Annotated in this window: 112 protein-coding genes, 4 tRNA genes and 1 pseudogene (1 of these 117 cut by a window edge); 77 read left to right on the top strand and 40 right to left on the bottom strand. The window is 48.2% G+C overall.

Going from position 1 to position 115,093, the window contains the following annotated elements; translation table 11 throughout:
* The 3 genes from ahcY to metF form a co-directional block, all read left to right on the top strand.
* Window positions 1–1,022 carry the 3' portion of an adenosylhomocysteinase gene (gene ahcY / locus F463_RS0109070; RefSeq protein WP_018986762.1) on the top strand. 388 nt of this gene lie to the left of the window's left edge, so the window shows 1,022 of its 1,410 coding nt (coding positions 389–1,410); the start codon falls outside the window, past its left edge; it ends in the stop codon at window positions 1,020–1,022.
* Between the two features lie 88 nt (window positions 1,023–1,110).
* On the top strand, window positions 1,111–1,461 hold the full coding sequence (locus F463_RS0109065) for a phage holin family protein (protein WP_018986761.1): 351 nt from the start codon (window positions 1,111–1,113) through the stop codon (window positions 1,459–1,461).
* Window positions 1,462–1,513: 52 nt separating this feature from the next.
* Window positions 1,514–2,341 (top strand): methylenetetrahydrofolate reductase [NAD(P)H], encoded by an 828-nt coding sequence (gene metF / locus F463_RS0109060; protein WP_018986760.1) that lies wholly within the window; start codon window positions 1,514–1,516, stop codon window positions 2,339–2,341.
* 61 nt (window positions 2,342–2,402) lie between these two features.
* Here the strand turns inward: metF and F463_RS0109055 are convergent, their stop codons facing one another.
* The 3 genes from F463_RS0109055 to F463_RS0109045 are packed head-to-tail and all read right to left on the bottom strand — an operon-like array spanning window position 2,403 to window position 5,085.
* Window positions 2,403–2,870 carry a Smg family protein gene (locus F463_RS0109055; protein ID WP_018986759.1) on the bottom strand — a complete coding sequence of 156 codons (468 nt, stop codon included), beginning with the start codon at window positions 2,868–2,870 and terminating at the stop codon, window positions 2,403–2,405.
* A gap of 52 nt (window positions 2,871–2,922) precedes the next feature.
* Window positions 2,923–4,035, bottom strand: a complete 1,113-nt coding sequence (dprA, locus tag F463_RS0109050; RefSeq protein WP_018986758.1) for a DNA-processing protein DprA — start codon at window positions 4,033–4,035, stop codon at window positions 2,923–2,925.
* 15 nt (window positions 4,036–4,050) lie between these two features.
* Window positions 4,051–5,085 (bottom strand): LysM peptidoglycan-binding domain-containing protein, encoded by a 1,035-nt coding sequence (locus tag F463_RS0109045; RefSeq protein ID WP_018986757.1) that lies wholly within the window; start codon window positions 5,083–5,085, stop codon window positions 4,051–4,053.
* 167 nt (window positions 5,086–5,252) lie between these two features.
* Here F463_RS0109045 and def point away from each other — a divergent pair, with 167 nt between their 5' ends.
* From def to F463_RS0109010, 7 genes are all read left to right on the top strand, one after another.
* On the top strand, window positions 5,253–5,768 hold the full coding sequence (gene def, locus F463_RS0109040) for a peptide deformylase (RefSeq protein WP_018986756.1): 516 nt from the start codon (window positions 5,253–5,255) through the stop codon (window positions 5,766–5,768).
* A 20-nt stretch (window positions 5,769–5,788) separates the two neighbouring features.
* Window positions 5,789–6,709 (top strand): methionyl-tRNA formyltransferase, encoded by a 921-nt coding sequence (gene fmt / locus F463_RS0109035; RefSeq protein WP_018986755.1) that lies wholly within the window; start codon window positions 5,789–5,791, stop codon window positions 6,707–6,709.
* A 143-nt stretch (window positions 6,710–6,852) separates the two neighbouring features.
* A complete protein-coding gene (htpX, locus tag F463_RS0109030; protein WP_018986754.1) occupies window positions 6,853–7,725 on the top strand; it encodes a zinc metalloprotease HtpX in 873 nt (290 codons plus the stop codon).
* 121 nt (window positions 7,726–7,846) lie between these two features.
* A complete protein-coding gene (rsmB, locus tag F463_RS0109025; RefSeq protein WP_018986753.1) occupies window positions 7,847–9,133 on the top strand; it encodes a 16S rRNA (cytosine(967)-C(5))-methyltransferase RsmB in 1,287 nt (428 codons plus the stop codon).
* The gene (locus F463_RS0109020; protein WP_018986752.1) at window positions 9,111–9,689 is read left to right on the top strand and encodes a DUF4390 domain-containing protein; all 579 of its coding nucleotides are present in this window, start codon (window positions 9,111–9,113) and stop codon (window positions 9,687–9,689) included. The genes rsmB and F463_RS0109020 overlap by 23 nt, the downstream gene beginning before the upstream one ends.
* 3 nt (window positions 9,690–9,692) lie before the next feature.
* Window positions 9,693–11,855, top strand: a complete 2,163-nt coding sequence (locus F463_RS0109015) for a sensor histidine kinase (protein ID WP_018986751.1) — start codon at window positions 9,693–9,695, stop codon at window positions 11,853–11,855.
* Between the two features lie 9 nt (window positions 11,856–11,864).
* A complete protein-coding gene (locus F463_RS0109010; RefSeq protein ID WP_018986750.1) occupies window positions 11,865–13,127 on the top strand; it encodes a sigma-54-dependent transcriptional regulator in 1,263 nt (420 codons plus the stop codon).
* Window positions 13,128–13,187: 60 nt separating this feature from the next.
* Here F463_RS0109010 and F463_RS0109005 read toward each other — a convergent pair whose 3' ends face one another.
* Window positions 13,188–13,568 carry a DoxX family membrane protein gene (locus tag F463_RS0109005; RefSeq protein WP_018986749.1) on the bottom strand — a complete coding sequence of 127 codons (381 nt, stop codon included), beginning with the start codon at window positions 13,566–13,568 and terminating at the stop codon, window positions 13,188–13,190.
* 83 nt (window positions 13,569–13,651) lie between these two features.
* Between F463_RS0109005 and F463_RS0109000 the strand changes: the two genes are divergently transcribed.
* Genes F463_RS0109000 through F463_RS0108990 form a run of 3 tightly spaced genes read left to right on the top strand, consistent with a single transcriptional unit; the run spans window position 13,652 to window position 15,149 of the window.
* Entirely contained in the window at window positions 13,652–14,092 is a 441-nt protein-coding gene (locus tag F463_RS0109000; protein ID WP_026295460.1) for a GNAT family N-acetyltransferase, read from the top strand.
* 47 nt (window positions 14,093–14,139) lie between these two features.
* A complete protein-coding gene (fae, locus tag F463_RS0108995) occupies window positions 14,140–14,682 on the top strand; it encodes a formaldehyde-activating enzyme (protein WP_018986747.1) in 543 nt (180 codons plus the stop codon).
* Window positions 14,683–14,741: 59 nt separating this feature from the next.
* Window positions 14,742–15,149 carry an RDD family protein gene (locus F463_RS0108990; protein WP_018986746.1) on the top strand — a complete coding sequence of 136 codons (408 nt, stop codon included), beginning with the start codon at window positions 14,742–14,744 and terminating at the stop codon, window positions 15,147–15,149.
* On the opposite strand, the gene lptG is transcribed toward F463_RS0108990, so the two are convergent.
* Together lptG and lptF are read right to left on the bottom strand one after the other, a co-directional pair.
* Window positions 15,146–16,240, bottom strand: a complete 1,095-nt coding sequence (lptG, locus tag F463_RS0108985) for an LPS export ABC transporter permease LptG (protein WP_026295459.1) — start codon at window positions 16,238–16,240, stop codon at window positions 15,146–15,148. The two genes, F463_RS0108990 and lptG, sit on opposite strands and share 4 nt — an antisense overlap.
* A 4-nt stretch (window positions 16,241–16,244) precedes the next feature.
* Window positions 16,245–17,348: an LPS export ABC transporter permease LptF gene (lptF, locus tag F463_RS0108980; RefSeq protein WP_018986744.1), complete on the bottom strand. Its 1,104-nt coding sequence runs from the start codon at window positions 17,346–17,348 to the stop codon at window positions 16,245–16,247.
* Window positions 17,349–17,435: 87 nt separating this feature from the next.
* Between lptF and F463_RS0108975 the strand changes: the two genes are divergently transcribed.
* Genes F463_RS0108975 through F463_RS0108965 form a run of 3 tightly spaced genes read left to right on the top strand, consistent with a single transcriptional unit; the run spans window position 17,436 to window position 20,236 of the window.
* Complete coding sequence (locus F463_RS0108975) at window positions 17,436–18,917, top strand: leucyl aminopeptidase (protein WP_018986743.1); 1,482 nt, start codon at window positions 17,436–17,438, stop codon at window positions 18,915–18,917.
* A 6-nt stretch (window positions 18,918–18,923) separates the two neighbouring features.
* Window positions 18,924–19,340 (top strand): DNA polymerase III subunit chi, encoded by a 417-nt coding sequence (locus F463_RS0108970; protein WP_018986742.1) that lies wholly within the window; start codon window positions 18,924–18,926, stop codon window positions 19,338–19,340.
* 23 nt (window positions 19,341–19,363) lie between these two features.
* Window positions 19,364–20,236, top strand: coding sequence for a hypothetical protein (locus tag F463_RS0108965; protein WP_018986741.1), 873 nt, complete (start codon window positions 19,364–19,366; stop codon window positions 20,234–20,236).
* A 178-nt stretch (window positions 20,237–20,414) separates the two neighbouring features.
* On the opposite strand, the gene xth is transcribed toward F463_RS0108965, so the two are convergent.
* The gene (gene xth, locus F463_RS0108960) at window positions 20,415–21,185 is read right to left on the bottom strand and encodes an exodeoxyribonuclease III (protein ID WP_026295458.1); all 771 of its coding nucleotides are present in this window, start codon (window positions 21,183–21,185) and stop codon (window positions 20,415–20,417) included.
* A gap of 175 nt (window positions 21,186–21,360) precedes the next feature.
* On the opposite strand from xth, the gene F463_RS0108955 reads away from it, so the two are divergent.
* Entirely contained in the window at window positions 21,361–22,617 is a 1,257-nt protein-coding gene (locus F463_RS0108955; protein WP_245545198.1) for an MFS transporter, read from the top strand.
* A 148-nt stretch (window positions 22,618–22,765) separates the two neighbouring features.
* Window positions 22,766–26,488 carry an EAL domain-containing protein gene (locus tag F463_RS0108950; RefSeq protein WP_018986738.1) on the top strand — a complete coding sequence of 1,241 codons (3,723 nt, stop codon included), beginning with the start codon at window positions 22,766–22,768 and terminating at the stop codon, window positions 26,486–26,488.
* 23 nt (window positions 26,489–26,511) lie between these two features.
* Here F463_RS0108950 and F463_RS0108945 read toward each other — a convergent pair whose 3' ends face one another.
* Entirely contained in the window at window positions 26,512–26,970 is a 459-nt protein-coding gene (locus tag F463_RS0108945; protein WP_018986737.1) for a YiiD C-terminal domain-containing protein, read from the bottom strand.
* Between the two features lie 167 nt (window positions 26,971–27,137).
* On the opposite strand from F463_RS0108945, the gene ada reads away from it, so the two are divergent.
* Window positions 27,138–28,226, top strand: coding sequence for a bifunctional DNA-binding transcriptional regulator/O6-methylguanine-DNA methyltransferase Ada (ada, locus tag F463_RS0108940; RefSeq protein WP_018986736.1), 1,089 nt, complete (start codon window positions 27,138–27,140; stop codon window positions 28,224–28,226).
* 51 nt (window positions 28,227–28,277) lie between these two features.
* Here ada and F463_RS0108935 read toward each other — a convergent pair whose 3' ends face one another.
* A complete protein-coding gene (locus tag F463_RS0108935) occupies window positions 28,278–29,279 on the bottom strand; it encodes an alpha/beta fold hydrolase (RefSeq protein WP_018986735.1) in 1,002 nt (333 codons plus the stop codon).
* A 179-nt stretch (window positions 29,280–29,458) separates the two neighbouring features.
* Here F463_RS0108935 and F463_RS0108930 point away from each other — a divergent pair, with 179 nt between their 5' ends.
* Entirely contained in the window at window positions 29,459–30,013 is a 555-nt protein-coding gene (locus tag F463_RS0108930) for a TetR/AcrR family transcriptional regulator (protein WP_018986734.1), read from the top strand.
* A 68-nt stretch (window positions 30,014–30,081) separates the two neighbouring features.
* Here F463_RS0108930 and F463_RS0108925 read toward each other — a convergent pair whose 3' ends face one another.
* Window positions 30,082–30,561, bottom strand: a complete 480-nt coding sequence (locus F463_RS0108925) for a nuclear transport factor 2 family protein (RefSeq protein ID WP_018986733.1) — start codon at window positions 30,559–30,561, stop codon at window positions 30,082–30,084.
* Between the two features lie 729 nt (window positions 30,562–31,290).
* Between F463_RS0108925 and F463_RS0108920 the strand changes: the two genes are divergently transcribed.
* From F463_RS0108920 to F463_RS14485, 4 genes and pseudogenes are all read left to right on the top strand, one after another.
* On the top strand, window positions 31,291–33,867 hold the full coding sequence (locus F463_RS0108920; protein WP_018986732.1) for a methyl-accepting chemotaxis protein: 2,577 nt from the start codon (window positions 31,291–31,293) through the stop codon (window positions 33,865–33,867).
* A 12-nt stretch (window positions 33,868–33,879) separates the two neighbouring features.
* A pseudogene (locus tag F463_RS14240) lies at window positions 33,880–34,062 on the top strand (chemotaxis protein CheW); the annotation flags it as partial.
* Between the two features lie 20 nt (window positions 34,063–34,082).
* Entirely contained in the window at window positions 34,083–34,205 is a 123-nt protein-coding gene (locus F463_RS15295) for a hypothetical protein (RefSeq protein ID WP_018986730.1), read from the top strand.
* Window positions 34,202–34,507 carry a hypothetical protein gene (locus tag F463_RS14485; protein ID WP_018986729.1) on the top strand — a complete coding sequence of 102 codons (306 nt, stop codon included), beginning with the start codon at window positions 34,202–34,204 and terminating at the stop codon, window positions 34,505–34,507. Before F463_RS15295 ends, F463_RS14485 begins: the two co-directional genes overlap by 4 nt.
* Window positions 34,508–34,543: 36 nt before the next feature.
* Here F463_RS14485 and F463_RS0108905 read toward each other — a convergent pair whose 3' ends face one another.
* On the bottom strand, window positions 34,544–35,164 hold the full coding sequence (locus tag F463_RS0108905) for an ANTAR domain-containing response regulator (protein ID WP_018986728.1): 621 nt from the start codon (window positions 35,162–35,164) through the stop codon (window positions 34,544–34,546).
* A gap of 2 nt (window positions 35,165–35,166) precedes the next feature.
* Window positions 35,167–38,886, bottom strand: a complete 3,720-nt coding sequence (locus F463_RS14230) for a PAS domain S-box protein (protein ID WP_081620814.1) — start codon at window positions 38,884–38,886, stop codon at window positions 35,167–35,169.
* Between the two features lie 31 nt (window positions 38,887–38,917).
* Between F463_RS14230 and F463_RS14975 the strand changes: the two genes are divergently transcribed.
* The 6 genes from F463_RS14975 (at window position 38,918) to F463_RS14225 (ending at window position 46,325) form a co-directional block, all read left to right on the top strand.
* A complete protein-coding gene (locus tag F463_RS14975; protein ID WP_018986726.1) occupies window positions 38,918–39,082 on the top strand; it encodes a hypothetical protein in 165 nt (54 codons plus the stop codon).
* Window positions 39,083–39,388: 306 nt separating this feature from the next.
* A complete protein-coding gene (locus tag F463_RS0108890) occupies window positions 39,389–39,886 on the top strand; it encodes a sigma-70 family RNA polymerase sigma factor (protein ID WP_018986725.1) in 498 nt (165 codons plus the stop codon).
* A gap of 2 nt (window positions 39,887–39,888) precedes the next feature.
* A complete protein-coding gene (locus F463_RS0108885) occupies window positions 39,889–40,848 on the top strand; it encodes a FecR family protein (protein WP_018986724.1) in 960 nt (319 codons plus the stop codon).
* Between the two features lie 76 nt (window positions 40,849–40,924).
* Window positions 40,925–43,348 carry a TonB-dependent siderophore receptor gene (locus tag F463_RS0108880; protein ID WP_018986723.1) on the top strand — a complete coding sequence of 808 codons (2,424 nt, stop codon included), beginning with the start codon at window positions 40,925–40,927 and terminating at the stop codon, window positions 43,346–43,348.
* Window positions 43,348–45,147: a hypothetical protein gene (locus F463_RS0108875; protein WP_018986722.1), complete on the top strand. Its 1,800-nt coding sequence runs from the start codon at window positions 43,348–43,350 to the stop codon at window positions 45,145–45,147. The genes F463_RS0108880 and F463_RS0108875 overlap by 1 nt, the downstream gene beginning before the upstream one ends.
* Window positions 45,148–45,743: 596 nt before the next feature.
* Window positions 45,744–46,325 (top strand): transposase, encoded by a 582-nt coding sequence (locus F463_RS14225; protein WP_342664284.1) that lies wholly within the window; start codon window positions 45,744–45,746, stop codon window positions 46,323–46,325.
* Between the two features lie 479 nt (window positions 46,326–46,804).
* Here the strand turns inward: F463_RS14225 and flgB are convergent, their stop codons facing one another.
* The 6 genes from flgB to F463_RS0108840 form a co-directional block, all read right to left on the bottom strand.
* A complete protein-coding gene (gene flgB, locus F463_RS0108865; protein WP_018986720.1) occupies window positions 46,805–47,245 on the bottom strand; it encodes a flagellar basal body rod protein FlgB in 441 nt (146 codons plus the stop codon).
* A 35-nt stretch (window positions 47,246–47,280) separates the two neighbouring features.
* A complete protein-coding gene (locus F463_RS0108860) occupies window positions 47,281–49,527 on the bottom strand; it encodes a heavy metal translocating P-type ATPase (protein ID WP_245545196.1) in 2,247 nt (748 codons plus the stop codon).
* A gap of 97 nt (window positions 49,528–49,624) precedes the next feature.
* Complete coding sequence (locus F463_RS0108855; protein ID WP_018986718.1) at window positions 49,625–52,714, bottom strand: efflux RND transporter permease subunit; 3,090 nt, start codon at window positions 52,712–52,714, stop codon at window positions 49,625–49,627.
* Between the two features lie 9 nt (window positions 52,715–52,723).
* A complete protein-coding gene (locus F463_RS0108850) occupies window positions 52,724–53,905 on the bottom strand; it encodes an efflux RND transporter periplasmic adaptor subunit (RefSeq protein ID WP_018986717.1) in 1,182 nt (393 codons plus the stop codon).
* Window positions 53,906–53,914: 9 nt separating this feature from the next.
* Complete coding sequence (locus F463_RS0108845) at window positions 53,915–55,192, bottom strand: TolC family protein (protein ID WP_245545194.1); 1,278 nt, start codon at window positions 55,190–55,192, stop codon at window positions 53,915–53,917.
* Between the two features lie 67 nt (window positions 55,193–55,259).
* The gene (locus F463_RS0108840; RefSeq protein WP_018986715.1) at window positions 55,260–55,634 is read right to left on the bottom strand and encodes a hypothetical protein; all 375 of its coding nucleotides are present in this window, start codon (window positions 55,632–55,634) and stop codon (window positions 55,260–55,262) included.
* A gap of 292 nt (window positions 55,635–55,926) precedes the next feature.
* Between F463_RS0108840 and F463_RS0108835 the strand changes: the two genes are divergently transcribed.
* Entirely contained in the window at window positions 55,927–57,618 is a 1,692-nt protein-coding gene (locus F463_RS0108835) for a phosphoethanolamine transferase (protein ID WP_018986714.1), read from the top strand.
* A 193-nt stretch (window positions 57,619–57,811) separates the two neighbouring features.
* On the opposite strand, the gene F463_RS0108830 is transcribed toward F463_RS0108835, so the two are convergent.
* A complete protein-coding gene (locus F463_RS0108830) occupies window positions 57,812–58,366 on the bottom strand; it encodes a hypothetical protein (RefSeq protein WP_018986713.1) in 555 nt (184 codons plus the stop codon).
* Here F463_RS0108830 and F463_RS0108825 point away from each other — a divergent pair.
* Window positions 58,365–58,580 (top strand): hypothetical protein, encoded by a 216-nt coding sequence (locus tag F463_RS0108825; RefSeq protein WP_018986712.1) that lies wholly within the window; start codon window positions 58,365–58,367, stop codon window positions 58,578–58,580. The two genes, F463_RS0108830 and F463_RS0108825, sit on opposite strands and share 2 nt — an antisense overlap.
* Window positions 58,581–58,586: 6 nt before the next feature.
* Here F463_RS0108825 and F463_RS14970 read toward each other — a convergent pair whose 3' ends face one another.
* From F463_RS14970 to F463_RS0108780, 8 genes are all read right to left on the bottom strand, one after another.
* Window positions 58,587–58,841 carry a type 2 periplasmic-binding domain-containing protein gene (locus F463_RS14970; RefSeq protein WP_164478877.1) on the bottom strand — a complete coding sequence of 85 codons (255 nt, stop codon included), beginning with the start codon at window positions 58,839–58,841 and terminating at the stop codon, window positions 58,587–58,589.
* Window positions 58,842–59,225: 384 nt separating this feature from the next.
* Window positions 59,226–60,632: a multicopper oxidase family protein gene (locus F463_RS0108820; protein ID WP_018986711.1), complete on the bottom strand. Its 1,407-nt coding sequence runs from the start codon at window positions 60,630–60,632 to the stop codon at window positions 59,226–59,228.
* Window positions 60,632–62,011, bottom strand: a complete 1,380-nt coding sequence (locus F463_RS0108815) for a TolC family protein (protein WP_018986710.1) — start codon at window positions 62,009–62,011, stop codon at window positions 60,632–60,634. Before F463_RS0108815 ends, F463_RS0108820 begins: the two co-directional genes overlap by 1 nt.
* A complete protein-coding gene (locus F463_RS0108810) occupies window positions 62,001–63,254 on the bottom strand; it encodes a DUF2231 domain-containing protein (RefSeq protein ID WP_033413300.1) in 1,254 nt (417 codons plus the stop codon). Before F463_RS0108810 ends, F463_RS0108815 begins: the two co-directional genes overlap by 11 nt.
* 488 nt (window positions 63,255–63,742) lie before the next feature.
* The gene (locus tag F463_RS0108800) at window positions 63,743–64,210 is read right to left on the bottom strand and encodes a DUF305 domain-containing protein (protein WP_018986707.1); all 468 of its coding nucleotides are present in this window, start codon (window positions 64,208–64,210) and stop codon (window positions 63,743–63,745) included.
* 21 nt (window positions 64,211–64,231) lie between these two features.
* Window positions 64,232–64,459, bottom strand: a complete 228-nt coding sequence (locus F463_RS0108795; protein ID WP_245545192.1) for a DUF305 domain-containing protein — start codon at window positions 64,457–64,459, stop codon at window positions 64,232–64,234.
* Window positions 64,460–64,796: 337 nt separating this feature from the next.
* Window positions 64,797–65,177: a hypothetical protein gene (locus F463_RS0108790; protein WP_018986705.1), complete on the bottom strand. Its 381-nt coding sequence runs from the start codon at window positions 65,175–65,177 to the stop codon at window positions 64,797–64,799.
* 681 nt (window positions 65,178–65,858) lie between these two features.
* On the bottom strand, window positions 65,859–66,131 hold the full coding sequence (locus F463_RS0108780; RefSeq protein WP_018986703.1) for a metal/formaldehyde-sensitive transcriptional repressor: 273 nt from the start codon (window positions 66,129–66,131) through the stop codon (window positions 65,859–65,861).
* Between the two features lie 68 nt (window positions 66,132–66,199).
* Between F463_RS0108780 and dmeF the strand changes: the two genes are divergently transcribed.
* Window positions 66,200–67,138, top strand: coding sequence for a CDF family Co(II)/Ni(II) efflux transporter DmeF (gene dmeF, locus F463_RS0108775; protein ID WP_018986702.1), 939 nt, complete (start codon window positions 66,200–66,202; stop codon window positions 67,136–67,138).
* 25 nt (window positions 67,139–67,163) lie between these two features.
* Here the strand turns inward: dmeF and cueR are convergent, their stop codons facing one another.
* Together cueR and F463_RS0108765 are read right to left on the bottom strand one after the other, a co-directional pair.
* Window positions 67,164–67,568 (bottom strand): Cu(I)-responsive transcriptional regulator, encoded by a 405-nt coding sequence (gene cueR, locus F463_RS0108770; RefSeq protein ID WP_018986701.1) that lies wholly within the window; start codon window positions 67,566–67,568, stop codon window positions 67,164–67,166.
* 9 nt (window positions 67,569–67,577) lie between these two features.
* Window positions 67,578–69,767, bottom strand: a complete 2,190-nt coding sequence (locus F463_RS0108765) for a heavy metal translocating P-type ATPase (RefSeq protein WP_018986700.1) — start codon at window positions 69,765–69,767, stop codon at window positions 67,578–67,580.
* A 143-nt stretch (window positions 69,768–69,910) separates the two neighbouring features.
* Here F463_RS0108765 and F463_RS0108760 point away from each other — a divergent pair, with 143 nt between their 5' ends.
* Window positions 69,911–70,117, top strand: coding sequence for a heavy-metal-associated domain-containing protein (locus tag F463_RS0108760; RefSeq protein ID WP_018986699.1), 207 nt, complete (start codon window positions 69,911–69,913; stop codon window positions 70,115–70,117).
* A 504-nt stretch (window positions 70,118–70,621) separates the two neighbouring features.
* Here F463_RS0108760 and arsH read toward each other — a convergent pair.
* The 5 genes from arsH to dapF all read right to left on the bottom strand — a co-directional run bounded on the left by arsH (window position 70,622) and on the right by dapF (window position 74,862).
* On the bottom strand, window positions 70,622–71,119 hold the full coding sequence (gene arsH / locus F463_RS14220) for an arsenical resistance protein ArsH (RefSeq protein ID WP_018986698.1): 498 nt from the start codon (window positions 71,117–71,119) through the stop codon (window positions 70,622–70,624).
* 389 nt (window positions 71,120–71,508) lie between these two features.
* Window positions 71,509–72,090 carry a superoxide dismutase gene (locus tag F463_RS0108750; protein ID WP_018986697.1) on the bottom strand — a complete coding sequence of 194 codons (582 nt, stop codon included), beginning with the start codon at window positions 72,088–72,090 and terminating at the stop codon, window positions 71,509–71,511.
* 184 nt (window positions 72,091–72,274) lie between these two features.
* Window positions 72,275–73,156, bottom strand: coding sequence for a tyrosine recombinase XerC (gene xerC, locus F463_RS0108745; protein WP_018986696.1), 882 nt, complete (start codon window positions 73,154–73,156; stop codon window positions 72,275–72,277).
* Window positions 73,157–73,357: 201 nt separating this feature from the next.
* Window positions 73,358–74,011, bottom strand: a complete 654-nt coding sequence (locus tag F463_RS0108735) for a DUF484 family protein (protein WP_018986694.1) — start codon at window positions 74,009–74,011, stop codon at window positions 73,358–73,360.
* Between the two features lie 20 nt (window positions 74,012–74,031).
* Window positions 74,032–74,862, bottom strand: a complete 831-nt coding sequence (gene dapF, locus F463_RS0108730; protein WP_018986693.1) for a diaminopimelate epimerase — start codon at window positions 74,860–74,862, stop codon at window positions 74,032–74,034.
* Window positions 74,863–75,029: 167 nt separating this feature from the next.
* Between dapF and metK the strand changes: the two genes are divergently transcribed.
* Entirely contained in the window at window positions 75,030–76,193 is a 1,164-nt protein-coding gene (metK, locus tag F463_RS0108725) for a methionine adenosyltransferase (protein WP_018986692.1), read from the top strand.
* Between the two features lie 131 nt (window positions 76,194–76,324).
* Window positions 76,325–77,593, top strand: coding sequence for a cyclic di-GMP phosphodiesterase (locus F463_RS0108720; protein ID WP_018986691.1), 1,269 nt, complete (start codon window positions 76,325–76,327; stop codon window positions 77,591–77,593).
* Between the two features lie 53 nt (window positions 77,594–77,646).
* Here the strand turns inward: F463_RS0108720 and topA are convergent, their stop codons facing one another.
* From topA to F463_RS0108700, 4 genes are all read right to left on the bottom strand, one after another.
* Window positions 77,647–80,217 carry a type I DNA topoisomerase gene (gene topA, locus F463_RS0108715; protein WP_018986690.1) on the bottom strand — a complete coding sequence of 857 codons (2,571 nt, stop codon included), beginning with the start codon at window positions 80,215–80,217 and terminating at the stop codon, window positions 77,647–77,649.
* A 110-nt stretch (window positions 80,218–80,327) separates the two neighbouring features.
* Window positions 80,328–81,269 (bottom strand): tRNA 2-thiocytidine(32) synthetase TtcA, encoded by a 942-nt coding sequence (ttcA, locus tag F463_RS0108710; protein ID WP_018986689.1) that lies wholly within the window; start codon window positions 81,267–81,269, stop codon window positions 80,328–80,330.
* A gap of 64 nt (window positions 81,270–81,333) precedes the next feature.
* On the bottom strand, window positions 81,334–81,654 hold the full coding sequence (locus F463_RS0108705; protein WP_018986688.1) for a hypothetical protein: 321 nt from the start codon (window positions 81,652–81,654) through the stop codon (window positions 81,334–81,336).
* 15 nt (window positions 81,655–81,669) lie between these two features.
* Window positions 81,670–82,422 (bottom strand): pteridine reductase, encoded by a 753-nt coding sequence (locus tag F463_RS0108700; protein ID WP_018986687.1) that lies wholly within the window; start codon window positions 82,420–82,422, stop codon window positions 81,670–81,672.
* Between the two features lie 42 nt (window positions 82,423–82,464).
* Here F463_RS0108700 and F463_RS0108695 point away from each other — a divergent pair, with 42 nt between their 5' ends.
* Together F463_RS0108695 and trmB are read left to right on the top strand one after the other, a co-directional pair.
* Window positions 82,465–83,634 carry a class I SAM-dependent methyltransferase gene (locus tag F463_RS0108695; protein WP_018986686.1) on the top strand — a complete coding sequence of 390 codons (1,170 nt, stop codon included), beginning with the start codon at window positions 82,465–82,467 and terminating at the stop codon, window positions 83,632–83,634.
* An 852-nt stretch (window positions 83,635–84,486) separates the two neighbouring features.
* Window positions 84,487–85,197, top strand: coding sequence for a tRNA (guanosine(46)-N7)-methyltransferase TrmB (gene trmB / locus F463_RS0108690; protein WP_018986685.1), 711 nt, complete (start codon window positions 84,487–84,489; stop codon window positions 85,195–85,197).
* 44 nt (window positions 85,198–85,241) lie between these two features.
* Here trmB and yihA read toward each other — a convergent pair whose 3' ends face one another.
* Window positions 85,242–85,877 (bottom strand): ribosome biogenesis GTP-binding protein YihA/YsxC, encoded by a 636-nt coding sequence (yihA, locus tag F463_RS0108685; protein ID WP_018986684.1) that lies wholly within the window; start codon window positions 85,875–85,877, stop codon window positions 85,242–85,244.
* A gap of 110 nt (window positions 85,878–85,987) precedes the next feature.
* Between yihA and F463_RS0108680 the strand changes: the two genes are divergently transcribed.
* The 28 genes from F463_RS0108680 to tatC all read left to right on the top strand — a co-directional run bounded on the left by F463_RS0108680 (window position 85,988) and on the right by tatC (window position 107,362).
* Complete coding sequence (locus tag F463_RS0108680; protein WP_026295450.1) at window positions 85,988–86,620, top strand: c-type cytochrome; 633 nt, start codon at window positions 85,988–85,990, stop codon at window positions 86,618–86,620.
* A 213-nt stretch (window positions 86,621–86,833) separates the two neighbouring features.
* Entirely contained in the window at window positions 86,834–88,756 is a 1,923-nt protein-coding gene (locus F463_RS0108675; RefSeq protein ID WP_018986682.1) for a cytochrome c biogenesis protein ResB, read from the top strand.
* A gap of 21 nt (window positions 88,757–88,777) precedes the next feature.
* Window positions 88,778–89,920 (top strand): c-type cytochrome biogenesis protein CcsB, encoded by a 1,143-nt coding sequence (gene ccsB / locus F463_RS0108670; protein ID WP_018986681.1) that lies wholly within the window; start codon window positions 88,778–88,780, stop codon window positions 89,918–89,920.
* Window positions 89,921–90,128: 208 nt separating this feature from the next.
* Window positions 90,129–90,770 (top strand): pilus assembly FimT family protein, encoded by a 642-nt coding sequence (locus F463_RS0108665; RefSeq protein ID WP_018986680.1) that lies wholly within the window; start codon window positions 90,129–90,131, stop codon window positions 90,768–90,770.
* Between the two features lie 129 nt (window positions 90,771–90,899).
* Entirely contained in the window at window positions 90,900–91,703 is an 804-nt protein-coding gene (locus F463_RS0108660; RefSeq protein ID WP_018986679.1) for an ABC transporter ATP-binding protein, read from the top strand.
* Entirely contained in the window at window positions 91,703–92,497 is a 795-nt protein-coding gene (gene mlaE, locus F463_RS0108655; protein WP_018986678.1) for a lipid asymmetry maintenance ABC transporter permease subunit MlaE, read from the top strand. Before F463_RS0108660 ends, mlaE begins: the two co-directional genes overlap by 1 nt.
* A gap of 26 nt (window positions 92,498–92,523) precedes the next feature.
* On the top strand, window positions 92,524–93,063 hold the full coding sequence (gene mlaD / locus F463_RS0108650) for an outer membrane lipid asymmetry maintenance protein MlaD (protein ID WP_018986677.1): 540 nt from the start codon (window positions 92,524–92,526) through the stop codon (window positions 93,061–93,063).
* Window positions 93,064–93,089: 26 nt separating this feature from the next.
* Window positions 93,090–93,692: an MlaC/ttg2D family ABC transporter substrate-binding protein gene (locus F463_RS0108645; protein ID WP_018986676.1), complete on the top strand. Its 603-nt coding sequence runs from the start codon at window positions 93,090–93,092 to the stop codon at window positions 93,690–93,692.
* Between the two features lie 32 nt (window positions 93,693–93,724).
* On the top strand, window positions 93,725–94,018 hold the full coding sequence (locus tag F463_RS0108640) for an STAS domain-containing protein (protein ID WP_245545190.1): 294 nt from the start codon (window positions 93,725–93,727) through the stop codon (window positions 94,016–94,018).
* A 74-nt stretch (window positions 94,019–94,092) separates the two neighbouring features.
* Window positions 94,093–95,007: an ABC transporter ATP-binding protein gene (locus F463_RS0108635; protein ID WP_018986674.1), complete on the top strand. Its 915-nt coding sequence runs from the start codon at window positions 94,093–94,095 to the stop codon at window positions 95,005–95,007.
* Complete coding sequence (locus F463_RS0108630; RefSeq protein ID WP_018986673.1) at window positions 95,004–95,810, top strand: ABC transporter permease; 807 nt, start codon at window positions 95,004–95,006, stop codon at window positions 95,808–95,810. Before F463_RS0108635 ends, F463_RS0108630 begins: the two co-directional genes overlap by 4 nt.
* A gap of 62 nt (window positions 95,811–95,872) precedes the next feature.
* Window positions 95,873–96,118, top strand: a complete 246-nt coding sequence (locus F463_RS0108625; protein ID WP_018986672.1) for a BolA family protein — start codon at window positions 95,873–95,875, stop codon at window positions 96,116–96,118.
* 34 nt (window positions 96,119–96,152) lie between these two features.
* Window positions 96,153–96,461: a Grx4 family monothiol glutaredoxin gene (grxD, locus tag F463_RS0108620; protein WP_018986671.1), complete on the top strand. Its 309-nt coding sequence runs from the start codon at window positions 96,153–96,155 to the stop codon at window positions 96,459–96,461.
* A gap of 2 nt (window positions 96,462–96,463) precedes the next feature.
* The gene (gene murA, locus F463_RS0108615; RefSeq protein WP_018986670.1) at window positions 96,464–97,729 is read left to right on the top strand and encodes a UDP-N-acetylglucosamine 1-carboxyvinyltransferase; all 1,266 of its coding nucleotides are present in this window, start codon (window positions 96,464–96,466) and stop codon (window positions 97,727–97,729) included.
* A 2-nt stretch (window positions 97,730–97,731) separates the two neighbouring features.
* A complete protein-coding gene (gene hisG, locus F463_RS0108610) occupies window positions 97,732–98,373 on the top strand; it encodes an ATP phosphoribosyltransferase (protein ID WP_018986669.1) in 642 nt (213 codons plus the stop codon).
* A gap of 33 nt (window positions 98,374–98,406) precedes the next feature.
* On the top strand, window positions 98,407–99,702 hold the full coding sequence (gene hisD / locus F463_RS0108605; protein ID WP_018986668.1) for a histidinol dehydrogenase: 1,296 nt from the start codon (window positions 98,407–98,409) through the stop codon (window positions 99,700–99,702).
* Between the two features lie 10 nt (window positions 99,703–99,712).
* Complete coding sequence (gene hisC / locus F463_RS0108600) at window positions 99,713–100,777, top strand: histidinol-phosphate transaminase (RefSeq protein WP_018986667.1); 1,065 nt, start codon at window positions 99,713–99,715, stop codon at window positions 100,775–100,777.
* 217 nt (window positions 100,778–100,994) lie between these two features.
* Window positions 100,995–101,876: a 3-hexulose-6-phosphate synthase gene (gene hxlA / locus F463_RS0108595; RefSeq protein ID WP_018986666.1), complete on the top strand. Its 882-nt coding sequence runs from the start codon at window positions 100,995–100,997 to the stop codon at window positions 101,874–101,876.
* A 155-nt stretch (window positions 101,877–102,031) separates the two neighbouring features.
* Window positions 102,032–102,622: an imidazoleglycerol-phosphate dehydratase HisB gene (gene hisB / locus F463_RS0108585; protein ID WP_018986664.1), complete on the top strand. Its 591-nt coding sequence runs from the start codon at window positions 102,032–102,034 to the stop codon at window positions 102,620–102,622.
* A gap of 16 nt (window positions 102,623–102,638) precedes the next feature.
* Window positions 102,639–103,283, top strand: a complete 645-nt coding sequence (gene hisH / locus F463_RS0108580) for an imidazole glycerol phosphate synthase subunit HisH (RefSeq protein WP_018986663.1) — start codon at window positions 102,639–102,641, stop codon at window positions 103,281–103,283.
* 51 nt (window positions 103,284–103,334) lie between these two features.
* Entirely contained in the window at window positions 103,335–104,078 is a 744-nt protein-coding gene (hisA, locus tag F463_RS0108575) for a 1-(5-phosphoribosyl)-5-[(5-phosphoribosylamino)methylideneamino]imidazole-4-carboxamide isomerase (protein ID WP_018986662.1), read from the top strand.
* Window positions 104,078–104,842, top strand: coding sequence for an imidazole glycerol phosphate synthase subunit HisF (gene hisF / locus F463_RS0108570; protein WP_018986661.1), 765 nt, complete (start codon window positions 104,078–104,080; stop codon window positions 104,840–104,842). Before hisA ends, hisF begins: the two co-directional genes overlap by 1 nt.
* Window positions 104,839–105,222: a phosphoribosyl-AMP cyclohydrolase gene (gene hisI / locus F463_RS0108565; protein WP_018986660.1), complete on the top strand. Its 384-nt coding sequence runs from the start codon at window positions 104,839–104,841 to the stop codon at window positions 105,220–105,222. The genes hisF and hisI overlap by 4 nt, the downstream gene beginning before the upstream one ends.
* Window positions 105,215–105,532: a phosphoribosyl-ATP diphosphatase gene (locus F463_RS0108560; protein ID WP_018986659.1), complete on the top strand. Its 318-nt coding sequence runs from the start codon at window positions 105,215–105,217 to the stop codon at window positions 105,530–105,532. The genes hisI and F463_RS0108560 overlap by 8 nt, the downstream gene beginning before the upstream one ends.
* On the top strand, window positions 105,529–105,858 hold the full coding sequence (locus F463_RS0108555) for a histidine triad nucleotide-binding protein (RefSeq protein WP_018986658.1): 330 nt from the start codon (window positions 105,529–105,531) through the stop codon (window positions 105,856–105,858). Before F463_RS0108560 ends, F463_RS0108555 begins: the two co-directional genes overlap by 4 nt.
* A 25-nt stretch (window positions 105,859–105,883) precedes the next feature.
* A complete protein-coding gene (gene tatA / locus F463_RS0108550) occupies window positions 105,884–106,066 on the top strand; it encodes a Sec-independent protein translocase subunit TatA (RefSeq protein ID WP_018986657.1) in 183 nt (60 codons plus the stop codon).
* Between the two features lie 13 nt (window positions 106,067–106,079).
* Window positions 106,080–106,601: a Sec-independent protein translocase protein TatB gene (tatB, locus tag F463_RS0108545; RefSeq protein WP_018986656.1), complete on the top strand. Its 522-nt coding sequence runs from the start codon at window positions 106,080–106,082 to the stop codon at window positions 106,599–106,601.
* A gap of 23 nt (window positions 106,602–106,624) precedes the next feature.
* Window positions 106,625–107,362: a twin-arginine translocase subunit TatC gene (tatC, locus tag F463_RS0108540; RefSeq protein ID WP_018986655.1), complete on the top strand. Its 738-nt coding sequence runs from the start codon at window positions 106,625–106,627 to the stop codon at window positions 107,360–107,362.
* On the opposite strand, the gene F463_RS0108535 is transcribed toward tatC, so the two are convergent.
* The gene (locus F463_RS0108535; RefSeq protein ID WP_026295448.1) at window positions 107,363–108,520 is read right to left on the bottom strand and encodes a S1C family serine protease; all 1,158 of its coding nucleotides are present in this window, start codon (window positions 108,518–108,520) and stop codon (window positions 107,363–107,365) included.
* A 55-nt stretch (window positions 108,521–108,575) separates the two neighbouring features.
* Here F463_RS0108535 and F463_RS0108530 point away from each other — a divergent pair, with 55 nt between their 5' ends.
* The 11 genes from F463_RS0108530 to tuf all read left to right on the top strand — a co-directional run.
* Entirely contained in the window at window positions 108,576–109,322 is a 747-nt protein-coding gene (locus F463_RS0108530) for a Nif3-like dinuclear metal center hexameric protein (RefSeq protein ID WP_018986653.1), read from the top strand.
* 116 nt (window positions 109,323–109,438) lie between these two features.
* A complete protein-coding gene (petA, locus tag F463_RS0108525) occupies window positions 109,439–110,059 on the top strand; it encodes a ubiquinol-cytochrome c reductase iron-sulfur subunit (RefSeq protein ID WP_018986652.1) in 621 nt (206 codons plus the stop codon).
* Between the two features lie 2 nt (window positions 110,060–110,061).
* Window positions 110,062–111,351 carry a cytochrome b gene (locus tag F463_RS0108520; protein ID WP_018986651.1) on the top strand — a complete coding sequence of 430 codons (1,290 nt, stop codon included), beginning with the start codon at window positions 110,062–110,064 and terminating at the stop codon, window positions 111,349–111,351.
* On the top strand, window positions 111,348–112,058 hold the full coding sequence (locus tag F463_RS0108515) for a cytochrome c1 (RefSeq protein WP_018986650.1): 711 nt from the start codon (window positions 111,348–111,350) through the stop codon (window positions 112,056–112,058). Before F463_RS0108520 ends, F463_RS0108515 begins: the two co-directional genes overlap by 4 nt.
* Before the next feature lie 65 nt (window positions 112,059–112,123).
* Window positions 112,124–112,723, top strand: a complete 600-nt coding sequence (locus F463_RS0108510) for a glutathione S-transferase N-terminal domain-containing protein (RefSeq protein ID WP_018986649.1) — start codon at window positions 112,124–112,126, stop codon at window positions 112,721–112,723.
* A gap of 58 nt (window positions 112,724–112,781) precedes the next feature.
* A complete protein-coding gene (locus F463_RS0108505; RefSeq protein ID WP_018986648.1) occupies window positions 112,782–113,195 on the top strand; it encodes a ClpXP protease specificity-enhancing factor in 414 nt (137 codons plus the stop codon).
* Between the two features lie 139 nt (window positions 113,196–113,334).
* A tRNA-Thr gene (locus F463_RS0108500) sits at window positions 113,335–113,410 on the top strand.
* A 62-nt stretch (window positions 113,411–113,472) separates the two neighbouring features.
* Window positions 113,473–113,557 (top strand) — tRNA-Tyr (locus F463_RS0108495).
* Between the two features lie 69 nt (window positions 113,558–113,626).
* A tRNA-Gly gene (locus F463_RS0108490) sits at window positions 113,627–113,702 on the top strand.
* Window positions 113,703–113,722: 20 nt separating this feature from the next.
* Window positions 113,723–113,797 (top strand) — tRNA-Thr (locus F463_RS0108485).
* A gap of 124 nt (window positions 113,798–113,921) precedes the next feature.
* Window positions 113,922–115,093 (top strand): elongation factor Tu (gene tuf, locus F463_RS0108480; RefSeq protein ID WP_018986647.1); only part of this gene is annotated, 1,172 nt, incomplete at its 3' end.

The following is a 115,093-nucleotide window of genomic DNA, read 5'->3' as shown; positions in this document are numbered from 1 at the left end:
ACATGATTCTGGATGATGGTGGTGATGCGACTTTATTGTTACACCTGGGTACTCGTGCTGAAAAAGATTTATCTGTGGTGGCCAATCCGACCTCTGAAGAAGAAATCTGTTTGTTCAACGCGATTAAAGCCAAGCTGAAAACAGACCCAAACTGGTACTCCGTGCGTTTGGCTGCAATCAAAGGCGTGACCGAAGAAACCACCACTGGCGTGCACCGTTTGTACCAAATGCACAAAGAAGGCAAGCTGGCCTTCCCGGCGATCAACGTCAACGACTCTGTCACCAAGTCAAAATTCGACAACCTGTATGGCTGCCGTGAATCATTAGTAGACGGTATCAAGCGTGCGACTGACGTGATGATCGCCGGTAAAATTGCCGTCGTAGCCGGTTACGGTGACGTGGGTAAAGGTTCTGCACAGGCTTTGCGCGCGTTGTCTGCCCAAGTGTGGGTGACTGAGATTGACCCGATTTGTGCCTTGCAGGCAGCCATGGAAGGCTACCGTGTCGTTACCATGGATTATGCGGCTGAGCATGCCGATATTTTTGTCACAGCCACCGGTAACTACCATGTCATTACGCATGAGCATATGGCCAAAATGAAAGACCAGGCCATTGTGTGTAACATTGGCCACTTCGATAACGAAATCGATGTTGCCAGCATTGAAAAATACCAGTGGGAAGAAATCAAGCCACAAGTGGACCACGTCATTTTCCCTGACGGCAAGCGTATTATCCTGCTGGCAAAAGGCCGTCTGGTCAACTTGGGTTGCGGTACTGGCCACCCAAGCTATGTCATGAGCTCAAGCTTTGCCAACCAGACGATTGCGCAAATCGAGTTGTTTACGCAAACCAGCAAGTATCCGGTAGGTGTTTACACTTTACCTAAGCACCTGGATGAAAAAGTGGCGATCTTGCAATTGAAGAAACTCAATGCACAATTGACTACTTTGACGGATGCACAAGCAGCTTATATTGGCGTGAACAAAAACGGCCCATACAAGCCAGATCATTACAGATACTAAACCGCGGTATCCACACTTGGAGCCATCGCCAGATGTCCTGGCGATGGTTTCGGTGTACACTCCCCTCACATCATCCTGAGGAGTCAACATGTTTAGATTGCTAGTTGTCTGGGTTTTGAATGCAGTCGCGCTGATATCAGTCACCTACCTGGTGCCTGGCATTCATGTGGCGAACTTTAAAGCGGCATTGGTGGCAGCCTTGGTGATTGGCCTGGTCAATGTGTTGATTAAACCGCTGTTGGTTATTCTGACCTTGCCCATCACCTTATTGACGCTGGGCCTGTTTATACTGGTCATTAACGGACTGCTTTTTTGGGCGGTGGGCAATTACCTGGAAGGTTTTTCGGTCAGCTCTATCCTCATCGGCGTGGTTGGTGCACTGGTCTACAGTCTGATTTCGGGCGTGCTCAGCGCGATTGTCGTGGATGGCAAGGATTAAATGCTCAGCCAGCTGGCGTCGCGTCAAGCGCAAATAGATAAAGATTAAACAAGTGAATAATAATATCTCTTACAGTTTTGAATTCTTCCCGCCCAAGACGGTAGAAGGCATGGCCAATCTGCGCAATGTGCGCAATGAGCTGGCGGCATTTTCACCCGAATTTTTCTCGGTCACTTTTGGCGCAGGTGGCTCCACGCGTGACCGTACCATGGAAAGCGTGCTGGAAATCCAGGCGGAAGGCCATGGGGCAGCACCTCATATTTCCTGTATTTCCTCTAGTAAAGAAGAAATTCGTGAGTTATTACAGGCTTATCAAGCCAAAGGCATCAAGCGACTGGTCACCTTGCGCGGCGATATCCCTTCAGGCGAAGTGAGTGCTGGCGATTTTAAATATGCCAATGAGCTGGTGAGTTTTATCCGTGCTGAAACCGGTGACTGGTTTCACCTCGAAGTGGCGGCTTACCCTGAGTTTCATCCGGAAGCAGGTTCTGCACAAAAAGACCTGGAAAACTTCAAACGTAAAATCGATGCCGGTGCCGATTCTGCCATTACGCAGTACTTTTACAATATGGATGCGTATTTCCGTTTTGTGGAAGCGGCGCAAAAAATGGGTGTTACAGCGCCTATCATTCCCGGCATCATGCCGATCTACAATTACACGCAGCTGGCGCGTTTTTCCAATGTATGTGGTGCAGAGATTCCACGCTGGTTGCGTTTACGTCTGGAAGCTTATGGTGATGACTTGGCTTCATTACGTGCTTTTGGCGTGGATGTAGTCACCGATATTTGCGCCAAGCTGATTGCGTCTGGCGTGGATAAAATGCATTTCTATACGCTGAACCAGGCTGGCATTATTGGCCAGATTATCCGGCAACTGTAACCATAAAAAACAAAAGCGCGCCCTGATTATGGTCGCGCTTTTGTTTTTTTGAAGCATACGCTTATTGCAGTGAAAGACCTTGCGGGTTAAACAAGGCATCTTCGACAAACAGGTAATCCTGTTTACGGGTCTCGTCCCACAACACCATCATCGTGATCCAGCGGATATCTTCCATACTCAGTGTTTCCTGTGGCAGCACCATGGCGCGGTCAATAATCAGGTCGCGCTCATAAGCCGAGATGATGTTGCTTCTTTGCAGCAAGCCCAGGAAATTCAGGCTGTCGTCATTAATCTTGCTGCGTTCCATATCGCAGAAAACGCGGATTGCCGCTGGGTCCTGCTGGTATTGCGGTTGTTGTACCGAGCGGCGCAGATCTTTGACCCAGTCCACCGCGTGCAAGATATCCTGATGGTTAAATCCAGCCTGGGATAGCTCGTAAGCCATGATGGTTTCGTCTGTTTCTTTCAGCTCCAACGCATCATGTTTGTCCCAGTAATTTTGATAAATAAATATCAATACTTCCAACATGTATATAGTCTCCTCAAATACGCTGAGACATTGCCAGCGTTTATGGGTAGGTTTAAGCCAGTCGTTGGAATTGACCGTTGGCGAGATGGCTAACCACACCTTCTAATTCAAGTAGTGTTAGCATGGTGGAAACTTGTTCGGGCGTCAAGCCTGAGCGCGCCGCAATCTGCTCGGCGAAGAGAGGGTCAAATCCCATGCAGGCCAATACAGGGCTTGCTTCTGCGGGTAGATTAGTCCAATCGGGTAATGGCCCATTCGGGCTAATCGAAACTGCCGGGTTTGGCAGGCGGACATGACGCAATTCGCTCACAATATCGTCGGTGGATTCCACCAGTTTTGCGCCTTGCTTAATCAATGCATGGCACCCCTTGGCCACTGGGGAGTGAATTGAGCCCGGAATGGCAAACACTTCCCGACCTTGCTCGGTGGCGAGCCTAGCGGTAATCAATGAGCCGCTATCAATATTGGCTTCTACCACCAGGCAGCCTTCAGATAATCCGCTGATAATACGGTTGCGGCGCGGAAAATTGTGCGTGAGGGATGGGGTGCCCAGCGGATATTCGGAAAGCAGTAGCCCGTATTTGGCAATCTGGTGCGCTAAGGCCTTATGTTTAGCCGGATAAACAATATCCAGCCCGGTGCCAACCACAGCAATCGTCGCGCCATCCGCTTTCAACGCGCCGCGGTGTGCGGCGCCATCGATGCCCAGGGCCAATCCGCTGACGACGGCAAATCCTGCACGGCACAAGCTCTCGGCAAAATTTTCGGCAGTGGCTTCACCCTGTGGGGTCGCATGTCTGCTACCGACAATTGCCATGCCAGGACGTTTGAGCATTTGCAAGTTGCCCTTGGCATATAGTACTGGCGGGGGCTGGTCAGTTTCCAGCAGTCGCTGCGGGTAATAAGGGTCGCCCAGGGTAATCAGGTGGTTATCCGTTTGCGTCAGCCAGTCCAGTGTGAGTGCAATATGTGGATCATCCATGGCTTTCTGGATGCCATCAGCGACCTCTTTGTTAACAATCTCGCGCAGGGCGGTATAGGGCGCTGCCAAAACCGCTTCTGGCGTTTGAAAGCGTAATAGCAACTGGCAATAAGTGACGCTGCCTAGCCCGTCAACCAGGCTAAGCGCAATCCAAGGCGTGAGTTGATTGGTTGTTAAGGTCACGCGATTGCTGACAGGTTATGGGGTGCGTACAACGTCTTCGGTATGGATAGGCTGTGAGGCCTGCATCACCAGGGCGTAAGACAGTTTGGGGAAGGTCTTGAACACCATCACCAGGCCGACCGGCTCATCGGGTAACTGTATGTTGACTGGTTTTTTGGGGTCGGATTCCGGGTCCACCATATTCACGCCCTTGCGCAGCACAGATAATACATGGCCGCGTTCCAGGCCCTGTTCTTCGCCGCGGTTGAGCACCACGACACGGCCATAACCGGTTTCATTAATGCCCTGGCTGACACGTGCAATCTGTCCCTGTATCTGCGTTTCAGGCGCATGCGGAATGTAAGCAGGCGTTAGTTCATCTTCCACCGCAATCAGTTTGTCCTTAACAGCAATTTCTTCCTTGGCTTGTGTGACTGTTAATGTTGCCGGCTGGCCAGGGCGTAACAGTCTGGCTTCACCGAGGTAATGTGCTTCATTGCCAAGCAGTTCGCCGGTTTCCGGATCCTTGACCGGTTCGCCTTCACGGTAAATCGCCCACACGTTTCTGTTTGACTCAGGTAACCCTTGTACATAAATGTGCGTGCCGGGACTTAAAATTTCTCGCTCCTCTTGTGCTGCGACTATCCTTGGCGCCGCTTTCAAGTTTTCGGGCGAGATGAGCATGGGCTTGGTCAAAAATGGCAGGATGGTACTGGGCTGTATCGCCGGAATCGCATCGCCTTTGATCGGCGTCACGATGATGCCTGGCTCGAGCGTGACCGATTCACGCACCAGTTTCAGCACGGGTTTGCCGCTGCTGGTATCCAGCACAATCACATCCCCTGGGTAAATCCAGTGTGGGTTTTTAATGCGTTCACGGTTAAGTTGCCAGATTTGCGGCCATTGCCATGGGTTTTTGAGAAACTTGGCAGAAATATCCCATAGCGTATCGCCTTTGACCACGACATGGCGGTCCGGATGGTGCGCGCGCAGTGGAATTTCTTCTGCCTGCGCCAACAAGCTGCAACAAGCCAGGGCAAGCGAGGTTATAATTTGAACAATTTTGGTCATGGGGCGTCTCTGTACTATGCAGCTGAAAAGGATGGCAGCACTCACGGTGCGCCGCGTCTGCGCAATGTCGACCAATCTAGCATGGGTTTAAAGTTCTGATCAAGGTGAAAAAAGGGCGTTTTGCCCTGTTTTCCCGCAAACTATTTGAATGGAAAGATTTCTAGAGCATGGCACACCTTCCAATTTTGCAATATCCGGATCCGCGCTTGCACACTGTGGCCAAGCCCGTGCAAGTGTTTGATGAGGCCTTGCAGCAACTGGTAAGCGATATGGCGGAGACCATGTATGATGCGCCAGGCATAGGCCTGGCGGCGACCCAGGTTGACCGTCATATCCAGCTGATTGTGATTGATTTAAGCAAGGAAAAGGACGATTTGCTGGTATTGATCAATCCCAAAATCATTGCCCAGTCTGGCAGCCAGGATTATGAAGAGGGCTGCTTATCCGTGCCCGGCATTTACGAGAGTGTCACACGTGCTGAATTCATTACTGTTGAAGCGCAGGACGTGCATGGCAAAACCTTCAAGCTGGATGCAGATGGCCTGCTCAGTGTGTGTATCCAGCACGAAATGGATCACCTCAAAGGCAAGGTGTTTGTGGAGTATCTGTCCCCACTCAAACGGAATCGTATCCGCACCAAAATGGTCAAGCATGCGCGTGAAATCGAGCGCAACAGTTACTAAGCACGGAACATAGAAATCATATGCGAATTATTTATGCCGGGACCCCGGAGTTTGCCGTGCCTGCCTTACAAGGCTTGATAGATGCAGGGCATGAGATTGTCATGGTGCTCACGCAGCCGGATCGTCCTGCCGGACGCGGTATGCAACTCAAAGCCAGCCCGGTCAAGCAACTAGCACTCCAGCATGGCTTGCGAGTGTTTCAGCCGGAAAGCCTCAAACCAGCCGAAGTGCAAGCTGAGCTCGCCGCCACACAGGCAGACGTGATGATCGTGGCGGCGTACGGCCTGATTATTCCAACTGCCGTGTTGAGTTTGCCTTCCAAAGGCTGTTATAACATTCATGGCTCATTGCTACCGCGCTGGCGTGGCGCCGCGCCTATTCATAGAGCCATCCTAGCGGGCGATGCCGAGACCGGGGTCACAATTATGGAAGTGGTGCCCAAGCTGGATGCGGGCAATATGGTCAGCAAATGGTCTACTGCCATTACCGAAGCTGACACTACACAGAGCCTGCATGATGCGATCAGCCGTGAGGGTGCGCGTTTGATGGTCGAGGCGATGCACACATTGCAAACCACCGGCCAATTAGCTTCTGAAGTGCAGGATGAGTCGCTGGTGACCTATGCCCACAAGGTGGAAAAGTCGGAATCGGCCATCGATTGGACTCAGCCAGCACAACAACTTTCGCGTCAGGTACGAGCCTTTAATCCGTTTCCCGTCGCCACAGCCAAATTTAAAGAGCAGGTCTGCAAAATATGGTTTGCGCAGGCGGAAAATGGGCAAGGCCAGCCTGGGAGGGTGCTTGAAACACAGCCTTTACGTGTGGCTTGTGGTGAAGGCGTATTGGAAATTCATGAGCTGCAAATGCCTGGCGGCAAACGGCAAACGGCACAGCAGTTTGTACAAGGTCAGCACGTGCAGGTGGGTGACCAGTTTTTCTAAGAACAATGGTGATCCGGAACGTCAGCTGTGTTCAAGATCATCTTTAGTTTTGAGTCCTTAAGTATATGGGTATCAGCCATTGAAAAACGCCTGTCATCCCCACATATTAGGATGGTGGTATTCAATGTATTCAAGGAGTATGTATGTTAGGTAACTGGACCAAAACCTTTGTGCTGATGGCAGCAATCACGGCATTATTTGTCGCTGTCGGTGGGGCATTGGGCGGTCAGGGCGGCATGTTACTGGCCTTGTTGTTGGCCGGAGGCATGAACTTTTATGCCTATTGGTTTAGTGATCAGGCGGTATTGAAAATGTATGGCGCGGTGGAAATCAATGCCGAGAACAATTTTGGCAATGGGCAGTTCCGCAATTACTACAACATGGTCAAAGAGCTCGCAGAGCGTGCGGAATTACCCATGCCACGCGTATTTGTGATCAATGAAAGCCAGCCCAATGCGTTTGCTACCGGTCGCAATCCTGAAAATGCGGCCGTTGCAGCAACCACAGGGATTATGCAAATCTTGAGTGAGCGTGAGTTACGAGGTGTGATGGCGCATGAACTGGCGCACGTTAAAAACCGTGATACGCTGATTTCGACCATTTCAGCGACCGTTGCCGGTGCGATTTCATCGATTGCACAGTTTGGCATGATGTTTGGTGGTGCCCATAGAGAGGGTGAGGACAGACCCAACCCGTTGATTAGTATCCTGATCATGATATTGGCGCCGCTGGCGGCGTCATTGATCCAGATGGCGATCTCGCGGTCACGCGAATATGAAGCGGACCGCATGGGCGCGGATATTAGTCGTGATCCCAAGGCCTTGGCAGCAGCACTGGAAAAAATCCATAACTATGCCCACCAGATCCCGAACATGACTGCGGAGCAGCATCCTGAAACCGGGCAAATGATGATTATCAATCCTTTGTCTGGTGCCGACCTGGCAGGATTGTTCAGTACCCACCCGCAAACAGAGGAGCGGATTCGCCGCTTGATGGCGTTGGCAAGCCAGTATTAATTAAGCGGTAAAACGTGTTACAAAAGGCTTTCCTTGTGAAGGCCTTTTTTTATTGCATGCGTTTTCACTGTGCAATCGGGGCGCATCAAGTAAAATAAGTTTTTTTGCCTAGAGATTCCCTGTGCAAGTTGCCCAGTTAATTGCCGCGTATGCGGTGGCCGAGGTGTTGGCCGGACATAATCTGACTGTTTCCATGCCCAAAGCCTTGCGCAAGGTCAAATCGGCTACGCCACAACAACAGGCGGCAGCGCAGGATTACAGTTATCTGACCCTGCGGTTTTATGCAGAGGCCGCCGCGTACCTGCAGGCCCTGACCTCAAAGCCGGTGACAGATGATCGCGTACACGCCTTGCTCCTGGTGGCATTGTCGCAATTGCTGCATGGTGCAGATAATGACTTCACGGTGGTTAATCAGGCGGTGGAAGCAGCCGGTAAAACCGGCCAGCGCTGGGCAAAAGCGCTGGTGAATGCTGTCTTGCGTAATTTTTTACGCCAGCGCACCGCCTTGCAATCCACGGTTGCCCAGCGAGAGGAGGTGAAGTTTAATTATCCGCAATGGTGGATAGACACCCTCAAGCAGCAGTACCCGCAGCAGTGGCAAACCATCCTTGATGTCGGTAATAGCCATCCGCCCATGACTTTGCGTGTGAACCTGCGCAAGACGGATGTGGCGTCATATATGCAATGGTTGGAGAAGGCCGGCATAAAAGCGCATCATTTGGGAGGGACGGCCATCCAGTTGCAGCAACCTTTGCCTGTCCACAAGCTACCTCATTTTGAGGCAGGCTGGGTCAGTGTGCAGGATGCCGGTGCGCAATGGGCGGCACCCTTGCTGGACCTGCAGCCTGGTATGCGTGTGCTTGATGCCTGCAGTGCGCCAGGTGGCAAGACCTGCCATCTCCTGGAAACATGCGAGGTGGATTTGCTAGCGCTGGATATAGAGGCAGAACGATTGCAGCGGGTAGAGGATAATCTCCAGCGTTTGGGGTTGCAGACTCAGGTGATGGTTGGCAATGCGGCGCAAGCTGACTGGTTTGATGGTCAGTTATTCGACCGTATCCTGGCAGATGTGCCTTGCAGTGCCTCTGGTATTGTGCGTCGCCACGTGGACATGAAATGGTTGCGCAGGGCTGAAGATCTGGCGACTTTTGCGAGAACGCAGCAGGAAATTTTATCGAATTTGTGGCAAATGCTGACAAAAGACGGTAAATTGCTGTACGTGACATGCTCAATATTTCAACAAGAAAACGAAATGCAAATTCAGCAGTTTTTAAGTACGCATGCAGATGCGACAAGATTGCCAGTCGTTTTTGACGTGTCCACATTGCCATGTCAGTCGCTTGGTGGCCAGTTGTTGCCGACTGCCGAACATGACGGATTGTTTTATGCGCTACTGCAAAAACATTAATCGATTACTTTGGTCAGGCGTATTGCTACTGACCCTCACCACCTGGATGGTGGTGGCAGCTGGCAATCATGCGCACATTCGCAATGCCGAACTGGTATTGCGTGATGATGTGTGGACGCTGGATGCGGATATGGATATCCAGTTTGGCCGCGCGCTGGAAGAGGCACTCAATAAAGGCGTGGCCCTGACTTTTTTGTATGAATTCCAACTTGTCAAACCCCTAAAGTACTGGTTTGATGATGAAGTCGTCACGGAACGACGCGCGGTCACACTTAATTATCATGCGCTGACCAAGCAATACCTGATTAATTATCCCCAGCAGCAAAAAGTATTTGACAGCCTGGGCGAGGCCAAGCGCGAGCTGGGAGTCATCCACGACTGGCGTCTTGTGCCGCATGCCACGCTGGAAAAAAACCAGTCTTACCAGGCCGCGCTCAAAATGCACCTGGATACCAGCAAACTGCCCAAAGCATTGCAGCTGGATGCATTGGGTGAAAGCGACTGGGAGTTGGTGACACCCACATTTACCTGGTGGGTAAAGGAAACACAGCGCTAGCTTATGCGGTATGTCCTGATTTCGTCGATTGTCCTGGCAGCAGTCCTGCTTTACCTGCTGTCACTGGCCAGTGCGAATACGGCTATCAGCGGTGATTATTATCTGGTCTTGCTCTATGTCAATGCCGGATTAGCCTTGCTGTTGCTCGGTGTCATTGCTTACCAGCTGCGCCATCTTTATCTGACTACCAAAGCCAGGCAGGTCGGTAGTAAACTCAATTTCAGGTTACTGGTCACCTTTGCGTTGATGGCATTGATTCCAGGCATGATTGTGTATCTGGTGTCTGTGAATTTCCTGTCGCGTTCGATTGAGTCCTGGTTTAACGTCAAGGTCGAATCTGCGCTGGATGGGGGGCTTAGCCTCGGGCAGCGTGCACTTGATATTATGCTGGGTGATGTCAAGGAAAAGGCACAAAGCATGGCAGTGTCATTGTCTTTGCAGCCTGCACGCTCACATTACAGCCAGATTAACGATCTGCGCGAAAAAGCGGGCATTCAGGATGCGGCATTGCTGAGTCCCCAGGGGGCAATTTTGGCCGTCAGTAGTTCCGACCCCAGCAGCTTTCTGCCGGAGCTGCCCTCAGTCCCACAGTTGCGACAGGCCAGGAGTGGTGTGTATGGCAAAATCGAGCCCATTCCGGGCAAGGGCCTATACATGCGGGTGCTGATTCCTGTCGAAAACTTGGGGATTACCGGGGAAATGCGCATTCTGCAATTAATGCAGCCAGTGCCCAAAGCCCTGTCAAATACGGCTGAATCCGTGCAGGAAGTTTATCGCGAATACCAAACACTGTCTTACAGCCGCCAGTCACTGAAAGACATCTTCATGCTGACGCTGACCATGATCTTGCTGTTGTCCATGCTCGGTGCCTTGACGATTGCCTTTGCCCTGAGCCGTCGCATGGCGCAACCACTGACGGTGCTGGCAGAAGGGACGCGCCTGATTGCCACGGGTGATTACTCGCAGCAACTGCCTTCGTTTGGCAAGGATGAGCTGAGTGTGCTGGTGAAGTCATTTAACAGCATGACGCGCCAGTTGCAGGAGGCGAAAAATGCTTCCGAACAGAGCCGTCAGCATGTCGAATCCGCGCGTGCTTACCTCGAGGCGATTTTGTCGCACCTGAGTTCCGGCGTCATGACCATTAATGAGCGTGCGGAGTTGCGTGTGTATAACCTGGCAGCGACCAATATCCTGGGGATTTCGCTGGTTGGTTTCAAGAACAAGGTTTTTACCGAGATCGCTGCCGAAAATCCCTATTTGAGTCCCTTTACGGGATTGGTCATGCAGCACTATGAGGAAACCTTGCAATTCGAGCGCCATGAGCGGCACATGACCAGCCAGATAGAAATTGAAGGCGTGCACGGTACGCAGATTCTGATGTTGCGAGTGACACGGCTGCCTGAAGGTGCCGGGCATGGCCTGGTAGTGGTGTTCGATGATGTCACTGCAATGGCACAGGCACAGCGTGATGCTGCCTGGGCAGAGGTGGCGAGACGCCTGGCACATGAGATCAAGAACCCGCTGACACCCATACAATTGTCGGCCGAGCGGTTGCAGTTCAAATTGCAGGACAAGCTAGACAACAAAGATGCCGAGATGCTGCTGAAAGCCACAGATACGATTGTTAACCAAGTACAGGCCATGAAAAACATGGTCAATGAATTCAGCGAGTACGCCAGGACTCCCGCTGTAAAGTTGGTCAAACTGGATTTGAATGCGTTGATCCGCGATGTCAGCAGTCTGTACAATGCCTCTACGGTCAAGCTGGTTCTGGCTTTGCATGAGCAGCTGCCGGAGATTGATGCCGATGCCACCATGATGCGGCAAATCCTGCATAATCTGCTGCAAAATGCTCAGGATGCGTTACTCAATGTCGCTGATCCGCAAATTGTCATCTTGACCGATTATGATGGCGAGCGTATAAAACTCGCAGTGACCGATAACGGTAGTGGTTTCCCGACCGATGTGATGGCCAGGATATTTGAACCTTACGTGACTACCAAGGCTCACGGCACAGGGTTGGGATTAGCCATTGTCAAAAAAATGATAGAAGAGCAGCGTGGACAGATTCGCATAGACAATCTGCCACAAGGGGGCGCCAGCGTCACCATCAGCTTGCCGGTAGATAAACAACAACAGCGTCGGCGCGTTGAGCGCATCGTGTAAGGAAGTACCATGGCTTCACGTAATATTTTGGTGGTCGATGACGAGATAGGCATCCGTGAGTTGTTGAGCGACATCTTGCGCGATGAAGGGCATGTCGTACGACTAGCGGAGAACGCGCAGATTGCGCGAGACGAACGTCTCAAACTGCGACCGGATCTGGTCCTGCTGGATATCTGGATGCCGGATTGTGACGGTATCAGCCTGCTTAAAGAGTGGGCCAATGCAGGCTTGCTGACCATGCCGGTGATTATGATGTCTGGGCATGGCACGATAGATACTGCTGTTGAGGCCACCCGCCTGGGCGCGTTTGATTTCCTCGAAAAACCGATTGCGCTGCAAAAACTGCTCAAAACCGTAGGGGCAGCCATCAAGCACACCGAACATCTGGCCCACACAGAAATCAACCTGTCCAGTTTCGGTAAAAGTGCAGTGATCCAGGAACTCAAGCAACGACTGGAACAACTCGCCCGCCATAAAAATACGCTATTCCTGATTGGCAAAAAGGGCGGTAGTGTGCCTTTGTGCGCCAAGTTTTTGCGCCCGCAAAATACACCCTGGGTTGCGCTGACAGAATATGAAAAACTGGTGACTGCCCCTATGGAAATCCTGGAACAGGCGCGTGAAGGGGTGGTGTTTGTCGATGAAGTCACCAGGCTGGGTAAAACTGAACAAAAAGGCCTGAGTCTGCTGATTAACAAATCAGAAAAATATGGTGTCCGTGTGATTTGTGCCAGTGAACATGGCTTGCCGCAACTCATTGAAAAAGCCATGCTGGAGCAGTCGCTGCTGCAAACACTGGCAGGTGCTGCGGTGAAGGTGCCGTGCCTGGATGAACACAAGGAGGATATTCCCGACCTGGCGAGCGCCATGGCTACTTTGATGGTTGAAGCAAGCAAGATTGACTATAAAGCGTTTGATGTGGCGGCTTTGAATGCTTTACGTAATGCCGACTGGCCAGGGGATCTCGGTGAGTTGGAGTCTGTTGTACAAAACCTGCTCATGACCAGCCTGGGGGATACTATCACACAGGCGGATGTGCAGCGTGTACTTGCTAATTTCCAGGGCCAGGCCATGGAGTCCGCCGAGCAGCATATGCCGCTCAACCTTGACCAGCCGCTGCGTGAAGCGCGTGATGAGTTTGAGCGTTTTTACTTCCAGTACCATATGCGGCTGGTGAAAAACAACATGAGCCGCTTATCAGAGATTTCCGGGCTGGAACGTACACATCTATACCGGAAGCTTAAACAGTTGGGGATCAAGATCAAGGGTTGAGTGTTTGCATTTTCTGCAATAAAAAAGCCGGGGTGACCCGGCTTTTTAATCAAGCATGATTTACAAACTGCGGTTATCCAGACTGCAGGCGGTTTGCGGGTAAACGCTCAGCAACAACATGCCGCCAGCGATACCCATATAGGCGAAGAATGCATCCAGCGAGGCCTGGCCCAGTACCAGCGCCATGAAGACTGCCAGCCCCCCCAAAACCCTTGCTGACAGCTGGGTTTTAAAACCAAGAATCAGCATCAAGCCAAACACAAACTGAATCAGGATCAATAACGGGGCAAAAACAGCGGGCAAGCCAAATTGACCGAGCATCATCTGGTATTGCAGATAACCATCCGGGGTATTCAATATGGCCATCAGTTTTAAAATCACCACGCCAAAAAATACCAGTCCCAGCAAAATTCTGGCTGCTGCAGTTTGAAAACGACTCATCACTTTTCCTCAAATCCTGTTTTAATAAAGCACGTATGATGCCTGTCGCCAGTTACAATTGCAATATTTCAGCCGGAGCGACGATGCCCGTACAACACACCAAGCTCATGATCCACACCTTGGCTATGCACCAACCTTTATGGCCAGAGTGCTGTCGCATCCGGCAGCGCGTCTTCATCGAAGAGCAGCATGTGCCTGTTGACTTGGAGTGGGATGAGACAGATGAGGTGGCGATACATTTATTGGCCAGCGTTGATGGTCAGGCTGTAGGTTGTGCCAGGGTCATGCCTGAAGGGTATATTGGACGTATGGCAGTATTGCCTGCATGGCGGGGGAAAGGCATAGGTGAGGCATTGCTGATGCAGGCGATCAATATTTGCCGCCAGTTTGAGGTGACGCATGCGCGTCTTTCGGCACAGACGCATGCCATCGGCTTTTACCAGCAGGCAGGGTTTGAAGTCTGTAGCGAGCCCTACAGTGATGCCGATATCTTGCATGTGGATATGCAGCTTGAACTGGTATAATCACGATTTCAGTTTTTCTCCAACTTGCAGACATAAAAGGAATTCTCATGTCAAAAATCGTAATGAAAGCCGGTGAAGCGACCGTATTTTCCGAAGGCAAAGATGTGACTGCAGCCATGCCGGAAATCGTCATCGGCTCCGTAGATGGCCCAGTCGGCACTGCTTTTGCCAACATGATGGCGCAAACCAAAGGCCACACAGCCATGTTTGCCGTGCGTGACATCAACCAGATGGTGCGCCCTGCCACCATGATGGTGCCAAAAGTCACCTTGAAAGACTCACTGAACATCGAACTGTTTGGTGGCGTGGTACAAGCGGGCGTGGCTGACGGCATCACCGATGCCGTGATTGAAGGCATTATCCCTAAAGAGCTGGTGAATGACCTGTGCATCGTTGCATTGCTGTGGATTGATCCGGGCTGTGCCAAAGAAGCAAACCTGGACAAGGCTGACCTGTACAAAAACAACTACGAAGCGATCAAGCTGGCCTTGAAACGCGCCTTGAACGACGAGCCTAGCATTGATGAAATCATCGCTAACCGTCACAAAATCAAGCACTGTATGTGGGAAGACAGCTGGGATCAGAAATAACCCAAGCCTTTCTGCCTGACCCCGCACTTGCGGGGTTTTTGTTATGTGGATGAAACCAAATGAAGTATTTGATCAAACGCTATCTGGCCGTGGTTTATGAGGCGCTGTTGATGCTGGCGCTGGCGCTGGTGTTGACAGCGGCGTATATCATGCTGATCGGCGATGCCAGTCAGGGCTGGAAGCGCTTGGGTCTGCAAATATTACTGTGGGCAGCCATCGGTGCTTATTTTGTAGGCTGCTGGGTGGTCACTGGGCAAACACTGGCCAGCCAGACCTGGAAACTTAAAGTGGTGGATGCGCATGGACAGTTGCTGAGTCACCAGCAAGCCATGCGGCGCTATCTACTAGCTTGTCTGTTGTTGTTACCTGCCGGATTAACTCTATGGTGGGCCTTGCTGGACCGCGATCAGCAGTTCTTGCATGATCGCCTGTTAGGATCACGCATCATTGAATTACCCAGGACTTAGCGCCGTTCAACGTAATACAGCATGCCGAGACCGGCCGCTAAAAAAATCAGTGTCGGACTGATGGCGCTCACAAGCGGTGACCAGTCGTTCAATACCCCCAAGTGCACAAACACACGGTTCATGATCTGGTAGACCACACCCAGGAAAATACCTGCAAAAATCTTGGCGCTGATGCCGCCTGCACGTTGTTGTAAAAAGCCAAATGGCAGGGCCAACATGACCATCACCAGGCAGGCTAAGGGGTAAACCAGCTTGGACCATAACGCGACCTGGTAACGGGTACTTCGCTGGCCGTTCTGGTGCAGATACTGGATAAAACTATACAGGTTCCATGCCGACATTTTCTCTGGCAGTACCAGCAATACATTGAGCAATTCCGGCCTGATCAGCGACTCCCACTTGGTTTGCTTGAAAAATTGCGAGGTGACCGAATTATGCTGGACGGCCTTGCTGGTATTCATTTTGGTTTGTGTCACATTGGATAATACCCAGTGGTCATCCTCAAAATAGCCTTTGTCAGCATGACTGATTGTGCGCAAACGGAACTCAGGATCAAAGTCATAAATACGGATATCTACCAGGCTGGAGTCAGGCATCACCGTGTTGACATTGACGAAGCTGCTGCCATCCTTAATCCATAGACCAGACTGGAAATCCTGTGCAATGACGGAGTCCGTGGCCTGGATACGAATGCGTTGCGCCATTTTTTCGCTGATGGGGGCAATAACCTCACCAATCAGGAAGGTGACTAGGGCAAAGACCAGGCCTATGCTCAGCAGCATTTTGGCAATGGTTTGCAATGAAATGCCACTGGTACGCATCACAATCAGTTCGGAGCTGCTGGCCATGGCGCCGAGTGTGTAGACAATCCCCAGAAGAACGGCGACCGGGGCAACTTCGTAAATATGACCGGGAATGCTGAGGCCCACATAAATCAGCATGCTGTTGATGCCGTAATGTCCTCTTCCCAGGCTGTCCAGCTCTTGCAACAGGTCAAAGAAGGAAAACATGGCGAGCAGGCCCAGCAGCACCAGCATGATGCTAAAGCTGATTTCCTTCCAGAAATAACGATTTAAGATGACGAGTGTCATGGCTTTATACACGTTTTGCCCGACGTTTGAACCAGTCGGGAATCAATGGTTTGAGGTATTTGCGCCGGTAATATAAATACCAGCCAAGCAGGATAAAGCTTAAATGCACTGGCCAGAGCCCAACGACAATCGAGATTTTTCCCTGCGTGATCCATGCTTGAAAGATACTCAGCATGTTGTTGTAGATGATAAAGATCAGGATGGCAAACATAATGTTGAGTGAACGCCCGGCGCGGGGGTCGACAAAGCTTAAAGGGATGGCAAGTAACACCATGACAATGGTCGAAATGGGAATGGCTAGCCGCCAGTGCAGTTCTGCTTGATCAGCAGTCGTGGCGCCAGTGATTAATGATTGTGTAGACTTGGTTTGCGCAGTACTGGTCGGCGGTGTGGATTCCTTGATCTCTACCCGAATATCGTAACGTTCGAATTCAGTCGTGGTGACTTCCAGGGTGTTGGGGATGGTTTCATAACGCCTGCCATGTTCCATACGCAGGAAATTGTCGCCATTGGGCGCTTTGTAACGGCTACCTCTATTGGCGGTGATAATGCCGGTTTTTCCATGCTGCTGCGATTGCACAAAGATATTCTTGACCTCGTAGCCCAGTTTGTCGAAGCTCTCAATAAAGTAAATACGCTCACCGTTATTGGACTCTTTAAATGTCCCTGGGCTGATGGAGGAGAGTTCGTCACGCTTTTTGAGTTGTGCCCGATAGTTTTCGGCCTTGTCGTTGGCCCACGGCATGATCACCAGGCTGAACAGGCTGATGATGAGTACGATAGGAGTAATAAAACGCATGATGGGCATCACCCACTGGCGTAAACTGAGCCCGGCGTTCATCCAGATCACCATTTCCGAATCACGGTGCCAGCGCGTCAGCGTCAGGAGTACTGCCAGGAAGATCGCCAGCGATAGCATCATGGGCATGAATTGCACCAGGCTGAAGGTCAGGATGGTGCCGATGGCGTCATTGGGTAAAATGCCCTTGGACACCTGGCGCACGATATTACCTGCACGCTGGGCTACCACAATACCGAGAATAATCAGGAAAATGGCAGAGGCCGAGGACATTAACTCTGCAGACAATGCACGTTTGAAAATTTTCAATTTAGATGCACCGCTTTGAAATCAGCATAAAACACTAGATAATACAACCATCACTCAGGCTAGTTGCATGAACCAAAAAGGATAAAGATGGAATTTAGCATAAAAAGCACCTCCCCGGAAAAATTGCGTATGGATTGTTTGCTAGTCGGCATTTATGAAGGCAAGAAACTGACGGATCTCGCAAAGTCACTGGATGCCGTCAGTGAAAAAGCAATTTCAGCCGCCCTTAAGTCAGGGGATATGGAAGGCAAGGCAGGCAGTACACTGATGTTGCGTCAATTGCCAGGTGTCATGGCCTCAAGAGTCATGCTGGTTGGCCTGGGTAAAACAGATGAAGTCACTTTAAAGAGCGTGCGTAATAGTTTCCGCGCCGCATTAAAAGCCTTGCCCACCGGGGTAGAAAATGTTGCGACTGACTTTTCCAGCCTAACCCTCAAAAAAATAACAGTCCAGCAAAAGGCCGCCGCATTGGCTGAAGTGGCATTGGATGCCACCTATAAAGTGAATGCCATCAAGGCCAAGTCTGTGGAGCCGCACCCCCTTAAGCAAGTGCTGCTGCTGGCAGATAAAGCGGATGTCGCTGCCGCTGAAGCCGGTGTCAAGCAAGGCCACGGCCTGGGACAAGGCGTTGCCCTGGCTAAAGATCTCGGCAATCTGCCACCCAATATCTGTACGCCGACTTATTTGGGCAAGCAGGCAGAAAAACTGGCCAAAGACTATGGATTCAAGGTAGAGGTATTGGACCAGGCAGCGATTGAAAAACTCAATATGGGTTCCTTTCTGGGGGTGACACGTGGCAGTGAAGAGCCGCCGCGTTTTATTGTGCTGCAGCATTTGCAAGGTAAAAAGTCGCAGAAACCGGTGGTGTTGGTGGGTAAAGGCATCACGTTTGATACCGGCGGTATTTCGCTCAAACCCGGCGCAGACATGGATGAAATGAAATATGACATGTGCGGCGCGGCCTCAGTGCTGGGTGTGTTTAAAGCCATCGGCGAATTAAAACTGCCACTTAATGTGGTTGGCCTGATTCCGACCTGTGAAAACATGCCGAGTGGCCGCGCAACCAAGCCTGGCGATATCCTGACCAGTATGTCCGGCCAGACGATTGAGGTATTGAATACCGATGCCGAAGGCCGCCTCATTCTCTGCGATGCGCTGACCTATGCCGAGCGGTTTGAACCTGCTGCCGTGATTGATATCGCCACCCTGACCGGTGCGTGTGTGATCGCGCTGGGTCATCATGTCAGCGGCCTGTTCGCCAATAATGATGATCTGGCCAAGGCCTTGCTGGCCGCTGGCGAACAAGCCAATGACAGAGCCTGGCAAATGCCGCTATGGGACGATTACCAGGGCCAGCTCGACAGCAATTTTGCTGACATGGCCAATATCGGCGGACGTGCAGCAGGCAGTATTACTGCCGCTTGCTTCCTGTCCCGTTTTGCCAAGAAATACGATTGGGCACACCTGGATATTGCAGGCACTGCCTGGAAGTCTGGCAAGGAAAAAGGCGGCACTGGCCGTCCAGTCCCCTTGCTGGTGACCTATTTGCTGGAGCAGGCAGCCAGGTAAGTCTGCATGACTAAGATCCGTTTTTATACTGACGTGACTGACCAGGTGGTGTTGATGCAGCATCTGGTTGAGCAAGCCTTATCGCGGCAACGGCAAGTGACCATTTATGTGCCTGACCGCGAGCGTGCTTTGCAACTGAGCGAGGGTTTATGGCAGCAGGCGGCTGATCACTTTTTCCCTAACGCATTGGCAGATGCTGAACATGCGGCTTTGACGCCAGTGCAATTGGCCTGGCAACCAGAGCAGATTCGACAGGATGACCTGTTGTTTAATTGCCAGGCCACGCTGCCCAAATTTTTCAGTCGATTCCGCCATATGTTTGAGCTGATTGGTACGGATGAACAGGAAAAGGTGGCTGGGCGGCAACGTTGGACGTTTTACCGCGAACGCGGTTATGAAGTTCAGCATATGAGCAAGCAGTAATTCAGCTTGTATATGGAGGTTGTGTGGATATTTCAGAAATTCCGGTGTTAACCAAGGTGGTACAAAAAGCCGCGGCGCCTGCTGCGGATATGAATGAACTGGTGACACAGCTTAAAGAGGCATTGCTTCCTGAAATTGCACAGATGGTTGCAGCGCAGTTGGCCGGACAGCATCCCGATGCGCTTGGGGCAGGGCAGCAGTCATTGGCTGACTATGCCAATACCTTGCAGCAGGAGTTGACGGTAAAAGCACAAGTGCAGATGGGTGACACGATTCAATCTGTTGAGCAGGCCTTCACTGAAGCCATGGGCAATATAAGCAAACAACAATTGCAGACATTTCAAACCACGCTGGAAAGTCAGTCACAACAGCAATTACAGGTGATTGAAGAAAAACTCTCCCAGTTAACTGACACACAACAACAGTTACTGTCTTCAGCGGAACAGTCGTTACGAGAAGTCTTGGAACAGGCCACGGCACAATCGCTGGACAATGCCCTCACTCCCATGATTGAACGCCAGCAAGCGCAATTAGAAGGGCGTGTGCAGGTGTTACGTGAGCAATTGGAGCGGGGTCTGGATGCACATTTGCAACAACTGCAAGAAAATAGCCGCCAAACGCTGGCTGCTGGTCAGGAAGCTACCGCCACACAACTGGTGACAGACTATAAAGCGTCTCTGCAGCAGGCCTTTGCCGAATTAAATGCGACACAACTCAGCGAATTCAGGCAAAACATGCAGTCTGAATTGTTGACTTCTGAAGCCGCTTTACAGGAAAAGGTCGCGGTCATGGTCGCCACGCAATTGCAGGAGATGGAGGCTGAGATGAACAAACGGTTGAAATCGCGCATCCTCGAAGTCTTGCAGGGCATCAAGTTTGTGATGCCCACCATATAACCCAGATTTTCCATCAGGCGATTTTCAATATACCCGAACGTCAACTTGTTCAGATTGCGTCTTTTTTGCGCAAATTTTCGGTCAATAGAATGACTATTGATCCTCAAATATCCACAAAAAAACCATCAAACTGCCCTGCGTTGCCATTTCAAGTCCTAATCGAAACGCTGGGTTTAAGCTAAGCGTCAGCCAGTGTCAGCACCACTGGGGTGTGGTCACTTGGACGCTCCAGTTTGCGGGGTGCCTTGTCGATGATGCAGCTTTGACATAAAGGCTTCAAGGCTTCACTGATGAGGATATGGTCAATGCGCAAGCCCATGTTGCGGCGAAAGGCCGCCATCCTGTAATCCCACCAGCTGAATTGGCCGGCTTCTTCATTAAATAGCCGGAAACTGTCGTGTAATCCCAGCGCCAGAAGTTGTTGAAATGCTTCCCGTTCCGGCGGGCTCACCAGCACCTGCCCTTGCCAGGCTACCGGGTCGTGGCAGTCCCTGTCGTCTGGGGCAATGTTGTAGTCGCCCAGTAACGCCAGTTTGTCGTGCTGCCTGAGTTCTTCTTTCACCCAGGCATGCAAGACACCTAACCAATTCAGTTTGTATTGATATTTGTCAGAGTCTACGGACTGTCCGTTGACCACATAGGCGCAAATCACACGTACGCCCTGGATTGTCGCTGCAATAATCCTTTTTTGCGTGTCGGCAAAATCAGGCAGGTCCAGATGCACGTTTTCAATTGGGTGTGGGCTGATGATGGCAACTCCGTTATAGGTTTTTTGCCCGTTATGCACTGCGTGGTAACCTGCCTCTTTAAGCGCCGCATAAGGAAACTTGCTATCTTCCTGTTTGGTTTCCTGCAGGCAAAGGACATCTGGCTGATTGGCAGCCAGCCAGTCCAATACATGCGGCAAACGTACGGTCAGTGAATTGACATTCCAGGTAGCCAGTTTCAACAATATTCTCCCCAACTTTTTTAAAGGCGCTTAAGCTGACCCAGAATTAGCCACCCCAGGATTATCTCTGCCAAGATTAGCCGCGCCAGGATTCCTGCGCATTTTACATGAGTCTGTGGCGCGTGCTGCCACATCACTGCAGTCATGTGCTTGCGTTTGGCAGGATATCAGGCAAATGGCGTATTTTTTAATCCTGCCATCGCCACTACAGTCTTGCCTGACAGGATTCATTCAGGAGTACCGCATGCCAGGCAACACAGCAAGTTTTTCCAGGGCCGAATGGGGGTTGATTGTAGCCATCGTATTGGTGGCGATCAGCCTGCGGCCAGGGATTGTCTCCATGGGGCCGGCTTTGCCTGCCATCATCAATACGTTTCAGTTAAGCCATGCCATGGCCTCGATGATGACGGCGATCCCTGATGTCTTGATGGGCGCATTGGCCTTGCCTACGCCCTGGCTGGTGCGCCGCTTTGGTGTGAACAGAGTGCTGATGCTGGCGCTGAGTATCTTGAGTGTTGCAATGATCGTGAGAGCTTATGCAAGCAACAGTACTGTCCTGATGACGGCAACGGTAGGCGTGGGTGCAGGCATTGCGGTGGCGGGCGCCATGTTTGCCGGTATCGCCAAGGCCAGTTTTGCCAATCACGCAGCTTTCATTATGGGGGTGTATGCCACAGCCCTATCTTTAGGGAGTACATTGTCAGCCGGATTCACAGGCTGGATATTGCAATCGGCAGGTTGGCGGCTGGCCACTGGTGTCTGGGCGATTTTTGGCCTGATTGCAATCGTCGCCTGGTGGTTGGTGATACGGAAGTCCGTCACAACCAGGCAACTTTCTGCAGCGCCATCTATGACAGCAATCTTTCACTCGCGCTTGCCATTGCGTACGCCGGTGGCATGGCTGATTGCGTTATTCTTTGCCTGTATCAATTTCCTGTTTTATTCCATTCTGACCTGGACCGCTAGCATGTACCAGGAGCGGGGGATGTCTGCCGCCGAGGCGGGTGCTGTCCTGGGCAGTTTCACTTTTTGTTTCATGCTCGCCAGTCCGATTGTGGGCATGTATAGCCGACATATCGACAGGCGAGGCTGGCTTGCAGGCTGTGCATTATTGTCTACCATAGGCCTGGTTGGTATCGCCACGCCGGGGGAATCGCCCTGGCTATGGGTGCCATTGGCAGCGTTTGGCCTGGGCGGTGCATTTACGCTGGCAATGACCTTGCCGCTAGACCATACTCACAGCCCGGACGGGGCAAATCGCTGGAATGCCTTTGTGCTAACCGTAGGCTATCTGATTGCGGCTACCGGGCCGTTTATCATGGGGTGGATGCGGGATATCAGCGGCCACTTTACTGGCGCATACCAATTACTGGTGGTGGTTTCTTTATTGATGTTGGTGCTGGCCATAAAGTTAAAACCCCCGGTGCATTGAGTCTGCGCATTCAAATGCATTGATACCACTATAAACGCCTGCTTATTTGGGTAATGTGTTCAACATTTTTTGCGGTATAAATTAAGCTGGATATGATTGTCGGCAATTTGCCCAATCAGTCATTGCACTTAATATTACCCAAATACGCATGAAGCCTGTTCCCATCCTGAGGTTGATCAGATGGCTGCTGACACTCGTCACGCTGGCCGGGTCAGCCATCTCCATCGCTTCGGAAACGATTACCGTACAACTTAAATGGCGCCACCAGTTCCAGTTTGCTGGTTATTATGCTGCGGTTGAGCAGGGCTATTATCGTGAAGAAGGGTTGAATGTCCGGCTCGTAGAGGGGAATAAAGACCTGTCACCGTTACAGCAAGTGCTATCAGGCCAGGCTGACTACGGTATTGGTGATGCAGATATTTTGGTGTCGCGCATTTCGGGTAAGCCGGTGGTTGCTCTGGCCGCCATTTTTCAACATTCACCTGGCGTATTACTCAGCCTGAAACAAAACAATATTCAAACGCCAAAAGATCTCATAGGCAAGCGTGTCATGCTGTCCAGTAATGGGCAGGGCGTATATCAATTCAAGGCCATGTTGTTGAAACAGCATCTGGATATCCGCCAGATGACCATTGTGCCGCATACCTGGCGCCTGCAAGACCTGATCGAGGGCAAGGTAGATGTGGTCTCTGCCTATGCCATGGATGAACCTGGGCAGTTGCAGCAAATGGGCTATGAACCCTCTGTGATCAGCAATCAGCCCTATGGCGTAGATTTCTATGGCGATGTGCTGTTTACCAGCGAGCAAGAAATTTCAGAGCATCCTGAGCGGGTACAGGCTTTTTGGCGGGCAACCAAAAAAGGCTGGATGTATGCTTTTAAGCATCAAGCAGAAATGGCAGACTTGATTGCAGGCATGCCTGGAGTGACCAAGCGTGGCCTCGACAAGCAAACGTTGTTACATGAAGCTGGCGTAATGCTGCCTTATGTGCTCACAGACCTGGTGCCCTTGGGGCATATGAATGAAGAGCGCTGGAACAGCATTGCACAGACCCTGGCTGATCTGGGACTGGTGCCGCAACAGTATAGCTTGGAAGGATTTCTGTACCAGGATGATATGCTGGTCAAGCGGCCATACGTGATCTGGCTGTTTCGCGGTATTTTTATCCTGCTGCTGGTGCTAGGGGCTACCTTCGTCTGGAACGTGCAGATACGGCGACAGGTCACCCAGCGTACCCAGGCTTTGCAAAACGAGATTGATCGGCGTACCCAGGCTGAATATTTGTTAAAGGTGGCGGGCAGTGTGGCAAAAATCGGTGGTTGGGTCATTGACCTGAAAACCAACCTTATTCATTGGTCTGATGAAGTGGCTGCTTTGCACGATATGCCGCCTGGATACTCGCCTACCGTTGAGGAGGGGATGAGTATGTTTGTGCCCGAGTCGCAACCTATCATGGCCAGTGCGCTCAAGGCATGTATGGAAGCAGGGGTGCCGTATGATCTGGAGTTAGAGAAAATCACGGCCACTGGTCGCCGGTTTTGGGTGCGTGCCATGGGACAGCCTGTACGTGATAATGACGGTAATATTATCAAGCTGCAAGGATCCTTGCAGGATATTACTACGCATAAGCAACTGGCCGCGATCAAGGAAGGACAGGATAGGATCCAGGCCATGATGTTGGCAGATATTTCCTTATCTGAGATTTTGCATACAGCGGTGTTGCTGATTGAACATCAATTTCCGGATGCCTGTTGTGCCATATTATTGCTCGATCAGGAAGGCTCGCATTTGCGGCACACCGCCTCCGCCAGATTGCCTGCTGCCTATGCGCAAGCCATTGATCGCATACAGTTGGGCAGTTGCGGCATTGCAGCATTGACAGAAGGTCGAGTGGTGGCTGAAGATCTCAGTGAGCACCCACTCTGGGATCGGTGCTATGAACTCGCCAGTATGCACGGTTTACGTGCATGCTGGAGTATGCCTGTCTTGTCCCGGAGTCGACGTGTGCTGGGTGTGCTGGCCATGTATCGCCAGCAGCGCCACGTTCCGAGGTTGGCCGAACTGGATTTTGTCGATAGTTATGCGCAGATTCTGGGATTGGCGATTGAACGTGAGCAATCGGATGAGCAATTGCATCTGTTACAAAGTGGTGTCTCCAGACTCAATGATATTGTCATGATTACCGAAGCGCCCATGCATTCGCCCATGCAGCAAAAAATCGTATTCCTCAACGAAGCCTTTGCACGGATTACCGGTGTGCCTGTTAAGCAATTGCAAGGCATTTCACCATTTGAGCTGTTTCAAGAAGCCACGCCGGGGCGCGAGCTGGAGCGCATCAAGAGCGCTTTTATGCACATGCAGCCAATCAAGACTGAGGTGGTAGCCATTAACCAGGAAGGCGTTGGCATTTCACTTGAAATGGATGCACTGCCTTTGCATGACAAAGGTGGTCGGGTCACGCACTGGGTGGCTGTGCTGCGTGACATTACCGAGCGCAAGCAGGCCGATGCGCAGATCCGCCAACTGGCCTACTACGACACCATGACTGGCTTACCTAATCGATTGTTGTTGCAAGACAAGTTGTCTTCGCACGTACGCAAAGCCATGCGCAAACAAGTAGGTGGTGCCTTGTTATTTATTGATATCGACAACTTCAAGACACTCAATGATACCTATGGCCATGATGTCGGCGATGCCTTGCTGGTAGAAGTTGCCAAACGTATCAGACAGTCCGTCCGCCGTTTGGACACCGTCAGCAGGTTGGGTGGCGATGAGTTTGTGGTAGTCCTGGATAGCTTGCATTACGATCCAGCACAGGCCGAAAAACAGGCCCGGAGAGTCTGCGAGAAGATTATGGCTGCTTTTAAAAAGCCATTCAAACTCAAACATTACCAGCACTACACCACCCCCAGTATTGGTGTGGTGTTATTTGACCCGGAACACCTGAGTCAAACAGACGAATTGCTGCGCCGGGCAGACCTGGCAATGTACAAGGCCAAAGAGGCAGGCAGGAACGGTTTCCGCTTTTTTGACACGCAAATGGAAACCGAACTTCGTCAGCGGGTTGCGCTGGAAGCTGACTTACATGCAGCCATTGAAAAGCAAGAGTTCACGCTGCATTTCCAGCCCCAATACAACCAGGCCCACGAGATTGTAGGTGCTGAAGCACTCTTACGCTGGCAGCATCCTGAACATGGATTGATCATGCCAGGGCAATTTATCAGCCTGGCTGAAAGTTCTGGCCAGATTGGAGAATTGGGCCATTGGGTATTAAAAGAGGCCTGCAAAATGCTGCAGCGCTGGTCTACGCATCCGCAATTGCGTCATTTGGTGCTCTCGGTCAATGTAAGTCCCAAACAATACCTGCAGCCCGCTTTTGTCGCTGAGATACAACAAATGCTGGTCGAGACCGGCATTTCACCACAACACCTTAAACTTGAACTGACAGAAAGTATGCTGGTGGATAACGTGGAAGACATTATTGCCAAGATGGCGGCGCTCAGGGAAGTTGGCATTTGCTTCTCGCTGGACGACTTCGGCACGGGATACTCTTCATTGTCTTACCTGAAGCGCTTCCCGTTTGACCAGTTAAAAATCGATCAGTCATTTGTGAGAGATATGCTGAATGGTCGTGATCATGAGAGCATTGTGAATGCGATTATTTCACTGGGGCAGAGTTTGCAATTGGAAATTCTGGCTGAGGGGGTAGAAACAGAAGCACAGTTAAATGTGCTGAAAGACCTGGGTTGCGAGATATTCCAGGGCTATTATTTTACCAAGCCATTAACCCTGGATGCGTTTGAGGCATGGATTGTTGAGCCATTAAAGTCAACAAAAAATATAGCCACAGCGCAGGTGATATCAACCTGACTCTGCCGGAACCTTCTTAAGTCTTATCTGTACAGGACAAAAACACCCTCGAATGTGGAAGTGGTTCTGGATTGGCACACGATACGTGCCTGCACGGTGATCTTTGCGCGACCCTGCTCACGATAATGGTCTACAAACTGTGTCCAGGCCTCCGCGGACGGCAGGGTGGCAATACAGTCAAAGTCAGCGTTGACGGGTAACAGGAATTTAATCTCCTGCTGTTTAATGACCAGGTTACCTGTCAACCCTAACCGTTGAATGTTGTGTTGCAACAGTGACCAGGCGGTGGTGATCGAGATGGCGGCAATGCTGCCACCAAATACAATATCCAGATGGTTTTTATTGAGCGCATACGAGCCTCGCACGACCAACTCAGTCTCGCCTATTTCGGTAAACTGGATGCCAAAATTCCTGGTTTGAGGGATCAGCTCAAACAGGGTTTTTTCAAATGTCGTTTCGAGGGATGTCACTTTACTTTCCATATGTCGCTTCTTTTCAGATGATCTCTCCATGGAGATATTATCTCTTAATTATCAACGTAACTGGATAACGAACTTTGGCGATCCCATATTCAAAAGCAAGCAACGGAGTTTTTTGCTGCAAGTGATGCTGTATATTCTGGTCTCTTATGCACATACATCAATTCAATATGGACGTGGATGCAGCCCAAACAATATTAAGCGATCCGCGCTGGCAGCAGGTACTGGCGCGTGATGCCAAAGCGGATGGCCAATTTTTCTATGCGGTGAAAACGACGGGCATTTATTGTCGCCCTTCATGTGGCGCCCGCCAGGCCCGCCCGGAGAATGTAACCTTTCATTTGACCGCTGCTGCTGCCGAAGCTGCCGGATTCCGCCCCTGCCAACGCTGCAAGCCCAACCAGGCCGGGGCAAATGAATATGCAGCCAGGGTGGCAGCCGCTTGCCGGCTGATAGAAGACGCAGAAACGCTGCCCAGCTTGGCGCAATTGGCAGCACACGCAGGCTGGAGCCCTTTTCATTTTCACCGTATTTTCAAATCAATCACAGGGCTCACACCCCGAGCCTATGCGACGGCTTTCAGGGCACAAAAGCTGCGTCAAACACTGGGGGAAAACACGAAAATTACCGATGCAATGTATGACACTGGCTACGGCTCAAATAGCCGCTTTTACGCATCCGCAACGGATGTACTAGGTATGAAACCTTTGCAATATGCTAAAGGAGGTGTGGATACGCAGATCCATTTTGCCATTGCAGAATGTACATTAGGCAGCCTACTCGTCGCCACCAGCAGCAAAGGAGTGTGCGCGATTTCCCTGGGCAATGATCCTGAAACACTTCTGCGTGAGCTCCAGGATAGGTTTCCGCGCGCAGATCTGGTGGGAGGCGACCAAAATTTTGAATCAATCGTAGCCACGCTTGTTGGATTTATTGAAACACCTGCGCTAACACTGGATTTGCCACTGGATATCCAGGGTACGGTCTTTCAACAAAAGGTATGGCAGGCTTTACGTGAGATTCCGTATGGCACCACTGCCACTTACAGTGAGCTTGCCAAGCGTATTGGTGCCCCTAATGCAGTGAGGGCGGTTGCCAGCGCCTGTGCAGCCAACACGTTGGCTGTGGTGATTCCCTGCCATCGTGTGGTACGGCAGGATGGCTCATTGTCAGGATATCGCTGGGGAATTGCACGCAAAAAAGCCTTGATTGAGAAAGAGGCGGCAGCGACCGCTGTACCGCCCAAGTCATCGAAGTAGAGCTGTTTTGCCAAACTGTGCCGGAAATCAATATTTCCGGCACATTCATGGTTAAGGCTTCACCTTTCTATCCAGGAAGTTGTGCATCAGGTTTCCTATTTCTTCACCATCCTCTTCTAAAGCAAAGTGGCCAGTATCCAGCAGGTGTAGCTCGGCATTTGGCAAGTCTCGCAAATAAGGGGTCGCACCTTCTGCAGGGAAAATTTTGTCATTTTTACCCCACACAATCAGCATCGGAGGCTGTTGCTTGCGGAAATAGGCTTGCCATGCTGGGTAGAGTGGCGGATTGGTGCTATAGCTATAAAACAGCTCGATTTGAATGTCTTTATTGCCTGGCCTATCCATATACGCCTGATCCAGTATCCAGGTGTCGGGGCTCACATGATGTGATGGGTCACGAAAGCCTTCTGTGTATTGCCATTTAGTCGCATTCAGTTCAAGTACGGGGCGGAGCTTGGCAGCATTCGCTTCGCTTTTGTTTTTCCAGAGAGCTTTGATCGGCTCCCAGAAAGAGTTATCAATGCCCTCGTTGTAAGCATTGCCATTCTGGACAACGATGGCAGAGATTTTTTCCGGATGCGCAGAAGCCAGGCGATAGCCTATCGGTGCACCATAATCCTGCACATAAATGGCATATTTGCTTAATCCGATTTGGGCGGTGAACTTGTCTACAACAGATGCCAGGTGATCAAAGCTGTAATTGAATTTATCCATGGCTGGCTGATCACTTTGACCATAACCTGGATAGTCAGGTGCGATGACATGGTAGCGGTCAGCCAGTTTGGGGATCAAATTCCTGAACATGTGCGATGAGGTGGGAAAACCATGAAGCAACAATACTGCAGGTGCATTTTTCGGGCCCGCCTCACGGTAGAAGACTTTTACTCCGTCAACGACTTCAGTATGGTAAGTGACACTGGTTTCATCCGCCGTGCCCGCGTTTGAAACCGGCGCTGCTGTGGCGTCAAGCACAGGCATCGCTAAAGTGGCCATCAGCGCGCACACCAGCATTGGCATGCGCAACATAGATTTTAAAGGTTTGTTTTTCATCATCAGTCCTCTCAGTCATTAAAGTGATTGCAGGGTCCGTCTTGTGGACGGCGTGACTGAAATTTAAGAGATTTCTTAACACTGAAAATCCAGGCTGGCCGCAATTCATTATTGCGGTCAACGAAACAATCAACCGAGACCTTCTGTGGACAGTTGTAGAATGACTGTTCTACAATGCTGGGATGGAAACAAATGAACCCCTGCAACGATTATTATTGGCGACAGAGAAACTGATTTATGCCAATGGTATCAACGCGACCGGCATGGATGCCATCGTCAATGAGTCCGGGGTAGCCCGTAAAACGATTTATCGTAATTTTCCCACCAAAGAAGCGCTGATCGCTGAGGTATTGAAGCAACGGGATCAGCGGTGGATGAACTGGTTTATTGACTCCACGCGCACGGCGGCAGAGCCGAGAGCCCGTATTCTTGGCTGTTTCGATGCTTTGGAAGCGTGGTTCTCCACCCCTGATTTTAATGGCTGTGCGTTCATTAACGCCGCTGGCGAATGCGGCAGCAGCAGCCAATTGATTGCTGATGTCGCTAAAGAGCATAAGGTCAATTTAGAATGTTATTTGGAACAGCTAGCTGCGGCTTATGGCGCCGCCGAGCCTCAAAAAATAGCCGCAGAGTTACTGCTCTTGATAGAAGGCGCAATCACCGTGGCCAAAGTGATGGGGGATAAAATGGCGGCGAGAACTGGAAAACAGTTGGCTGAGCGCTTACTTTTGCAATAAACAAAATGATAAATGATGACTTCACCAAGGTCATCTATGGTGGGCCGGTTTGTGCCGCCCCTGATTGCTTATAACCCTAATTCAGACAAACCGGGATGATCATCCGGACGTCTTCCCAGCGGCCAGTGAAATAAGCGCTCACTCTCTTTAATCGGTACATCATTTAAAGAGGCATAACGGTTGACCATGAGTCCATCAGGATTAAATTCCCAGTTTTCGTTGCCATAGGAGCGGAACCAGTTTCCCGAATCATCCTTCCATTCGTAGGCGTACCTGACTGCAATCCGGTTGCCATCAAACGCCCACAACTCTTTAATCAGCCGATATTCATGTTCCTTGTTCCATTTGCGTTCAAGGAATCTTTGCGCTTGTTCACGCCCCTTGATGAATTCAGACCGGTTGCGCCAATTGGTATCTATGGAGTAGGCCATGGCCACTTTTGCTGCGTCACGGCTGTTCCAGCCATCTTCGGCTAGCCTGACTTTCTGGATGGCAGTTTCTCGTGTAAATGGTGGCAGGGGTGGCCTGCTGGCTTGTATGGTAGTCATTGATACTCCTTATAGTGACGCAAGATGTTGATATAGGTGTGACAACACTCTGGATACTCTGCTCAGACTGACCTTTAATGAAGGTAGAATGATTGTTCTACTCATGGTAGAACGATTGTTCTTTTGTGTCAATCCGTTATTCCAAGTTGTTGATTAGAGACGCCACTTTCGGAAAAAACACTGCATTCACAAGCGCATGCACTCAGTCGTAGTACCTGCTCAAAGCAGGCTGTAGGCGGATCTGCGGCGCATTATCGATAAATTTCAAAAAATTTATGAATTTTCCTAAAGTTATCTAAATGATTGCCGTTAAAGAGATGTTAGTCCGAGAATCATTGCCCTGATTTAACGACTTCTCCAAGGCCCAGAACCCGCCTTTGTTGTAGACAGCAGCTATTGTGAGCTGTAGGCAACATTTAATTTTCACTATTGAAAGTTTGCGGCTATGTTCGGGTTACAGGAATCAATGAGTTTAGAAGTGCATCGCATAGATGTTCCGCTTCAACCTCTTTCCTCAAGTACCTACATCACTTTGTTGTGGCTGGTCACTTCAGCTCTGTTGCGATCCACAACTCTGGTCATTGGTATTCCTGTCAGTATTCTGTTTGTAATTTCTGTTAGTGTAAAAGTACTCAACACACTGACTACAGTGCGGATATTAGTACAAACAAACACGCCTCAACCTTTCAATATTTGGAAGCATGCATCCTCTTCTGAAAGGGTATAAAAATGTTAAACAGTCTTCGCAAGGTATTTGGTGGTCATCAATACACAAAGATATCCAATATTGAACTTGCTAATCTAAGAGGTCAAATCGAAGCCATTGGTAAATCGCAAGGCGTGATCGAGTTCACGATGGATGGCACGGTGATCACGGCAAATGAAACTTTTCTCAATATCTTGGGTTATACGCTGGCCGAAGCCAAAGGACAGCATCACGGCGCATTCGTTGATTCTGCTTATCGTACCAGTCCTGAATTTAAGGCGTTTTGGGCCAAGCTGAACCGTGGTGAATATGAAGCAGGCGTATATAAGCGTATTGGTAAAGACGGACGCGAGGTATGGATACAGGCTAGTTATAACCCTATTCTGGATCTCAATGGCAAGCCATTCAAAGTGGTGAAATATGCGACTGATGTGACGGCAGAGCGCCTCAAGAATGCGGATTTTGAAGGCCAGATTTCCGCCATTGGCAAATCACAAGGTGTGATTGAATTCACCATGGATGGCCATGTGCTCACAGCCAACAACACCTTTCTGGATGTATTAGGGTATAGCCTGGATGAAGCGAAAGGCCAGCATCACAGTACCTTCGTTGAGCCTGCTTACCGCAGCAGCGTTGAGTATAAAGAGTTCTGGGCCAGGTTGAACCGTGGTGAATACCAGGCGGGTGTTTATAAACGTCTTGGTAAAGGCGGGCGCGAGATTTGGATACAAGCCAGCTATAACCCTATTTTGGACCTCAATGGCAAACCATTCAAAGTAGTGAAATATGCGACTGAGGTGACTGCAGAGCGTATCAAGAATGCCGATTTTGAAGGCCAGATTGCTGCGATTGGCAAATCTCAGGGAGTGATCGAATTCACGATGGATGGCAAAGTGATGGCCGCCAACGATACCTTCCTGAACCTGTTGGGCTATAGCCTGCCTGAAGCCATAGGCCAACCTCACAGTGCATTCGTGGAGCCTGATTATCGGGCCAATGGCGAGTACCAGGCGTTTTGGGCCAAACTCAACCGGGGCGAGCATGATGCCGGTGTGTATAAACGCATTGCCAAGGATGGGCGTGAGGTCTGGATACAAGCCAGCTACAACCCCATTTTGGATTTGAATGGCAAACCATTCAAAGTGGTGAAATATGCGACTGATGTGACGGCAGAGCGTCTCAAGAATGCAGACTTTGAAGGCCAAATCGCAGCCATTGGCAAGTCACAGGGGGTGATTGAGTTCACCATGGATGGAAACGTCATCACTGCCAACGACACCTTCTTGAATGTATTAGGGTATAGCCTGGCTGAAGCAAAAGGCCAGCATCACAGCACTTTCGTTGAGCCTGCTTATCGCAGCAGTAATGAATATAAAGCGTTTTGGGCCAAGCTGAACCGTGGTGAATACGATGCGGGCGTCTATAAGCGTATAGCCAAAGACGGGCGTGAAGTCTGGATCCAGGCCAGCTATAACCCCATTTTTGATCTCAATGGCAAACCGTTCAAGGTCGTGAAATATGCAACGGATGTCACGGCTCAAATCAATGCTTCCAGAGTGCTGGCAGAGGCGGTTGCCGAAACGCAAGTAGTGGTCAGTGCGGCTAAAGAAAATGATTTGACTAAGTTTATCCCCATGGAAGGTAAAACTGGCGAGATTGCCAACTTGTGTGTGGGAGTGAATGCGCTGATTGGCAATATGGCGGAAATCATCACGCAAATCAAAGAGGCAAGTGAGACCATTAATACGGCAGCTGGCGAAATATCTGCGGGCAATAATGATCTGTCGCAACGCACCGAAGAGCAAGCCTCTTCATTAGAAGAAACCGCCGCCAGTATGGAGGAACTCGCTTCCACGGTAAAACAAAACTCCCAGAACGCCAAACAGGCAAGTCTGCTTGCCGTTGAGGCGTCTAGTGTTGCTGATAAAGGGGGCAGTGTTGTAGAGCAGGTCATTGCGACGATGTCGGATATCAGTGCAAGTTCCAGCAAGATTGAAGACATCATTTCAGTGATTGACGGCATCGCTTTCCAAACCAATATTCTGGCACTCAATGCCGCAGTCGAGGCTGCGCGTGCAGGAGAGCAGGGGCGAGGTTTCGCTGTGGTTGCCGGTGAGGTTCGCAATCTTGCCCAACGCTCAGCCACTGCTGCCAAAGAAATTAAGCAACTCATTGCTGACTCTGCTGAGCGCGTGACTACTGGCACCAAGCTGGTTCAGGAGGCGGGCGAGACCATGCATGAAATCGTGAACTCGATTGGACGCGTGACCGGCATTATGGAAGAGATTTCGGTTGCTTCAACTGAACAAAGCACAGGGATTGACCAGGTAAACTCAGCCGTGGCACAAATGGATGAAGTAACGCAGCAAAATGCGGCGTTGGTAGAGCAGGCTGCCGCTGCCTCAGAGTCATTACTTGACCAGGCAGATTCATTGATGCGCAATGTCAGTATGTTCAAGTTAAACAGGCACTCGGGCAATGGAAGAGCTACGAACAAAGTGACGCAACTCTCACACTCGCATCAGGCCAAGCACACAGCGACAACTCAATCACGGGGTCTCAGGAATGGCACGACTGATTCTGAGTGGGCTCAATTCTAATCTCAAGGAGTGATGGCTATGAATACGGAAATTGCAAAGTTGGACTCCTTTAAAAATGAGTTCTTGTCTTTTCAGTTGGGAGAAGAAGAGTTCTGCCTTGAGATTCTAAAGGTTCAGGAAATCCGGGGTTACGTTGGTGTGACCTCCATCGCCAATACGCCAGACTATATCAAGGGCGTCGTAAATTTGCGTGGAGTACGGGTTACCCGCATAAAATGAATGGTAGTGAGATCAGCATTTTTGCAAAAATGGCCGCAGTCTGTGATGTCTATGATGCGCTGACTTCTCACCGCCCATACAGGGCAGGCTGGGAGCCGGGCATTACCTGCACAGGATGACGCAGTGGACCGGACATTTTGATGCGCATATCCTGAACGCTTTTATTAAGTGTATTGGTATTTATCCGATTGGTAGCCTGGTGAAACTGAAATCAGGCAGATTGGCTGTCGTCATTGATCAGTGCCCCACCTCTTTGCTGACGCCAGTGGTGAAAGTATTTTTTTCTACCAAGTCCAATATGCACCTTGAGCCTGAGATTGTGCACCTATCAAAAATCGGGGGCCACGATGAAGTGATAGGGCACGAAGATCCTCGGGTATGGGGCGTCCATGATTTGCATACGATGTGGGCGAATGGCTAATGAGCGATTAGTTCAATAAATGGCCAGTGGAGTGCGCTAGGAGTCATTTTCAAGGTTCAGGCTCTCACGCGAATGAATAATGCTGGTGGCAAAGTCAACCAGTTTTATCCGTTTGCTGCGGGCGTTATTGCGTAACATCGTATTCGCTTCTTCATAGCTGATGCGGTATTGATCCATAATGATGCCAATTGCGATGCTCACAGAGCGGTCCCCATCCAGGGCAGTTTGCAATTGTTGCTGTTGGGATTTCATGTGTTTGAAGTCCTTTGCGCGTGAAAGGGCGGTCTGGATAGCTGGTATTAACTGAGCACTATCAATCGGTTTTACAAGATAGGCCATCGCACCTAGTGCATTCGCTTGAGTATTGACCTCAGGCTCACTTCGCGCGGTGAGGAAAATAAATGGAATATAGTCCAGTCTGTCCAGGCTTGCAGGCAGCTCCAAGCCACTACGATTCGGCATGTTGATGTCTATGATGGCAATATCAGGCCTTGGATTACTTTCCAGCCAGGCTTCAGCTTCATCCACAGACTCAGTGGTGTTGACTTCGTAGCCTGCTTGCATGAGGCCAGTGGCCATGGTTGCCAGGATCAACCGATCGTCATCGACCAATAATATTGAGGCTTTATTTTGTTGTAGTGATTTTTCTGAAGACATGGTTAATTGCTCCTCGATCCAATTGCGATGATGGGGGCGGTTAAATCTATACGCGTGATCACGAACTCACCCGCCTGCTCCCAAGACAAGCTGGCGTTCTTTTTAGGTAACAAAACCGTTGCCAGTTGTAAGCCGGTGCCAAAGTGTGGCGTCATGTTGGTTGAGGTCTCTGCCAACTTCCCTTTATTGCGGATGACGATGGAAACTTTATTGCCGTCAGCATCATAGGCCAGCTCAATCGCTATTTGTGATTGATCACCGTGCTTGATGGCGTTTGTAATCAATTCATTCATGACCAGTGCCAGGGGGACGGATTCTTTTTCTTCCACAAGAATAACAGGCGCATCCGCCGGCATGCTCAATACAATCTGCGTATTCCATAACAATTGGTTATTGTTTGATATGGCTTCAATGAGGCCTCTTAAGCCAACGGCGCTATTTACAAATTGCCCTTGCAAGCCATGTACGGCCGCAATACTTTTTACTTGCGTGATAGCAGTGTTAAGTGGCTCCGCGAGTTGCGGATGCTGGGTTGAAAAGTTGCTTAGTAAACTGGCGACGCTTTGCAAGTTATTTTTAATACGGTGATGCACTTCACGCACTAAGGCATCACGTTGATTTGACTCATCGGCAAGACGTTGCTCTTCATGCATCTTATATTCGGTATTGTCGCTAAAAATGCCCACATAATTAGTGACTTCGTCGTTACTATCCGCAACTGCCGTAATCGTCATGTTCGCGGGGTATATTTCTCCATTCTTCCGACGGTTCCAAATTTCGCCTTTCCAAACCCTTGATTCCTTGAGGTGAGCTTGCATGTCATCAAAAAACGCTTTTGGATGGTAACCTGAATTGAAAATGCGTGGCGTATGCCCAAGCACTTCCTCAGCAGAATAGCCGCTAATGGCGCTGAAAGCCGGGTTTACTGAAAGAATCACGCTATCTATATCAGTGACCATGATGCCCTCAATGGTGTTTTGAAAGACACTGGTCGCAAGTTTTAATTGATTCTCTGCCTTGATGATAGGAGTGACATCTGTCACCAATACATAAAAGCCATTCACAGTGCCATGCGCGTCAATATCCGGGATGTAATTAGTCCAGGTGAAACTCAAACTCCCATCCGCTTTGGTCAACGTACGTTCGAATTGCTGACATTCCCCAGCGAGGGCGCCACGTATATATGGCTCATCCGCTTTAAATAGAGATTGCCCCAATAGCGCCTGCTTGGAAGTCCCAATAATGTCGTCTGTAGACTTTCCAAACCACTGGATGTAGGGTTTGTTCGCAAAGCGGCATATTAAACTTCTATCCCAATAAGCCACCATCGCCGGCATCGCATCTGTAATGGTTTTGATAAATTTTGCATTTTCGATAACGGCGGTGGCAGAGGCCTGTCTGTCCAGCTCACTGGCGATACGGGCAGCAAAAATCTTGAGAGTGGATTCAATCAGAACGTGTGATTTTTGCAGGATGGGGTCACGAAAAAAGACAAACAATAACCCTACTGCATTACCACTCGCGTTGTAGATGCATAATCCCGCAAACGCCTGATAGGGTGCAAATTTCATCATGCTGATATGGGGAAAGTCCCTGTCAGCATGTTCAGCAACAATGCGCAAATCACTGCTATTGAATAATTCTTCTGCCAGCGCATCAGAAATCGAATAATCAAAATTACTGATTATTTTTTCATCTACCACGGCAGCAATTGTTTCGGCGATGAGGGGTTTCTCAGATAAAAAACGAGAGGCATAACCTGCCTGCGCACCCAAGGCACTGACCATGTTGGTGACAAGCTGTGAAAAAAACGTTTCGCCACTACTGACACTGACGGCTGTCGCCACCTTAAGCATGGCATTTTGCAACTGCTGCCGTTCACTTTCTGCACGAATATTGATGATTCCCGCTGCCAGATTATCAGCAAGATCTTGAAGCAGACGCAGTTCATCTTGAGCAAAACGGTGCGCATCCTCACGGTACAACGCTAACAGCCCAAACGTTTTTTCTTTGTTTTTTAGAGGCAGAGATACTAAGGATCGGTAGCCTTGGGCCAACGCTTCCTTTTTGGCTGGATAGCTGTCATCTAGCAGCAGGTCGTCAACGACGACTGTTTGACCAGTGCGTATGGTTTTGCCACCAGGACCAAGGCCATTTCTTTCGTGTTCCGACCAGCTGAGCCTGATTGTATTGAGGAATACTGAGGATTGGCCAAAATGCGCTTGAGGCATAATAGATTTGTATTCATCATTTTCGGCATACCCCACCCAAGCCATGCGGTAACCGCCAATCACCACTGCAATACGGCAAATTTCAGTAATCAGTACTGTCTCATTCTTGATGTGAATGAGTAATTCATTGCACTTTCCAAGCATCTGTAACGCACGATTGACCCATGCGAGATCAAGTTCGTTTTTCTTGCGCTCAGTAATATCCTGAAAAGCACCGATGAGGCGCACAGGCTTATCTTGGTTGGTCACAACTGTCCCTTGCGTCCGTACCCAAATATGCCTGTCTTTTGCAGTGATAAAGGGCAACTCAAGATCCCAGGACGTGCCTTCTTCTAGCGCTTTACTGATTGCCTCGGTCATGACTGGTACTGCTTCAGGGGCATAAAAATGAATGGCTTCTTCAAGAGGAGGAATCTCGTCGGAGTCTATTTCATGCATCGCAAAGATTTCTTTGGACCATTGCAATTGCTTGGTGACAAGATCGAATTCCCAGCCACCGATTTTTGCCATTTCGCCGGTGCGTTGTAATAAATCAGCCATACTGGCTAAAGATGCCTTGGCTTGCTCACTGGCGGCGATATCTGTCGCTACATAGAGGAAGCCGATGACCGCTCCCGAGTTGTTATGCATGGTGGTAATGGTAAGCTGGACCGGAACATGGCTTCCATCTTTACGAATATAGCTCCATTTTCTGGTATCAGAAGAGCCCTTTCTTGCATTGAATGTGAATACTTCAAGCCCTGGCGGGGTATTTTCACTTACAGCAATACCCAGTTCCGTAGCGTAATTGGCAACCTCTTCGGGATTGTGGAAGATTTCTAGCGTTTTCCCCACCACTTCAGCGCTGTGGTAGCCAAGCATTGTCTCGGCGCCCACGTTAAAGCTGGTGATTCTGCCTTCTACATCCGTTGAAATAATGGATTGATCCACACTGCTGATAATGGAGTTGAAAAATGCAGTTCTTTCCGAAAGCTTTTCATTCAATGTGACCAGCTCTAATTTGTGAAGCCTGGATTCAATCTGGGAGACGACTTGTTTGGCCAGAATCTTAAGGGCGGCGCGCTGTTCTTCCGTGAGTTTACGCGGCACTTTATCGATGACACATAATGTGCCAAGTCCATATCCATCATGCGTAATCAATGGCATGCCAGCATAAAATCGCAGATGTAAATTGCCAGTGACTAATGGATTATCGTGGAACCTTGCATCTTCCAGTGCATTAGGAATCTCAAACAATTCTTCCTGCAGTATGGCGTGGCCGCAAAATGAAATTTCCCGAGCCATTTCTGTTGCATCAATCCCTATCTTACTTTTAAACCCCTGGCGTTTCTCATCCAGAAGGGTAATGAGTGCGATGGGCGTTTCACAAATTTGGGAGGCAAGGTAGGTGAAATTATCGAACACTTCTTCCGCAGAAGTATCCATCATTTGATAACGGTGTAATGCACTTAATCGTTGGATTTCATTAGGAGCTATTTCAGGTTTTTTCATCAATGAACGCTCTTCCCCGGATTATCCAATCATGGATTACTCGCTCAGCAGTGCTGGCGAAACTTATTTGCCATTCACCATTGAAACACTGAAAACAGAATTGGCAAAATCACTGTTATACCAAAAAAATCCAGAATACTTCTCGCCAGGCGCGTTGCGGTCTGAAAGTCCGAAATATCTTAACTATAAAACCTGATGAAAATCAAAAGTTTAAAAATATACCCTCGGAGAAAATGAGACATTATTTAAGCATTTTGCGTGCACTAATACCTAATTTAAGCCGCCTTTTCCCATCCTGTGCGTAGCGATTAACTTGGCTGAAAAGGGCTGATATCAGCCAATTCTAAGAAATTTATTTTATCCTTTCAGCCGATTTTTAATGGCTATCCAATTTTTATTGTAATAAATCAACAGATTAGCTTTTTGGAATGATTTATGCACTTGAATAGTTATGCTCCTAGTCATGATTCGTTATATTTCATCATCTTAGGGCATTTAGAAAATGAGTCATTCGTCAAATACTTTAGTATCACAACTGTATACTGACCACCATCTCTGGATTCTGTCTTATCTCAAAAAGCGTCTTAAAAATGTCGAGGATGCTTATGATTTAACCAACGATACCTTCTTGAAGTTAATTTTGAAGGGCGACATAAATAAGATTATCGAGCCGCGCGCTTTTTTAACCAATCTTGCTCATGGCTTAATGGTTAATCATTTCAGGCGGAAAGAGATTGAGTCCAAGTATCTGGAATTCTTAAGCCAACATTCTGAGGACTTTCATGATTCTGTGGAAACCCGGACGATTATTTTAGAAACCTTATACCAAATTGATTTAATCCTGGATGGACTGGAACAAAAAGTGAAGAAGGCTTTTCTGCTGTCACAACTGGAAGGCATGGCTCACGGTGCAATTGCGAATGAAATGCAAGTGTCAGTGAGTAGTGTGCGGAAATATATTTCAACAGCATTACTACATCTGATGCAGCATAAAAATTAAACATGCGCTCCCATGAAGACGTCGTTCCGGAAGCGGTGAATTGGTATGTACTGCTTTCATCCGAGCATGTGACTGACGCAGAGCGGCAGGCATGGGATAGGTGGATGCGTGAATCCGATATGCATCGGCAAGCTTGGGAAGATATTAAACGCAAGCTCTCCATCTTTGAGGGGATTCCATCCAATCTTGGCGTTGAGGTACTTAGCCGACCACCAAGTAAAGTGAATCGTCAGCGTAGAGAAGCAATCAAAACGCTGGGATTACTTGCCGCTGTGTTATTGCCAACCGGATATGTGTTCAAAGATGCTTTGTTTGGACCGTTTAATTATGACTATTTTACTGGCGTTGGAGAGCGAAAGAGTATTGCCCTCACGGATGGCACCAACCTTGTCTTGAACACTAAAACAGCGGTCACGATTCATTCTTCTCGTCACACCATGATGGTTCAATTGCATCATGGTGAGGTCTTGGTGTCGACTTCCAAGTCACATCAAAAAACGCAAGTACTGATGATTGAAACCGGTCATGGCCGGATTCTTCCATTGGGTACTGCATTTAATGTTCGGCGATTTGATCAATTTTCGCGTGTATCCCTTTTTGAGGGCGTGCTCAAGCTAGCCCCCCAACAAAGCGGTGAACACGCTTTCGTCCATCCCCAGCAAGAAATTGACATGCATTCCAATCGAGTTGTGTTTAGGCGTCGGTTGAGTGTCTTATCCCCCTCTTGGCAGAGAGGTTATCTGGAATTGGATAATATGCCGCTCAAGTATTTTGCCGAAGAAATGGAAAGATACCGTTACGGAATTATAAAATGCCACAGAGATATTGAGCAGTTAATGATTTCAGGATCATTTTCGGTAGACGATGTAGACGCTTCGTTGCGCAGTCTGGCCCACACATTTCCAGTCAGGATTCAGCGCTACACACGTTTTTTGATAATGATCATGCCTCTGAATCAGTAAATTTTTATAAATGTATTGTCACTTTTGAGTTTTCGATTGGCATAGCTAATGAGAACAATATTTTCAGGAGTGCAATATGTTATTTACCCATTCAAATCTTCTTCCATTAAAACCAGGCAAAAAGCGCAGCTTGCATTTGATGGTTGCCGCTAGCTTGGTGTTGACTCAGTCCTGGCATACGCCACTGATCGCCGCTGAAAACACCGTCGCAGAAACTACAAAAAAGTCTTACAAAATCAGTGCTGGTCCTTTAGGGGCGGCGCTATCTGCGTATGCTGCTCAGGCTGGTGTACTGCTCTCATTTGATCCACAGTTAACTCAAAACAAGCAGACAACTGGACTCAATGGCGCTTACAGTTTGCATCAGGGGTTTGATGTTTTGCTTCAAGGCAGCGGTCTGTCGGTCATACAAATTGAAAGCAACAGTTTTTTACTCAAAAAAACGGTTAGACAGTCGGAAGAAAATATATCTGTTTTGCCCGAAGTCAAGGTGACGGATAAATTCATCATTGATGAGCCTGATCAGCAGTTTTTGCAGAAGGAATCGTCAACAGCATCCAGGATCCCGCTCGACATTAAAGAGTCCCCTGTTTCAGTCACGGTCATACCGAAGAAAATCATGGATCAGCAAGCAGTGAGAGTGCTTGCTGATGTGGCTAAGAATATTGCCTCAATTAATCAGGAAAGTTTTAATGCAGGACGACAAGCTGCACTTCGCTCGCGAGGTTTTCTGCTGGACGACGAAACAGGGTATTTTGTCGATGGGCAGCCGTTGTATGGTTTGCTTGATCAGCCCGTTGAACTGTTAGAACGGGTGGAGTTCTTGCGGGGACCTGCCTCCATACAATATGGCCGTGCCCAGCCGGGAGGGGTCGCTAATTTAATTCGTAAAAGACCCACGCAGGAGAGGTTTACTTCTTTCAAGGTGACTAAAGGCAATTATGACTACGATCATATGCAGTTGGATGCAGGAGGCCGCATCCCGGATTATGAGCATATTGGCTACAGGATTAACGTAGCGAGGGAGCGCAGTGACAGCTTTAGGGACAATGTGTATTTAGACCGGGATGTGCTTGGCTTGGTGTTGGATGCGCAAGTGACTGATGACCTCAAAGTCACCTTGCTTGCCGACTATGTCAATCGCGACACGCCTTGGGATAACGGTCAGTTTTTTTATCGGGGGGCTGTCAACGATGTGCCAAGAAGCCGTTACTTTGAACTGCCGTGGGGCAGTCAATCTTCCGTCAATACCACATTGGGGTATGAGGTGGACTGGAAGTTGAACGATCAATGGAAGCTCAAACATCAATATACCTATCAGGATTATTTTATTGACCGGCATCAATCTAACAAATCTGCGCCCAATGTTGTGACGGGTAATTTTAGCGTGACCGAGCAACGCTCGACCCAGGATGTGGATGCCCGCTCTTATATCTTTGATTTGATCGGGGACAATACACTGTGGGGCATGCGGCACAGAACGGTGTTCGGCTATCAGCGGGTAGATCTGGAACGCACTATCCACTCGCAAAGTGGGACTGGCAATGTCTATGCATCCAATATTTTTAACCCTGCCACTTTTGTACGCAGACCTCTTCCAATGGTTGCCTTACCCACCCAAGAAAATAACAATTTATTTCAGGGGGTATATGCTGAGGATTTTATAGGGCTGACCTCCAAGCTTAACTTGATGATAGGCGGGCGTTATGACCGCTTCAGCCAGGGCTCGAAATTCCCTGCAACAGGGGCCGCAAGTGACACTGTTAGAAACAGCGATTTTACGCCTCGTGCCGGCCTCATATACACGCCTTTCGAGCCAGTCACTTTATATGCCAGCTACAGCCGTGCTTTCAATCCAAATGGGCGTGTGGGCCCAACCTTTGCGAATGCCGGACAGGTGCTTGATCCGCAAACTGGCAAGCAATATGAGGCTGGTATTAAAACGATGTGGCTGGATAACAAACTGGCCATCAATGCCGCCGTGTATGAGTTAACCCGCGGCAATTTAACGTTTACCGATGTCGCTGCCAACACCGTGACGCTGGTAGGCGAGGTACAAAGCAAAGGCTTTGAACTGGAAGCGATTGGCGAAGTGGCGGATGGCTGGAATATCATGGCCTCTTATGCCTATCTTGATTCCGAAATCAAAGAGGGCACCAACAAGGGCAACGCGCTGAACCAGGCACCTTCTAATGCATTCAAGGTGTGGACTTCCTATGATTTCACCAGCGGACCATTCAGTAATTTATCCATCTACGGCGGCGCATTCAGCCAAAGTGAGGTGTTTGGTGACCCGGCCAATACCTTCAAATTAAGTGGTTATACCCGTTACGATATAGGCGCCAGTTACAAACACAATCTGGGTAATAACCATAAAGCAATTTGGCGTTTTAACGCAGAAAATATCACGGATAAAGTCTATTACTTCGGCAATGGTGCGCAATCCATTTTCCCTGGCATGCCAGCCAATGCCAAGGTGAGCTTGGAGGTGCTGTTTTGATGTTTGGTAAAACACTCTTTGTGGTTTTGATGCTGGCCTGGCATCCAGTCTTCGCTGCAGAAGGCCCAGTCCCTGTGATTAATTTTGAGCTGATTGCCGATGCCAGCACGATATTCTCGGGCGAAGGCGGCAAGTTTAAAGAGTTTGCAACCGCGCCCGTGGTTGATGGTGACGCCGTATTCTTTTCTGCCACACGTGACAACGGATTAACCGGTATTTTTAAAAGCAGGCAGGGCAATATCGATATGCTGGTCAGTTCGCTGGATGAGATCCCCGGAGGCGTGGGCAAATTCATTAGTTTTGAAGGCGCACCGATGGGAGTGGGTGATCAACTGGTTTTTCGTGGAGCAGGAACAGATCATCAACAAGGCATTTACCACTATTCAGCAGGCAAGATTAGCAAGATTGTTGACCTCAACACCCTGATGCCCCATAGCGAAATCAGGTTTACCGCTTTCAAGCGCCCGGTCTTCGATGGCAGGACAGTCGTATTTGTCGGCCGGGGCGACGTCAAGGAGAAGAAAGAAACGCACCAATATGAGGGTGCTTATCAATACGATATTCAAACAGGGCAGCTCAGTGTTGTTGCAGACTGGAAGACAAAGATCCCGCATCAGTCGCTCTATTTTGGCGCAATGGATGATGTGACAGTCAGCCACGATCGCGTGTTGTTGACTGCTTCAGACCAGCTTGGGAAAACCGGGATCTACGTCAAACAAAGTGGTGCGCTCCTTCCTCTGGTCGACGCTTCAACCCCTATCCCCGATGCACCTAACGCAACCTTTCAGGGCCTGAATGACGGCACTGTAGACCGCTCTTTTGCGACGCAAAACTATGCGTTCAAAACGACATCCAAAGACAATACCTTAAACGGCATGTATGCATGGATAGACAATAAACTCTACACGTTAGCGGATAACAAGGCAGAAATGGCCGGTGGCTCGGTCAATTTCAGCAGCTTTAGCAAACCCAATATCTTTAAGGATCGGGTATTTTTTATTGGAAAAAATCCCCAGGGACATGCGAGTATCTATGCCTGGAAGAAGGGAAGCCGCTTTCCCATCGTGCATCCTGACATCAAGCTTTCCGGTAAAACCCCAAAAAGCTTTAATCTCAGTCTGGAGTCTGCAACATCCGATGGTTTGGCATTTCAGGTGGCATTTGAGGATGGTTCTACCGCAATTTATAAAGCCCACTTAAGGGACGAAGTTGGCGAGGTGGTACTCTCTGACAGCTTACATGGCAACAGCCAGGGGCAGGTACAAGGCGGTCAGTTTGTTGATGGCGGAGGATGGACACTGCTCAATGACAATGATCGGATCGTCTGGAAAATCCCGCCGATGTCTTCTCATGGATTGCTTGAAGTCGATATCCGTCACTTTGATCCACGAACACAATTGACGGCCAATAAAAATATTTTTCTTGGGTTATGGGGCAACCTTTTTAATAATCACGAGCGGATGAATCTGCCGGAAACAGACAATTGGGAACTCAGGGTAGGCAAAGCGCATGCGCAGTTCAAGATCGAATATCACGCCCGAGGGTTTGGTAAAGCCAAAGAATGGGTGCCCTTTGATGGACCGTTTGACCCGCAACATACTTATCGTTTCCGGATGGAATGGCATGATGGCAAAGTGACGACCTGGATCGACGACAAGGTATTACACTTTGAAGGTTTGCAGTATGAGCCTGTAGATAAATTCAATTATCTGCACATAGGCACCAGTACCCATTTTGGTGGTGCAGGAACGAGAGGACCGATATATTCCAATATTCGGATAGTGTCATTTAATCATTAACTACGAAAAAACCTCAAGCAGAAGGCTTGAGGTTTTTTGAAACTATTATATTGCTCATTAATTAATGCGTAACTTGGGTGCATGGTTTTAACACATTATTTTCAAGCTGAATTTCAATCTTTCTTTGTGAAATACGTAATTTTGATGTGTATGTAATCTTAATAACAATTGTACTAATTAATTAATACGTAATTTACTCGGGGTGATAGTCCTGCAATTCGCATGCCAATCCGATAGCTGGAGATCACCCGACTCAATTCTTAATACAGCGAAGCTTGGAAGTCATTTCCAACCTGGCGTTGACAGCGGAAGATCATCTGGAAACGCTATTTTCTTTCGAATTGGTTTAGAAGCAGGGTATATGTCTCTCACAACCTAGTGAAGTTCATGGTATAGGCAAACCAGTTCTACAAATATGTAGTGAGACATTAATACCGTAACTTTGAAAAGAATACAGAACAGGATTAGCTATCCCATAGCTAGAACTAAAATTGCAGTACCTTCATCCTTGAATTCTGATACACCCACATTACTTAGAAATTGATCATCAATCATTCTGTCCTTGATTTTCGAATAGCCTACTAGTAAGACAGAATATTTTTTTTGATCTTCATGGTCTAAACTTTCATGATTACAACCATACAGAGAGGTATGCCTCTTCGCCTCAGAATATTGAACGACGAAAAAATAGACGTATCGTGATGGTGATGCGCGAGGTTTCTTTAGATAGAGGAGTGGGTGGAAAACGAACCATCGTATCGATTGCAATGGCGGAAAATAGTATTAATGCAGAAACACTAATAAGGCGGTATGTCAGCAATGGGACATCAATCATGTCTGACGAAAGCTCGGCATACACTAGACTTTCACAGTGGTATGACCACGAGTCAGTTGAGCATGCTAAAGAGTTTGTTAGAGAAGACGGGGTTAACGAGAATCAGGCTGAGTCCTATTTTAGCCGCTTAAGAAGGTATGAGTATGGAATTGGTCATCGTATAACTCCAAAATATTTGATGGATCTTGCAAATGAAATTGCTTGGCGGGAAGACACGAGAAAACTCAGTGAAAAAGAGCGTTTTGATGATATTTTTAGGAAAATATTCAAAAATGGCCTTTCCCGATGGTGGCGAGGATACCATCAAGGACATCATAGGCATACTGAGATATTGATGGCTTAGCATAGATAGCTACTACCACTCGAAATCATGAGGATGGGCTAGATCTAATGAGCTCATCCTCTACCATTAATAGAAGATTTATTGAATGCTTTCGGGGAGTAAATCCTGGCCAGTTAAGCTAAACAGCAAAGTGGTTTGGTGATTGTCGGAAATATAACTTTTACCCAAAGCATTGTTTGTTGCGATGTCGTTGTCGAGCTTGGCGTACGTGTGGACATCTAAAAATGAAAAAACCAGCTTTCGCTGGCCTTCCCCCCCAAGGTCAGAGTGGTCACGCCACAATATACTATGGGTCAGTTGTTATAAAACATGTTATTCGCTTTGCATCATTTGGTCAATCATTGATTTTATTTAAGTTTCAGCAAGTAATATGCTTAATACAACATTCTTAAGTTATTGCGCCATAACTAATAGTGCTTAGGTTCCGGGTGTATGGTCATAAACTAATATTTCGACTCAGAATAATGCCATAGTGACCGTTATTTATCTTGCCCGTTAATAGCCGCCATCACCTCTTTGATTTTATCAGTCATCATCGTGAGACTTGCTTCGTAGCGAATTCCATTATCTACATAAGCGTTTCGCTCTACGTCCATATCAACGGTATTGCCATCTACGGATCCTTGTCTCAATGATCGGAATAATACGTCACCTGATCCGGGGTAACCATTGCCAGCATTACCATTTATATGAGCATTATTGGTTTGCTGCATTTCACTTGCAGGTTGTGTTACAAGACCAACTCCAACACTTTGTTGAAGTGCTGACTGCATTGCAGATTGAAAATCAATGTCACGCGCTTTGTATTGGGGCGTGTCAGCGTTGGCGATATTTGATGCTAGTAATTCTTGGCGCTGGTTGCGTACGCGCAGTGCTGCTTGGTGAAAGTTAAGTTCAGCATCTAATTTCTTAAGTATCAATTTAGACCTCCTAAAATAAAAGCTGTTTATTTGTATTAGGTTCTTAATTGTCGATTGAAGTAAATCAATCTCAAACCATTAAATACCACTAGCAAACTGGCACCCATATCAGCAAAGACAGCCATCCACATAGATGCATTGTCAAATAAGGCAAGATATAAAAATACAAACTTGATGCCCAAGGCTAGAGCAATGTTCTGCCAAAGAATGGCATGCGTTTGTTTTGATAGGCGAATTGTTTCAGGCAACCTACGTAGATCATCATTCATTACCAAAACATCTGCTGCTTCCATCGCAGTGTGTGTCCCAGCTGCTCCCATCGCAAAACCAATATCAGCTCGTGCTAGTGATGGCGCATCATTGATTCCATCGCCGGTCATGGCAGTCACACCGAATTGTTTCTGAAGAGATTCAATTTCCTTTAATTTATCTTCTGGTAATAGATTACCTTTGACTTCATTGATGCCAGCTTGGATACCTACCGTTTTAGCGGTGGCCAGATTATCCCCTGTTAGCATGACAGGTGTGACTCCAAGTCCTATGAGCTCTGAAACAGCTTCTTTTGAAGAGGACTTGATCGTATCCGCTACCGAGCAAACTGCCAGCACTTTTTCGAAGGTGGCCAGTAAGCTAACAGTGCGACCGGCATTTTCTAGCTTGGCTAATTGCATTTCCAATTCGGAGGAGCAAAGGTTCATCTCCTCAATCCAGCGATGGTTTCCCAAGAAAAAAGTACTGTTTCCAATTTTTGCCTGTACTCCACGTCCAGCAACAGCTTTGAAATTCTTCACATCCTTAGTTTCCCCAGATAAGCCCTCAGCAATTGCTTTTGACACGGGATGATCTGACCTAGATGCCAGACTATAAGCAATACTTCTCAGTTCACCGGGATTAGATTGCACATCAAATACAGCAAAACCAGATAGCTTGGGCTTACCTTCAGTAATCGTTCCTGTCTTGTCTAGCGCAACCGCTTTTATCTTACGGGCCTCTTCAAGATAAACTCCACCTTTGATGAGTATGCCTCTTCTCGCTGCTGCTGCAAGGCCACTTACTACGGTAACAGGCGTCGATATCACCAACGCACACGGGCAAGCAATCACCAGTAATACAAGTGCTTTATAAATAGACTTCATCCAGGTCCACTCTAGTAAGAATGGCATCCAGAGAGCCACGATCAGTGCAAGAACAAAAACCGCTGGTGTATAGATCGCCGCAAAGGAATCTACGAATCTCTGTGTCGGCGCCCGGGAACCTTGGGCCTGCTCAACCGCATTAATGATTCTGGATATTGTGCTGTTCGAAGAAAGGGCAGTGATTCGAATCTCTAATTCAGCCGCTTGGTTGATAGTTCCGGCAAACACTTGATCATTTGGAGACTTATCCACTGGTAGGCTTTCGCCGGTAACAGGAGATTGGTCTATAGCACTCTGCCCGGAGACCACAATGCCATCTAGCGGGATACGTTCACCGGGTCGAATACGCACTTTTGCACCAATTGGAATATCTTTGACCAATTCACGCTTCCAGGCACCATCCGATTGCAACACCTCAGCATCTTCTGGGGTTAATTCCATCAAGCTCTTAATTGCGTTCCGTGCCCTATCTACAGCCTTAGCTTCGATAGCTTCTGCGATTGCATAGAGCGCCATCACCATTGCAGCCTCAGGCCATTGACCAATGAGAAATGCACCGGTGACAGCAATGGTCATTAATGCATTGATGTTTAAACGTCCATCATTAAATGCTTTGAGTCCTTTTATATAAACATCTAACCCTGTCAAAGCGATTGAGAGACCAGCCAAAGCCATTCCAAGAAATCGAATTTCTTGGGTACCTGTAAATGCAAACTCCAGGACTTCGGCTGCTACTGCCAAAACCAAGCCGGCGATTGGTTTACCCCAACTATTCCAAAGTCCTTTTGGAGACGCTGTAATGACTTCAGAGTTTTTCTCGTCAAGGACTAATTCAGGTTCAAAACCTGATTTCTTGATTGCCTCCATAGCTAATGGGATGCTATTCGCATCTGCATCGATGATCAGTTCACGTGCTCCCAAATTAAATCTTAAGCTTTTAATTGCATCAATCTTTGCAAGCGCACGTCTAATCTCAGCCTCCTCAGAAGCACAATCCATGGATGGAATACGAAATCTTGCTTGCTCTAGAGTAGATAAAGATGCTGTCAATGTACCCTCTGAAAGTGCAGTAGTAATGACTGGTTCTTTATCAATGCAATCACTGCATTGTTTAGCTTCGTTTTTATGATTCTTAGATCTATTCACGATATTCTCCTTAATGGAATCATGAAACATTTATGCTGATGATCAGGCTGCTACAAATGCAACCTGATCCGATCACTTAATTAACCAAAACTCCAAATCAATTTGGGCCTTTAGCTTCGCCGAGCTCCCTCCTTGTTTCCATCCAGTCGTACGCAACCGGCAGGAAAACCAAGGTAAGTGCCGTAGCCGTGAGAAGGCCTCCAATAACCACGACAGCAAGTGGTCTAAGGATTTCTGAACCGACACCGGTTGCAAGTAAGAACGGGATCAAACCAAAGATCTCTACCATGGCCGTCATCATCACAGGCCTTAATCTGAGTGTGGTACCTTCCAGTACAGCCTCATCTACGGACTTGCCTTCTTCGCGTAAGCCATTGATAAACTCCACCAAGACAATACCGTTCAGCATGGCCACCCCGAACACTGCGATAAAGCCAATCGCCGCAGGCACCGAGAGGTACTGGCCGGCAATTGCCAGAGAGAAAATGCCGCCGATTGCTGCGAAAGGCACATTGGCAATAATCAGTCCGGCATAACGTAGTGAATGGAAGGCTGTGTAGAGAAGAACGAATATCAGACCAATGGTAAGCGGTACGATGATTGCCAGCTTAGTCATGGCTCGTTGCTGGTTCTCAAATGCGCCACCCCATTGAATCCAATATCCACTTGGAAGTTTTACTTGCTGCTCAATCGCGGCTTGAGCCTCTTTAACAAAGCCATCAATGTCTCGACCTTGCACGTCCATTTGAATCACTGCATAACGTTGCAATTGCTCACGTCTGACAAATGAATAACCCTCTTCAATATCAACGCTAGCAACTTGAGACAACGGAATCAACGCACCCTGAGATGTTGAAATGGGGATATCGTTAATTGCTCGAATATCACTGCGGTACTCCGGTTGTAACCAAACTTGGATGGCAAATCGCTTCACACCGTCAATCAGCGTAGAGACGGGCTTGCCACCAATACCTGATTGCACAACTTGCAAAACATCATCAGCATTAATGCCATAACGGGCAATCGCTTCACGATCCACATTGATAATGAGTTGCGGTTTTCCTATGTTGGCTTCCAACGCCAGATCTGTAACTCCATTAACTTTGGAGACCACAGCTCTTACCTGATTAGCGATACGATCAATGGTTGCAAGATCTTCACCATAGACTTTTGCAGACAAAGTTGCCCTGACGCCCGAGATCAACTCTTCAACCCGAGACTGGATAGGTTGAGAAGCCGAAATAACAGCCTCAGGGACATCTTTTTCAACTTGCTCCTGGAGCTGCTGCGCGAGGTCGGCATAGGTAATTTCTTTAGGCCATGAATCTGCTGGTTTTAAATGCACTAGTACTTCCATGTAGTTCACGTCAGCGGTTTCACCCTTTTCTGCACGACCAATCATTGCCAGGCTGCTTTGCACTTGGGGCATTTTTTTGAGGCTCTTCGCCACACGATCAGAGACTGAAATGGATTGCTCAAGTGAGGTAGAAGGGATGCCTGTCACCCTAAAGAGGATGTCCTGTTCCTGCAGGTTGGGCATAAACTCTTTGCCCAGGAATGGAAACATCGCTAAGGCGGCAATGAAGGCAATACCCGTAGAGCCTACAACTAGCTTCTTATGTGACAAACACCACTTCAGCAGAGATACATACTTAGGCTTGATTAAACGAATCAGCCATGGGTCTCTCTCTTCCTTTGGCTTCAATGCCAAAGAACACAACACTGGAATGAGTGTCAGCGTCAGGATCATTGAGCCAATCATGGCAAAAGTCATGTTGATGGCCAAGGGCTTAAATAGCTTCCCTTCCAGCCCCGTCAGGGAGAATATAGGCAGGAAAACCACGGTGATGATCAACACACCAAAAGTGATTGGATTGATCACCTCTCGTGAAGCATCGAGTACGATTTTGGATCTATCTACCTTTTGACCAGCGAAGTGAGCCAAACGACGGAAGCAGTTCTCAACAAGAACCAGTGGGCCATCAATGGTCATACCTAGGCCAATAATCAAACCACCCAATGACATCAGATTAGCTGAGATGCCATATTTCTCCATGAAGATAAAAGCGATCAGACGGCCCATTGGGATTGCTACAACGACGACTAAAGCCGAACGCACTTCGCCAAGCAACATGAACAGCACCGCAATGACTAGCAATGCGCCCTCAATCATGGCGCGGTCTGCCATACGTATAGCCTTGTCAATGATCGCGGTTCGATCATAAACAGTTTCCAGTGTCACACCCTTAGGTAAGGTGGCTTTCACCAGCTCCAACTTCTCTTTGGCAGCATCAACCACTTGCTGGGCATTTTCACCAATCCTGGCAAGTACCATACCCATCACAACTTCCTTGCCATCTTGCGTAACAGCACCAAAACGGGGGCCTGCCCCTTCAACTACTTTGGCAATGTTTTCTACATAAACTGGCGTACCCTGATTCTCAGAGACGACGATACGTTGAATATCGCGGCTATTTTTAACCAGGCCTAAGCCGCGAACCAAGAACTGCTCTTGGCCAATATTGACGTATTGCCCACCAACCTGATGGTTATTTGCCACTAACCTGTCGATGACTTCAGAGAAAGTCAGACCATATTTGAATAGCTTTTGAGGGTCGATTTGAACCTGAAATTGTTTCTCGTTGCCTCCCCAGGATGTGATGTCATCGACTCCGGGTACGGTACGCATTACCATGCGCACATTCCAGTCATGCAATGTGCGAAGATCCATAGTGCTTTGCTTATCGGACTTCAAGGTATACCAAAGTACCTGACCTAAACCTGATGTGTTGGGGCCAAGTGTTGGTTCGCCATAACCTGCCGGCATTCTGGAGCGAGCATCAGCTAGCTTTTCACCCACCAAAAAGCGAGCCTGTTGTATGTCAGTAGTATCAGAAAAATAAACACTGACATAAGACAAACCAAACAATGAAACTGACCGAATCTCCTCAATACCTTTCAGGCCAGCCAAAGAACTCTCGACTGGAAAGGTAATTAGCTTTTCAACATCCTCAGAAGCAAGTCCAGGAGACTCCGTATACACGTTTACCTGCACAGGAGTCACGTCTGGGAAGGCATCTAAAGGGACTTCCTGCCATGCTTTGACACCGAAAAAAACCACGACAACAAATGCAAGAATGACAAGAAGCTTGTATTTGAGGGCAGCATCTAATATCCAATTCAACATGCTGCTCTCCTAGTGCTCATCACTGATTTGTGATTTGAGTTGTCGAGCTTTTAGAGCGTATACCCCTGTCTGAACGATACTTTCATCTTCAGTTAATCCAGTTTTAATTTCGACATACTCGTTATATCGGGCACCTAGCTCTACTGCTCTTGACTTAAATCCGCCACCTTCGCTCACGTAGACGTTGGGGATGCCTTGTACCATCACGACAGATGCATTAGGTACAACCAGAACATCCTTCGTACCAGAGTGATTCAGAACGACCTTGGCAAACATGTCGATGCGAAGCTTTTGCTCGGTATTAGGCAGTTCGATACGCGCCTTGACCGTACGGGTGGTTTTATCCACTACGCTAGATAGGTAGCTCACTTTCCCGGTAAATACTTCATCGGGATAGGCGGTGACAGTGACGCTGGCTGTTTTACCGACTTCCAGATATTGCAAATCCCTTTCTGGAACATCGGCATCAATCCACACCGTGGACATGTCCGCGATCGTGAAAATAGTATCTGCTGGATTGGCTAATTCACCAATCACTGCATTTTTCTCTATCACGATGCCGTTGAATGGTGCTTTCAATAGGTAGGTAGAACCACTCTGCTGATCCAGACCGCCATACATTCTTAATCTTTCAGAATCTGCATAGAGCGCTGATTTAGCACGCTCCAATGCAGACTGAGATTCAATGAATTGCTTTTGTGGCACAACCTTGTCTTCATACAGCTTGGATATGCGATCAAAGTTCGCCTGAGCTAGCGCAAGATCGGTCTTAGAGCTTCTAAATTGCGCACGAGCCTCTCCCATCGGAACACTGTCAATCTCAGCTAGGATTTGACCTGTTTTTACATGATCTCCAAGATTGGCGATCACTTTGGACAGCTTCCCTTCAATACGAGGCGTGACATGAGCCAGTTTATTTTGATTGGCCAAAATGTTCGCTGTAAAACTGAGCTGATCCTGTATTGGTTGCTTGGTTACCTTAGCGACGGTGACACCACTTTGCTGTATCTCGGCAGGACTTAATTTAATTAAATCCTCATCAGCTTTTGTCTCCGCTGGGGTACTTGAGGTTTCTGTTTTCGGCTCTTGAGACTGGTTGTTCTCAGAACTGCACCCGCTTAAAAGCATGAGGAAAATGATGACTGAAAATGCCAGTGCAATCACGTATAAATTTCTGAAGAACTTTAGCATTTTAGTTTCCTAGTTTTGATCAGTTGCAGCTATAGGGGATAGCCAGCCAGAGATATATTCCAATTCGATCTGCACGAGGCGCAGTTCTTTTTGAGCATCAATAATGTCGCGCTGCGCATCCACAACCTGCCTTTGCACAATCAACAACTGAGGTAAGCCAATTTCTCCGTTTTCAAAGGCTTTCCTGGAAAGCGTCAGGTTTTCTTCCAACCTCGGATATACCTCGCTATCTAACCGTCTTACACGGTCTTTGATATTTTCACGACGTAACCATGCTGCCTCTATAGTCGCTTTTGCATTGCGAGTACCAGAGGTGCGGTTGATTTCTGATTGAGTAAGCTCAGCGGCCGCACGACCTACACCCGCAGCATTTCGGCGGAAGATAGGCAACGGCAAAGAAACACCGATGGAGGAGATATTGTCGCTACCAGCCAAGCTGGCTTCGGTGGTATTGATCAGACTCACCGTTAAATCTGGATAACGCATGCTTTTTTGCAGCTCCAAACGTGAGCGTGCAGAAGCTTCTTTACTGGTTAGTGCCTGAATGCCTGGGCGGGAATCTAATTTGTTGAAAAGATCTTGCAGTGTATATTGCGTCTGATTTGGAGTTAACTGACCCGTGACCTCGGGAAAGTCATTGGCATTAAGTTGTAGTGTGGCAGCCAGTTGGGTTCTGGCACGCAGCAATTGCTCATTCAAAGAGATCAGCTGATTTCTTGCGCGTTCAGCATCAACGATGGCTAGATTGCCATCAAGCAAACTATCTTCACCGGCACTTACCCGCTTGCGAGACAGTGAGGTATTTTGCTCTATGAGTTTGAGAATGCGCTTCTCAACTTCTATACGCTTTTGTACTGCGAGCACAGTAATAAACTGCTCTTCCAATTGTGCATGCAGGACACGGTATTCTTCAGCAATGTCCTGGCTAATTGCCGTTTTGCTTTCCTCAGCTGCTTGCCTACGGAAGCCTTGCTGTCCGGCAATCTCAAAGGTTTGAGAAACGCCTATGCCATATTCGCCTCGATATGGGTCCGATGCGCCAGTTTGAGCAATACGACGCGTTCTCGCCTCAAGGTTGACTGTTGGGTTGTAATAAAGTGGCCCTGATGCATCCTGGAATTCGCCAGCCGGAATACTTTGGTTAGCGATCAAGCGTTTCAGATCAGGGTTATTCTGGGCAGCAATATTCCAAGCTACATCCAATGTTAATGGTTCAGCTTGTATAGCTGGGGCTATGAAGAAAGCTATTGAAAGTAATAGCCATCTTCTAATAGATGATTCAAACACGGTAAGACCTCTCTCGTTAGATCAATGATCAAGATGCCGAATCGAGTCAGCATCTTAGAAAAATTGACTAAACGAGTGCAGGAGGTCTATAGAGACTTTTCAAGACAGGATTGGTGAACTGATTTTTAGGTTCGATTTGGAAAGTCATCGAATCTAATTGAGGAAGTGTACTAACAACTTCACTGGTCTCAATAGCCGTGATATGCGCAGAAATGTGGCAAGCATGATCACAAAACTGCTCAGGCATCGGGACAGTTTGATTAGTTTGATTATCTGAGACCGAAGTGATTTGTGACTTATTAATCAAATGGACATCTTGCATGACTGCTTGAGACGTTACCGCATCATCAAATAAAACTTCAGGCGAAAAGGCCCACGCCGATGAACTCATCACTGAGATCAGCGCAAGAAATACCATGAATTTTTTGAAAATTTGATACATGCCTTTTTTAAATCTAACAATAACTCATTGATGAGTCAATGATTTCAGTGTAACTAAATGTACGAGAGCCTAAATCCCAAAATAAAACTTTCGAATCTGCTTTTTTATTTCTGTGAACTATCAATAGGATCGATCATTTATAACTGCATTTTTTGCAGATCATTTAACCTCTCACTCTGCAAAAAATGCATGAATATCAGTATTAACTTGGATTAAACATATAAAATTCAATAGGTTATGAATTGGCATCTGAATTGCTTATCAGGAATGATAATCATTAGAAGATGTGACGATGCTTTCAAGTACTTTCAAAACAGGGATTGCAAAATACTTTTCTGTACCGGAAACACAAACCAAGTGGATATTGGCAATTTCGTTATTCATTATGGTGACTGGCAACTTCTCCCTTTGCCAAAACTTGCTGAAAACATATCCAGTAAGTTTCCATAACCTACCTTTCCTGGCCTCTCTGATAATTTTCTTTTTTGCTACGATTGCTATCGTCTTTCAGATTCTTTGTATTGGCAGAACAACAGCAAAGTGGGTATTAGCTATATTGCTGATCGTTGCCTCTATCAATGCGTACTTTATGGATAGCTTTGGTGTGGTCATCGATCACACCATGATGGATAACATAGCGCAAACTGACCTTAAGGAAATGCAAGGATTAATAAGCATTGAGCTTTTAAGCAGATTGGTTCTGTTAGGCTGCATACCAGCCTACTTGGTCATCAAATTCTTTCCCAAAGGGTTGGCCTTCAAACAAGAAATCAAAGGTCGAATCAAAGCGATTTCTGCTCTTGTGTTAACTGCTATCGTAGTCGTTGCACCATTCACTGCAGGTTACGCTTCATTCATTAGAGAGCATAAAATCGTCAGGTTTTACGCGAACCCCACTTACTCCATTTACTCTGCCTACAATTACCTGAATCAAGAGGCCAAGGTTTACGAAGCACGCAATACAGCGCTCAAAACCATTGCTGGAGATGCAGTAAAAACCTCCTCGATAGGCAACAAACGTAAACTGATGATTATGGTGGTTGGCGAAACGGCTCGTTTTGACAGGTTCTCACTCAACGGATATCAGCGAATTACTAATCCCAACCTTGCAAGCGCCAATGTGATTAGTTTTGAGAACGTGTCCTCCTGCGGTACGTCTACAAGCGTTTCTGTGCCGTGTATGTTCTCTTCCCTTGGTAAGAAAAATTACGATAAACAAGCAGCATTAAAGCAGGAGAATGTCATTGATGTACTTGCCAGGAATGGCGTCGATGTATTGTGGAGGGATAATAACTCCGACTCCAAAGGCGTTGCCTTAAGGGTTAAATACCAGAATTTCCAGTCCACAACATTGAATCCAGTCTGCGATCCAGAATGCAGGGACATTGGTATGCTGGACGGCCTTGATAAACACATTAAATCTAAGGGTGATAAAGACATTTTGATCGTGCTGCATCAAATGGGAAACCATGGTCCTGAGTACTTCAGAAGATACCCCGCTGCCTTTGAGAAATTTAGCCCGGTTTGTAAATCCAAAGAGCTAAAAGATTGCACCAAACAGGAAATAGACAATTCTTACGATAATGCAATTCTCTATACAGATTACTTTTTGTCAGAGGTCATCAAGTTTTTAAAACCCTATGAAGAAAATTATGATGTTGGGATGATGTATATCGCAGACCACGGTGAGTCGCTCGGAGAATACGGGATGTATCTGCATGCAGCACCGGTGATGATTGCACCCAAAGAGCAAACTAAAATTCCACTGATAGTTTGGACTGGCAACTCATCTGCCTTTCCAGAAAATCACTTAAGGCAACATAAAAGTGCTGTGCTTAGCCATGATGATGTCTTCTGCTCATTGTTAGTAGCGTATGATTTCCGCTCCAGTATGTGCACGCCGTATGTGGACGCTGCCAGACATCTACATAACTCATTAGACCATGATGCAGTTGCGGCGGATAATAAGGGAGTCTCCAGCTAAATATTGTGTAATCTATGACTCTTAAGTCAAGCAAACTGCAAGCTAGATCTACCACTCAACTCGCAATTGTCTTTTCATTATTCTTGTATATAACCTGCTGAACGTCCTCGGCCGTGAGCCGGAAGGATAAATTACCCACCCCAAGGGGAAGAACAAAGTGGCCGCTTCGACCAACGTATGCGCCTGGAGACACTTACTCATCATTAAGTTTATTCTTTCTTGGACGCCCCCTCGTGCTGAGTGTCGTCCAATTTGCCAACTCCCACCTTCCTTCAAAATTCGACTTTGCTTGATTGGTTATCCTGATAAACCCTTTGGCATGAAGTGCTACTAGTCTTTTGCCAAGAGTAAAGCGTAAATGCTTGCGTTCATCTGCTGTAAGCTTTCGGCGGCAATTAGTAGTGATAAAAGTAAATATCTCAGAAGTAGCTCGACATTCACCACCGGCGAATTTTAAGCAGCTAAATATAAGGCGAGTCATCTCCCCAAATTGGAGTAACCTCGGGGAGGTTTGAGTTTTCAATGGCCCAATTATTTCTGGGTTGATGGGAATGTCGTGCAACAACAAAGTTCCATCAATCGTCTGAAGATCAAATTTCAACTGCTGAAGATAAGCTTTTCTTGCCTGTAAATTGGAAGAGCTAACTGCCTCAGATTCCTTATGGTCAATTAGTAATTGACGATACGCATTTTGATCTTCACGCAGCGCATTTTCTACTCTGGATATTTCGGATAAAGGCCCTGGCATGCTTAACGATGAGGAGATAGAGCTTCTACGAATGAGTCAGAGAGAAATTTCTATTGGTAGCAGCATTGCTTCACAATCACTGATAAATAATGCTGATATTTTGGGGTTTATTGGCATACTCAGCGATAAAACCCAATATAAAGCTACCCTTAAAGAAATCGAAATCGCAATTCAGGATGGGTGGACGAATTACAGGTTTAATGCGAAGAAATAAGGTAAATCATTCACTGCTGGAAATATATTGCCAGTATGGAGGACTGCCGAATTTCTCTACAAAGTAATCGATTACTGTACGTGTATTAAGGGAAGAAAATTTACTTACTGGGTACAATAGGTAAATTGATTGATCAGTTTCCCCTGTATTCACTTCAATGTCATTCATAAGCGTTATGAGTTTTCCAGCTCGTAATGCATCTCCTAACTGCCAATCCGGGAATAATAAAATACCAGCGCCATCTTCTGCTGCACGAATCAATGATTCGGCATTGTCAGACCAGCGTCGTGTCCCTGCTCTCCCCCAGTATGCAAATAGACGGTGTTTATTAAGATCCTCTGGAAATCTAGGAGCGCCAAATTTATTGATATATTCCAGCTCGGAACTTCATCCTGATTCAATTTTATTAGAGTCATCACAATCTGTAGGCCAGGAAAATATTTAAAAGTAAAACTCACCCCACGCTGGCGATAAATTGCCAGCGTGCAGGGCTACTAGATTTCTCCACAGAATTTCAACGACTCTGCATCCATAAATGATGGGAATTTATGGATGTATAAACAGATCAATATCTGGCATAACGCACTAAGTTTGCCAACTATTTAATGATCGGCAGTTTTTTAATAAGAGTTGGTCATTATTATATTAATGACCCGCATGACCAGTTGGTTTTCTGACGGTCATTTCAATGCCTTCTTCTGTGTTTAACGGTGTTCTTCGACTAACTGGGGGCAAGTCGTTTTCCACTTCATGTGCCACAGTATCCTTTGGATGCTTGTAAAACCCAGGATCTTTATAATCATTCCGTGCCAAACCTTCGCGTATTTTGACAGTAGTAAACATGCCACCCATTTCTATGGCTCCGAACTGATCTTTGCCTGCCATCATCGGTAACGTATTATCTGGTAGAGGCATAGCCATCATTTCAGCCATATCTGTCATTTCTGCCATGCCTGTTTCTCCCATTGGCATATAGCTCGGCACTAGGTTACCTATTTTTTTCATAAGATCGTTTTGCTTCACACCAAGTAAAGTTGGCACATCATGTCCCATAGCATTCATGGTGTGATGGCTTTTATGGCAATGGAAAGCCCAATCACCAGGTTCATTTGCGATAAACTCTAGAGCACGCATTTGTCCAACCGCAACATCGGTCGTTACTTCCGGCCAGCGCGCAGACGCAGGTACCCATCCACCATCTGTGCCTGTAATTTCAAACTCATGCCCGTGTATATGAATCGGATGATTAGTCATCGTAAGATTGCCAATCCTGATACGCACGCGATCATTTTTGCGCACTACGATTGGATCAATTCCTGGAAAGGCACGGCTATTCCAAGTCCATAGATTAAAGTCCAGCATGGTATTTACTTTAGGCGTATAACTACCAGGGTCAATATCATAGGCGTTTAGCAAAAAGATAAAGTCGCGGTCTACTGGCATAAACTTTGGGTTTTTGGGGTGCGTTACCCAACTACCCATCATTCCCATTGCCATTTGTAGCATTTCATCGGCATGCGGGTGATACATGAATGTACCAGGTCGCTTAGCCTCAAATTCGTACATAAAGGTCTTACCCGGTTCTATCGGTGGTTGACTCAAGCCGCTTACGCCGTCCATGCCGCTGGGTAGGCGTTGACCGTGCCAGTGAATACTGGTCTTCTCGGGCAGTCGATTGGTAACATAGATTCTAACTTTGTCACCCTCTACGACTTCAATAGTTGGGCCGGGGCTTTGTCCGTTATAGCCCCACAAATTAGCCTTCATACCTGGTGCGATTTCACGGACCACAGGCTCGGCTACCAAATGAAATTCTTTAACGCCTTTATTCATGCGCCAAGGTAAACTCCAGCCATTCAGCGTTACAACCGGGTTATACGGTCTGCCAGTATTGGGATGCAGGGGTGCTTGAGTATTGGCAGCCTCGGACGATACGATTTCAGGGATTGCAGCCATAGCTACTTTACTTACTGAGGATGCGGCCACACCTGCCAGTCCAAGTCCTGCCAGTCTAAAGAAGCCGCGTCTGTTTTGATTCGGTAAATTCATCATTATTGTCCTTCCATAGAGTTAGAGCCAATCAGCGACATTTTTAATGTGCTATCAGCCACCCAAAATTCACGTAATGCTTCAATATAGTTTTTCACGCTGGCAACCTGTGCCCTTGCGTCACCAAATAGTTCAAACGGACTGGTGAGCATACCGTTGTAACGTAATTGGTTTTCACTCAAGATTTTTTTGCGTATGGGTACGATTTCATCACGTAAATGCTTAGTGACATCGTAGTTGGTACGGTAAATGTTATAGGCTTCACGGATTTCAGATTGCGCATTGATGGCTACCTGGGCAGTCTCATTGACCGCCTGCATATAAATGGCTTCTGCCTTGGCTACTCGGGCTGTACCCCAATCGAAAATAGGAATTTCAAACCCAATTTCAAAGCCTTTTTTGTATGGATCATTCCTTCTGCCTTCAAGCACTCGTGCAGGACCTATTTCAAGCACATTGATAAAACGCGTAGTTTTAGTAAGGCCTAATTGCTTGGCAACAGCTTCTGTTTGCAAGCGAGTGGCTTGTAAGTCCAGACGATTTTCAAAAGCAACTTTTTCAAATGGCTGTAGATCCTCAACGGCTTTAGGGAGGTCTGGCATCCGTTCTGCTAACACCATCTGGTCAGCAGGAACACTCAATAGCCTCGATAGCGCTTCGTATGATCGCACCTGCTTATTTTTAGCATTGGCATAATCTAACGCTGCATCTGCATAAAAACTTTGCTCTCTAGCTAGCTCTAATTTGTTCCAGTTACCTGCCTTATACATGCGTCTAGCCAGTTCTGCACTGGCCTCAGCGCTTTCTTTCACTTGTTCGCTATAACGCGCTAATTCAGTCGCGGCAACGGCATTAAAGTAGGCAATACGAGTATGGTTTGCCAGCTTCAACACTTCAAGTGCCGTCTCTTTTTGCACCTGCTCAAAACGCCGTTTTTCGATTTCTAGCGCTTTAGGCATGGTAATCAAAGAAAAGATGTTGAAAGTGAATGCTTGTTCTATCTTGTATTCGCCATTGTTCTTGGCATACAACATAGAGAATCGCGGGTTAGGTAAACGACCTGCCTGTACAACGTCTGCTTCACTAATACCCAACTCATAAAAAGAAGCCTGCAACCGCTTATTATTTAGCAAGGCAATTTGTACAGCAGATTCAACATCCAACTTGTGTTGAAGCAAAGCATTTATTTGATCATTAACTTTGTGTTGTTCATCTTTAGTCTTAGGCCAAGCTATTTCTTGCTTGATATGTTGTTGCGTGGTTTGTTGCACGTTACCAAAACCACCATCTTTGGAAAATGTAGCGCATCCGCCTAAAAACAAGCTGGCACCTACCAAGGCAGCCATTGTGCGATATTGCACAGGGAATTGGTTAATGTTCATGAGTTTCTCCTTTTTCTGCCTCATGATGATGGCCATCAGCAGCTTCTGGCTCAGCGGCCTTTTCTACATGTGAATGACCTGTCGTTTCAGTGCCGCCATGATGATGACTATGGCCGGCACCCTCACTGGCAGGCAGTGATAACACACCAATACCGTGCCTATAAACTACTTCTCCACCTAACCATGCGGTAACTGCGATTGATTGCGCAAGCAAGAAAAGTACAAATAGCATAGGGACAGGCATTAATTGACTGATGCGATGCCTCCATGCATCCCAGCTAGCTAGTAAAATCAAGCCAATAGCAGTAGGCACTGCCCAGGAACGATGTAATAACATCGCGGCATGGCCTGCATCATCATGATTGACAGAGTTATAAGCCAACCAGCCAAACAGCACCGCAGTTGCAGCGCCTATCGCGGCAATCCAGAGCGTGAAGCGACCAGCAGCAGCCAGTTGCATGGCACTGGGGTGACTTGGTCTTACATATGCTGCAAGACTGAGCAGAAATGCGATGATGGTCAAGGCTATTGGAAAATGCACTACGACTGGATGAAAGTTAGGAATGATCTGCCACGGAGAAGTTTGTGGTGTGGAAGCTGATGGCATCGCCATGCCCGCATGTTCTGCTGCCTGATTGGTTCCGTGCTCATGTGGCTTGGACTCATCTACCTCGGCAGCTTCATCACTTGATAGCATTTCATCTGACTTAGCTTCAGTCATTTGCGAATGATCCATCGCCTTCATATCAGACCCACCGTGGTCATGCCCAGCCATGGCGTTGTGATCCATCTCTTGCATGGCCTCTTTTTTCATGGGCTGCGCTGTGGACTTTTTATCAGGCATGGATTTCATAGTGTCATGCTCCATACCTGCCATTTTAGAATGGTCCATCTCAGCCATCGGTGCCATAGCATGATCGTGTTTCATTTGGCTATGATCCATGCCGGCCATATTGCTATGGTCCATTCCCTTCATATCGGGCATATTTTTGTCAGACATGTTCGCCATTTGCTCCGGCGTCATGTTGTGTTGCATACCCGCCATTGAATGTCCGGCATGACCGCCGTTATTGGCCGGTGTGTTGATGGACTTCCAATCTGACAGGTTATCTTCAGATAAGGGTTTGTAATCACCGAAAGATGATTGGTAGGTATTGGTCTCTTGGGATGTATCTGCGGCCCACCCAGGCGTAGACATTCCTATACATAGAGAAATAAACAACCATACGTTGAATAGTTTCATCGAAATCTCATTTCAAAAATAAATGTGGCGAATCAGCAACCGGCATGACCGGCTGCTGAGTTAGATCCAACAATTATTTAAGCAATGGGAGGTCTGTGAGGCTGAGCACTAATGTGCGAGTTATAGCTTGGTTGAAACAGGCTGACTTCGACTGTTTGATGCTGAAGCTGAATATTTTCTATTTGGCTTGGAGGTAATACTGTGAAGCAAGCCATACAATGACCGCATTTGGAACAATGGTCATTTGAGGATTGTTTCTGAATTTCATCGGGCTGATGATGGGCATGTTGAACCATGTCATGATCATCATGATCATGAAGGATTTCAATACTTACAGTGTGACTATCACAAAGCTGGTCAGCAACCATCATTCCGCTAGCGTAAACAGTATCTGTGAAGAATATTGTTAGCAGCAGAAAGACAAATAAACGAAATGATCGTAGTTGCTTAAATTGCATAGTTACAGTCTATATCAATTAAATTAAATTTCAATCTGCATTGTTAGTTTTAAGTAAAGTCTTCATCTGCTCGATTTCCTGTTGTTGGCTGGTAATGATATCGCTGCATAAAGCCTTAATATTTGGATCTGATAATTTGGTTTCTTCACACATCAGGATAGCTGAGGCATGGTGGGGAATCATCGATTTCAAAAATTGCCTGTCTGATACTCCACCCTGAAATCGAATCAATACGAAAAATACAACTAGCGCAATCGCTGACAAAATGAAAATCCATTTGTTTCTATTTTTATCCATATACATGGCGCTCATGACACCTAATTCAATCAATACCATAGGCATGCTCATCATTCCCGCCATATAGAATTGATTGATGTTCGGTAGCACGTTATCTAGCTGATTCACCATGGCATACATAAGTACATACATGGCAGCAAATGATAAAAGAGTCATGTATAAAAGCTTGAGATAGGCACCTTTGTGCATGGCTTCATTCATGATTTTTTTCTCCAAGTACGCTTAAATCAAGCAGTCATTACTTCTGTTTTGAAAGCCAGCTATCGAATTCAGCAATTTCTTTTTTTGCGCTGATATGATGTTTTTAGCCATGGCTTTCATTTCGGGTGATTTGCCTTGGTCAATCTCAATTTGCGCCATGTCCAATGCTTGTTGATGATGCATCTTCATCATCATGGCGAAGTCTTTATCGACGTCACCGGTCATTTTCATCGCATCCATTTTTTTCATACCATCTTGCATGGAATGTGTCAGGCTGTCAGAACCCTTCATGCTGGTATGGTCATCAGCATGCACAACCCCTATTAAAGTTGTAAAAATGACTGAGGTAATACAGATTTTTAAGTGGTGGGATTTCATAATCAGTGTCCAATATGTCGAGTCCATTTAAGTAAGTCATTCAACCCTTGAGTGACTAGAAATAATATCAGGGATATACCTAAATTCGTGTCAGTGGATTCATACGATTGATCTGGGTATTTAAGTCCATTGTTTAATGGCTAAGGTGGTAATTCAATGGGCGGTTGGTTTCACCGCCCATCACCTTTCTAAGCTAAGCAGCTATTGGTTACTTCATATGATGATCGCAAGGCATGGATGATGATTTTACTGCATGCTCTTCCATCATTTGTCCCATCAAACTATCCATAATTTTCTGATGTTCTGCGAACCACTCATCACGCTCCTTTTCTGTCATACCCGCTTTAGGTTTCATTTCACGGCAAGCGGCCATGTTGTCATTTAGCATTTGTGAATGTTCAGAGAGTAGTTTTTGCTGCTCTGCACCTTGTGAAGCTTTTGCTTTATCCAGCTTCTGCTTGGTAACTTGTAGGTTTTGAATTAGCTGTTCTTGAAAGAAGTCACGACCTGCCACAGCGCTTGCCGAGGCAAAGCCTAGGCATGCAATCAATGCGGTGGTAACAATTGTGTTCATCATTTTGTTGCTCATGGTAATTCTCCTAATATTGGTTTCACTTTGTTGGTGACAATTTTTACGTTCGTTAGAGCATTGCTTAACCCTGAATATTTTGGTTTTACGCAATGTTTACTTGCTGAATGAGCAGGCGCAATGCAATTAATTTGAGCTGTAAGAGCCGTTTTTAAAAGCACAGACGCAAGTCACTCAGCCTTAGGAGAATGAATGCTTTGGAGGGTGTAACAAAGGTGGGGAAAAATGTTGATAAAGCGGTATGGTCAAATCTGGATATGCAGTTCTATAACCGTAAATTAAGGCAATCTTATTTGTTTCGGGTAATTGATAAACACTCACATGGCAAAATGAGCATTTCATTTTTGAACAATCTTTATTGCTTTCATCTGAGCAATTACTGGTGCTCATAGTATGACAGTCTACCGAGGTAGACATCACCGATGCGTAGCTCTCATTGTCTACTTTCATGCTCAAAGCTGGCGCTGATACATCCTCACAGATAGGCATGGTTACAGCAGCAACACCCTGTAATGGGATGCTGATAGCGAGAGCTATTGAAACCAGTAATTTAAGCCAGTGTTTCATTCGTGTTTGGTTTATGTTTTTTGTTGGTTGTTGTACTAAATTTGTTAGTGCATGGTTAATATTATTAGGGTTCCAACAGTGGTAAGGTCAAGCGTTTCAATCGAAATAATGTATTTATTTTAAATAAGATCTTAATACATCCTCCACTTGCTCTAGTTCTTGCTGCCGTAGTTCTTGCGGCGCATTTTCCCCTAGATGTTCGCGAAGGTGCTTTACAAGCATTTCTGACATCAGTCCATTCACAGCACCACGAATTGAAGCAACTTGCTGAAGAATGGCGGCACAATCGATATCATCGTTCAAAGCTTTCTCCATAGCTTCAGCTTGTCCTTTAATGCGACGAATGCGGGTCAATAGTTTCTTTTTATCTTGTGCTAAATGAGCCATCAAAAAACCTTTCTTTTGAGTAAAACGTATACTGGGGTATACTATATTTTGTAAATAGAGAACCCATTATGACACAATCAATTTCCTTAGATAGCCTCAAGCACTCGCACAAATTTGATGAGGGTAATCCCTTAGCTGAGAAGAATACCTTGCGTGTTGCCATTCTGACTGCTGTCATGATGGTGGTTGAGATTGCAGGGGGGTGGTATTACAACTCGATGGCACTACTTGCAGATGGTTGGCACATGAGTTCACATGCCGTGGCTTTAGGGTTATCTGTATTGGCTTATTTTTGGGCCCGGAAATACGCACATGACCCTCGCTTTTCATTTGGTACCTGGAAAATAGAAGTATTAGGTGGTTATACCAGTGCTATTTTTTTAGTCATGGTCGCCGGTCTAATGATCTTTCAATCTATTGAACGGTTAATTTCCCCTAGTCCGATTCATTATAATCAAGCAATTGGCATTGCAGTCGTGGGCCTGGTGGTCAATTTGGTCTCTGCTTGGTTACTTAAAGATGGACATCATCATGACCACGGGCATGGTCACGAACATACTGAGCATGATCATCATGGGCATCACGACCTGAATTTAAGGTCAGCCTATATCCATGTTGTGGCTGATGCTGCCACATCTGTCCTAGCCATTATTGCGCTATTCGGTGGCAAACTTTGGGGTGCAAATTGGATGGACCCAATGATGGGTCTAGTTGGTGCTGCCATAATTTCTATATGGGCCTATGGTCTACTACGCGATACTGGTCGCGTGCTGTTGGACGCCGAGATGACCGCGCCTGTCGTTGAAGAAATTCGCGAAGTGATTGCACAATCGCCGATAAAAGCCCAAATCAGTGACTTGCATGTTTGGCGAGTTGGGAAAGGGAAATATGCTTGCATTCTTAGCCTTGTCACATATACAGAGGTGGCTCCTGCCTATTTTAAAAATCAATTAAACATACATGAGGAGTTAGTGCATATATCCATTGAAATTAATCAAATGCGTTGAGCAGAAGAATGTTCTATGCCTTTGGTCAGTCTGCGGACAAGCTATCTAGGATTGGGCAGTCGGGGCGATCATCGCCGTGACAGCAACTGACTAAACGCGATAATTCTGATTTCATAGTATTTAATTCTTCAATTTTTTTGTTGAGCATTTCAATATGATCAGCGGCCAACGATTTAACCTTACTACTTGGCCGGTTCTTATCCCGCCACAGGCTTAATAAGTCGCCAATTTGTTTAATCGAGAAGCCCAAATCGCGTGAATGCCGGATAAAGCGCAGCATATGCACGTCTTGATGGTTATACGTCCTATAGTTAGAAAACGTTCTTGATGCCGCTGGCAACAGCCCAACCTCTTCATAATGACGAATCATTTTTGCAGAGATTCCTGAAGCTTTTGCCGCCTGTCCGATATTGTATAAGTCACCGTTCATGTATCGTCCTTATCTTTTGTTTGTGGGGCGCCATTTGCTTAACATCAAGGCATTCAATACGACACTGACCGAGCTGAACGCCATGGCAGCCCCTGCAATGACTGGACTTAGTAAACCCATTGCAGCCAGGGGAATGCCAATTAAATTGTAGATAAATGCCCAGAACAAGTTTTGTTTAATCTTGCTATAAGTCCTACGCGAAATATCAATAGTATCTGCCACCAAGCTTGGGTCTGAACGCATCAGGGTGATATCAGCAGTGTGCATGGCTACATCTGTCCCTGAAGACATGGCAAAACTCACATCGGCAGCAGCTAATGCCGGTGCATCATTGATCCCATCACCCACCATGGCAATCACAGTATCTTTCTTACGCAAGGATGCAATGCTGCTAGCTTTTGATTCTGGCGTTTGTTCTGCTAATACTTCATCAATCCCAATCATGTCCGCAACACGGGCTGCACTAATGCTGTTGTCGCCAGTTAATAATAGCGTTTTGACACCCTTATCATGCAATGCGGAAATCGCTTTACTAGAAGATACTTTAATTTGATCCCCAAAAGCCAACATACCTAATAGCGTCGGTTCAGCCCCAATATTTCCTTTTGCCACCCAAGAAATGGTGTTACCTGCATTTTTATAACCTAAAGCCAGGTCATTCAAAGTGTTAATAGATACGCCGAGTTCGTCCATCCAACGTTGATTACCCACATAAATCACAGTACCATTTACTTTTCCGTTTAAGCCACGTCCGGCCACATCTCGGACATCGCTGGCAATAGCTGGACTACTTCCTAATGACTGAAGTTGATCTACAACTGCTTTTGCTAATGGGTGTAAGCTGTTTTGCTCAATGCTGGCAGCTAGTTCTAATAAAGATTGATCGTTACCGTCTACTGCTTTAAAAGCCATCAGCACTGGTTTACCTTCAGTTAAGGTACCCGTTTTATCAAACACCACTTGGGTGATGCTATGCGCAAGCTCTAATGCTTTTGCATCTTTAATTAAAATCCCGTAGCGGGCGGCTACCCCTGTACCTGCCATGATGGCAGTTGGCGTGGCTAAGCCGAGCGCACATGGGCAAGCAATCACCAAAACGGCCACAGCGTTCAAAATTGCTTGTTCCCAGTTGGCTGAATATAGCCCCCAAGCAAGTAACGTAATGAATGCAATAACGATAACCACTGGCACAAAAACTGCGCTTACTTTATCAACCAGGCGCTGAATTTCTGGCTTTGCCGTTTGTGCATCCTCAACAAGACGGATAATACGAGACAGCGTGCTTTCAGCACCTATCGCCATCGTTTTAACCAGCAGCATGCCATCAATATTTACTGCGCCGCCAATCACTTTATTACCTGCCACTTTACTAACCGGCTCGCTTTCGCCCGTCATCATAGATTCATCAACGTGGCTACTTCCCTCGATAATCACGGCATCTACCGGTATACGCTCGCCTGGGCGAATGATCACCATGTCATCAATCATGACTTCCTGTAGGGGAATATCAAGCTCTGCATCTAAGCGCTTTACTCGGGCAGTCTCAGGTCTTAATTTCTGTAAGGCACGTATGGCCTCTGTCGTTTGTCTTTTTGCTCGCTTCTCCAGCCATTTTCCTAACAGCACCAGTGTAATCACCACACTCGAAGCCTCGAAATATAGGTGCTCATGACCTTGCAACATCATGTATATCGACAGTAAATAAGCAGCTGAAGTACCGAGGGCTACCAGCAGATCCATATTGCCGGTTCTGTTCTTGATGGCCTTCCAAGCGGAAGTATAGAACCCTGCACCTAGATAAAACTGCACCGGTGTTGCCAATAGCCACTGAACCCATACAGGTAAATTCCATTGCCCACCTGCCAGACTAATTAGCATCGGAATAATGAGAGGAACACTTAATAAGATTGCCATCACAATGCGGATGCCATTGGCTGACTCGTCGTCATGATGTTTTAGGCTGTGAGTGTGCGTCAGTAATTCAGCGCCATACCCGGCATCAAAAATAGCTTTTAAAATAGTTTGCGGCTGAAAAGGCATGCCTTCTTTAAGCGCCACATGGGCTTTTTCAGTGGCTAGATTTACGCTTGCCGATTTAATTTCAGGAATTTTGCGCAAAGCATTTTCTACAGCTGTGACGCAGGACGCGCAACTCATACCACTGATGGCGATATCTAAAGAGTGATCAGAATTGTCCATTTTTGCCTCCGAGTGTAGTCATTGTGATCATCCTAAAGATTCCCACCCTTGGAAGGTCAAGAAGTATTCAGATCAAAATTGCTTGACCTTACCATGATGGTAAGATCTAAAGTGATACTTCTACTATTGAAAGGGTATGCTATATGTATACGTTTAATATACCAAAAATGAGCTGTGGTGGCTGTGTAAATGCAATCAAGAACGCGATTCTACGGGTGGACGAAAGTGCTAATGTGGAGGTTAATCTGCCCACAAAAACTGTAACTGTGCGTACAGACCATTCTGAAGAGGATATTATCCAAGCCATGTCTAATGCAGGATATAAACCTATGGTGGGAACTCTTGATTAGATATAGCTGAAAGGCATCCCTTGCCTGGAGACCCTAAGAGAATTCATTAATTGATTTCTCTTACATATTCGTAGGATTTGTTCTTTAAAAGGGATCCGATTGTTGGATTTTGGGCATTCATGAATATGTTGCATTTGTACTAGAGGTGCATTAGTACGCTAATGATGCACCTCTGCTGAATGCGGTTGCAAATAAGCCATACGTTGTTAATCTAGCTTTCATCAGGTTTCAGTAAAGCTCTTAATTATGAAATATCCATTCAATTAAATTGAGGGCTTTCAAGCTGCTAGCGACTGACTAATGCTCCTTTTTTTTAAAAAATATTTGGACCAGTTCGGAAATCTCTCATTCACTTTTCCGTAGTAAATCAATCTCTACTTCCGTGAGCATTTAACAATTTCATTGAGCAACTTTGTTGAGGGTGTGACACTATCTTGTCTGTGTTTCTTACTTCGCTCTATTCAGCTATCCTACTATGCAAACGTATACCTTTGGTAATTGCAACTATATCGATCCTAGATTAACACGTTTGCCAAGTGCTTCGGCTGATTCCTTGCGTTCACTGTATCTATTAATCAGGAATTCAGAAACATCCCGGGTGAGTAGTGTAAATTTAACCAATTCTTCCATGACATCCACGACTCGGTCATAGTATGCCGAAGGCTTCATTCGACCAACTTCATCAAATTCTTGGAAAGCTTTAGCCACCGATGATTGATTTGGGATAGTGATCATCCGCATCCAGCGTCCTAAAATCCGCATTTGGTTCACAGCGTTAAATGATTGAGATCCACCAGACACCTGCATCACCGCAAGTGTTTTTCCTTGTGTCGGTCGAATAGCTCCCATGCTTAAGGGTATCCAATCGATCTGTGATTTCATAATCCCAGTCATAGCACCATGCCGTTCAGGCGAACACCACACCATGCCTTCACACCACAGCGTTAAATCACGCAATTCCCCTACTAGAGTTCCAATTAATCCCCAAATCGCTGCATTCATTGCAAGCTCCATCACAAAAAATCAGTAGTCGGAAAGAGAGTTGGCGTTGGAGACCATCCGAAGAATACCTCAAGTAGCACTCCAACAGAGTCCAGGATAAGTTATTATCGCTCTATTGTCAGATAGTAAGAAACCTAAATCATCCTAAATCAGAACGGTTTCTAGTCAATCACCTCGTTTTAATCGTCTAACTCATTGATTTTGAATGTTTTGATACCTTTATTCAGAGAAAGTATCAAGAATAATGCCATTTTTGATATGAAAAAGGCCTCTAAAAGTTAATTTAGAGGCCTTTTAAAGTTACGTATTAATTAATTCACTGTTTGATAAAAACTACGTATTAATTATCAAAGTTACGTATTAATTAACGCAAAATATATTAAAATTACTTAAGCAAAATTCTTCGCTGCAAATTCCCAGTTAACCAGGTGATTGAGGAAAGTTTCAACGAATTTAGGACGTGCATTGCGGTGATCGATGTAGTAGGCATGTTCCCATACGTCTATGGTCAGCAACGCTTTGTCACCCGTTGTCAGTGGTGTGCCGGCTGCGCCCATATTGACGATATCAACAGAGCCATCGGCCTTTTTAACAAGCCAGGTCCAGCCAGAGCCAAAGTTGCCAACTGCTGAGGTTTGGAAGGCTTTTTTGAACTCTTCGTAAGAACCCCATTTGGCGTTGATGGCTGCAGCCAGCGCACCTGTTGGTTCGCCGCCACCGTTGGGTGACAGGCAGTTCCAGAAGAAGGTGTGGTTCCAAACTTGGGCGGAGTTGTTATAAATGCCGCCAGAAGACTTTTTAATGATATCTTCCAATGGGGCGTTTTCAAACTCGGTGCCTTTGATCAGGTTGTTTAGATTGGTGACATAAGCTTGGTGGTGCTTGCTATAGTGATAGTCGAAAGTTTCTTCTGACATGTGTGGGGCCAAAGCGTTTTTTGCAAATGGCAAAGCTGGTAAGGCGTGTTCCATGGAGGTTTCCTTTTTTGGTTTGTTGAAATAATTGCCTGCATTTTTAATGTGTAGGCGATGTGACGTTAGAGTCACGAGACTGGTAAAGGTTTACTAATTTAGTCGGGTTATTTTGCCATATTTTTCTGTCTTGCAAAACCTTCGTCTTGCAAAATGATGGGTAGTGACTGCCAAGATAAACAAACTATTTTTTGCGTGCTCGCGGATGCGCGGCATCGTAAATCTTGCTCAGGTGCTGGAAGTCTAGATGGGTGTAGACTTGCGTCGTGCTGATATTGGCATGCCCCAGCATTTCCTGTACTGCGCGCAAATCCCCGCTGCTTTGCAGCACATGGCTGGCAAAGCTGTGGCGCAACATATGCGGATGCACGTGATTAGGCAAGCCTTGTTTGATGACCCAATGGTTGATACGTGTTTGCACCGTGCGTGCATGGATGCGGCGCCCTTGCTTGCTGATAAACACGGCAGTTTCAGAAGGCCGTCTGAGCAGCCATAAGTTCCTTATAGCCAGCCAGTCCTTCATTGCCATGACTGCCTTGCTGCCCAAGGGAACCATGCGTGTTTTGTTCCCTTTGCCTATGACTGTCACCAGGCCTTCTTGCAGGTCCAGGCGATCTATGTTCAGCCCTACCAGCTCACTTAGGCGCAGGCCAGAAGAATAGAACAGCTCAAGAATCGCACGGTCACGCACGGCAATAGGTTCATCACTGTCGATTTCAATCAGCTTGTTGGTTTGCTCAATCGACATTGCATGTGGCAAGGATTTGGCTGCTTTAGGCGCGCGCAAGCCTGTGACTGGATTGGACGGAAAGCCTTTGTGCAGGACCAGGTAACGGAAGAATCCACGCCAGCTCGACAGCATGCGTGCGATGCTACGCCCATGCATGCCTTGACCATGCAGGCTGGCTATCTGGCGGCGGATATCCTGCGGCGTGAGGGCCTGCAAATCTTGCGTCGCACTTTTTATCAAGCGCTCAATATCCCGTTGGTAGTTGTTGCGTGTGTGCTCGCTCAGGCCGCGCTCAAAATGGAGGAAGTCGAGGTAGTCGGCTAGCAGTTCATGCATGGCAACAAACTTGGTATTGTAAACATGAACGAGTGGCAGGAAGTGCAAGGCGCACGGCACGCAGGAACCGGAATGTACATGACAGTACATGAGGGTTTCGAGTACCGTGCAACGCGGCAATTTGGCCGCGCAGCCATGTTTGATTCACGCTGACAGTTGCCGCAAGAATATCCCTCTTGGCGGAAACCTCAGCGGGGGCTTTCATATGATATATCTGGCCAGTGAAGCGCTCACTAGTTCACCGATCTGGTTGAGGAACAGGGTGCCCATGCCGGCATAAAAGCGGCTGCGCTGCTCACTGGGGATCGCCATCAGTCCAAATGTGACCTCTTGGTAACGCATGGGGATCACTGCCAGTGAGGCAGGTGTGTCGGTAAACCACCCAGCGATATCCATGGTAGGCAAAGTGCCGCAATAAGGCTGGCTTAAATCCTTGGCCCAGTTTTTAAGGGACTCTTCGGCATCAATAAACAGGTGGTCTGCGGCATGACTCTCGTTCACCCACAATTTAAGTTGCGCATTGGGCAGCTGGAAATGTGCAGCGAGGAACTCCACCAAGTGGGTATGCAATGCCTCTACATCCTTGGCATACAATAAACCCAAGGTCAGCTCATGCACTTTACCTGCGGTGGCTTCATTTTCTTCAGCGGTCAGTATCAGCTCGGTAAAGCGTGATTCGAGCACGCGGATTTTGTCGCGCTGGGCGATTTGCTGGCGTTCAGCCAGTGAAATCGTACCTTTGCCATGCGGGCTGGGCAAGAACAGCTCTGCCAGCAGATGGGCATGACGCTCAAAGAAGTCAGGATGCGCTTTGAGGTAATGCTTGATGTCGTTTTCGTTGATGCTTTCTTCCATGATACTGCTGATTCTTCTAATTAAATTTCAATTTCGCCGTCAAATACAATCTCTGCCGGGCCGGTCATGAGGACAGGCGTGTCTCCGCCTGCCCATTGTATGGTCAGGATGCCGCCACGGGTATGTACTTTGACCGGGCTTTGCAAAGTCCCCAACTGGATGCCACTGACGGCGGCCGCGCAGGCGCCTGTGCCACAAGCCAGGGTTTCTCCGCTGCCACGCTCATACACACGCAGGTTGATTTCATGCTCATTAAGTACCTGCATAAAGCCCGCATTCACGCGTTGCGGGAATCGTGTATGGGATTCGATTTGCGGCCCCAGGCTGGCTACTTCCGCCGTGTGTACGTTATCCACCAGCATCACAGCATGCGGGTTGCCCATGGAAACTGCGCTCACGGTGACGGTTTCGCTAGCTAGCGGTAATTCATAAGTGGTCGCTTGTTGCTCAGCCTCAAAAGGGATCTGCGCCGGCGCAAAGCGAGGCGCACCCATGTTGACGGTGACCTGTCCATCATCTTGCAACATCAGGGTAATAACGCCGCTGGCAGTTTCTACGCGGATGTCACGTTTGCTAGTCAGGCCTTTGTCGACCACAAAGCGTACAAAACAGCGTGCGCCATTGCCGCATTGTTCAACTTCGCCACCGTCGGCGTTAAAAATACGGTAACGGAAATCAACGCCGGGCGTGTCAGTGGATTCCACCATCAGTAACTGGTCACAACCAACACCAAAGTAGCGGTTGGCAATGTGCTGGATTTGCGCGTGGGAAAGATGCACAGGGCTTTTTGTCGCATCAATCACTACAAAGTCATTGCCTGCGCCCTGCATTTTGGTAAATCGTAATTTCATAGCTCAAGATGATACTCTATCGCGCCGTTGAAGGCATCCATATGACTAAGATTTATTCCTTGGTTGCAATAATCTCAGGTAGAATCTTCGTTCCCCAAATTGGGTGCTGGCTTCAGCCTTTAGTCAGTGCCATTTATTAACTTTAATTACTTTTCAAGGCGTCAAACATGAGTGAATATCTTTTTACTTCGGAATCCGTTTCCGAAGGACATCCCGATAAACTGGCTGACCAGGTTTCCGACAGCATTCTGGATGCAATTTTAGCCCAAGACCCGACCGCACGTGTGGCTGCTGAAACCCTGGCGAATACTGGCCTGGTGGTTTTGGCCGGTGAAATTACAACAACAGCCAATGTGGATTACATCAAGGTTGCCCGTGATGCGATCAAGCGCATTGGTTACGACAATACGGATTATGGTATTGATTACAAGGGCTGCGCGGTATTGGTGGCTTATGACAAACAGTCTCCAGACATTGCCCAGGGCGTGGATAACGCGAATGACGACCCTCTGGACCAGGGTGCTGGTGACCAGGGCCTGATGTTTGGCTATGCCGTGAATGAAACGCCGCAATTGATGCCATTGCCGATCTGGCTGAGCCACCGCGTGATGGAACGCCAGTCACAATTGCGTAAAGATGGCCGTTTGCCATGGCTGCGCCCGGATGCAAAATCCCAAGTGACTATCCAGTATGTCGATGGCAAGCCGTTCAAAATCGACACTGTACTGGTTTCAACCCAGCATGCGCCTGACATGACGCTGGAAGCCATCCGCGAAGCCGTGATCGAAGAAATCATCAAGCCGACTTTGCCGGCCGAACTGATTAAAGGCGAGATCAAATACCTTGTGAACCCGACAGGCCGTTTTGTGATCGGTGGCCCGCAAGGGGATTGCGGCCTGACAGGCCGTAAGATTATTGTGGATACTTATGGTGGTGCAGCGCCTCACGGCGGTGGGGCATTCTCTGGCAAGGATCCTTCTAAAGTGGATCGCTCAGCGGCGTACGCTGGCCGTTATGTGGCGAAAAACATTGTTGCTGCTGGTTTGGCCGACAAGTGCCTGGTACAAGTGAGCTATGCCATCGGTGTGGCGCAGCCAACCTCCATTATGGTGGAAACCTATGGTACAGGTAAGGTCTCCGATGAGCGTCTGACACAGCTGGTCCGTGAGCATTTCGACCTGCGTCCAAAAGGCATCGTCAAGATGCTGGACCTGTTGCGCCCGATTTATACCAAAACGGCTGCTTATGGACATTTTGGTCGCGATGAGCCAGAGTTTAGCTGGGAAGCGACAGACAAAGCAGCAGCTTTACGTGCGGCTGCCGGACTGTAATTAGAAAAGCTGTCTTACAGTCAAAACATTCGCGTAAAAATAATTTGCAAGAGGGCTTTTAGCCCTCTTTTTTTTCAAATTTTTTCCGTAATAGAAGTATAAGATTTAAGCAGTGTTAGCCATCGAAACGTATGTTAAAAACAATCGCAATCAAAGATGTACGCATGGGGATGTATATCCATGAGCTCAAAGGTGCATGGATAGATCATCCCTTTTGGACTAGTAAGTTTGTGCTGACAGATCCCGAAGATTTGAAGAAGCTGCTGGCCAGTCCCATTAAAGAGGTGGTGATTGATACCCTCTGGGGGGTGGATGTCGAGAGCTCTGAAGACGAAAATACTGAATCAAGTCAGATGTCAGACAAGGAAATGGCCATGCTCGAACTGGATGGCCCAGCCGATGATCGTCCTTCATTGCAGAATTCTACGATGGATATCCCTACCCTAAATACTGGAATACTGCAAACAGCGACACTTGAGGCTGAGCGTGAACAGGCTGCAAAAATCATTGCCTCATCACGTCAAGCGGTTGCTTCCATGTTTAAAGATTTGCGCATGGGAAAAGCGATTGAGACCGAAGCGGTGATGCCTATTGTGGAGGAAATTTCTGCTTCTGTCGCACGCAATGTACATGCCTTGATTAGCTTGGTGCGCCTCAAAACGGCAGACGACTATACCTATATGCATTCTGTCGCCGTCTGTGCACTGATGACAGCCCTTGCCAGAGAGCTCAAGCTATCGGAAACGGAAGTCAAGCAGGCCGGGCTGGCTGGGTTGATGCACGACATGGGTAAAGCAGGCATCCCTTTGCAGATACTGAATAAGCCAGGTTCCTTGACGGACCATGAATTTAATGTGATTCGCGAGCATCCGCAAATTGGGTATGATATGCTGGTAAAAGCAAATATTTCGGACCCGGTGACATTAGATGTGTGTTTGCACCATCATGAAAAAATGGATGGTTCCGGGTATCCTGGAAAATTGTCTTCAGATCAGATCAGCCTGTTTGCCAAAATGGGAGCGATCTGTGATGTTTATGATGCAGTTACTTCCACACGCGCTTACAAACCGGCTTGGGAGCCGGGGATGGCGCTTAAGCGCATGGCGAGTTGGAAGGGGCATTTTGATCCTGTGGTATTCAAGGCATTTGTGAAAAGCCTGGGCATCTACCCGATAGGCACGGTAGTGATCCTGAAGTCTGGCCGTTTGGCGGTGGTTGTCAGACAAAACCCGGATAGCTTGCTCAAGCCGGTGGTGAAAGCGTTCTTTTCGACCAAATCCAAAATCCATATTCCTGTGGTTGAGCTGGATTTGTCAAAACAGATGGATGAAATTGTAGGAAATGAATCCGTAGAAACATGGGGGATAGGCAATATTGATCACTTATGGTCCAACCACTAAATGGGGCCATATTTAAGTAATCTTCCTTCAAGAGAAATGTTCTTTAAGGAGAATTATTCTGCCGCTGTCTTTTTAGAGCGTTTGTTCACAGCGCTTTTGGTTGCCGTTGTTTTGTCTGCTGTTGGTTTCTTGGACACTGATTTTTTGACTGTGGTTTTTTTGCCAGCAGTTTTACCACCCTCTTTAGCGGCTTTCTCGGCCAGGAGCTCCAGCGCCTGCTCTACTGTCAGCTCCTCTGGTGTCACGCTTTTAGGCAGCGTTGCGCGAATGCCATTGTGTTGTACGTAGGGGCCAAAACGTCCTGAAAATACTTCAATCCGCCCTTCGCCTGATGGATGCTCACCCAGGTCTGCCAGTGGTGCCGGACCATTCGCAGCCGCGAGCAATTTGACCGCACCTTCTAGGTCTATGCTAAAGACGCTTTCGGTTTTTGGGATAGATTTAAACTTGCCATCATGATTCACATAAGGCCCAAAACGGCCGATATTGGCAACAATTTTTTTGCCCGTCTCCGGATGTTGTCCCAGGTCACGTGGCAGGCTCAGCAGCATATGTGCCGTATCTATATTCACCTGGCTTAGCGGAATTTCTTTCGGGATGCTGACGCGCTTGGGCTTTTTCTTTTCACCTTCAACTGGTTGTCCGACCTGTAGATATGGGCCATAAGGGCCGTTCATCAGGTAGATTTCCTTCTGCGTCTCCGCATCCAGGCCAATGACGGTAGGCTCAGTAGCATTATTGACTTCACCATCCAGATTGCGTTTGTAATCACATTTTGGCGTCGCATTGTAGCCAGTACAGCCGATAAAACTACCATAGCGGCTCAGTTGTTTCTGCAACTGGCGGCCACATTTAGGGCATTGTTCATCTATCAGTTCATTACCGGGACGCTCGACATCCGCCTTAACCTGAATCTGCTGGTTAAAGCCTTGCCAGAATTTGTCCATGACCGGCACCCATTCCAGGTTGCCTTCCGCAATCTCATCCAGCTCGTTCTCGAGCTTAGCCGTAAAGTCATAGTCGACATATTGGGTAAAGTGCTCGGTCAGGAATTTATTGACAACACGGCCGACATCGGTAGGTGTAAAACGCTTTTTATCGAGCAATACATATTCGCGGTCTTGCAGGGTCGAAATAATACTGGCATACGTCGAAGGGCGGCCAATACCGTATTCTTCGAGCGCTTTCACCAGACTGGCTTCAGAATAGCGTGGCGGTGGTTCGGTAAAATGCTGTTCGCCAAAAATCTTTTCTACCGTCAGCACTTCACCAGTTTCCAGATGCGGTAACTTGGCTTCCGCATCCTCGTCGTCCTTGTCGTCGTCCTTGCCTTCCATATACACGGCAATAAAGCCAGGGAATATCAAGGTCTGGCCACTGGCGCGGAACAGGTTGGCTTCACTCCCTACCGCCAGGTCTACACTGACAGCATCATATTTTGCCTGTGTCATCTGGCAAGCCAGGGTACGCTTCCAGATCATTTCATATAATTTAAATTGTTCGTCGTTGAGGTACTGGCGGACACTGGCTGGCGTACGGGTAATATCGGTCGGACGGATGGCCTCATGCGCCTCTTGGGCATTTTTCGCCTTGGTTTTATACATGATGGGCGCTTTGGGCAGGTAGTCTGCATCAAAATGCTTTTTCACGTAATCGCGAATCTGCATCACCGCTTCAGTGGCCAGGCTGAAAGAGTCGGTACGCATATAGGTAATCAACCCCACCGTTCCACTACCGACGTCTATGCCTTCATACAATTGTTGGGCCACACGCATGGCACGGCTGGTGGTGAAGCCCAACTTTCGTACGGCCTCCTGTTGCAAGGTGGAAGTGGTAAATGGTGCGGCCGGGCTACGGCTGCGTTGTTTTTTCTCAACGCGCGTCACCGTGGTTTTGCCAGCGGATGCCAGTAACAGCTTGCCTACGATGTCAGCTTGTTGGTCATGGTTGGTGACCGTGAATTGTTCGACTTTCTGTCCATTCAGCTGGACCAGTTTGGCATCGAAGCCGTGCGCATGTTTGAGCGCACTCATATGAATGCTCCAGTATTCCTGGCTGGTAAAGGCTTCGATTTCGAGTTCGCGCTCAACAATCAGGCGCAGGGCCGGGCTTTGCACACGGCCAGCGGATAGGCCACGGCGGATTTTCTTCCACAACAGCGGCGACAGGTTGAAGCCCACCAGGTAATCCAGTGCGCGCCGCGCTTGCTGGGCATTGACCAAGTCCATCGAGATGTCCCGTGGGTTTTCAATGGCCTGTTTTACAGCCGTCTGCGTGATTTCATTAAATTCCACGCGTTTAAGCAGTTTGTTTTTAATCAGTTTTTTCTCATTGAGAATCTCGGCAATATGCCAGGAAATGGCCTCACCTTCGCGGTCCGGGTCGGTTGCCAGATAAATGCTGTCGGCACTTTTAACCGCTTTGGCGATCGCATCTACATGTTTGCTGTTACGGTCGATGATGTCATACTTCATCGCAAACTGGTGTGCAGGGTCAACGGCGCCGTTTTTGGGGATCAAGTCGCGCACATGCCCGTAAGACGCCAGGACCTCAAAATCACCGCCCAAATATTTTTTGAGGGTTTTGGCCTTGGAAGGAGATTCAACGATCAGCAGTTTTGACATTGCGCGGTCTGTATAAGAGTTGGCTAGATAATAGCAAGCGTTTTCACGACTAGACAATATATCGGTGCGGAAAGTCTGACATTAAAGTCTTTCTGCACCAAAACGTTGTGTTATTCCTCACTGGTGACTGCAACCGGAAAGGGTTTGCGCGCAAATTCAATACGCTTGTCATCTTGGGTGGCAATGGTGAGCGCCATGTCGTTAGACGAAAATTTTTCATGGTCAAACATCGGGTCTTCATCTTCCTCTTTGGCTTGGCTCAAATGCTTGAAGTCATACAAATCGAAGTCAGCGAGGTGCGAAGGCTCCACGTTGCCAATCGCACGGAAAATATTATTGATCCGTCCTGGCTGTTCTCGTTCCCAATTGTTCAACATATCTTTGACTTTCTGGCGTTGCAGGTTTTCCTGGCTGCCGCACAAGTCACACGGAATAATAGGAAATTGCATGCCACGGGCATACGAAGCGATGTCTTTTTCGGCACAGTAAGCCAGCGGGCGGATCACCATAAACTCGCCTCGATTGGTTGCCAGCTTAGGTGGCATAGCCTTCATCTTGGCACCGTAAAACATATTCAGGAATAAGGTTTGCACGATGTCATCACGGTGGTGACCAAGTGCAATTTTGTTTGCTCCCAATTGCTGTGCAGTGGTGTAAATAATGCCACGACGCAGGCGTGAACACAGACTGCAAGTCGTTTTACCTTCAGGGATTTTTTCCTTGACGATGGAATAAGTGTCTGCTTCCACGATGCGGTATTCCACACCCAGTTTTTCAAGGTAAGCGGGCAGTACATCAGCCGGGAAACCGGGCTGCTTCTGGTCCAGATTCATGGCGATCAATTTGAAGTTGATCGGTGCGCGTTCTTGCAAGGCCAGCAAAATCATCAACATGGCATGGCTATCCTTGCCGCCGCTCATGCACACGAGTATGGTGTCGCCTTCTTCAATCATGTTGTAATCGCCAATGGCTTTGCCTGTCGCGCTAATCAACTGATTGCGCAATTTCAGGAAGTTTTGACTGACGTCATCTGGATAATGTTTGATCTTCATAGGCGCGCATTATAGCGGAAAGCAAGGTAAAGTCACGCTAAGTCTTTGATTATTCGAATTGATTTTATTCGGATAATTCCACATCGGCATCGCAGACAGTGTCCGCTGCAATCCAGCGTTTAAATAAACGACTTGCGGCAACATTAAAGCGGTCTGGCAGCCAGCGCAGAAACTGCGCCGGACTACTAACCATGCCACATAGATAGCGTTGCTTAGTCTCACTCCAGATCAGTGCCTTGCAAGGTGTCTGATGCGGCCATAGTAAGGCAAGGCTGACCGGGCATGGCTCTGCCGCGCAGCACACGCCGCAGCCATTGCAAGCTTGGCCTAATGCAGGTTTACGTGGTGCGCTGGCGTGAATGGTAATGGTTTGTTGTACCTGCATTCACTTGCCCAATCATTAAATACTCAAATGGCGGCCGCCGTCGACAGCAAGTACGTGGCCAGTAATAAACGGCGCATCGTAAATTAAAAACTTTACCGCTTTGGCGATATCACTAGGCTCGCCAGTGCGTTTAAGCAAGGTCTGGTTAATCACTTGCTGGCGGTATTGCGCATCAAACTCATGATTACTGTCCGGCCATAACACAGGGCCTGGCGCGACGGCATTGACGCGCACCTGGGGCGCCAGTTCCTGAGCCAGTGATTTTGTCAGGCTCACTAAGCCAGCTTTTGCCGCGCTATACACAATATAGTTCTTTTTTGGCCGCTCGATATGCATATCCGTAATGTTCACGATGCAACCCTCACTGGCTTGCAATGCGTCCGCCGCCGCCTGGCTTAAAAACAGGGGCGCTTTAAGATTGCTGCCCATCAGGTCTTCCCATTGCTCAAGTTGTATGGTGCCAAGCTCGGTGGGGTAGTAGCTAGAAGCATTATTCACCAGGGCATCCAGTTTTCCGAATGTCTGCAACGTGGCGGTGACCAAGGCTGGCAGACAATCTGTTTCGAGGAGATTGCACTGTGTAATCGCGACGCTTTTTGGTCGGATGTTGTTGAGTTCTGCTTGTAGCGCAAGGGCTTCGGTTTCGCTGGTGTGATAGTGCAGCATGATGCTTGCACCCTGGCGATGCAGTTCGCGTGTAATGGAGGCGCCCACACGTTTTGCACCACCGGTAATCAACACAACTTTGGTCGAGGAATCAGCGTTCACATTAGTCTCTTTATTCTAGACAGCTCACATTATAATGGTTGAATGACTGCTCAACCGATTTCTACACGATTGCCCGCGCTGGATGCCGGAGCGCAACAGCATAGCGACAAGTTACTCGCCCACATTCAACAATCTATCAGGCAACAGGGCGGCTGGATTTCGTTTGCTGAGTATATGCAAATGGCCCTTTATACGCCGCACCTTGGCTATTACAGTGGAGAAGCGAATAAGTTCGGTCGTGGCGGAGATTTTGTCACTGCGCCCGAGATTTCTCCCCTGTTTGCGCAAGCGCTAGCCAATCAGGTTGGTCAAGGGTTGCAAGAAACTGCCGGAAATGTGCTGGAGCTTGGGGCAGGGACGGGCAAGTTGGCAGCAGGGCTGTTGCTCCAACTTGAAGCGTTAGGGCAATTGCCAACCCATTATTTTATTCTTGATGTAAGCGCTAACTTGCGCCAAAGGCAACAGGATAGCTTGAGAAAACTGTTACCTGAATTTTTGTTCTCACGTCTGCAATGGCTGGATGAGTTGCCAGCTAACTTTGATGGCGTGGTGATTGGTAATGAGGTGCTGGATGCGATTCCGGTACATGTGCTGACCTGGCAGAAGGGTGCTTGGCAAGAACGTGGCATTGCTTTTGAGTCCGGCCTGGTTTGGCAGCTACGGCCATTACAGGATGCCTCATTAGTTCAGGCCATCGATGCCGCCCCGTTACCTGATGCCTACACCACGGAAGTTTGTCCTGCAGCACAAGGTCTCATGGCCAGCCTTGCAGTGATGTTAGGGCGTGGGTTGATTTTGATGCTGGACTATGGTTTTGCTGCGAGTGAGTACTACCATCCCCAGCGTACGCAAGGCACTTTGATGTGCCATTACCAGCATTATGCGCATGATGACCCGCTTGTTTATCCCGGCTTGCAGGATATTACTGCGCATGTCGATTTCACTGCCATGGCCGAAACGGCGTTGGCACATGGGTTGACCTGTGCAGGTTATACCAACCAGGCGCAATTTTTAATCAACTGCGGCATTCTGCAATTACTGCAACAGGTTTCTCCGGAGGATAGTGGGCGTTACTTGCCGATGGTCGCGGCAGTACAAAAGTTGTTATCCCCAGCAGAGATGGGGGAGTTGTTTAAGGTGCTGGCGTTGAGTAAGGGGCTAACGTTGCCGTTGCTTGGATTTTTGCAGGGGGATAAGCGGCATTTGTTGTAATTGGTGTTTTAACTGGTGGAAGAGCACTCTTTGTTTTCGGTGCTAGCTTGGGAGGATTGGATTTTACAGTACCTTGTTTTTCGAGGGTTGGCGGAGGATTGGCCCGCTACTGTGTGCACTAACTATCGTCATTCCGGCGGAGGCAGGAATCCAGGCGAGTAATACTCAACTTTTATATTTCGCCCCTCTGCGAGTCACTTTTTTTTGCTTGCACAAAGATAAAGTAACCAAAAGAAAGTGCACCCTAGCTTCCGCTTGTTTCCTGCGTTGCTCGTCAAAATAAGCGCTCGCAGAACTCATCCTAGTGGCCTGCACAAGACGCAGGCCACCGCGGGATTCGGACAGCCGCTCGCTTGATCTTATTTTGCCTGTGCTACTGGGCGCGGCAGATAGGGGCCCACGAAGACCATGCGACTGCAACTATCTTAGAAATGAATAAAAGAATAGTGTTTTTCAACGGTCGAATCTTTCACGCTGTAAGTTTGGCGAGACAAATCCCATCCCATCACGCTTGATTTTATTGCTTGGCAGGCGGAATAAGGTTGCAGCTTGTTTGAATCCCGCAGCAGCTTAGGTTTTGTGTAAGCTGCCAGGTTGAGTTCTGCAATCGCGACTGACGAGTAATGAAATCAAGGGAGCCTTTAGGCCGTGATGGCTGGGTGCCCTCTTCTTTGGCTACGGCCGCCACTTTGTGGCTTAACCTAAAGGTTAGCCTACGCCGCAACACTCCGTTAGTTGTGGTTACTTTCTGTGGGGCAAGCAACAGAAAGTAACTCGCCTAGAGGCGAAATAGAAAGTCTGCGTCCAACCCGATACACAGTAATTATGTGCTCTTAAAGTATAATGCGCCCCATGACAGAAATAGATATCAACTCAGAGTCTTCTGAAGCACCTTATCAACGACGCATCCGCAGTTTCGTATTGCGTCAGGGACGATTGACCAAAGGCCAGGAACGTGCATTGCAAACGGCATGGCCAAGCTTCGGTATCGAATACCTTGACCAGCCACTGGACTTGAATCAGGCTTTTGGCCGTAGCGATAGCAAGAAAATCCTGGAAATCGGGTTTGGCATGGGTGATGCTACGGCAAAGATTGCACAGACTTTGCCGGACTGTGATTTTTTGGCTGTAGAAGTGCATACGCCAGGCGTCGGTAGCTTGCTTAAATTGATGCAAGAAAGTGGTATCAGGAATATCCGCATCATCCAGCACGACGCCGTCGAGGTGCTGCAGAATATGCTGGCAGATGCCTCGCTTGATGGCGTACATATTTTCTTCCCGGATCCTTGGCATAAAAAACGGCATCACAAGCGCCGCTTAATTCAGGCTGAGTTTGTGAAGCTGTTATGCTCCAAGTTGAGAGCGGGCGCTTACATTCATGTGGCAACTGACTGGCAGGAGTATGCTGAATGGGTGTTGGAGGTGTTGCAAGGTGAGCCGCAATTGCAAAATACGGCTGTAGATTACGCTGAAAAACCTGCCTATCGCCCACTGACCAAGTTTGAAAACCGTGGCCTGAAGTTAGGTCATGGTGTTTGGGATTTGGTGTTTAAGCGGGTTTGATGGCGAACTTTGAAAAATAAAAAAGCAGACTTCGATCTGCTTTTTTATTCGGTAAGAGCGGTTTCGTCTGGCATCCCGGCCTCATTACCGAAAAACCATTCGCCTAGGACTTTTTCTGCTTCGTCCACACCTTGTTTCTTCAGGCTGGAGAAAAGTTGCACCGTGATCTTATCCCCCCAGCCGCTATGGAGTTCCTTGCGCACTTTGCCGAGGGTGATGGACGATTCGCTGCGAGAAAGCTTGTCACTTTTGGTCAGCAATACATGCACGGGTTTGCCTGAGGGGCAAAACCAGTCCAGCATCTGCCTATCCAGAGGTGTCAGCGGGTGGCGGCTGTCCATGACCAATACCAATCCTGCAAGGCTTTGCCGCTCACTCAGGTAGCGTGAAAGCACGGTTTGCCAATGCGCGCGCATTGCTTCTGGGACTTTTGCGTAGCCATACCCAGGTAAGTCCACCAGGTGTCTGTCATCCCCTAGCGTGAAAAAGTTAATCAATTGTGTACGGCCGGGCTGTTTACTGACGAATGCCAGGCGGTTGTGATTGGCTAAAGTGTTCAACGCACTGGATTTACCCGCATTTGAGCGTCCGGCAAATGCGACTTCAATTCCGCTGGCTGGCGGTAAATCTCTGAGGTGGTGTGCCGATAAGTGAAAGCGGGCGTTTTGGAAAACTGGCATGATGGAGTTGAGTTGCCTCAAGGTTTTATGGACTATTCAGCTGTGCATGCTATCACGAACAAGGTTTGTTTGATAAAATGACGCCGAATAAAAATGTTGGGGCATTGAGAATGATGTTGAATAGTTTTAAAGCAGGATTGTTTGTACTGTTTGCCATGGGTGTGCAACCAGTATTTGCTGAGGAAGCTGCCTCAGCGGAAGCCGCGCCAGTGGTCAATGGTCCGGAGAAGATTGTGCAAAATGTCTGTGCGGCCTGTCATGGCGCAGACGGTAACAGTGTGATTACCACCAATCCAAAACTTGCCGGTCAGCATCCCGAGTATCTGCTCAAACAGCTGACCAATTTTAAAGAGGGCACCCGAGCCAACGCCGTGATGGGTGGGATTGCCGGTGCCTTGAGCCAGGAAGACATGGAAGGCTTGGCGAAATATTTCTCCAGCCAGAGTATCAAACTGGCCAAGGCGAAAAGTAATGGTAAAGGTTCGCTGGGTGAGAAAATTTACCGTGGTGGCATAGCAGCTACCCAAGTGCCTGCTTGTGCAGCTTGTCATGGCGCAACCGGTGCCGGTTTGCCAAAACAGTTTCCACGCCTGGCTGGTCAGCATAGCGATTACACCTTGCAACAGTTAAGAATCTTCCGCACCGGTGAGCGTGCCAATGCGCCGATGATGATGACCATTGCTGCAAAAATGAGTGATGCTGAAATGCAGGCAGTGGCAGACTATATTCAAGGCCTTCGTTAATTCGGTTGAAAGCAAAAAAGGTGGCTGCGGCCACCTTTTTTACTGGTTGGCCATGCAACCTTTTGCTACGGATGTCGTCCACATGTGCGCACCTGGCGTTAGTGTGATGCAAGGCTAACAAAAACTGGTTTAACCTTATCTATCCATTTTGAAGAGAATGTTTTGAAAACACCCGTTTCCTTGTCGCAGCGTGTTTATGAGCTACTGAGTTCCATGCGCTTTGCAGTCAGCCTGTTAACGCTGTTGGGCATTGCTTCGATTATTGGTACGGTGCTCAAGCAAAACGAGCCCTATACCAATTACATCGTCAAGTTTGGTCAGTTCTGGTTTGAGATGTTTGAAATGCTGGGCTTGCTGGATGTTTATCATGCGGCCTGGTTCCTGGTGATTTTGTTGTTCCTGGTGATTTCGACCACCTTGTGTGTGATCCGTAATGCACCGCTCATGATCAAGGAGTGGCAAGTCTACAAAGAAAATGCCACCGAAAAGTCACTGCGTTTGTTCAGCCATCAGGCCAGCGTGCCTGCGCAGCAATCTCCTGCCATTTTGCAAGAGAAGTTAGGCGCGTTTTTAACCTCAGAGCGCTACCGTTTCAAGACCCAGCAGCAGGGCAATGGCGATATGCTGATCGCTGCAAAACTGGGCACCCATCAGCGCCTGGGGTATATCTTTACTCATGTTGCTATTGTTGTGATCTGTTTCGGTGGTTTGCTGGATGGCAATTTGCCATTCAAGGTCCAGGAGCTACTGGGCTTGAAGAAAGTCGAAACCCGCGATATTTCTTCGCGCAAAGTACCGGCTGAAAGCCGTCTGGGTGTCAATAACCTGTCGTTTCGTGCCAATATGACTTTGCCGGAAGGTGAGCGGGATAACGTGGCCTTTGTGCGGGTGCGTGATGGCTATTTGGTGCAAGACCTGCCCTTCACCGTAGCGCTCAAGGATTTTCGTATTGAGCATTATGCCACCGGGATGCCAAAGTCGTTTGAGAGCGATATTGAAATTACCGATCCTGAATTGACTAAGCCGATTGCGGCGACGATACGGGTTAACCATCCATACATTTACAAAGGTATTGCCATTTACCAGTCTGACTTTCAGGATGGTGGTTCGCAACTCAAATTCAAACTGTGGGATTTATCCGCTGCTAAGTCGGATGGATTTGATATTGACGGCGTGATCCTGCAAAAAGGCTCCCTGGGTGACGGTGCGCAGAAAATGACGGTGGAGTTTAACGAATTCCGCCAGTTTAACATCCTGAACCTGTCTCCCGACGGTAAAGGCAAGCCACATAATGTTGGCCCTAACACGACATTGAAATTGCGTAATGCCAGCGGTCAGGCACGTGAGTATGTGAATTATATGCAGCCACTGCAACTGGATGGTCGTGCCTATTTTGTCTCAGGCATGCGTGAGACGGTACAAGATGAATTCAAGTATCTACGCATTCCGGCAGATGATGAAATGGAAATCACGGGTTTTATGCACCTGCGCCAGATGTTGCGGAATGACCAGGAGATTGCCAACATTGCCAGCCAGGTAGCCAAGCAAATGCCAGGTGATAATGCATCATTGAAGGCGCAGTTTGAACAAAGCCTGCAACATTTGCTGCTGACGTTTAAGCAAGGTGGTTACAGTGAGTTGTCGCGCATTATTGAAAGCGCTGTGCCAAAAGATCAGCGTGAACAAGCAGCACAAACCTACCTGAAACTACTCAACCGGGCAGCCTTGCAGGGCTATCAGATGAGCCGTGCCCAGCGTCAACTGCCCCCGGCTCCTGAGAATGAAGCAACGGTGGCCTTTGTGCAGGATAGTCTCAATGCCATGAATGATTTGTTTTTTTATGGCACACCGTATTATTTTCAGTTAAAGGATTACACTTTGAAGCAGGCTAGTGGCTTCCAGCTCACCCGTTCACCTGGGCAAAATTGGGTGTATTTGGGTTCGGTCATGCTGGTGCTGGGGATCTTCGCCATGTTCTACATTAAGGAACGTCGCGTCTGGTTATTGATCAAACCTGCACAGCAGGAAGTCTTGCTGGCAATGTCGTCTAACCGTAAGAATATGGATCTGGATCAGGACTTTGCGCGTATGCAGCAGCAACTGGCTAGCGTGTTGCAAACAACACCATCCGCCTGACGGAATGAAGAGGGGAATGTAATGAATACATCTTTATCAGTAAAGCCAACATCGTTTTGGCAATCATTGAGCAAGTTTGACTGGATATATGCAGTGTTACTGTTGGCGGGAGGGATATTCTCTTACCAGCGGTACGCGAGCTTTATGGACGTCTATGAAGTCAGCTTCCTGTTTGGTGCGGTTGCTTTGTTTAGCTACATGGGTTGGCGCTGGACGGCGGTTGCGCGATTGGTGCTGGGTGTGGCGATACTCAGTTTGCTGGCGGTATATAGCTATCAGGGGGATCTCGCCAATGGTAGTCAGCGTTTCCTGCTTAAGTTCTTGCTTGCCAGTCAGTCTGCAGTAATGTGGATGAATGTACTGTTTGTATTGGCGATGCTCACTTATTGGCTAGCATTGTTTCAGAAGTCCGCTTTTACTGCGAAAGTGGCTTCTGCCCTGACGTGGGCCGCGACCTTGTTCGGTTTTGTTGGGCTGATGGTGCGCTGGTATGAGTCTTACCTGATTGCACCCGATGTGGGCCATATCCCTATCAGCAATCTGTACGAAGTCTTTATACTTTTTTGCCTGATCACATCCCTGTTGTACCTGCATTATGAAAAACTGTTCAATACACGTCAGTTGGGCGGGTTTGTCCTGGTGGTGATCAATGCCGCAGTGGGTTTTATCCTCTGGTATACCTTCGACCGGCACGCCAACGAAATCCAGCCATTGGTGCCTGCCCTGCAAAGTTACTGGATGAAGATACATGTACCGGCCAATTTCATTGGCTATGGCTCATTTTCGCTGGCAGCCATGGTTGCGGGGGCTTATCTGCTGGCTAAGCGTGGGGTGCTGGCCAGCCGTCTGCCAGCGTTGCATGTGCTGGATGACCTAATGTATAAGGCAATTGCCATCGGCTTTGCCTTCTTTACCATCGCAACCATCCTGGGTGCGATGTGGGCGGCTGAGGCTTGGGGCGGTTACTGGTCCTGGGACCCCAAGGAAACCTGGGCCCTGATTGTGTGGCTTAACTACGCTGCCTGGTTGCATTTGCGTTTAATGAAGGGCTTGCGCGGTTCGGTGTTGGCCTGGTGGGCGCTGGTTGGTTTGCTAGTCACCACTTTTGCTTTCTTGGGGGTGAATATGTTCCTGAGTGGGCTGCATTCTTACGGCACCTTGTAAGTAACAAAAAAATATTTTCCTTGAACGGGCGGATGCATAGGTATCCGCCCGTTTTTTTTCGTCTCGTTCCCTCTTCCCGTCTTTGTAAATATTAATATTTATTAATTAGTGTTAATATTGTTTGCGCTGGTTCAGCGGCTTTCGCCTGAATTGGAAGCTGGGGGCGGAAGTTATATTTTTATTACGTAAATACTAAGGGGAATTCGATATGAAAAAGGAGCTGGGATTTAGTTTAATTGAATTGGCTATTGTGCTGGTGATTGCAGGCTTGCTGTTGGCTGGTGTGATGCGTGGTCAGGAGTTGATTGCGAATGCAAAAGTAAAAAGTCTGGCGAGTGATTTCCGGAATATTCCTGCCTATTTTTATGGATATCAGGACAGATTCCGTGCGTTACCCGGTGATGATCATGCAGCTAATACACATCTTACAGGCGGCACAAATGCTACCACTAATAATCATATTCAGAACGGTCTTGTTCAAGGTGATTGGAATTCTACGACCAATACAGATGAATCTTTTTTGTTGTGGCAGCATTTGCGCTTAGCGGGTTTAGCGACAGGCGCGACCGATGTTGCTAGTGCACAATATGTTCCCCGCAATAGCGAAGGGGGGCAGCTCGGGCTTACCAGCACCACTGCACTGACTGCTGTGACGGCCAATACATTTAATAGTGCCCACGCCATGTGTTCGGACGGGATACTAGGGCGCTATGCGCTACAACTTGATACACTGCTTGATGATGGTGCAGGCAATAGTGGCGCGATGCGCATATTGGTCAATGGCACGCCGGGAGTGGGAGAGGCAGCGCCTGTTGCGGGGACGCCTTACTTAGTTTGCATGAGTTTTTAGTGTAGAATACAACATAAATTTGTAACAAAAGGCCTGGTTTCTCAGGCTTTTTGTTTTATAAAAGATACATACACTCATTTAACTCCATTCTGCTTTAGAATAAGAGCCGTTTTAAATCAACCATTTCTTATGGCAAACGCAATTGTAGAAATTCAGGACCTGTCTTTCGGGTACAAGGGCCGATTGTTGCATAAAGGCATCAATATGACCTTTCCTAAAGGCAAGGTAGTGGCCATTATGGGGGGGAGTGGTAGCGGCAAAACCACCTTGCTGCGCCTGATAGGCGGGCAACTTAAACCGAACAAGGGTCGGGTAAATGTCTGTGGTGAAATCGTCCACGAGCAAGATCGTGAAGGTATTTACCGCTTGCGCCGTAAAATGGGGATGCTGTTCCAGCATGGGGCCTTGTTTACCGATTTGTCTGTATACGAAAACGTGGCCTTCCCCATGCGCGAGCATACCAGTTTGCCTGAGAGCATGATCCGTGATCTGGTGCTGATGAAATTGAACGCAGTCGGTTTGCGCGGCGCACATGCCTTGATGCCAACTGAGTTGTCCGGTGGGATGGCCAGGCGCGTAGCCCTGGCGCGCGCGATTGCACTTGACCCCAGTATTATCATGTATGACGAGCCCTTTGCTGGGCTGGACCCCATTTCCATGGCCGTGATTTGCGATTTAATCCGTAGCTTGAATGATGTCTTGGGCGCTACCTCCATTATCGTGACGCATGACGTTGAAGAGACCTTCCAGTTTGCAGACTACGTCTACTTTGTGGCTGACGGGGTGGTCGCGGCAGAAGGTACGCCTGATGACTTGCGCCAATCAGAATTACCTTTCATACACCAGTTTGTACACGGTGAGAAAGACGGACCTGTTCCATTTCATTATGCTGCGCCTGAATACCACGCCAGTTTGTTGCGGGGTGCACGCTAATGGTTTTGCATAAACTCAAGCGCCTGTTTTCCAGGCTGGGTGCAGGTTGTATCAATAAAATCTGGCGTCTTGGCGCGGGTGCCCGTTTATTTGGGCTCACGCTGATCTCGTCAGGTGAAAGCTTCCGCCGCTTCCGGTTAACCATACGTGAAGTATATTTCACGGGCGTAATGTCACTGATCATCATCCTTGTATCAGCATTCTTTGTCGGCATGGTGTTGGCTTTGCAGGGCTACCATACGCTACAAAAATATGGTTCTTCTGAAGCGATTGGCGTGCTGGTGGCGTTGGCGCTGGTGCGTGAGCTGGGTCCTGTCGTCACTGCGCTGTTGTTTGCTGGCCGCGCGGGTACTGCAATTACCGCAGAAATTGGCCTGATGAAAGCCACCGAGCAATTGTCGGCCATGGAAATGATGGCTGTGAGCCCGATTGCACGTGTGATTGCACCACGTTTCTGGGCCGGGGTGATTGCCATGCCCGTGCTGGCTACTTTGTTCTCTATGGTGGGGATACTCGGCGGCTACCTGGTGGCAGTGCCCTTGATCGGCGTAGATGCCGGGGCCTTCTGGTCGCAAATGCAGGCCAATGTAGATTGGGAATACGATATTTTGAATGGGGTGTTCAAAAGCTTGGTATTTGGCGTGGCCTGTACCATGATTGCCTTGTTTGAAGGGTATGATGCGCCACCGACGGCAGAAGGTGTGAGTCGTGCCACAACGCGCACAGTCGTCACTTCCTCGCTGGCTGTGCTGGGGCTGGATTTTATATTAACGTCGTTCATGATCGCGGTTTAGCATCAGGAATTTACGGGGAATTAATAATGGAAAGAACAACAATAGATTTATGGGTGGGCATTTTTGTCGCTTTGGGATTGGCCGCTTTACTAGGGCTGGCGATGAAAGTCGGTAACCTGACTACCAGCAATCTTGGTGACACGTATATGGTCACCGCGAACTTTGAGAATATTGGTGGTCTTAAACCTCGCGCACCAGTGAAAAGTGCAGGTGTCGTGGTCGGCCGCGTGGGAGATATTGGCTTTGATGCCAAAACTTATGAGGCCGTTGTGAGTCTGAATATAGACAAGCGTTACAACTTTCCAAAAGATACCTTTGCCAATATTTATACTGCAGGCCTGTTGGGTGAGCAATATATTGGTCTGGAGGCTGGTGGAGATGAGACTAACCTGAAAAATGGTGACAAGATTTCTCAAACTCAGGATGCCGTAGTGCTGGAAAAACTGATTAGCCAGTTCCTTTACAGCAAGGCGACTGAAGGTGACGATAAATCGAGTAAAACAGCATCAACCGAATCCGGTGCTGATGCGTTAGATGCCAGTCCATTGGACAAAATTGGTAAATAACTAACCAAATTGGTAAAGGGAAAGTGATGAAAAAATGGTGGATGGCAGTTGCCATGTGGCTGGTAAGCAGTGTGGCGATGGCGGGTATGACGCCAGATCAGTTGGTGAAAAAAACAGCTGACGATGTGATAGAAGTCATTAAAAATGACAAAGATATCCAGGCTGGCAACCAGCAAAAGATTTTCGCCCTAGCAGAAGAAAAAATCCTGCCTAACTTTGACTTTGAAAAAGTTGCCCGGTTAGTATTGGGTAAAAACTGGACCAATGCGACACCAGAGCAAAAAACCGCATTTCAGGCAGAGTTCAAGACATTGTTGCTGCGCACCTATGCAACTGCGCTGTCCAAATATAAAAACCAGGTAATTGAATACAAGCCTTTCCGTATGGAGGCCAGTGCAGAATCTGCCACGGTGAAAACAGCGATTCAACAACCAGGCGGTGACCCGATTGCCGTAGATTACACTTTGGGTAAAAAAGGTGAAGACTGGAAAGTCTATGATATCGTCATTGAAGGTGTGAGTCTCGTAACGAACTACCGTAGCCAGTTTGCACAGGAAATTCGCCAGAATGGCTTGGACAGTTTGACCAAGAAACTGGCCGATAAAAACAAAGCAGCAACCGGCAAGTAATGTTAGCGGCATCAAAAACACCGGAGAAGTTCGTGGCTCAAATCAAGCAAGATCAGAATACATTGCACTTTAGTGGTAATTTACTGATTGGTAACATCAGTGAAACTCTGAATCAGTTGCAATCGATACGGCTTGAGTCACCATTGTCCCTGGATTTTTCCAAGGTAGATGAGGTTGATACGGTAGCTGTTAGCCTGATCCTGGAAATTCAGCGGCAGTTAAACCACCAGCAGGCGCAAGCCAGTCAAGTGTCGGTGATTGGGGTGCCTGACAATCTGCGAAGTCTGATGCAGCTTTATGGTGTTGACGAATTTCTGTTGAATTAGTTGAAAATCAAGTCGAACAGCCCCAGCTCTGACGAGGTGGGGCTTCGTTTTTTTGGGATAGCGAAAGGGTATACGTGGCTGCAGCCATAGAGATCACAGGGATTACCAAATGTTTCGGAACGTTCGAGGCGCTCAGGGGCATTGATTTGCACATTGAGCAAGGCGAATTCTTTGCCTTGCTGGGTCCTAACGGGGCGGGTAAGTCGACCTTGATTAATTTGTTGGCAGGATTGTTGCAGCCGACTAGCGGCAGCATTCGCATCATGGGGCATGATGTACAAACCGACTATCAGCAAGCGCGTCGTGCCCTGGGTGTTGTCCCGCAAGAGCTGGTATTTGACCCGTTTTTTAATGTGCGTGAAATGTTGCGCTTTCAGGCGGGCTATTTTGGCCTTGGTCCGGAAAATGATGCCTGGGTCGATGAAGTCATTGAAGGCCTGGGGCTGACTGATAAAGCCTATACCAATATGCGCAAACTCTCCGGCGGTATGAAACGCCGCGCCTTGATAGCACAAGCATTGGCGCACAAGCCGCCGGTGATTGTGTTGGATGAACCGACTGCTGGCGTGGATGTTGAATTGCGTCAAATGCTGTGGACATTCATCCAGAAGCTCAACCAGCAAGGGCATACGATTATCCTGACCACGCATTATCTGGAAGAAGCGGAAACTTTGTGCGAACGGGTGGCGATGATGAAGCAGGGTAAGATTGTGGCGTTGGATACTACGCGTGCCTTACTCAAAAGTCATGCTGCCAAGCAACTGTCACTAAAGCTTGCGGGCATACTGCCAAATCAGTTGCAGTCTTTACTCAAGCAGCAGAATGGTGACGAGTTCGTGTTGGCATTGTCTGAATTGTCCCAAGTGGAAACCGTATTAAGCACGCTGCGTGAAGCAAATGTGGTGGTACAGGATATGCAATTGCAAGAGGTGGATTTGGAAGATGTGTTTTTGAACCTGGTTGGTAATCAGAAAGGGGCGCAAGCATGAAGTGGCTGAATCCTTTCTTCTGGCTGGATGACAAGGTCAGCCCACAACGGCGTGGCATGTATACCTTGTTTAAAAAGGAGTTGTTGCGTTTCTGGCGTGTCGCCTTCCAGACCATTGCCTCACCCATCTTGACGGCACTGTTGTACCTGCTGATTTTCTCGCATGTATTGGAGTCGCATGTCAAGGTGTATGACCAGGTCAGTTATACCGCTTTCCTAGTACCGGGCCTGATGATGATGTCTTTGCTGCAAAATGCATTTGCCAACAGTTCATCTAGTCTGATCCAGTCCAAAGTCATGGGTAATATAGTGTTCCTGTTGCTAACACCGCTGACGATCCTGGAATTCTTTGTCGCGTTTTTAGCAGCGTCCATGATACGGGGTCTGCTGGTTGGGCTAAGTATTTATCTGGTTGCCTTATTTTTCGTCGATGTACCTACTCAGCATCCGTGGTGGATTATCACATTTGCACTCTGTGGAAGTGCCTTGCTAGGCACTTTTGGCGTCATTGCCGGGATTTGGGCCGATAAGTTTGATCAGATGGCCGCATTCCAGAACTTTGTCATCATGCCGCTGACATTTTTGTCTGGCGTGTTTTACTCGATCCATTCTTTGCCCCCGTTCTGGCAGGCCGTGTCGCAGTTGAATCCGTTTTTCTACATGATAGATGGATTTCGTTATGGCTTCTTTGGTCAGGGCGATGTTTCGCCATGGTTGAGCCTGGCTGTCGTAGGTGGCTTCTTGCTGGCATTAGCGTGGCTATGCTTAAAGATGTTAAAATCCGGTTATAAATTACGCAGTTAGCGGAACTGGCAGGAATGATTTTCTTGCCAGTTCCACCTGCATTTTCTTGAATAGGTGGTTTTGTGTTAACAGCAGCGCAACTTGAGGCTTATATCCGCAATGGCCTGGAATGTGAATACCTGAAAGTGAACGGCGATGACGGCACGCATTTTGATGCGGTGATTGTCAGTCCGGCGTTTGAAGGTAAGCGCATGGTGCAACAGCATCAATTGGTGTATGCCGCATTAGGTGACCGTATGCGCGCCGAAATTCACGCACTGTCTATGCAAACCTATACCCCGACGCAATGGCAGCAGATGCAAGCCTGAGGCGTTTTTGACTGAATATGTGGAGTAAATGAAAATGGACGCACAAGCACAAATTAAAGACACCGTGACCAACAACAAGGTGGTGTTGTACATGAAAGGTAGCCCGAAATTCCCACAATGTGGATTTTCCAGCGTGGCTGCGCAAATTCTGACGGCTTGTGGCGCTGAGTTCGTTGCCGTCGACGTATTACAGGATATGGATATCCGTGAAGGCATCAAACAGTATGCAAACTGGCCGACGATTCCACAGCTGTATGTAGGCGGTGAGTTTATTGGTGGTGCCGACATTATGCGTAGCATGTATCAAAGTGGCGAATTGCAAGAACTGTTGGCGAAAGCATAATTTTGGACAAACTGATTATTGAAGGTGGTGTGCCACTGCATGGCGAAGTTGTTGTGTCTGGCGCCAAGAATGCTGCCTTGCCGATTTTGTGTGCAGGCTTGTTGGCAGAAACACCGTTGACACTAACTGGCGTGCCCGAATTGCGCGATGTCGCTTCCACGCTTAAATTGCTGGACACCATGGGCGTCAAGGTCAGCAAAGAGGGCGGTCATGTCACCCTGGATGCCAGTGATGTGGCTTCGTTTGAGGCGACCTATGATATGGTGAAAACCATGCGTGCCTCCATTCTGGTGCTCGGACCATTGCTTGCACGCTTTGGTACTGCGCGAGTCTCCTTGCCAGGCGGCTGTGCCATCGGTTCGCGTCCTGTAGATCTACATATTAAAGGCTTGCAAGCGATGGGTGCTGCCATGCATATCACGCACGGTTATATTCAGGCCAGTACCTTGCATCTGCCTAATCGCCGTCTGCAAGGTGCCAAATATTATATGGATCTTGTCACTGTGACTGGTACTGAAAACCTCATGATGGCCGCAGCCCTGGCGCAAGGCACAACTGTGCTTGAAAATGCTGCCAAGGAACCTGAGGTCGTTGATTTGGCCGAATGCCTCAACAAAATGGGGGCCAGAATCAAGGGTGCGGGTACCGATACCATCACCATTGAAGGTGTCGAGCGGTTGAATGGTGCACAGCATCATATCGTCTGTGACCGGATTGAAGCCGGAACGTATATGGTGGCTGCCGCCATGACTGGTGGCGAAGTGACCTTGAAAAACGCACGTGCCGATTTGCTGGAAGCAGTGATTGAAAAGCTACGTGAGGCGGGTGCCATTATCAACCATGACACTAATAGCATCACCGTTAAAAGTGATGGCAAGTTGAAAGCAGTCAATGTCCGCACAGCACCACATCCAGCTTTTCCTACCGATATGCAGGCACAGTTCATGGCCATGAATACGGTTGCAGAAGGGGTGTCTACGGTCATTGAAACCATTTTCGAAAACCGCTTTATGCATGTGCAGGAACTACAGCGCATGGGTGCGAATATTGACGTCCAGGGCAACACGGCACTGGTCAAAGGCGTTGCTGCGCTAGAAGGCGCCAGTGTGATGGCGACTGATTTGCGTGCTTCTGCCGGACTGGTGCTAGCTGGTCTGGTCGCCGATGGTGAAACGGTGATAGACCGCATCTACCATCTGGACCGTGGCTATGAAAAACTCGAAGAAAAATTGAATCAACTGGGCGCCAAAGTGCGTAGATCGAATTAATCATGATTACTATTGCTCTCAGTAAAGGGCGCATTTTTGAGGAAACGACGCCGCTACTGGCTGCGGCAGGCATTCAGTCTTTGGAGGATCCCGAGTCTTCACGCAAACTGATTCTGCCGACGAATCGTGAGGATGTGCGCCTGGTGATCGTGCGTGCCACTGATGTGCCGACCTATGTGCAATACGGGGCAGCGGATATTGGTATTGCTGGCAAGGATGTGTTGGATGAGCATGGTGGCGAGGGTTTGTACCAGCCACTGGACCTGAATATTGCCAGATGCAAAATGATGGTGGCTGTGCGGGAAGACTTCGATTATGAAGCCAGCATACGCCAGGGGGCACGCCTCAAAGTCGTCACCAAGTATGTGAAAACGGCGCGCGAACATTTTGCCGCCAAAGGCATGCATGTAGACCTGATCAAGCTGTATGGTTCGATGGAACTGGGGCCGTTGGTTGGGTTGGCCGATGCGATTGTCGATCTGGTCAGTACCGGGGGAACTTTGCGCGCAAACAAACTCAAAGCAGTGGAAGAAATTGGTGCCATCAGTTCGCGCTTGGTGGTTAATCAGGCGTCTTATAAAGTGAACCGTCCGTTGCTGCAACCAATTATTGACAGCTTTGCCGGAGCCATCCGTAAAGACTAGCCGCAATTCATAAAGATTAATTGACTGAGATCTATGAAGATTAAACGTTTAAATACCCAGGACGCAGGTTTTGAGGCTGAACTGAAAGCCTTGCTGGCTTTTGAAACAGCGCAGGACGACAACATTGACCAAGTGGTCGCCAATATCCTCAAGGATGTAAAGGCACGCGGCGATGCGGCTGTGCTCGAATATACCAACCGTTTTGATAAAACCAATGCGGACAGTCTGGCCGCATTGGAAATCCCTCATGCTGAATTGCATGCAGCATTGAATAGTCTGCCAGCGGCGCAACGCGAAGCTTTGCAAGCTGCAGCTGAGCGCGTTCGTAGCTACCACGAGAAACAAATTATGCAATCGTGGCAATATACTGAGCCGGACGGCACTTTGCTGGGACAGCAAGTGACTGCGCTGGACCGCGTTGGGTTGTATGTGCCGGGCGGCAAAGCAGCGTATCCGTCCTCTGTGCTCATGAATGCGATCCCGGCTAAAGTGGCTGGCGTGCAGGAGCTGGTGATGGTGGTCCCTACGCCTAACGGTGAAAAGAATCCGTTGGTGTTAGCAGCGGCTGCAGTCTGCGGCGTGGACCGCGTATTCTGTATCGGCGGCGCCCAAGCCGTTGGCGCGCTGGCTTATGGCACTGAAACCGTACCACAGGTTGATAAAGTCGTTGGCCCGGGCAATGCTTATGTGGCTGCAGCCAAACGTCGAGTCTTCGGCGTAGTCGGTATCGATATGGTGGCTGGTCCATCAGAGATTCTGGTCATTAGTGATGGCAAGAGTAACCCGGACTGGACGGCGATGGATTTGTTCAGTCAGGCCGAGCACGACGAATTGGCGCAAGCGATTTTGCTGTCACCGAGTGCAGCATTCCTCGATCAAGTACAAGCAAGTATTGAGCGCCAGGTCGGCGAAATGCCGCGCCAGGAGATTATCCGCACTTCCCTGCAAAATCGTGGAGCCTTGATTCAGGTAAAAGACCTGGCTGAAGCGGCAGAGATTTGTAACTACATTGCGCCTGAACACCTGGAGTTATCCATGGACGATGCGCTGACATTCAGCAAGCAGATCAAGCACGCCGGTGCCATTTTTATGGGTCGCGATACCTGTGAAGCGCTGGGTGATTACTGTGCTGGCCCTAACCACGTATTGCCGACTTCCCGTACGGCGCGGTTTAGTTCGCCGTTGGGTGTGTATGACTTCCAGAAGCGTTCCAGCCTGATTATGGTTTCCTCTGCCGGGGCACAGTCATTGGGTAAGATTGCTGCGACGCTGGCCTATGGTGAAGGCTTGCAGGCCCATGCCCGCAGTGCTGAGTATCGCCTGAAGTAAGAGGTAGATAATGAGCCAATACTGGAGCGACATTGTTCATCACTTGACGCCTTATGTGCCAGGCGAGCAGCCAAAATTACAAAATCTGGTCAAGCTGAATACCAATGAAAATCCTTATGGACCCAGTCCTAAGGTGATTGCAGCCTTGCAAGCCGAGGCTGCCGACAGCCTCCGTTTATATCCTGACCCGGATTCCAGCCGCTTGAAAGCAGCCATTGCCGACTATCACGGTTTAAACTCCAATCAGGTATTTGTCGGTAATGGTTCAGACGAAGTGCTCGCACATGTGTTTCAGGCCTTGCTTAAACACGACCAGCCCTTACTGTTTCCCGATATTACCTATAGTTTTTATCCAGTATATTGCGGGCTGTATGGAATCACTTTTGAAACGGTTGCATTGAATGAGCAGTTCGAAATCGCTGTGGATGATTATTTGCGGCCCAATGGCGGCATTATCTTTCCTAACCCCAATGCGCCCACGGGCATTCCCCTGGCCTTGAGTGAAATCGAACGACTTTTAAAAGCCAATACCCAGTCAGTGGTGGTCATTGATGAAGCCTATGTTGATTTTGGCACTGAGTCTGCGGTATCGCTGGTTAATCAATACCCTAATTTGCTGGTAACCCACACCTACTCCAAGTCCCGCTCCTTGGCTGGATTGCGGGTTGGCTATGCCGTTGGTGATGCAGGTCTGATTGAAGCGTTGATTCGCGTTAAGGATAGCTTTAATTCGTACCCGATTGACCGTTTTGCGGAGGCTGGTGCCGTGGCTGCCCTGCAAGATGAAGCCTATTTTCAGCAAACACGCCAGCAAGTCATCGCCGCGCGCGACCAGTTGGTGCTTGGTTTGCAATCATTAGGCTTTGAGGTGTTGCCTTCGGGTGCTAATTTTATCTTTGCACGGCATCAGAATTATTCTGGTGAGCAATTGGCAACAAGCTTGCGCGAACAGGCGGTGATCGTGCGACATTTTAAAAAACCGGCCCGGATTGCTGAGTTTTTGCGCATAACAATAGGTCATGAAGCCCAGCACCAGGCCTTAATGCAGGCATTGCGGTCAGTAATTCAGGCTTGATGTCGCTAAAATCGAACTATTTGCCGCAATATAACCGCTAACATCCCGCAAATGATTGCATTATGACCCAAAAAAAGTCGTCGCAATATTGTCATTTTTTTCAAAATGCGGTTATGATGCACGCTATTGTACATAATGTGCAGTGAGGGTTGCGTTTGCATAATTGCTGCGCATAGTTTCATTGGATTGAAAATAGAGCAAACTCGGAGGAAGAAAAATGGCACAAACCCAGATGGCATTGGATTCATTGGATTTTGACGCAACGATCGCTTTGGCAGCTAAAGTAGCGCCACACGTAGATATCTTGGAAATTGGTACACCTTGTATCAAGCACAACGGTATCGAACTGTTGAAAGCATTGCGTTCCAAATTCCCTAACAACAAGATTTTGGTTGACCTGAAAACCATGGATGCTGGCTTCTACGAAGCTGAGCCATTCTACAAAGCAGGTGCTGACATTTGTACCGTGTTGGGTACAGCTGATATCGGTACGATCAAAGGTGTGATCGACGCTGCCAATAAATATGGCAAAGAAGCGCAAATTGACCTGATCAACGTGAAAGACAAAAAAGCCCGTACCCTGGAAGTGGTAAAACTGGGTGCACACATTATCGGTGTTCACACTGGTTTGGACCAACAAGCAGCTGGTCAAACACCTTTTGCTGACCTGGGTCTGGTATCCGGTTTGAAAACAGGCGCTAAAGTATCTGTTGCTGGCGGTGTTAAAGCGGCAACAACCAAGCAAGTGGTAGATGCAGGTGCTGATATCGTGGTTGCTGGTGCAGCGATCTACGGTGCTGCTGATCCAGCGGCGGCTGCAAACGAAATCACCAAAATTGCTCACGGTTCTGGCGCTGCTGCTAAAGGTGGCAACAAGTTGCTGCCATGGATCATCGCTGCGGTTGCTGCAGTATTGGTATTTTCACTGTTGGGTAAAAAATCTGAAGAAGCTGCTCCTGCTGCCGAGGCACCAGCAGCTGAAGAAGCTGCACCTGCTGAAGCTGCGCCTGCCGCAGAAGCACCAGCGGCTGAAGAGGCTGCACCTGCTGAAGCTGCGCCTGCTGAAGAAGCTGCGCCAGCAACTGAAGGTGCTAACTAATCAATCGCTATTCACGCAGATAGCTTTCTGATCTAAAAAGCAGCCCAACCGGGCTGCTTTTTTGTTTTTCATGACGGCTTTTTGCCAGTCCGGCAAGAGTTGCTGTAAAATGGACAAACTATTGCTAATTCTCTGTGAATACCCTTCCATCTCATATGTCACGTCAAGCTGAAGTCACGCGTAATACGTTAGAAACACAAATCACTGTCTCGATTAACCTCGATGGCACTGGCCAATCCGAGTTGCACAGCGGTTTGGGTTTTCTGGATCATATGCTGGACCAAATTGCCCGTCACGGCATGATCGATTTGAAAGTGCATGCCAAGGGCGACTTGCATATTGATGGACACCACACGGTGGAAGATATCGGTATTACGTTGGGTCAGGCTTTTTTCAAGGCATTAGGCGACAAAAAAGGCTTGACGCGCTATGGTCATAGCTATGTCCCGCTTGATGAAGCATTGAGCCGGGTGGCGCTGGATTTGTCCGGTCGTCCCGGCCTGGAATTTGATTGCACCTTCACGCGTGCCATGATTGGTGAGTTTGATGTGGACCTGATTCATGAATTCTTTCAGGGTTTCGTCAATCATGCATTAGTCACGTTGCATATTGATAACCTCAAGGGACATAATGCTCACCATCAGGCAGAAACCATCTTCAAAGCCTTCGGGCGTGCGCTGCGTATGGCGGCGACCCCAGATCCACGTATGGCAGGATTGATGCCATCTACCAAGGGTGCGTTATAACGCCTGATTGCTTATCATGAGTCGTTTGCAAGTCGCCATTGTTGATTATGGCATGGGTAATTTAAGATCGGTGGCCAATGCTTTCAAAGCTGTGGCCCCATCCATTTCTATTGCGGTTACCAGCGATGCCGAGCAGATTGCGCAAGCCGAGCGTGTCGTCTTCCCAGGCCAAGGAGCTATGCCGGATTGCATCCGCGAACTCGATGCGCGACATCTGCGTCAGTCAGTTCTGGATGCCACACAGCAAAAACCTTTCTTTGGGATTTGTATCGGCCTGCAGATGCTATTTGAGCACTCTGAGGAAGGTGATGTGCCAGGCCTGGGCGTATATCCTGGCGAAGTGAAACGTTTTCCGCACGAGCGGATGGTCGATGTGCATGGCGCCAAGCTGAAAGTGCCACACATGGGCTGGAGCCAGGTACACCAAACCCAGGTCCATGCCATGTGGGCTGAGATTCCTGACCAGGCACGTTTTTACTATGTACACAGTTACTATGTAGTCCCTGATGATGCCAGCCTGACCGCAGCCACGACGGCTTACCCATTTGATTTTACGGGTGCGATTGCGCGGGATAACGTATTTGCCGTACAGTTTCACCCGGAAAAGAGTGCCAATGCAGGCTTGCAACTTTTGCGAAACTTTGTAAACTGGAAGCCTTAGGCGGGTTTTCGGTCGTTTTAGTCATTACTCGTATTTATCATTGAAAACAACATGTTAATTATTCCAGCAATTGATTTGAAAGATGGTCACTGTGTGCGTTTGAAGCAGGGCCTGATGGAAGAATCCACAGTATTTTCCGAAGATCCGGCTGCCATGGCCAGACATTGGGTAGATAAAGGCGGTAAACGTTTGCACTTGGTGGATTTGAACGGTGCTTTTGCCGGAAAGCCAGTCAATGAAGATGCGATCAAATCTATTGTCGCGGCCCTGGGTGGTGATATCCCTATTCAATTGGGTGGCGGTATCCGTGACTTGGATACGATAGAGCGTTATCTGGATGACGGTATTAGCTATGTCATTATCGGGACAGCTGCCGTGAAAAACCCAGGTTTCCTGCACGAGGCTTGCTATGCGTTCCCAGGCCAGATCATGGTCGGCCTGGATGCTAAAGATGGCAAGGTGGCCGTGGATGGCTGGTCAAAACTGACCGGGCACGATGTGATTGACCTGGCCAAGAAGTTTGAAGACTACGGTGTGGAGAGTATTGTCTATACCGACATTGGCCGTGATGGTATGTTGACCGGCGTGAATATTGATGCCACTGTCGCCTTGGCGCAGGCCTTAACCATCCCGGTGATTGCCAGTGGCGGTGTCACCAATCTGGATGACGTGCGCAACCTGTGTGCTGTGCAGGATGAAGGCATTATGGGTACCATTACCGGCCGCGCCATCTACGAAGGGACACTGGACTTTGCTGCGGCGCAACAGCTGGCTGACCAGCTGAGCGGTCAATAATGGGGTGTGCTAAACGCATTATTCCTTGCCTTGATGTGACCGATGGCCGCGTTGTTAAGGGCATTAATTTCCTTGAGCTGCGCGACGCTGGCGATCCAGTGGAAATTGCCCAGCGTTACAACGATCAGGGCGCAGACGAGCTCACCTTTCTCGATATCACTGCCACCTCCGATAACCGCGACCTGATACTGCACATCATAGAACGCGTGGCCGAGCAGATTTTTATCCCACTGACAGTCGGTGGGGGTGTGCGTAAAGTTGAAGATGTGCGACGCTTGCTCAATGCTGGTGCCGACAAAGTTAGTATCAACACCACTGCAGTGTTAAATCCGCAAGTCGTCGAGGATGCCGCTGGCCGTTTCGGGTCACAATGTATTGTTGTAGCGATTGATGCTAAAAAGGTCGATAACCAACCATTTGAATGGGAAGTTTTCACACATGGCGGTCGTAATCCCACTGGTTTGGACGCTGTCAAATGGGCGCAGAAAATGGTGAGTCTGGGTGCTGGTGAATTGCTGGTGACGAGCATGGACCGCGATGGGACCAAGATTGGTTTCAATAATCCGCTTAACAAAGCGATCAGCGATGCAGTAGACGTACCTCTCATCGCTTCCGGCGGGGTGGGCAACTTGCAGCACCTGGTAGATGGCGTGACTATCGGTGGTGCAGATGCTGTATTGGCTGCCAGTATCTTTCACTATGGCGAATTCACAGTCCAGCAGGCCAAAGATTATATGCGTGAACACGGATTGGAAATGCGATGAGCTGGCTGGACCAAGTGGCCTGGACTGAGGACGGCCTTGTACCCGTCATTGCTCAGGAGAAAGAGACTGGCAAAATCCTGATGTTTGCCTGGATGAATCGCGAGGCTTTGCAGCTGACACGCGAGACTGGGCATGCCGTCTATTTCTCCCGCTCACGAAACAAGTTGTGGCACAAAGGCGAAGAGTCTGGGCACACGCAGATGGTGCATGATATCCGCCTTGACTGTGATAACGATGTTGTCATGATCACGGTCGAACAGTTGGGTGGTATTGCGTGTCATACTGGTCGGCACAATTGCTTTTTCCAGCAATTACAAGGCGATGAGTGGGTGACGGTAGAGCCTGTGCTCAAAGACCCGAAAGCGATTTATCATGAGTGATGTATTAAACAGGCTATCCGAGTTGCTCGAACAGCGTAAGGCCGCTGATCCATCTTCTTCCTATGTTGCGAAGTTGTATGCCAAAGGTATGGACAGTATCCTCAAAAAGATCGGTGAAGAAGCCACTGAAACTGTGATTGCTGCCAAGGGTGGTAAGGCCGACGAAATCATTTATGAAACAGCAGATTTATGGTTTCATACGCTGGTGATGTTGAGTCATGCCGGACTCAGTGCTCAAGATGTGCTTGACGAATTGGCGCGCCGCGAAGGCTTGTCTGGCATTGCAGAGAAAGCGAACAGAACAGAATGAGTGCAGACTGTATTTTTTGCAAAATCGTTGCAGGTAACATTCCGTCAAAAACGTTATATGAAGATGACGATGTCATCGTGTTTCACGACATCCGTCCATTAGCCAAGGTGCATTTTTTAATTGTGCCCAAGGCGCATATAGAAACGCTGAAAGACTGCACGGCTGAACATCAGGCTTTGTTGGGGAAAATGATGTTGCTTGCTGCCCAGTTAGCCGCTGAGCAAGGCTTGACGGGTTACAAGACCGTCATGAATGTTGGTCGCGAAGGCGGCCAGGAAGTGTTTCATATTCATCTGCATGTGTTTGGTGGCGGACCTGCCGCCTGATACTAGCAAGATAAAGGAGATTGCAATGGGTTCATTTAGTTTGTGGCATTGGCTGATTGTCTTGCTGATTGTGGTACTTGTATTCGGTACCAAAAAGCTACGTAATATCGGTGGCGACGTCGGCGGAGCGGTTAATGAGTTCAAAAAGGCAATGAATGAAGGTAAGGATGCCTCCAAGCCTGAAGAGATTTCTGACAAAAGCAAGTAAACGCTGACGCGCCGTGTTTGATATTTCATTTTCAGAGTTGATGGTGATTGCTTTTATCGCTCTCGTGGTGATCGGGCCGGAAAAATTACCAAAAGTCGCCCGCACCGCGGGCGCTTTTTTTGGCCGGTTGCAACGTTTTGTCTCGCAAGTGAAAGACGAAGTAAACCGCGAAGCACGTTTTGCTGAATTGCAAACACTGCAGCAGGAAGTGCAATCCAGTTTGCATCAAGGTTATACGGAAATTGAACAAAGTATTTTTCCCACAACACCGGCTGCAGATGAGGTTGTGGCAGACCCTGTGAAGGTTAAAAAGCCGCGTAAACCGCGCCAACGTGAAACGCATTCAGTTGTTGAGCAGTCTTCTGAAGCAGAGTCCATTTCTACCAAACAATCAATCGCCAAGTCTGGTGATCCACAAGCTGAGCTGTTTTCAGCGGCACCTATCCCTGTGCAAAAGAAACCGCGCCGACCACGTAAAACAGTTAAAAGAGAAGATGTAGCCGATTCTGACTCTGAACAAAAACCGCTTGCTTAAGCGTTTACGAAATTCCGCTCATCATGACGCCTACCGAAAGTTTTATTTCACACCTGATTGAATTGCGCAACCGCTTGCTACGTGCAATCATCGGTTGGCTGGTAGTGTTTGTGGCCTTGTTTCCGTTTGCCGACAAACTTTATAGCCTGATGGCAGCGCCGTTATTGAGTAAGTTGCCCCAAGGTGCACAAATGATTGCCACTGCAGTGACGACGCCTTTTTTTGTGCCCATGAAAGTGACCATGCTGACGGCCTTTCTGGTCGCATTACCATGGATGATTTACCAATGCTGGGCCTTTATTGCGCCAGGGTTGTACGCGCATGAAAAACGCCTGATCCGACCTTTACTGGCGGCGGCGATGGTCTTGTTTTTTGTTGGTATGGCTTTTGCCTATTTTGTCGTGTTTCCTGTCGTATTCGGCTTCTTGGTTGGCAGTGCGCCGCAAGGTGTTGCTGTCATGACCGATATTGCAGAATACCTGAATTTTGTCATTGGCTTGTTTGTTGCCTTTGGCTTTGCGTTTGAAGTGCCTGTTGCCGTTGTGCTGATGGCGCTGATGGGGTGGGTGACCTTGGACCAATTAAAGGAGTCACGCTCTTACGTGATTGTCGGCGCTTTTGTCTTGGGGGCGATTTTCACGCCACCCGATATCGTGTCGCAATGTATGCTGGCGGTACCGCTGTGGTTGCTTTACGAGCTTGGCCTGCTGGTGGTGCGCTGGCTGCCGCAGACGCCAGCCAGAGATTCTACGACAAGCTAACTATTGCGGTAGTTTGCTTGGGAGTGGGCGCTTGCCAACTACCAGTGCAATATTGACTTTTTTGCCCGCACGTATGATGGACAAGGTTGCTTTGTCGCCTGGTTTAAGCATGGCAATAATATTGAGCATAGATTGACTATCTGCCACTGGTTTGTCGTCAATGCCCACCAAGATATCGCCTGGACGTAAACCTGCCTTGTCAGCCGGGCTATCCAACAGGACGCCGGCAATCAGGGACCCGTTCGCTGTTTTCAAGTTAAAGGACTCTGCCAGCTCTGGCGTAATATCTTGGGCCTCGATCCCTATCCAGCCACGTGTCACCGAACCATTAAATGTAATTTGCTCCATGACCTGTTTGGCAATGCTGACCGGGATGGCAAAGCCTATACCCATACTACCTCCATTGCGTGAATAAATGGCGCTGTTGATGCCGATCAGGTTGCCGTTGACGTCTATGAGCGCGCCACCGGAATTGCCGGGGTTGATTGAGGCATCTGTTTGAATGAAGTTCTCAAAAGTATTGATGCCAAGGTGATTGCGCCCCAATGCACTGATGATGCCCTGAGTCACGGTTTGGCCGACACCAAACGGGTTGCCAATCGCCAGAACGACATCACCTACCTTCATCTGGTCACTGTTGCTGAAGGTGATGGCTGGCAGTTTTTTGCGATTTATTTTAAGCACCGCTAAATCGGTATCCGGATCGGTACCTACCACCGTGGCAGAGGATTTACTGCCATCGCTAAGCGCCACTTCGATCTGGTCAGCTGAGCTGATGACGTGATTGTTGGTCAGAATCAGACCGTCGGCGCTGACAATCACGCCGCTTCCCAGGCTGTTTTCAGGTTGCTCATCCTCCTCTTCCATCTCGTCACCAAAAAAATGGCGAAACAACGGGTCACTTTTCAAAGCATGATGCGGATCCTGGCTGATGCGTGCTGTCGTGAAAATGTTCACCACTGAAGGCATGGCTTTGCTCACCGCGGTGCGATAGCCGGTTTTGGCGATTACCGTGCTATTGTTGGCCGCCGTTTCCTTGATGACCAGTGTTTTGTTACCGGGTTGGGTGAGAATGTTTGGATAAAATAATTTTAAGACAAACAAAACGCCCAAACAAACGGTGACGGCTTGTGAGAAGATAGTCCAAAGGTATCGCATAATTGCAAAAGTAAAATGAGTCTTAACAAATCACTAGTATATATGAGAGTCTGAGATGGAATTGAATCTTCTTGTCGCGGAATTGGCCAATTTTTTACAAGTTGGAAAATTTCAGGATTATTGCCCGAATGGATTGCAAGTCGAAGGTCGGCCGCAAGTGCGGCGCATTGTCAGTGGTGTGACGGCCAGCCAGGCCCTGATTGAAGCGGCAATTGAGGCGGATGCGGATGCCGTTCTTGTGCATCATGGCTATTTCTGGCGTGGTGAAGCCCCTGAGGTCACTGGGCTCAAGCGCAATCGTCTCAAGCGCTTGCTGACCTATGATCTGAGCTTGCTTGCCTACCATTTGCCGCTGGATGCGCATGCTGAAGTTGGGAATAACGTACAACTCGGCAAAGTGCTTGAGTGGCCCATCGTGCGTTACCTGGATGATAAAAATATGCTGCCAGTAGCGGAGTTCCCACAACCGATGGCGCTGAGCCAGGTGGGTGATCATGTCAGTCGGAAACTTGGGCGTTCAGCGCAAATACTCGGCAATCCTCAAAAGCCGGTACAAACAGTGGCTTGGTGTACAGGAGCGGCGCAGTCGTATATCCAACAAGCAGTCAATGCTGGCGTGGATCTGTTTGTCAGTGGTGAAGTCTCTGAGCAGACCTGGCACACAGTGTGTGAAACGGATACGGCTTATATCAGCGCAGGCCATCACGCGACTGAGCGTTATGGAGTGCAGGCGCTAGGACATTGGCTGGCGGAGAAATATGGGATTGAGCATATTTATGTGGAGGTGGATAACCCAGTTTAATTGATAAATATCAATGACTTATTGAATTATATTTGGCTTGTTTATGCGAAAAATGTATAATCGCGCCTGAAGTTTTGATCACACTGTTACCTCAAAAGGGTAGATTAAGGAAGCCAATGTCAGAAAACAAAATTGACAACAACTGTTTGTCGTTTTGCCAGCCATCTGAGGTGGATTTGCAAAAACGCGACTTTTTGGTGAAGGCTACGGCTGCCACCGGTGCTGTGGGTGTTGCTGCTGTAGCGGTCCCGTTTGTAGGTAGCATGCTGCCTAGTGAGCGTGCCAAAGCGGCAGGTGCGCCAGTAGAAATTGATATCAGCAAGTTGAAGCCGGGCGAGAAAATGACTGCCGAATGGCGCGGTCAGCCGGTATGGATTGTGCGTCGCACGCCGGAAATGTTGGCCAAGCTTTCCAAGCATGATGATCAGCTTTCCGATCCTAAGCTAGAAGTGCCGCAGCAGCCTGAATATTGCAAGAATCCCGCACGGGCAATCAAACCAGAATTTGCGATCATGTTGGGGACCTGTACCCATCTTGGTTGCTCGCCGAATGACAATTTTGCCATAACGGCAGATTGGGACGGTGGTTTTGTCTGTCCATGTCATGGATCTAAGTTTGACTTGGCAGGTCGCGTCATGAAGGGATCTCCTGCGCCCACCAATCTCGTGGTGCCACCCCATCAATATCTCACTGAAACGACTATTTTGGTTGGCGACGACAAGAAAGCGGGAGCTTAAGCATGGCGGACACAAGAAAAATAGAAACGACTGGTCTGTTGGGCTGGATTGATTCCCGTTTCCCACTCACCAGTACTATAAAAGGACATCTTACCGAGTATTACGCACCTAAGAACTTCAATTTCTGGTACTTCTTTGGTTCGTTGGCGTTATTGGTGCTGGTGCTGCAGATTGTCACCGGCATTTTCCTGACCATGAACTACAAGCCGGATGCCGAATTGGCGTTTGCTTCGGTCGAATACATTATGCGTGATGTATTTGGTGGCAACATTATCCGTTATATGCACTCTACCGGTGCTTCCATGTTCTTTGTGGTGGTCTACCTGCATATGTTCCGTGGCCTGATTTACGGGTCATACCGTACACCGCGTGAGTTGATCTGGCTGTTTGGCGTAGGCATTTTCCTGGTATTGATGGGCGAGGCTTTCTTCGGCTACCTGCTGCCATGGGGCCAAATGTCATACTGGGGTGCTCAGGTGATTGTGAACCTGTTCTCTACCGTGCCATTTATCGGTCCTGATCTGTCTGAATGGCTACGTGGTGACTACCTGGTGTCGGATGCAACATTGAACCGTTTCTTTGCTTTCCACGTGATTGCTTTGCCGTTGGTTTTGTTGGGTCTGGTGGCAGTGCATATTGTAGCCTTGCATGAGGTGGGTTCCAACAACCCTGATGGCGTTGAAATCAAGAAGCATAAGGACAAGGAAACAGGTATTCCATTAGATGGTATTCCGTTCCACCCTTACTACTCTGTCAAAGATATGGTGGGTGTGGTGGCCTTCCTCATGGTGTTCTTTGCCATCGTGTTCTTTATGCCGGAAATGGGTGGTTATTTCCTTGAGGCGAACAACTTTATCCCGGCGGATCCGCTGAAAACACCACCGCATATTGCGCCAGTCTGGTATTTCACGCCTTACTATTCCATCTTACGTGCAGTACCGCCTATCGGTATTTCACAGTTCCCTGGAGTAGTCGCGATGGGCTTGTCAGTAGTGGCGTTTGCTTTCTTGCCATGGCTGGACAAGAGCCCAGTGAAATCTATCCGTTACCGTGGCAAGTTATACAAGCGCTGGTTAACGGCATTTGTGATTAGCTTTGTCATTCTGGGTTACCTGGGTACAGTGCCAGGTGATGTCTGGGGACAATTCGGTCCGTGGATGGGACGCGCAGATCGTGCGACAGTTCTTGCCCGTATTTGTGCCGTTGTGTACTTCGCATTCTTTGCGTTGATGCCTTGGTACACCAAAAAAGACCAAACCAAGCCAGTGCCAGAAAGGGTGACATACAAATGATGAAAAAATGGTTTATTCAGGCATTTGCTAGCCTGGCATTGCTGGCCTCCGGCGTTGCTTTGGCGAACGAAGTGCATATTGACGTCAAGGCGCCAATCAAAATGACGGATAAGGCGTCATTGCAGCGCGGTGCTAAGATTTTCGTAAACTACTGCTTAAACTGCCATAGCGCAAACTACATGCGTTATAACCGTTTGCAGGATATCGGCCTCAGCGACAAACAGATCAAGGAAAACTTGCTGTTTGCCGGCGAAAAGGTTGGGGAAACCATGCGCGTCAGCATGAATCCTAAAGATGCCAAAAAGTGGTTTGGTGCTGCGCCACCTGACCTGAGCGTTGAAGTGCGTGCGCGTGGTGCCGATTGGGTATATGCCTATCTGCGTAGTTTTTACAAGGATGACACGCGTCCTACCGGCTGGAACAACCAGGTATTTGACAAGGTAGCCATGCCGCACGTGTTGTATGAGTTGCAAGGCATCCAGGTGTTAGATCATGAAACACATACACTGAAACTGGAGAAAGCTGGTAAATTAAGTCCTGAAGAGTATGACCAGTTTGTTGGTGATTTGACCAACTTCTTGGCGTTTATGGCTGAGCCAGCCAAACAATCCCGTTTGTGGATTGGCGTGGTGGTGTTGCTGTTCCTGTCTGTGCTGTTCGTCTTGGTTAAAAAAATTAAAGCGGAATACTGGAAAGATATTCGCTAATTGAAACCCAAGTCCGACACCAAGGCGTGAGGCCTTGGTGTCTTTTTTTATAGGGAAAATAAATTATGATGAGATTGTATTCGGGTACCGTAGATCCTTACAGTCACCGTTGCCGTATCGTACTGTTCGAAAAAGGGATGGACTTTGAAGTCATTGATGTTGACTTAACCAATAAGACCGAAGATCTTGCCATCTTGAACCCATATGGTGAAGTGCCGGTGCTGGTTGAGCGTGACCTCGTATTGTCGGAAGCCAATATCATCAATGAGTATATTGATGAGCGTTTCCCGCATCCACAATTGATGCCTGCGGATCCTGTGATGCGTGCACGTGCGCGTCTGTTCCTCTACAACTTTGAAAAAGACCTCTTCAGCCACATCAAGGATATTGAATCCAGTGATGAGGAAACTGCAGACAAAGCGCGTAAAGTGGTGCGTGATAACTTGACGCAACTGGTGCCGATTTTTGGTAAACAAAGTTACCTGATGGGTGATGAGTACTCCATGCTTGATGTGGCAATTACGCCATTGTTATGGCGCCTGGGACATTATGGGATTGAGTTGCCAAACCAGGCAGCGCCATTGTTGAAATACGCAGAGAGACTATTCTCCCGCCCGATGTATGCAGAAGCGATGACGCCTTCTGAAAAGGCGATGCGTAAATAACGCCTTGGCATACAAGCAGCGCGGATGATATTCGCGCTGTTTTTTTAAGGACATGTCCATGAGTTCATTGATTCCAACCACTGCTTACCTGATACGTGCCATTCATGAATGGTGTATTGATAATGGATTAACCCCGCATTTGCTGGTCAAGGTCGATGCACATACGCGTGTCCCCATGGCTTATGTCAAGAATGGTGAAATTGTGCTCAACGTCAATTACACCGCAGTGAAAGACTTGCATATCGATAACGATGCAGTCGTATTTTCTGCGCGCTTCAATGGTGTGGCACAGCATATTTATGTGCCCATCCATCGCGTAGGAGGTGTTTTTGCCAGGGAGAATGGTCAGGGCATGTTCTTTGAGGTGACCGATGGGCAAGCGCCAGAACCTAATGATCGCGATGTTCTGCCGACAATTGAAACCCCAGAGCCGTCGCCTGCCAAAAAGTCGCACCTTAAAGTAGTGAAATAGGCCTGCGTTATAAGAATGTCCTGTTGGTGGTATGGCGGAGCGTCAAATTGGACAATATTTTCAACAAAAAATTAAAAAAATTCTTAAAAGCACTGGATCACTTCCCGAAAAAAGTGATATAGTTGCGCCTTCCTGAAATGCCGGGTTAGCTCAGTTGGTAGAGCAGCGCACTTGTAATGCGAAGGTCATCAGTTCGATTCCGATACCCGGCACCAAAATAATGCATGTTGACATTGACGTCGGCAGTATTAACCGCGATAATCGCGGTCGATTTTTTGGAGGGGTGGCCGAGTGGTTAAAGGCGACGGACTGTAAATCCGTTCTCTCTGAGTACGCTGGTTCGAATCCAGCCCCCTCCACCAAAAATGATTGCCTGTAGGTGTTGCTGTAAAGCGGGTCGGTGAGAACCTTCCTTGGGTGTTCTGCATAGTGCGGGTGTAGCTCAGTTGGTAGAGCACTTGCCTTCCAAGCAAGATGTCGCGAGTTCGAACCTCGTCGCCCGCTCCAACAATAACAAAAGGCATAACGCCCATGTGGCTCAGTGGTAGAGCACTCCCTTGGTAAGGGAGAGGTCGCGGGTCCGATTCCCGCCATGGGCACCAGATTCGCTCTGTAAGCATATGGGGCTTGATAAGTAGTCGCGTGCAAGGGTGCTGTCATCCGCGTCGCATAATTTGTGAAAACAATATTATTGGCTTTATTTAGTACTAATAAAGGAAAAACATCATGGCAAAAGGCAAATTTGAACGTACCAAGCCACACGTGAACGTTGGTACGATTGGTCACGTTGACCACGGTAAGACAACATTGACAGCGGCGATTACGACAGTGTTGACGAAGAAATTTGGCGGCGAAGCAAAAGCTTACGACCAAATTGACGCGGCACCAGAAGAAAAAGCCCGTGGTATTACCATTAACACAGCCCACGTTGAATACGAGACAGCCACACGTCACTACGCACACGTTGACTGCCCAGGCCACGCTGACTATGTTAAAAACATGATTACCGGTGCTGCGCAGATGGATGGCGCGATTTTGGTATGTTCCGCTGCTGACGGCCCTATGCCACAAACACGTGAGCACATCCTGTTGGCCCGCCAGGTTGGTGTACCATACATCGTTGTGTTCCTGAACAAAGCTGATATGGTTGACGACGCTGAGTTGCTGGAGCTGGTTGAAATGGAAGTGCGTGACTTGCTGAGCAAGTATGACTTCCCAGGTGATGACACCCCAATCATCAAAGGTTCTGCTAAATTGGCCCTCGAAGGCGACCAATCAGAAATCGGCGAACCAGCAATCTTCGCATTGGCTGATGCACTGGACAGCTACATCCCGACGCCAGAGCGTGCCATCGACGGTACCTTCCTGATGCCAGTAGAGGACGTATTCTCTATCTCAGGCCGTGGTACTGTAGTGACCGGCCGTGTTGAGCGTGGTATCGTTAAAGTCGGCGACGAAATCGAAATCGTTGGCCTGAAGCCAACACTGAAAACCACCTGTACTGGTGTTGAAATGTTCCGTAAACTGCTGGACCAAGGTCAAGCAGGTGACAACGTAGGTGTACTGTTGCGCGGCACCAAGCGTGAAGAAGTTGAGCGTGGTCAAGTGTTGGCTAAATCCGGTTCTATCAAGCCACACACCAAGTTCACCGCTGAGATCTACGTGTTGGGTAAGGATGAAGGTGGTCGTCACACTCCATTCTTCAACGGCTACCGTCCACAGTTCTACTTCCGTACAACTGACGTGACTGGTGCGGTTGAGTTGCCAGCAGGTACCGAAATGGTGATGCCAGGTGATAACGTATCTATCACAGTAACATTGATCGCTCCTATTGCGATGGAAGACGGTCTGCGTTTCGCGATTCGTGAAGGTGGTCGTACCGTTGGTGCTGGCGTCGT

This window comes from Methylophilus methylotrophus DSM 46235 = ATCC 53528, assembly GCF_000378225.1.
Classification (GTDB): domain Bacteria; phylum Pseudomonadota; class Gammaproteobacteria; order Burkholderiales; family Methylophilaceae; genus Methylophilus; species Methylophilus methylotrophus.
The sequence above is the reverse complement of the archived record's forward strand: the minus strand, read 5'-3'. Positions and strand labels throughout refer to the sequence as shown.

What these genes read in the sequence shown, in the direction of transcription:
- F463_RS0108930 (WP_018986734.1), top strand. Translation starts at nt 29,459, where the DNA reads ATGGAAACAAATGAACCCCTGCAACGATTATTATTGGCGACAGAGAAA.
- F463_RS0109020 (WP_018986752.1), top strand. Translation starts at nt 9,111, where the DNA reads ATGCGCTACTGCAAAAACATTAATCGATTACTTTGGTCAGGCGTATTG.
- F463_RS0108800 (WP_018986707.1), bottom strand. Translation starts at nt 64,210, where the DNA reads ATGAATGAAGCCATGCACAAAGGTGCCTATCTCAAGCTTTTATACATG.
- F463_RS0108760 (WP_018986699.1), top strand. Translation starts at nt 69,911, where the DNA reads ATGTATACGTTTAATATACCAAAAATGAGCTGTGGTGGCTGTGTAAAT.
- hisC (WP_018986667.1), top strand. Translation starts at nt 99,713, where the DNA reads ATGAGCCAATACTGGAGCGACATTGTTCATCACTTGACGCCTTATGTG.
- yihA (WP_018986684.1), bottom strand. Translation starts at nt 85,877, where the DNA reads ATGCCAGTTTTCCAAAACGCCCGCTTTCACTTATCGGCACACCACCTC.
- F463_RS0108660 (WP_018986679.1), top strand. Translation starts at nt 90,900, where the DNA reads ATGGCAAACGCAATTGTAGAAATTCAGGACCTGTCTTTCGGGTACAAG.
- metK (WP_018986692.1), top strand. Translation starts at nt 75,030, where the DNA reads ATGAGTGAATATCTTTTTACTTCGGAATCCGTTTCCGAAGGACATCCC.
- F463_RS0108945 (WP_018986737.1), bottom strand. Translation starts at nt 26,970, where the DNA reads ATGGAAAGTAAAGTGACATCCCTCGAAACGACATTTGAAAAAACCCTG.
- cueR (WP_018986701.1), bottom strand. Translation starts at nt 67,568, where the DNA reads ATGAACGGTGACTTATACAATATCGGACAGGCGGCAAAAGCTTCAGGA.
- F463_RS0108695 (WP_018986686.1), top strand. Translation starts at nt 82,465, where the DNA reads ATGACTGCTCAACCGATTTCTACACGATTGCCCGCGCTGGATGCCGGA.
- F463_RS0108840 (WP_018986715.1), bottom strand. Translation starts at nt 55,634, where the DNA reads ATGTATCAAATTTTCAAAAAATTCATGGTATTTCTTGCGCTGATCTCA.
- F463_RS0108530 (WP_018986653.1), top strand. Translation starts at nt 108,576, where the DNA reads ATGGAATTGAATCTTCTTGTCGCGGAATTGGCCAATTTTTTACAAGTT.
- F463_RS0108820 (WP_018986711.1), bottom strand. Translation starts at nt 60,632, where the DNA reads ATGATGAATTTACCGAATCAAAACAGACGCGGCTTCTTTAGACTGGCA.
- F463_RS0108950 (WP_018986738.1), top strand. Translation starts at nt 22,766, where the DNA reads ATGAAGCCTGTTCCCATCCTGAGGTTGATCAGATGGCTGCTGACACTC.
- fmt (WP_018986755.1), top strand. Translation starts at nt 5,789, where the DNA reads ATGCGAATTATTTATGCCGGGACCCCGGAGTTTGCCGTGCCTGCCTTA.
- lptG (WP_026295459.1), bottom strand. Translation starts at nt 16,240, where the DNA reads ATGACACTCGTCATCTTAAATCGTTATTTCTGGAAGGAAATCAGCTTT.
- def (WP_018986756.1), top strand. Translation starts at nt 5,253, where the DNA reads ATGGCACACCTTCCAATTTTGCAATATCCGGATCCGCGCTTGCACACT.
- F463_RS0108675 (WP_018986682.1), top strand. Translation starts at nt 86,834, where the DNA reads ATGCGCTTTGCAGTCAGCCTGTTAACGCTGTTGGGCATTGCTTCGATT.
- F463_RS0109045 (WP_018986757.1), bottom strand. Translation starts at nt 5,085, where the DNA reads ATGACCAAAATTGTTCAAATTATAACCTCGCTTGCCCTGGCTTGTTGC.
- F463_RS14975 (WP_018986726.1), top strand. Translation starts at nt 38,918, where the DNA reads ATGGATTACTCGCTCAGCAGTGCTGGCGAAACTTATTTGCCATTCACC.
- hisH (WP_018986663.1), top strand. Translation starts at nt 102,639, where the DNA reads ATGAGTCGTTTGCAAGTCGCCATTGTTGATTATGGCATGGGTAATTTA.
- F463_RS0108665 (WP_018986680.1), top strand. Translation starts at nt 90,129, where the DNA reads ATGAAAAAGGAGCTGGGATTTAGTTTAATTGAATTGGCTATTGTGCTG.
- topA (WP_018986690.1), bottom strand. Translation starts at nt 80,217, where the DNA reads ATGTCAAAACTGCTGATCGTTGAATCTCCTTCCAAGGCCAAAACCCTC.
- F463_RS0108645 (WP_018986676.1), top strand. Translation starts at nt 93,090, where the DNA reads ATGAAAAAATGGTGGATGGCAGTTGCCATGTGGCTGGTAAGCAGTGTG.
- trmB (WP_018986685.1), top strand. Translation starts at nt 84,487, where the DNA reads ATGACAGAAATAGATATCAACTCAGAGTCTTCTGAAGCACCTTATCAA.
- F463_RS0109015 (WP_018986751.1), top strand. Translation starts at nt 9,693, where the DNA reads ATGCGGTATGTCCTGATTTCGTCGATTGTCCTGGCAGCAGTCCTGCTT.
- F463_RS0108970 (WP_018986742.1), top strand. Translation starts at nt 18,924, where the DNA reads ATGACTAAGATCCGTTTTTATACTGACGTGACTGACCAGGTGGTGTTG.
- F463_RS0108990 (WP_018986746.1), top strand. Translation starts at nt 14,742, where the DNA reads ATGAAGTATTTGATCAAACGCTATCTGGCCGTGGTTTATGAGGCGCTG.
- hisI (WP_018986660.1), top strand. Translation starts at nt 104,839, where the DNA reads ATGAGCTGGCTGGACCAAGTGGCCTGGACTGAGGACGGCCTTGTACCC.
- F463_RS0108935 (WP_018986735.1), bottom strand. Translation starts at nt 29,279, where the DNA reads ATGATGAAAAACAAACCTTTAAAATCTATGTTGCGCATGCCAATGCTG.
- ttcA (WP_018986689.1), bottom strand. Translation starts at nt 81,269, where the DNA reads ATGAAGATCAAACATTATCCAGATGACGTCAGTCAAAACTTCCTGAAA.
- F463_RS0108875 (WP_018986722.1), top strand. Translation starts at nt 43,348, where the DNA reads ATGTTTGGTAAAACACTCTTTGTGGTTTTGATGCTGGCCTGGCATCCA.
- F463_RS0108855 (WP_018986718.1), bottom strand. Translation starts at nt 52,714, where the DNA reads ATGTTGAATTGGATATTAGATGCTGCCCTCAAATACAAGCTTCTTGTC.
- F463_RS0109005 (WP_018986749.1), bottom strand. Translation starts at nt 13,568, where the DNA reads ATGAGTCGTTTTCAAACTGCAGCAGCCAGAATTTTGCTGGGACTGGTA.
- F463_RS0108750 (WP_018986697.1), bottom strand. Translation starts at nt 72,090, where the DNA reads ATGGAACACGCCTTACCAGCTTTGCCATTTGCAAAAAACGCTTTGGCC.
- F463_RS0108885 (WP_018986724.1), top strand. Translation starts at nt 39,889, where the DNA reads ATGCGCTCCCATGAAGACGTCGTTCCGGAAGCGGTGAATTGGTATGTA.
- F463_RS0108790 (WP_018986705.1), bottom strand. Translation starts at nt 65,177, where the DNA reads ATGAGCAACAAAATGATGAACACAATTGTTACCACCGCATTGATTGCA.
- F463_RS0109065 (WP_018986761.1), top strand. Translation starts at nt 1,111, where the DNA reads ATGTTTAGATTGCTAGTTGTCTGGGTTTTGAATGCAGTCGCGCTGATA.
- F463_RS0108515 (WP_018986650.1), top strand. Translation starts at nt 111,348, where the DNA reads ATGATGAAAAAATGGTTTATTCAGGCATTTGCTAGCCTGGCATTGCTG.
- F463_RS0108890 (WP_018986725.1), top strand. Translation starts at nt 39,389, where the DNA reads ATGAGTCATTCGTCAAATACTTTAGTATCACAACTGTATACTGACCAC.
- F463_RS0108680 (WP_026295450.1), top strand. Translation starts at nt 85,988, where the DNA reads ATGATGTTGAATAGTTTTAAAGCAGGATTGTTTGTACTGTTTGCCATG.
- F463_RS0108810 (WP_033413300.1), bottom strand. Translation starts at nt 63,254, where the DNA reads ATGAAACTATTCAACGTATGGTTGTTTATTTCTCTATGTATAGGAATG.
- arsH (WP_018986698.1), bottom strand. Translation starts at nt 71,119, where the DNA reads ATGAATGCAGCGATTTGGGGATTAATTGGAACTCTAGTAGGGGAATTG.
- F463_RS0108705 (WP_018986688.1), bottom strand. Translation starts at nt 81,654, where the DNA reads ATGCAGGTACAACAAACCATTACCATTCACGCCAGCGCACCACGTAAA.
- F463_RS0108975 (WP_018986743.1), top strand. Translation starts at nt 17,436, where the DNA reads ATGGAATTTAGCATAAAAAGCACCTCCCCGGAAAAATTGCGTATGGAT.
- F463_RS0108630 (WP_018986673.1), top strand. Translation starts at nt 95,004, where the DNA reads ATGAAGTGGCTGAATCCTTTCTTCTGGCTGGATGACAAGGTCAGCCCA.
- F463_RS0108830 (WP_018986713.1), bottom strand. Translation starts at nt 58,366, where the DNA reads ATGCCAGGGCCTTTATCCGAAATATCCAGAGTAGAAAATGCGCTGCGT.
- hisA (WP_018986662.1), top strand. Translation starts at nt 103,335, where the DNA reads ATGTTAATTATTCCAGCAATTGATTTGAAAGATGGTCACTGTGTGCGT.
- F463_RS0108720 (WP_018986691.1), top strand. Translation starts at nt 76,325, where the DNA reads ATGTTAAAAACAATCGCAATCAAAGATGTACGCATGGGGATGTATATC.
- grxD (WP_018986671.1), top strand. Translation starts at nt 96,153, where the DNA reads ATGGACGCACAAGCACAAATTAAAGACACCGTGACCAACAACAAGGTG.
- F463_RS0109000 (WP_026295460.1), top strand. Translation starts at nt 13,652, where the DNA reads ATGCCCGTACAACACACCAAGCTCATGATCCACACCTTGGCTATGCAC.
- F463_RS0108735 (WP_018986694.1), bottom strand. Translation starts at nt 74,011, where the DNA reads ATGGAAGAAAGCATCAACGAAAACGACATCAAGCATTACCTCAAAGCG.
- hisB (WP_018986664.1), top strand. Translation starts at nt 102,032, where the DNA reads ATGTCACGTCAAGCTGAAGTCACGCGTAATACGTTAGAAACACAAATC.
- F463_RS0108920 (WP_018986732.1), top strand. Translation starts at nt 31,291, where the DNA reads ATGTTAAACAGTCTTCGCAAGGTATTTGGTGGTCATCAATACACAAAG.
- F463_RS0108835 (WP_018986714.1), top strand. Translation starts at nt 55,927, where the DNA reads ATGCTTTCAAGTACTTTCAAAACAGGGATTGCAAAATACTTTTCTGTA.
- mlaE (WP_018986678.1), top strand. Translation starts at nt 91,703, where the DNA reads ATGGTTTTGCATAAACTCAAGCGCCTGTTTTCCAGGCTGGGTGCAGGT.
- petA (WP_018986652.1), top strand. Translation starts at nt 109,439, where the DNA reads ATGTCAGAAAACAAAATTGACAACAACTGTTTGTCGTTTTGCCAGCCA.
- tatC (WP_018986655.1), top strand. Translation starts at nt 106,625, where the DNA reads ATGACGCCTACCGAAAGTTTTATTTCACACCTGATTGAATTGCGCAAC.
- tatA (WP_018986657.1), top strand. Translation starts at nt 105,884, where the DNA reads ATGGGTTCATTTAGTTTGTGGCATTGGCTGATTGTCTTGCTGATTGTG.
- F463_RS0108520 (WP_018986651.1), top strand. Translation starts at nt 110,062, where the DNA reads ATGGCGGACACAAGAAAAATAGAAACGACTGGTCTGTTGGGCTGGATT.
- F463_RS0108560 (WP_018986659.1), top strand. Translation starts at nt 105,215, where the DNA reads ATGAGTGATGTATTAAACAGGCTATCCGAGTTGCTCGAACAGCGTAAG.
- mlaD (WP_018986677.1), top strand. Translation starts at nt 92,524, where the DNA reads ATGGAAAGAACAACAATAGATTTATGGGTGGGCATTTTTGTCGCTTTG.
- F463_RS0108780 (WP_018986703.1), bottom strand. Translation starts at nt 66,131, where the DNA reads ATGGCTCATTTAGCACAAGATAAAAAGAAACTATTGACCCGCATTCGT.
- F463_RS0108825 (WP_018986712.1), top strand. Translation starts at nt 58,365, where the DNA reads ATGCTTAACGATGAGGAGATAGAGCTTCTACGAATGAGTCAGAGAGAA.
- F463_RS15295 (WP_018986730.1), top strand. Translation starts at nt 34,083, where the DNA reads ATGAATGGTAGTGAGATCAGCATTTTTGCAAAAATGGCCGCAGTCTGT.
- fae (WP_018986747.1), top strand. Translation starts at nt 14,140, where the DNA reads ATGTCAAAAATCGTAATGAAAGCCGGTGAAGCGACCGTATTTTCCGAA.
- ada (WP_018986736.1), top strand. Translation starts at nt 27,138, where the DNA reads ATGGACGTGGATGCAGCCCAAACAATATTAAGCGATCCGCGCTGGCAG.
- F463_RS0108850 (WP_018986717.1), bottom strand. Translation starts at nt 53,905, where the DNA reads ATGCTAAAGTTCTTCAGAAATTTATACGTGATTGCACTGGCATTTTCA.
- F463_RS0109010 (WP_018986750.1), top strand. Translation starts at nt 11,865, where the DNA reads ATGGCTTCACGTAATATTTTGGTGGTCGATGACGAGATAGGCATCCGT.
- htpX (WP_018986754.1), top strand. Translation starts at nt 6,853, where the DNA reads ATGTTAGGTAACTGGACCAAAACCTTTGTGCTGATGGCAGCAATCACG.
- ccsB (WP_018986681.1), top strand. Translation starts at nt 88,778, where the DNA reads ATGAATACATCTTTATCAGTAAAGCCAACATCGTTTTGGCAATCATTG.
- F463_RS0108815 (WP_018986710.1), bottom strand. Translation starts at nt 62,011, where the DNA reads ATGAACATTAACCAATTCCCTGTGCAATATCGCACAATGGCTGCCTTG.
- F463_RS0108510 (WP_018986649.1), top strand. Translation starts at nt 112,124, where the DNA reads ATGATGAGATTGTATTCGGGTACCGTAGATCCTTACAGTCACCGTTGC.
- F463_RS0109055 (WP_018986759.1), bottom strand. Translation starts at nt 2,870, where the DNA reads ATGTTGGAAGTATTGATATTTATTTATCAAAATTACTGGGACAAACAT.
- F463_RS0108535 (WP_026295448.1), bottom strand. Translation starts at nt 108,520, where the DNA reads ATGCGATACCTTTGGACTATCTTCTCACAAGCCGTCACCGTTTGTTTG.
- F463_RS0108765 (WP_018986700.1), bottom strand. Translation starts at nt 69,767, where the DNA reads ATGGACAATTCTGATCACTCTTTAGATATCGCCATCAGTGGTATGAGT.
- F463_RS14485 (WP_018986729.1), top strand. Translation starts at nt 34,202, where the DNA reads ATGACGCAGTGGACCGGACATTTTGATGCGCATATCCTGAACGCTTTT.
- F463_RS14230 (WP_081620814.1), bottom strand. Translation starts at nt 38,886, where the DNA reads ATGAAAAAACCTGAAATAGCTCCTAATGAAATCCAACGATTAAGTGCA.
- F463_RS0108555 (WP_018986658.1), top strand. Translation starts at nt 105,529, where the DNA reads ATGAGTGCAGACTGTATTTTTTGCAAAATCGTTGCAGGTAACATTCCG.
- F463_RS0108955 (WP_245545198.1), top strand. Translation starts at nt 21,361, where the DNA reads ATGGCGTATTTTTTAATCCTGCCATCGCCACTACAGTCTTGCCTGACA.
- dapF (WP_018986693.1), bottom strand. Translation starts at nt 74,862, where the DNA reads ATGAAATTACGATTTACCAAAATGCAGGGCGCAGGCAATGACTTTGTA.
- F463_RS0108925 (WP_018986733.1), bottom strand. Translation starts at nt 30,561, where the DNA reads ATGACTACCATACAAGCCAGCAGGCCACCCCTGCCACCATTTACACGA.
- hisG (WP_018986669.1), top strand. Translation starts at nt 97,732, where the DNA reads ATGATTACTATTGCTCTCAGTAAAGGGCGCATTTTTGAGGAAACGACG.
- hisD (WP_018986668.1), top strand. Translation starts at nt 98,407, where the DNA reads ATGAAGATTAAACGTTTAAATACCCAGGACGCAGGTTTTGAGGCTGAA.
- F463_RS0108505 (WP_018986648.1), top strand. Translation starts at nt 112,782, where the DNA reads ATGAGTTCATTGATTCCAACCACTGCTTACCTGATACGTGCCATTCAT.
- xerC (WP_018986696.1), bottom strand. Translation starts at nt 73,156, where the DNA reads ATGCATGAACTGCTAGCCGACTACCTCGACTTCCTCCATTTTGAGCGC.
- F463_RS0108880 (WP_018986723.1), top strand. Translation starts at nt 40,925, where the DNA reads ATGTTATTTACCCATTCAAATCTTCTTCCATTAAAACCAGGCAAAAAG.
- F463_RS0108795 (WP_245545192.1), bottom strand. Translation starts at nt 64,459, where the DNA reads ATGAAAAAAATGGATGCGATGAAAATGACCGGTGACGTCGATAAAGAC.
- hxlA (WP_018986666.1), top strand. Translation starts at nt 100,995, where the DNA reads ATGGCACAAACCCAGATGGCATTGGATTCATTGGATTTTGACGCAACG.
- F463_RS0108905 (WP_018986728.1), bottom strand. Translation starts at nt 35,164, where the DNA reads ATGTCTTCAGAAAAATCACTACAACAAAATAAAGCCTCAATATTATTG.
- hisF (WP_018986661.1), top strand. Translation starts at nt 104,078, where the DNA reads ATGGGGTGTGCTAAACGCATTATTCCTTGCCTTGATGTGACCGATGGC.
- dmeF (WP_018986702.1), top strand. Translation starts at nt 66,200, where the DNA reads ATGACACAATCAATTTCCTTAGATAGCCTCAAGCACTCGCACAAATTT.